Source organism: Acidovorax sp. 59, assembly GCF_002754175.1.
Lineage (GTDB): Bacteria > Pseudomonadota > Gammaproteobacteria > Burkholderiales > Burkholderiaceae_C > Acidovorax > Acidovorax delafieldii.
Window position 1 is genome coordinate 2736134 of sequence record NZ_PEET01000001.1, and the last position, 113473, is coordinate 2849606.

A 113473-nucleotide genomic window follows, 5' to 3' on the forward strand; every position below is an offset into this window, starting at 1 on the left:
CACCGAATCCAAACCCACCTTTGTGCGCGATGAGCCGTCGGACGGGCCGCACATCGTGCAACTGGCTACGCTGGAGCGGGCCTGGGTGTTCCAGCTGCACGACCCCGGCTGCCGAGCGCGCGTGGCCGAGCTGCTGGCCCTGCAGGGTGTGACCAAGGCGGGCTTTGGGCTGGGTGACGACACCAAGCGCATCCAGCACAAGCTGGGCGTGCAACCGGCCGATGTGCTGGAGCTGAACACCGTGTTCCGCCAACGCGGCTACCGCAAGGACATGGGCGTGAAAGGGGCCGTGGCGGTGCTGTTCAACCGGCGCTTTATCAAGTCCAAAAAAGCCGCCACCTCCAACTGGGCCAACGCCCGGCTGAGCGAGGCCCAGCTGGTCTACGCGGCCAACGACGCGTGGGCAGCGCTGCGGGTGTTCAACGCCCTGAATCTGTCCGCCTGAGGGACAAGGACGGCACAGCCTCCGTGACCCATCACGGCAGTCGCCATCCTATATTCACTATCAAAAATATAGCTGCTCATGCATATTCCACTAGCGCTACCAGCCAAAAAGACCTCAACAACACGCCTGACAGGCCCTGTGAAACCCTGTGAGCCCCTGCAGGCGATGTACGCACCGACCTACAGCCGGGCTGCCAGCCGCGCCGCCTGGTCGATGGCGCGCTTGGCGTCCAGCTCGCCGGCCTCCAGCGCACCACCGATGAGGTGGGGCTTGCGGCCCTGGGCCTCCAGGTCCTGCGCCAGGCTGCGCAACGGCACCTGGCCCGCGCACAGGACCACGGTGTCGCAAGGGATCCAGGTCGGGTCTTCGCGCTTCTCGCCGTACGAGACCAGCAGCCCTTCGTCGGCAACGCGCTCGTAGTTCACGCCACCCACCATCTCCACCGCTTTCATCTTGAGCACGGTGCGGTGGATCCAGCCCGTGGTCTTGCCCAGGCCGCCGCCCAGCTTGCCCTTCTTGCGCTGCAGCAGCGTCACCTGCCGTGCAGGGGGCGTCACACGCGGGCCGCTGGCGGCCAGGCCACCGCGCGCCTCGGCCGGGTCGGTGATACCCCATTCGGCCTTCCAGGCGGGCAAATCGAGCGTGGTGGAGGGGTGCTCACCATGCGTGAGGAACTCGGCCACATCAAAGCCGATGCCGCCCGCGCCGATGATGGCCACGCGCTCGCCCACCGGCTTGCCGTGGCGCAGCACGTCGATATAGCTCAGCACCTTGGGGTGGTCCTGGCCGGGGATCTTCGGGTCGCGCGGCTCCACACCGGTAGCGACGATGACCTCGTCAAAGCCCGCCAGGTCGGCGGCCAACACGCGCTCGTTCAGGTGCAGTTGCACGCCTGTGTCCTCCACGCGTGTGGCCAGGTAGCGCAGCATTTCGTGGAACTCTTCCTTGCCCGGAATCACCTTGGCCATGTTGAGCTGGCCGCCGATGGCGGGCGCTGCGTCGAACAGGTGGACCTCGTGCCCACGCTCAGCAGCCACCGTGGCGGCGGTGAGGCCTGCAGGCCCCGCGCCCACCACGGCGATGCGCTTGCGCGATGCGGGCGTGGCAATCGGGCGATAGACCAGCTCCGTTTCATGGCAAGCACGCGGGTTGACGAGGCAGCTGCTGGTCTTGTTCTGGAACACATGGTCCAGGCAGGCCTGGTTGCAGGCGATGCAGGTGTTGATGCGGTCGGCCCGTCCTTGCGCAGCCTTCTTCACAAACGCCGCATCGGCCAGCAGGGGCCGCGCCATGGACACCATGTCGGCGCAGCCATCGGCCAGCACCTGCTCGGCCACCTCGGGCGTGTTGATGCGGTTGGACGTGACCAGCGGCGTGGTGATGCCTGCCGCCGCAAACTCGGCCTTCATCTTTTGCGTGACCCAGGCAAACGCTGCGCGCGGCACGCTGGTGGCAATGGTGGGCACCCGCGCCTCGTGCCAGCCAATGCCGGTGTTGACGATGTTCGCCCCGCCCGTGGCCACGGCCTTGCCCAGGGTGACGATCTCGTCCCACGCACTGCCGCCAGGCACCAGGTCGATCATCGACAGGCGGTAGATGATGATGAAGTCCGGCCCCACGGCCTCGCGCATGCGGGCCAGAATCTCCACCGGCAGCCGCATGCGGTGGCTGTAGTCGCCGCCCCAGGCATCGCGCCGCAGGTTGGTGGCTTGCGACAGAAACTGGTTGATGAAATAGCCCTCCGAGCCCATCACCTCCACGCCGTCGTAGCCCGCCTCGCGCGCCTTCACTGCACAGCGCACGAAGGCGCGGATCTGTCGCTCCACCCCGCTCGCCGACAGCGCGAACGGCGTGAACGGCGAAATCGGCGACTGCAGCCGCGACGGCGCCACCGCCAGCGGGTGGTAGGCATAGCGGCCCGTGTGCAGGATCTGCAGGGCGATCTTGCCGCCCGCCTCGTGCACGGCCTCGGTCACCACGCGGTGGCGCTTGGCCGCGCCAGAGGTCGCCAGCGTGCCCGCAAACGGTTTGGCCCAGCCCGCGATGTTGGGTGCGAACCCGCCCGTCACGATCAGGCCCACATCTCCCTCGGCCCGCTCGCGGAAGTACGCCGCCATGCGAGACAGGTCGCGCCCGTCCTCCAGCCCGGTGTGCATGGAGCCCATGAGCACACGGTTCTTGAGGGTGGTGAAGCCCAGATCGAGCGGGGCAAGCAGGTGCGGGTACAACGCGGCACCAGGCATGGAGGCAGCGGCGGCTGGAGCGGCCATGGGAGGAGAGGAATGCATGGAAGGATCGTGGACTAGAAGTATTTTCTAGAACTTTATTCTAGAATCCCGTTCCATGGCAAGCCGCAATTCCCCGTCCCCCACCTCATCCCCTGCCGACGCAACCACCGACCGCCGCCAGGACATCCTCGCCGCCGCCCTGGCCTGCGCGGCCGAAGGCGGCGTGGATGCAGTCACCATCGACGGCGTGCGGGCGCGCTGCGGGGCCAGCGTGGGCAGCATCTATCACCACTTTGGCAACCGCGACGGCATCGTGGCAGCGCTGTTCTTCGAGATCTTTCACGACCAGTCGCGCAGCGTGCAGGCGCACCTCGATGCCGCCCAGGGCGTGGAGGCGGGCGTGTTGGCCCTGGTCACGGGCTACCTGGATTGGGTGGTGGCGCAGCCCGAACGGGCGCGGTTCCTGTTCCAGGCGCGCGGCGCAGTGGCAGCGGGCCCGCGCACGCCCGACCTGGCCGAGGCCGCACGGCGCCGCAACCAGGCGCTGGTGGCCTGGTTCGAGCCGCACCGCCGGTCCGGCGCGCTGCGCGACCTGCCGTGCGAGCTGATGCCATCGCTGGTGATGGGGCCGGTGCAGAGCTATTGCAGGGCCTGGCTATCAGGCAATGTGGCCCAGGGCGGTTTGCCCTCGCCGACTACCTACCGCACCGAGCTGGCCGAGGCCGCCTGGCGGTCCGTCAGGGCGTAGACCGAGCGATCGGATCAGCTCCGATCAGTAATGCGGCGGCAGCTCGTCGCGCAGGTTGCGCGGGCCGTTCGAGCCGCCTTCGGGCGCCTGCTGGCGCAGCTGGATGACCTCGTGCGTCAACCGATCGATCAGTTGCTGCTGCTGGTAGATGGTCATGTTCAGCTGGTCCAGCAGGTCTTCGGTAAAGCTGGCCTTGATCTCCAGGCTTTCGAGGCGCTGGAGAACGTTGGCGAGATCGTTGGTGTCGGACATGGAGGCGTCAGATCGCCTGGCCCAGGCGCGCGACGCCTTCGCGGATCTTGTCCACATCGGCCGTCGCAAACGACAGGCGGAAGGTGGCGTGGTCGGGGTTGGCGCAGAAGAACGGCGTGCCAGGCACAAAGGCCACACCCTTTTCAATCGCGCGCTTGGCCAGCACGTTGCCATCGGCCACCTTGCCGCCTGCACCCGTGAGGCGCGCCCACACGAACAGGCCGCCCTGGGGCTGCACAAATTCGATGGCATCGCCCAGTTCCTTGCGCAGCGCGTCGCCCATGGCCTGGGCGCGCTCGGCGTACACCTTGCGCACATGGGCCAGCGTGCCGGGCATGCGGCCGGCCTTGAGGTACTGCGCGGCCGTGGCCTGCGCAAAGGTGCTGGTGTGTGCATCGCTGAACTGCTTGCACATGGTGGCCTTGCCCAGCAACTCGGCCGGGGCAATCATCCAGCCCACGCGCAGGCCGGGCGACAGCACCTTGCTCAAAGACCCGCAGTGCACCAGCAGCTCTCGGCTGCCGGGCACAGTGGCCGACAGGTTCAGCAGGCTGGGGGGTGGCGCGTCACCAAAGTACAGGTCGCCGTAGGGGTCGTCCTCGACGATCAGGGTGTTGTGCTTCACCGCCATCTCCAGCACGGCCTTGCGGCGCTCCAGGCTCAGCATGGCGCCGCTGGGGTTGCCGAAGGTGGGGATCAGGTAGACGAATTTCGGCTTGTGCTCGGCGATCAGCTTTTCCAGCTCGTCGGTCTTCACGCCGTTGCCATCGATGGGCGCGCTGATGAGTTCGGCGCCGTACAGGCGAAAGCACTGGATGGTGGCGAGGAAGGTCGGGCCTTCCACAATCACCTTGTCGCCGGGGCTGATGAGGGTTTTGCCCAGCAGATCCAGCGCCTGCTGGCTGCCGGTGGTGACGATGAGGTTGTCGGCCGCGACATCCTTGGCGCCCTTGCTGGTCATGAAGGCGGCCAGTTGCTCGCGCAGCGGGTTGTAGCCCTCGGTGGCGCCATATTGCAATGCGGCGCCGGGCTCTTCGGCCAGGGCGGCGTTGCTGGCTGCGCGGATGCCTTCCACGTCAAACATCGCGCTGTCCGGAAAGCCACCCGCAAAGCTGATGATGCCGGGCTTGCCCAGCAGCTTGAAAAGCTCGCGGATGGCGGAGGTTTCTACGTTGTTCAGGCGGTCGGCAAATTGCATGGCGTGGACAGAAGTGGTTGGCAACAAACTCTGCATTGTCGCCAATTGCGACGCAGGATTCATGCGGTGTCTTTCCAAGAGGCTCTAAACTGGGTTTTCCGTCCACCGCCACTGCCCTGCCCGCCATGACCCTGACCCTCCGCACCCTGCCCCGCATGCGCCTTGCCACCATGCGCCACACCGGCGCCTACGGCCACCCGGGCCTGACCGAGTTGTGGGAGCGTTTTGGCAGCTGGTGTGCCGCCCATCGGCTGGATGATCCGCGCCCCAAGTTCTATGGCTTCAGCCACGACGACCCGGGCTGCACGCCGCCCGAGCAGTGCCGCTATGACGCAGCGGTGCAGATTGGCGTGGGCCTGCGCACCGGGCCCGATGTACAGGTGATGGACTACGAAGGCGGCGACTACGCCTGCATGCACTTTGTGGGCACGGGGCCCGAGATTGCCGCCGCCTGGGCGCAGATGGGCACGCCGGGCCAGATCCCCGACGGCTGGGAATGGGAGCCCCGCGCTGCGCTGGAGATCTACGACGAGGACTTTGCGGTGGACCCGGCCACGGGGCGCTTTCCGTGCTGGCTGTGTATTCCGGTCAAGCGGACGCGCTGAATCCCATAGGGTTGCGCTGACGGGCCGGGTAGCCCTTTTCAGCGCGGACCGTCAATCCACCCGGATATCCGCCCGTGCCGCCACGGCACGCATCAGCGGCAGCTCGCGCTCAATGCGCGCGCGCAGCGCGTCGCCATTGCCACCCAGCGGCGTCAGGCCGATGTCCACCATCTTCTTCTTGAACTCCGCCGAGGCCATGGTCTCGGCCAGGGCCTTTTCCAGTTTCTTCTGCACGGGTGCGGGCAGGCCCGCCGGGCCTACGAAGGCAAACCACGATCCCATGTCAAAGCCGGGGTAGCCGCTTTCGGCCACCGTGGGCACATTGGGCAGCAGGGCCAGGCGCTGCGGGCTGAGCGCCGCAATCGCCTTGATCTTGCCGGACTTGATGAGCGGCGTGGACGCCACCACCGTGTCCACCGCCAGTTGCACCTGCCCGCCCATCAGCGCCGTCAGGCTGGGCGAGCTGCCGTTGAAAGGCACATGCATCATCGGAAACCCTGCAGTGGTCTTGAGCATCTCGGCGCCAAAGTGCACCGACGAGCCCGTGCCATAGGAGCCGTACGAGAACTTGTCCGGCGCGGCCTTGGCCTGGGCCACTATGTCCTTGAGCGACTGCCCCGGGGTGTCGTTGTGGGCCACCAGCAGCAGCCCCATGTCGGCCACCAGGGCCAGGGGCGTGAAGCTTTTGATGGGGTCGTACGGCAGGTTGGTGCGGATGGCCGGGTTCATGGTGAGCGTGGTGTTGGACCCGAGCAGCAGCGTGTACCCGTCAGCGGGCGCCTTGGCCACCATGGACGCCGCCACCACGGTGCCCGCGCCGGGCCGGTTCTCGACCACCATGGGCTGCCCCAGACGCTCCCCCAGGGCTGTGGCCAGCAGCCGTCCCAGGATGTCGGTCGCGCCGCCAGGGGCAAAAGGCACGACCAGCTTGATGGGCCGGTCGGGGTAAGTCTGTGCCTGCGCCAGGCCGGGCGCGCCCAGCACCAGGGCGCTGAGCAGAAGACTCGATACGAAGCGGGAACGCAGCATGGTGAAGCTCTCCAGAAAGCACGTTGACAAAAGCGGGGGGTAGCGGGGGTTCACGGTGGGAGACGGAATGGCGAGCAGCGAGGCCCAGGTCACCCCAGCAAGGGGCTGCGCTGGCGCGCGTACCCACTGGCCTGGTCGTAGGCATGGCCGATCTGCAGCACGGCGGCGTCAGACTGTGCCGGGCCGATGATCTGCAGCCCCGCAGGCAGGCCGCCGGGGCCAAAGCCTGCGGGGGCTGCCAGCGCGGGCAGGCCGGCCATGGTGGCGGGCACCACGGTCTCCATCCAGCGGTGATAGGTGTCCATGGTGCGGCCACCGACCTCGTGGGGCCAGTCCAGCCCGGCATCGAAGGGGAAGACCTGCGCAGCGGGCAACACCAGAAAATCGAATTGCTCGAACAGGCCGCGCAGCACCTGGTACCACGCGCTGCGCACGCGGGCCGCGTCGTATACCTGCAGGGCCGTCAGGCGCATGCCACGCTCGATCTCCCACACCGCCTCGGACTTCAGCAGCGCATGCGTGGCCGGGTTGCGATACAAGGCCGCATTGGCCCCTGCCACGCTGAAGCTGCGCAGGTCGATCCAGGCGTTCCACAGCTGCTTCAGGTCGAACGCGGGCACCACCGACTCCACTGTGCAGCCCACGGTGCGAAAGTGCTCCAGCGCCTGCTCGCAGGTGGCCAGCACGCCGGGCTCGGTGGGCAAGTGGCCACCCAGGTCACCCAGCCAGCCGATGCGGGCACCGCGCCAATCGCGCTCCAGCGGCTGGCCCAGCAGGGCCACATCCTCGTGCCGGCGCGTGAGCGGCAGGCGCGCATCAAAACCCGCCTGCACCGACAGCAGCAGCGCCAGGTCCGGGATGTTGCGCGCCATGGGCCCGGCCACGCTGAACTGCTGGAAGAACACTTCCTCCGTCGGCCCGTGCGGCACCAGGCCGAACGAGGTGCGCAGGCCGTATACGTTGTTGAACGCCGCTGGCGTGCGCAGCGATCCCATCATGTCCGAGCCATCGGCCACAGGCAGCATGTGCAGGGCCACTGCCACGGCTGCGCCGCCACTGCTGCCCCCCGCCGACACAGCTGGGTTGTGGGCGTTGCGCGTGGTGCCATACACCGGGTTGTAGGTGTGCCCGCCCAGGCCAAACTCGGGCGAGTTGCTGCGGCCGATGAACAGTGCGCCGCCTGCGCGCATGCGCTCGAACACCACGGCGTCGGTGGCAGACACCTGCCCGGCAAAGATGGGCGAGCCCCGCGTGGTGACCATGCCCGCAGCGGGCATGATGTCCTTGGGCGCCTGCGGAAACCCATGCAGCGGGCCCAGGCTCTCGCCGCGCGCCAGTTGCGCATCGCGCTCTGACGCCTTCGTGCGCAGGGCGTTGCGGTCCACCATCGCCACCAATGCATTCACCACAGGGTTCAGCCGGTCTACCTGGGCCAGGTAGGCGTCCAGCACCTCGGTGCAGGAGACCTCCCGTGCATGGATGGCGCGCGACAGTTCGGTGGCCGTGTAGTCCACGATGTGGCTGGGGGTGCCACCCGGGGTGACGCTGTTTGCAGAAGGCATGGGGGCTGGGGCCGGTGAATGTGTCATTGGTGAGTCAGCATAAGCAGCCTGCTGCGTTTCGACAATCAACGATTTCTGGGGTTATCTTTGCGTTTTACGCAATCCACACCCCGAAAGGCCCCCGATGCTTTCCAGCCGCTTGCAGGACACGGCGCTGCGCTACTTTCTGGAGGTGGTGCGCAGCGGCTCGGTCAGCGAGGCCGCCGCGCGCCTCAATGTGTCGCCCTCGGCCGTGAGCCGCCAGGTGGCTGCCCTCGAAGACCTGCTGGGCGTGCCGCTGTTTGACCGGCGCCCACGCGGCATGGCGCCCAGCGCGGCGGGCGAGCTGCTGGCCGCCCATGCCCGGCGCGGCGCGCTGGAGGCCGACCGCGTGGTCTCCGACATCCAGGCACTGCAGGGCCTGCGCACGGGGCTGGTGCGCATCTGCAGCTCTGCGGGTTTTGCCATCGAGTTCCTGCCCCGCGTGATGGCGCAGTTCCGCCTGCAGTACCCCGGCATCCAGTTCCACCTGCGCGTGGCCAGCCCCGCAGCTGTGACCGTGGCGGTGCTCAACGGCGATGCGGACATTGGGCTGACCTACAGCCGCTCGGCCGAGCGGGACATCACCGTGCAGCACCGCCAGGCCGCACCCGTCATCGCCATCATGCGGCCTGACCACGCGCTCGCACGCGCCCACTCCGTCACGCTGGCGCAGATGCACGCCTACCCCATCGCCCTGCCCGAGCGCGACAACACCGTGCGCCAGCTGTTCGACATTGGCTGCAGCCAGCGGGGCCTGGTCTTTGAGCCCGCGCTGGTGTGCAACCACTTCGAGACGCTGATGCACTTTGTGCTGCATGGCGGCGGCCTGTCCATCTCGGGCGAGGTGACGGTGCGCGATCGGGTGCAGCGCGGCGAAATGCATGCCGCCCAGATCCGCGAGCCCGGCATGAGCGCCCGCGCCGCCGAGCTGCAGACCCTGAGCGGCCGCACCCTGCCCGCTGCCGTGCGCATGTTCCTGGAGTTCCTGCAGGCGCAGCTGCGAGACAATGCGCCACCGGCCACGCCCGCCAAAAGAAGCCAGCCCCCTGCCCCACCCCGCCAACGATGATGATGAAAACCGCCCAGATCGAGCCCTTCTTCGCCACCCTGAAGGCAGCCAACCCGATGCCCAACACGGAGCTGGAATACACCACCCCGTTCGAGCTGCTGGCCGCCGTGCTGCTGTCGGCCCAGGCCACCGACGTGGGGGTGAACAAGGCCACGCGCAAGCTGTTCCCAGTTGCTGGCACGCCCCAGGCCATCCTGGACCTGGGTCTGGAGGGGCTGGAGGGTTACATCAAGACCATCGGCCTGTACCGCACCAAGGCCAAGAACCTGATGGAGACCTGCCGCATCCTGGTGGAGCAGCACGGCAGCGTGGTGCCCCGCACGCGCGAGGCGCTGGAGGCCCTGCCCGGCGTGGGCCGCAAGACGGCCAACGTGGTGCTGAACGTGGCCTTTGGCCAGCCCACGATGGCGGTGGACACGCACATCTTTCGCGTGAGCAACCGCACCGGCCTGGCACCGGGCAAGAACCCGCTGGCGGTGGAGCTGCAGCTGATGAAGCGCGTGCCTGCGGCCTATGCGGTGGACTCGCACCACTGGCTCATCCTGCTGGGCCGCTATGTGTGCCAGGCGCGCAAGCCGCGCTGCTGGGAATGTGTGGTGAGCGAGTATTGCGACTACCGGCCGAAGACGCTGGCGCCCTAGCGCGCAGAACGCACAGCGCTTCAAATTTCATAGCAACTAGCACATATTCTTCTAGCGCATCCAGCCAAAAACACTCAAAACCTGCGCTCTGGCAGAGATTTCGAGCCCTTGCGCAACCGCCAGCCTGCAAGGCCGGGTCAGACAACGCAGCGGGTGCCCAGCGCCGCCATTTCCTGCGACACCCCCACCCAGGCCACATCAAACCCAGCCACCTTGCGCTCCGGTGGCACGGGGTGCGCGCGCAGCGCCCAGGTGGCACCGGCGACCACGCTGTCGATCACAGGCACAGTCACCTGCGGCTGCACGGCAGCAGCCATGCCGGCCAGCCCCGCACCGCCCAAAATGACGGCCTGCACCCCCATCTGCCGCACCACGTCCCTGCAGGCCTGGGCCAGCAATGCGCGCGCCGCTTCGGGGTCTGCGGCCAGTTGGGCACCGGTGGGCGCCACGGTGTGAATGCCTGCCAGTGCGTGGGCGTGGCCCAGCGCCTGGGCCAGGCGCTGCAGCATGGGGCCCCAGCGCTCGCCGCCGGTGACGATGGCAAAGCGGCCGTGGCGCGCAGCCTCGATGAATGACGCTTCGGCCAGGCCGGTGACAGGCACCGGACTGCTCTCGCGCAGCGCCATCAGGCCAGGGTCGCCAAAGCAGCCGATCAGCACCGCGTCGGGCGCGGTCTGCGGCTGTGCGATCTCATGCGCCCACACATCGAGCGCGGCGTGGGCCGCCACGGCGTAGCTCGCCTCGCACGCGATGTACGGTGCGCCAAAGCGGGCCGTGGCCGTGCGCACCGCCACATGCGAGCCCGCAGCCCCCTGCACATGCCGCTGCAGCAAGGCACTGACATGGGCCGACATGTTGGGGTTGATGACGAGCAGTTGACGCATGGGCAAGCGTGTGAAAAAACCGTCAGACCCCGCCCAGCAACCGCGCCAGATCAGGCGCCTCTGCCGCAGGCGGCGTGAACTCCAGCTGCGACTCGATCCGCGCCAGATGGGCCAGCATCAGCCGGGGCGCCTCGCGCGCGTCGCGCAGGCGGATGGCGTCGATCAGCGCACGGTGCTCGCGGCAGCCGCAGGCCGTGGCCTCTTCGCGGGTTTGGGCGTGGCTGGGGCTGTAGGTCATCAGGATGAGCGAGGTGCGCGAGACCAGCTCGCGCAGGATGCGCCCCAGCGTCTGGTGCCCTGCTGCCTGTGCAATGTGCAGGTGAAAGTCGCCCGACAGGCGGATGGCGCGGCGCATGTCGCCGCTGGCGCGGGCGGCCTCTTCGTCATCGATGCAGGTGCGCAGCGCGGCAATGTCGGCGTCGGTGGCGTTGGCGATGAACAGCTCCACCAGGCGCGGCTCCAGCAGGCGGCGGGCCTCGAACACTTCCAGCGCCTCCGGCGGCGTGGGCTGGGCAATGGATGCGCCCCGGTTGGGCGTGAGCGTGACCACCTGCTCGTTGGCCAGCCGCACCAGCACAGGCCGCACCCGCGTGCGGGAGACCCCGAAGGCCGCCGCCAGCTTGTCTTCCACCAGCTTGGTGCCGGGCGGCAGACGGTGGTCGAGGATGGCCGACACCATGCGGTCGTACATGTCGTTGTCGGTGAGCTGGCCGGTCGTGTCGGGCTGCACGGGCGGTTCGGTGACCGCAGCGCGCTCGCGCCGGGGCTTGGGGAGGGTGGTCGTCATAAGGGTGCCGTTTTTACCCCGAACGGCCCTTGCGCCTGCGGCCCAATGCCCACACCAGCGCCAGCGTGATGCCCATCACGATGAACGACACCACCGTGGTCAGCGTGCCCAGCGCGTAGATCGACGGCGTGGTCACCGTACTCGTCAGGCCCTGCAGCTCCAGCGGCAGCGTGTTCACGTCGCCAATGGCCTGCGAGGTGCGGGCGATCTCGTCCCAACTGAGCGTGAAACCGAACATGCCGATGCCCACCACCGACGGTGCAATCAGCGGCAGCACCACATGCGCAAAGCCCTGCCAGGGCGTGGCGCCCAGGTCGCGTGCGGCCTCTTCGTACGCAGGGTTGAAGCGGTTGAACACCGCGAACATGATCAGCAGGCCAAACGGCAGCGTCCAGGTCAGGTGCGCGCCCAGGGCCGAGGTGAAAAGGCCCAGCGACGTGCCATAGCCCTCCAGCGCACTCTCCATGCCCAGCCATTCCAGCGCCGCCTTGATGCCGTTGTCGATGAGCCGGAACTCCAGCCCGATGCCCAGCGAGACGATGATGGACGGCATGATGAGGCTGGCCACCACGATGAAGAAAAGCGTGTTGCCGCCCGCCAGACGCTTCCGAAACGCCAGGCCCGCCAGCACCGACAGCACCACCGTGCACAGCATCACCGCCACGCCCAGGCCTAGCGAGCGCCACAGCGCCGCGCCGATGTCCACCACTCCCAGCCCTTCGGCCAGCTTGGAGAACCAGTGCAGCGACACACCGCGCATGGGGAAAGTGAGCCCACCCTCGGGGCCCTGGAAGCTCAGGATGAAGATGACGAACATGGGCCCGTACATGAACAGCACGAACAGCGCAAAGAAGATGGCCAGGGGCCAGAAGCTGGCGGGACGAGATTCTCGGACTTTCATCTCACAGCTCCTTGCGAATGTCGACGAGGCGTGTGAGGCCCCAGATGATCATCAGCACCACGGCCAGCAGGATCACGGCATTGGCCGCCGCCAGCGGGAACTGCAGGTAGGACGTCTGCACCTGGATGATCTTGCCAATCGATGCAATCTGCTGCCCGCCCATTACGCCGATGGTCACGAAGTCGCCCATGACGATGGTGATCACAAAGATCGAGCCGATGATGATGCCGGTGCGCGAGAGCGGAACGATCACGTTCCACAGCGTCTGCCAGCCACTCGCGCCGCTGTCGCTGGCGGCCTCGATGAGGCTGCGGTCGATGCGCATCATGCTGTTGAAGATGGGCACGATCATGAACATGGTGTACAGGTGCACAAAGGCCAGCACCACGGAGAAATCCGAGAACAGCAGCCACTCCACGGGCGTCTCGATGAGGTTCATGCCCATCAAGGTCTGGTTCACTAACCCATTGCGCCCCAGCAGCGGCACCCACGAGATCATGCGGATCACGTTGGATGTCCAGAACGGAATGGTGCACAGCACGAACAGCAGCGTCTGCATGCCCGAAGAGCGCACATGGAAGGCCAAAAAATAGGCCACGGTGAAGCCGATCACCAGCGTGATCAGCCACACCAGAAAGCTGAACTTGAGAGTGGAGTAATACGTCTTGAGCGTGACACACAGGCCCTCCGACGCATCGCCACAGCCCGCGAAGATCGACACGTAGTTCTTGAACGTGAAGCCGGGCAACAGCTCGTACTCGTTGAAGTCCCAGAAGCTGACCATCACGATCAGCGCCAGCGGAATCAGAAAAAACAGCGCGAACACCAGCGTGAACGGCGCGGCCTGCCACCAGGCGGCAATGCCGCGCCCGGGAATGGCAGCTGCAGGCAAGGTCGGAGTGTGGGTGGTGCTCATGGTGTTTTCAAATCAGATATCCATCGCATCGGGCAACGGCCGTCGAAACTGGCGCTGCCGAAGGCCAGTGCTCCCGCGCAAGGGCCGCCCCGCCGCGCCGGGAGCGTCCCCCTCCCAGATTGCGAAGCAATATGAGAGAGGGGGAAGGCGCGAAGCGACTCAGGGGGTGAACTCTCTACGCCGCGACGAACTCATTCCACTTCTGCACCATGTAGTTGTTCTCGTCCATCAGCGCGTTCCAGCAAGCGATGCCGCCCATGCGCGACTCGTAGCTGCCGCCGTCGCGCACTGCACCGGCCTTGGCCAGCACGTCGCCATTGGGGCTCTTGATGTCCTGCGTGGCGGGCTTGCCTTCCATCCAGTAGGCCCACTCGTAGGCTTCCATCTTGGACTTGGCGGTCTCCAGCACGGCGCTGTAGTAGCCCTGGCGGTTCAGGTAGGCACCGGCCCAGCCGTCGAGGAACCAGTTGATGAACTCGTACGCACCATCGAGCTTGCGGCCGCTCAGCGTGGCGGGCAGGCCAAAGCCGGCGGCCCAGGCGCGATAGCCTTCCTTCAGGGGCTGGAAGTTGCAGGCGATGCCCTTGGTGCGCACGGCCGTGACAGCCGGGCTCCACATCGACTGGATCACCACCTCGCCCGATGCCATGAGATTGACCGACTCGTTGAAGTCCTTCCACAGCGCGCGGAACTGGCCCTGCTTCTTGGCCTCGATCAGGGTCTTGATCGTGAGATCAATCTCCTTCTTGGTCATGTTGCCCTTGTCGGGGTACTTGTAGAGGCCCATGGCCTCGACCACCATGGCGGCGTCCATGATGCCGATGGAGGGGATGTTCAAAATCGCGGTCTTGCCCTTGAACTCGGGGTTGAGCAGCTCGGCCCACGAGTTGATCGGGCGCTTGATCAGGTCGGGGCGGATGCCCAGCGTGTCGGCGTTGTACACGGTGGGGATCAGGCTCATGAACTGCGTGGGCGCGGTCGCGAACTTCTTGGACTTTTCACCTTCCAGGTAGATCACCTTCTTGGGCGCCGTGCCCTGGTCGCCCACGGCCTTGCCGGCCACCATGCCGGTGGTGAACAGCGTGGTGATCTTGTCGGCGTTCTTGATGCGCTTGGTGTCGATGCCCTTGAGGTTGCCGGTGGGGACGATCTTTTTCAGCGAGAAGTACTCGGTGTCGATCAGGTCAAAGCTGTTGGGCGCGGTGACGGCGCGCTTGGTCACGTCGTCGGTGGTCACGGCCACGTACTGGATCTCGATGCCGGTGTCGGCCTTGAACTTCTCGGCAATCGCTTTGTCCTGGTTCACCGCCGTGCCCAGGTAGCGCAGCACGATCTTTTCCTGCGAATGCACGGCCGGGAACATGCCAGCGGCCAGGATGCCCGCCGTGCCCTTGAGCAGCGAGCGGCGAGCCACACCAGTGGCATCGGAGACAACAACAGGGGAATCAGCACGGGAAGCATCGGACATGGGAAAACTCCTTGGGTTGCGGAAGGGGACGGGGGGAAAAAAAAGCGGACGTGGCGACGCGGTCAGGCGGCGACGGCCACTGCGGGAGCGGCCACCGCCAGTGATGCGACAGCAGGCTGGGAGAGCGGGTGCGCCTGGTCAGGCGTCCAGTGCAGTTGCACGCCCTGCCCCACCTGGTAGGGCTGCGCAGCAAAGGCGGCCTCGGACACCATCACCGAATACGCCGCCGTGGCGTTGGCCGACAGAACTGCGCCGTGCTTTTGCAGGCCCACCAGCACATAGGTGCCTTGGTATTCCACATCGGTCACCACGGCCTGCATGCGCTGGGCGCCCCAGGGCAGCTCGGCACTGGCGGGGGCAATCTGCAGGTGGTCGGTGCGTACGCCCACCTTGCCTTCGGGTGTGTCGATCACGTTGTGCCCGCCCATGAAGCGCGCCACGAATTCGCTGGCGGGCCGGTTGTAGACCTCGTGGGGCGAACCCACCTGCTCGATCACGCCGTGGTTCATCACCACCATGGTGTCGGCCAGGGCCATGGCCTCTTCCTGGCTGTGGGTCACATGGATGAAGGTCAGTCCCAGCTCTTTTTGCCAGCGGCGCAGCTCGGCGCGCATCTGGATGCGCAGGAAGGGGTCGAGCGCCGACAGCGGCTCGTCGAGCAGCAGCACACGCGGCTGGGTGATGAGGGCCCGCGCCAGCGCCACGCGCTGCTGCTGCCCGCCGGAGAGTTCTGCGGGCTTGCGCTCGGCCAGGTGGCCCAGGGCCACGCGCTCCAGCAGGTCGCGCGCCTTGGCCTGGCGTTCGGCCTTGGCCACGCCTTTCATCTTGAGGCTGAAGGCCACGTTATCGAGCGCCGAGAGGTGCGGAAACAGCGCAAAGCTCTGGAACATCATGGCCGTGCCGCGTGCAGCGGCGGGCAGGTCGGTGATGTTGCGGTTCTCCAGCAGGATGTCACCACTGGTCACCGACTCGTGCCCGGCGATCATGCGCAGGGTGGTGCTCTTGCCGCAGCCCGAAGGCCCCAGCAGGCAGCAGTAGCTGCCGCTGGCAATGCGCAGGTTGATCGCATCCACGGCGGGCTTGCCTTGGGCGTAGCGTTTGGTCAGCGCCACGATTTCAATGGCGGCGGAGGTGGGCGCAGGGTGGGTGCTTTGCATGGCGTATGCCCTACGCAAGGCCCATGCCAACTTTGTACACAATGTTTTATAAACTTTGCATACAAAATGCACCAACACGGCGCACATTGCCGCCCCATACCGGTCCACGCCCGCGCTGCCCCTGGTCCAACCTCGGGCAAACCATGCACCGAAACAGCGCTGAGCACTGCGGGTGCGTGGCTATACTGGCTTCGCCTTTGAAACAATTTATTACGTAGGCACGTCCCCTCCCCCTCCTCTTGCCTGCCGCATGACGAACCTCGACCCGCGCTCCATGATCGCCCTGGCGGGCTTCATGTCTGCCGTCATGGCCCTGGTGCTGCTGTTCATGCGGCGGCACTACCCGCCCAGCATCCGGGGCGTGGGCGGATGGGCGGCGGCGCCATTGCTGTGGCTGCTGTCCACCGTGCTGTTTGGCGCGCGTGGCGCCATCCCCGACTGGCTGGGCCTGGTGCTGGCCAACCAGTTGCTGGTGCTGGGCTCGGTCACTTATTACATGGGCACGCGCCAGTTCATGGGCCAGCACGCCACCTGGCGCACCTGGAACTGGGTGATGGCCGGCACCACGGTGGTGTTTGCCTGGCTGACCTACGGGTGGCCCAACTATGCGGTGCGGGTGGGGTTTTTCACCGTGGTGATGGGGGCGCTGTACGCCGCGCAACTGCGTTTCATGCTGCGCCACGGAGGGCGCAACTTCCCGGTGCGGCTGGTGGAGGTGATGCTGGGCCTGCACATGCTGGTACTAGGGGTCAGGCTGGGTTCGATACTGGCAGGGCACGCGGGCAACGACCTGATGGAGCCCTCGCTGTTCCAGACCCTGTACATCGGTGCCTATGCGCTCACCGTGCTGATGTTGTCCATTGGCGCGGTGCTGATGGCCACAGACCGCTTGCGCACCGAGCTGGAGCACCTGGCCACCTATGACTCGCTGACCCAAACCCTCAACCGCCGTGCCTTGCTGCAGCGCTGCGAGGACGAGCTGGAGCGCGCGCAGCGCTACGGCGGCGGTCCGTCCATCATGATGGTGGACATGGACAACTTCAAGGCGGTGAACGACACACGGGGCCACCAGCACGGCGATGCAGTGTTGGTGCACTTTGCAGAGCGCACCCGCCAAGTGCTGCGCCGCGCTGACCGCCTGGGTCGCTACGGGGGCGAGGAATTTCTGGTGCTGCTGCCGGGAGCCGACGCGCAAGCGGCTCTGGCCGTGGCCCAGCGCATCCACGCCACGCTGGCCTCGGGGCACCCGCTGGACTGCGAGGTGAGCATCGGGCTGACCAGCTGGTCCGGGTCACACGAGACCCTGGACGCGATGCTCTCCCGCGCCGACGCCGCGCTGTACCGCGCCAAGGAAGAAGGCCGCAACCAGACCGTGGTGGGCTAGAGCCTGCCCAAGCAGGGCGGCTCAGGCCGTCTGTGTCGCCACGCCAGCCGATTCAAAACTCGCCATCTCGCGCAGCACGGCGCAGGCCGATTGCAGCAACGGCCAGGCCAGCGCCGCGCCCGAACCCTCGCCCAGGCGCAAGCCCAGGTCCAGCAGAGGCTCTGCCTGCATCTGCGCCAACATCAGGCTGTGGCCCCGTTCGCCCGAACGGTGGGCAAACACGCAGCGCTGCAGCACCTGCGGCGCGATGCGGCTGGCCACCAGCACGGCCGCGCTGGTAATGAAGCCGTCCACCACAATCACGCGCCGCTCGGCCGCTGCCTGCAGCACTGCGCCCACCAGCGTGGCCACCTCGTAGCCACCCAGGGCAGCCAGAGCCTCCAACGGGCTGGTGGCGCCCGCATTGGCGTCCAGCGCCTGCTGCAGCACCAAGCGCTTGCGTTCGATGCCCGCAGCATCCAGCCCCGTGCCCGCGCCCGTCACCTCGACCAGCGGCAGCCCCGCCAGGCGCGCCAGCAGCAGCGACGCCACCGAAGTGTTGGCAATCCCCATCTCGCCAAGCAGCAAGGCGTTGCCTGGCAGGGCACGCACCACCTCCACCCCGTTGGCCAGCGCCTGGGCGCATTGCTCGGCGCTCATGGCCGGGCCGACGGAGGCGTCCTGCGTGCCGGGTGACACCTTGCGCAGCAACAAGCGCGGCTGACCGGGTGCTGTATCGCGCGCAGCGATGGGTTTGGCCACACCACAGTCCACCACCGTGAGGCCCAGGCCATGCTGGCGCGCGAGCACGCTCACGGCCGCGCCACCCGCCAGAAAATTCTCCACCATCTGCCAGGTCACATCGCTCGGGAACGCCGAGACTCCCCGGGCGGCCAGGCCATGGTCGCCAGCGCACACCAGCATCTGGGGGGCATGCAGCACGGGGGATTCGGTGCCCAGAATCACGCCCAGGCGCAGCGCCAGGCGCTCCAGCAGGCCCAGCGAGCCCAGGGGCTTAGTCTTGTGGTCAATGACGTGCTGCAGGCGGCTGGCCAACGCGGCATCATGCAGGTCAGCAACGGATGGAAGTACGAAAGATGAGGTCATGGTGATGGAGAACACAAAGAACGCCGTGCACAAAGCGGCACAGCAGGGTTTTGAAAAAGAAGCGCAGGCCTACGCGCGCGGCAGGCCGGACTACCCGGCGGCGCTGTCGGCCTGGCTGGCACAGACGTTGGGACTGGGCCCCGGTCGCGAGGTGGCCGATGTGGGTGCGGGCACCGGCAAATTCACCGCGCTGCTCGCAACCACCGGGGCCACAGTGGTGGGCGTGGAGCCCGTGGACGCCATGCGCGCCAAGATCGAAGCCTTGCAACTGCCCACGGTGCGCGCCGTGGCGGGCACGGCACAGGCCATTCCACTGCCGTCCGGCGCGCTGGATGCCGTGGTCTGTGCACAGGCCTTCCACTGGTTTGCCACCCGCGAAGCCCTGGACGAATTCCACCGCGTGCTGCGGCCGGGCGGCAAGCTGGGACTGGTGTGGAACGTGCGCGATGAGTCGGTGGACTGGGTGGCCGAGCTCACCACCATCATCACGCCCTACGAGGGCGATGCCCCGCGCTTCTACAAGGGCGACTGGCGCAAACCCTTTCCACACCCCGGTTTCGGCCCATTGGTCGAGACCCGGCTGACCCACGAGCATGTGGGGCCACCCCAGCAGGTCATCGTGGACCGTTTCATGTCGATCAGTTTCATCGCGGCCCTGCCGGATGCTGAACGCGCCAAGGTGCGCGCCCAGATCGAGGCTTTGATAGCCCGACACCCCGCGCTGCGCGGGCAAGACACCGTGCGCTTTCCGTACACCACCCTCGCCTGCCACTGCGAACGGGTGTGAGGGGCTGAATGGCGCCACGGTATCCGGCGTGCTAAGGCGCCACCAGCGCATCCAGCACGCCCGGTGTGAAGCTGGTGCCCAGGAAGCCTGCGAGTCCGTCAAACACGCTGTCCAGCGTGGGCGCCTGCGCGCCAAACAGCGCGTGCAGCACTGCGGCATCCTCGAACAAGCCGTGCAGGTACACACCCAGCACGTTGCCTGCCGCGTTCTGCCAGGCAATGCCGGGGATGACCTCGCGCGCCACATCGCCCTTGGCAGCCATGGCCGGGTGCTGGGCGGTCTGGCCGTGGTGGATTTCGTAGCCCGTGACAGACACACCCGCCAGCGCGGCCCAGGCCCCCAACACCGCACCAAACTGCGCCTGGGTGCGTTGCACGGTCTTGGCAACCTCAAAGGTGGTGACCAGCGGCAGCAGGCCCAAACCCGGCGCATTGCCGTCGATGCCTGCGGTGTCGATCAATGCCTCGCCCAGCATCTGCAGGCCGCCACACACGCCCAGCACCGTGCCGCCCTGCCCCGCGTGATGGGCAATGGCCTGGTCAAGCCCTTGCGCGCGCAGCCAGGCCAGGTCGGCAGCGGTGGACTTGGAGCCCGGCAGCACCACCCAGTCGGGGGGCTTGAGGCCCGCCAGGTCGGCCGGGCTGCGCGCCCAGATCAGGCGCACGCCGGGCACGTTCTTGAGCGGCTGAAACTCGTCCAGGTTGCTGATGCGCGGGTAGGCGATGACAGCCACGGTGGTGTGCACCGCGCCCGCTGACAACGTGCGGTCATCAAACACGCCGTCCTCCTCGGGCAGGCCATGGCGCCATTGCATGGGGATGGTGGCCACGGTGGGCACACCCGTGAGGTCTTGCAGCATCTGCGGCGCAGGCGCCAGCAGGCTGGCATCGCCGCGAAACTTGTTAAGCACAAAGCCTTGGATCAGCGCGCGCTCGTCCTCGGGCAACAGTGCCCAGGTGCCGTACAGGTGGGCGAACGCGCCGCCCCGGTCGATGTCGGTCACCAGCAGGCAGCGAGCATCGGCATGGCGGGCCACGCGCATGTTCACGATGTCGCTCGCGTGCAGGTTGATCTCGGCGGGCGAGCCTGCGCCCTCGATCACCACCACGTCGTTCTCGGCGCGCAGTGCATCCAGCGCTGCGGCGATCTGCGGCCACACCTTTTCGCTGCGGCCGCGCCAGGGCATGGCGGTGAGCTCGGCGCTCACCTGCCCCATCAGCACGACCTGGCTGTGCGTGTCGGCCTCGGGCTTGAGCAGCAGCGGGTTCATGCGCACCTCAGGCTCGGCACGCGCAGCCAGGGCCTGGAAATACTGGGCGCTGCCGATTTCACCCATCACACCCGCAGGGCCCGACACCACACGTGCGTTGTTGCTCATGTTCTGTGCCTTGAACGGAGCAACCTTCAGACCCTGGTTGCTGTAGTAGCGGCACAGCGCCGTGGTGAGCCAGCTTTTGCCCGCGCCGCTGGTGGTGCCAAGCACCATCACACAACGGGCCAATTGGGGAGCAGAGTTTTCAGTCAAGGCAGTGGGCGGACCATGCGGTCCATGATGTGTTCAAGTGCTGCAGCCGCATCGGTGCAGCGGCCCGTGTGCACGGGAGAGGTCTGGATGATGGCGCTGCGTTTGGCGGTGAGCCAGTGAAAGCGCTGGCGGTACGGCAGGCGCGCAATGGGGCCACAGCCTTCGTCGCCCGCACAGATGGCCACGATGGCGGCCAGATGGCGGCGCACGGTATCGATGTCGGCGTGCGGGTCCATGGCCAGCAGGCGCGCTTCATCGAGCGCGATGGCAGCCCGGAGAAAGCCGGTGCGCTGGCACGACAGGATCACGCCCGCGTTGATGAACTCTTCGCGCTCCACGCGCGGCACCACGCGCACGATGGCGTAGTCATACACCTCAGGCACGTGCATCGGCGGCCTCCTTCAGTGCATTCACCCAGGTGGCGCGCCCGGCCAGGCGGGCGCAGAAGTAGTCCACATAGGCCTGGCGGTGGGTAAGGGCAGCGGTCAGCAGGCCTTCTTCGTGATCTGCACCGGCCAGCACCAAAAACTCGTCGGGCACCTCGGCCAGGATGCCCGCCACCACCTCGGGCGTGAGGCGTGCGGCCAGCTCGGCATCCACCTGCGCGAGCAGCGTGGCCCGGGCCAGCAGCACATGGTCGGCAATGGACGCAAAAGGTTTGGCGGGCAAGGCCACCGTGCCGTTCCAGGCGTGATGAAAGGTCAGTGCCGCACCGTGGTCGATGAGCCAGGGCTGGCGGTGCCACATCAGCAGATTGGTGTTGCGCGCAGTGCGGTCCACATTGCCCACCAAGGCATCGAACCACACGAGGCGCGAGGCAAAATCATCCGACACCACATCCACAGCCGGGTCGAAATTGAGCGCGCCCGACAGGTAATCCAGCCCCACGTTCAGGCCACCGCTGGCGCGCACTAGGTCCTGGATTTCGGGATCGGGCTCGGTCTGCGCCAGGGCGGGGTCGAGCTGGGCCAGCACGATCTCGGGCACGGGCAGGCCCAGCGCACGGGCGATGCCGCCCGCAATGATCTCGGCCAGCAGTGCGCGCACGCCCTGCCCTGCGCCACGGAACTTGAGCACGTAGGTGCCCAGGTCGTCGCCCTCGACGATGGCAGGCATGGAGCCACCTTCACGCAGCGGCGTGACGTAGCGATTGACGGTGATGGTTCTCACAAGGTCTCCCTCGATCCGATGGAATGCGGGATGGTACGGCCCGCAGGGCCCAAGACGGCCTGCCATGCGGCCCGCAGCGCATCTTGTGCGGCGGGCGACAACACCCCCAGGCGCACGGTGCCGGGCAGGCCGAACGACGCCGCATCGCGCAGCTTGATGCCACTGGCGCGCAGCGCAGCCAGATCGCTCTGCAACGTGTGGGTAGCAGGCTGCACGCAGAAATAGTTGGCCAGGCTGCCCGCGTGCACAGCCCAGCCCAGGTCGGTGCACAAGGCCAACTGGCGCGCCTTCCAATCGCCCAGAGTACGCAGGCTGTGCACCAGCCATTGCTGCACGGTGGCCTGCGTCCACGCCTGCAGCAGTGCCACGCCGTGGGCGCCCACAGGCCAGGAAGACGCCAGGGCCGTTAGCCCCAGCGCCTGCTCTTCACAGTCTGGCGGCGCAATCGCATAAGCGGCACGTACACCCGTCAGCCCCAGGGCCTTGTTGGGGGTCCAGAGCTGCCAGCAGGCCGAGGGCATGAGCGGCGACGGCGCGCCAGCCCATGCGCCCTCCGCGCCGAGCCGCAGGGGGACATACGCGCAGTCGAGCACACGCCAGGCAACGTCGGCATCGCTTTGTCGCCAACCGCGCAACGAGGGATCTTCCACACCCAGAGGGCTCGAGGGCTCGCACGCCCATTGCAGGGCCGCTGAGGCGCCGCCGCCCCGCAGCACCTCCAGCCCGCGCACCTGCGCGGCCTGGGCATAGTCGCCATAGCTGTGTGGCGGCACGGCCACCTGCACCGCGCCCTGCTGTGCGGCCAGCGCGGTGATGCGGTGGATGAACTCGCTGGCACTGGCCGCCAGCACGATGCGCCCTGGCGATACACCGTGGAAGGCACCCAGGGCCTCGCGCAGCGCCGTGTAGGCCGGGTCGGGGTAGCGCGTGGCGTCGGCCGCCTGCACGGCGTGCAGCGCCTCAGGGCATGGCCCGCAGGCGTTGCTGTTGGTCGAGAAATCAAACACCGGAACGCCAGCGGCGTCCGGGCCACCGTGCAACGGCGTGGGCGCAGAGAAACGACGCGGCGAGCTCATGCATGCGCCCAAGCAAACACCACCAGCACCAGCAACTGCAGGCCCGCCACCACGGGCACCATGGCCAGCACCACCTGCGTGCCCAGGCGTGCAGCGCGCCGCGTATCGAGCGGCCCCGCCCGGCGGCCCTTGCTGTGCAGCGTGTACACCCCGGGCTTGGCCAGGCGCACGTTCAACGCCAGTGCCATGGCCGCCATGGGCCAGCCGCTGTTGGGCGATGGCGTCTTGCGAGCCTGGCGGGCCAGCGTGGAAAACGGCAGTCCCCTGGCGACCACCGCCAGCAACAAGGCGGTGATGCGGGCCGGCACCCACGACAGCACATCGTCCGCCCGCGCCGCCCACTTGCCCGCCCATTGCCAGTAGCGCCCGCTGCGCATGCCGGGGTAGCCCCACATGGCGTCGGCCGTATTGGCCATGCGGTACAGCGCAGCCCCCGGCAGGCCCAGCAGCGCAAACCAGAACAGCGGCGCCACCACGGAATCGTTGAGGTTCTCGGCCAGCGACTCGATGGCCGACTCGCGCACCTGCACGGCGGTGAGAGCGCTCACGTCCCGGCTCACCAAGCGAGCCAGCTGCGCGCGCCCGGCGGGCAGCGACTGGCCCAGCGCCACTTCCACTGCCAGCACCTCGTCGTGCAGCATGCGCCAGGCCAGCAGGGGCTTGAGCAGCAGCGCCAGCATGCCGAGGGCAAGCCAACCCATCAGCGTCAACGCCAGGTGCTGCAACCACCAGGAAACTATCAAAACAATAGCAGCCAAGGCAATCCACACTAGCGCCCCCAGCCAAAAACGCCGAAAGTCCTGTGCCACAGGCGTCAGCGGGGCCACCCGCTCGCCCCCCCAGTGCAAGGCCGTGCCCATCCACACCACCGGGTGCCAGCGGGCGGGCGGCTCCCCCAACCACCAGTCAATGGCCAATGCCAGCAACGGCACGCCCATCCACACCGCTGCCGCAGGCCAGCCCAGGCCAGGGAGCAGTAGCAAGGACCAGTGCTCGGACACAGTGGCTCAGTCTTCGATGCCGCGCTGCGCGGGAATGCCCGCCTTGAACGCGTGCTTGATCAACTGCATCTCGGTCACGGTGTCGGCCAGCTCGATGATCTCGGGGGGGCAGCGGCGGCCGGTGAGGCACACGTGCACATCCTTGGGCCGATCGCGCAGGGTCTGCAACACGCCGTCGAGCGGCAGCCAGCCGTAGATCAGCGGGTAGGTGATCTCGTCCAGCACCACCAGAAAATGCTCGCCCGACAGGATGGCGGCGCGCGCCTTTTCCCAGCCGTCGCGCGCAAGCTGGGCCGAGTGCTCCAGGTCCTTGCTCTTCCAGCTGAAGCCGTCCCCCAGCCCCTCGATGGGCAGGCCAATCTGCTCGAACATGCGGTGCTCGCCAAAACGCGCGGTGGGCACCTTCATGAACTGGAAGATCTTCACAGCTTTGCCCCGGCCATGGGCGCGCAGCGCCAGGCCAAAGGCGGCCGTGCTTTTGCCCTTGCCGTCGCCGGTGTTGACGATAACAAGGCCCCGGCGTTCGCCCTCGGGCTTTTCGTAGCGTTTTTCGGTGGGCGGGGTTTCGATCTGCATGGTGTCGATTCTTTCAGAGAGGCCAGGCATCACACGCCGGCCGGTTGCAACGGGGAAGACAACGAGGACGGACGGCGCGCCTGCCACGCGGCGCCCGCCATCGCCACCAGGGCCATGACCAGCAGGGCCACGATGCCCGCCATGCGCTCCACGGGGCTGGGCTCGGTGGCGCTGTCAGAAGGGGTTGGCTCCGGCTGCCGCTCCAGTAACACGCCCATGGTAGGCACGGCGGGCGCGGAGGGTGGTGCTTCTGCCTGGGCGGGCGGCGCGGGCAGGTCAGCGGCGGGGGGCGCAGGCTGTGGCGCTGCCAGGGCTGGCGACTGCGGCGCCGCAATGGCCATACCTGCAGGCGGGGTCAGCTCTACGGACTCACCACGAGCCGCTCGCTCCACCCAGCGGCGCACGCTGGGCAGCTCGGCCGCCAGCGGCGCGGCACGCGTCAGCTCCTGGTACATCTGCGCCAGTTGTTTTTGCGTGTCGGCATCGGCCTGCCAATAGCCCTGGCGCTGCGCCTGCACCAGGCGCTCCAGCGACTGGGCATAAGCCTGCGGATGCTCTTTGAGCCACTCGGGCAGGCCCAGCTGGTGCTTGTCGCGCACCAGCACGTCGTAGAAGCTCTGCCAATGGTCGCTGCGCACCGTGTCGGGCGCGACGGCCTGCCAGCCCCAGGCGAACTGCACGGCCTTGAGCACCTGCAGCGTGCCCGAATAGCCCTCGGCCTTCTGCGCCTGGAGCCAGCCCGGGTGCAGGTAGCGCGACTGCATCTCCAGCGCAATGGCGCGCTGCGCGGTCTCGGTAGTGGGCTCGCCTGCATCCTGCAGCTGGGCCACATGCAGCTCCAGCCCCTGCGCTCGCCCCGCCACGCGGGCTGCGGCCGACAGGCCGCCCAGGTACTGGAACGGATCGTCCGAGCTGACCATGGCATACAGGTGCGAGCTGCGCGACAGGATGGCGGCATCGGCGCGGCGCAGGTGGGCACCCAATGCCTGAGCCGCCACACCGCCCGCCACGCCGGTCACCGGCTCGCCCGCCAGATAAGGCTGGCTCATGCGTTCGAGGAACATCTGGCCCAGGCGCGCATCGTTGGTTTGCAGCCCGTCGCTTTGCACCGCGTCCGACAGGCCGGTGCCGTAGTCGCCCACCGCATTGCCGAACGAGCGCACGCGCGCCAGTTGCTCGGCCTGCGCGCGGGGCACGCCCTGCTTGCGCAGTTCCTGGTCGATCTGCGCGGTATTGCGAGCGATCACGTTGCCGGGCTCGGCCGTGGCGGCCTGGGCCACCGCACGGTCCAGCAGCGCCATCAGCCCGGGGAACTGGTCACGGTACGAGCCGGTGATGCTCATGAGCACATCGACGCGCGGGCGTTTCAGCTCATCGGCGGGGATGGTCTCGACCCGCGCCGGGCGGCCCGAGTCGTCCCACACCGGGCGCATGCCCAGCGCCACGAGCGCCTGCGCTTCCATGATGCCCTGGTGGCGCAGCGTTTCGCCCGCCCACAGCGACAACGCCAACCGCTGCGGCGCCTGGCCACCATGGCGCGCCTGGTAGTCCTTGAACCAGTCGTTGAACAGCGTCTGCGCCACGGCATAGGCCTGGCGCGTGGGCAGGCGGCTCGGGTCCAGCCCCGTGAGGTTGCGGCCTGTGGGCAGGCTGTCGGGGTTGCGGATGGGGTCGCCACCGTACGCAGCGGGCAGGTAGCGCCCTTCCAGCGCAGCCAGCAAGCCGGGTAGCTCGCCTTCCGTGGCCAGCAGGCGCTCCAGCTCTTGCGCGCGCTGTGCCAGTTGCAGCAGCGCGGGCGTATCGATGGGTTGGCGCGCTGCGCGGTTGGGCACATGGTCTTGGGCGCGCACCAAGCCGTCCTGTGCTGGCGGTGCATCGGGCAGCGCGGGGCGCAGGTCCAGCACGCTGGCTGCCTGCGCATCGGTCAGCGCCACTTCGAGCCAGCGCGCGGGGCGTGCAGCCAGCACCGCATCGTGCTTGATCAGGAAGGCTTCGTCGATGTCTTCGCCCAGCGCCTCGATCAGCGGCTTGCGCAGCGCCTGCAGGACGGTCTCGCGCCGCTGCTCGGGCGCGGGTACGCGGCCGAACACGGCCAGGCCCTTGGGCTGCGAGCTTTGCGCGAGCTGGTCCAGGTAGGGGTGCAGGATTTCAAGAAAGCCGTGGAAGTCGGCCGCGATGCGCTCGGCGCTCCAGCCCAGGTCGTGGTGCAGCTGGTGCTCCACAAACTGCGCCACCAGCTGCTTTTCGAGCGCGCGGCGCGTGGGGCCTTCGTCCACGGTTTCCCATTCGTGCATCACCTCGTGCATGTGTGCCATGCGCGCCTCGAAGCCGGCCGGAGCGAACACGGGCGTGCGGTGGCTCACCAGCACAGCGCGGCCCCGGCGCTTGGCCGTGAGGGCCTCACCCAGGTTGTCCACGATGTAGGGATAGACCACGGGCAGGTCACCGAGCGGCAGCAGCGCGTCGTCGTGCACATCCAGCGCACGGGCTTTGCCACCGGCCCATTCCTGCGTGCCGTGGGTGCCGAAGTGGATGAGCGCATCGGCCTCCAGCTGCGCCCACAGGTACACGGCCAGGTAGTGGTGCGACAGCGGCGCCTTGGACTTGTGCATGAACGGGTTCTGGCCCAGGCGCAGGGTTTCTTCGCGCGGGGGCTGGGGCAGCACCGAAAGGTGACCCACCTGCAGGCGTGGGATGGCGAACACCTTTTCGCCCTGCCAATTGACCACGTAGCGGCTCCTTTCGGGAGTGCCCCAGTGCGCGTTCATGCGTTCGCGCACGGCCTTGGGCAAGGTGGCCAGATGCTGCTCATAGCGCGCCAGCGGCAGCGCGGCGGCCTGTCCGTTTTGCAGCAGCGCGCGCACATCGGCGCCGGGGTAATACGCGGCGAGCAGCGGCTTGAGCCCGTCGATCCAGCCCTGTTCGGGCACCTGCTGGGTGCGGTAGCCCGCCTGGGCCAGGCCGCCAGAGACCTGCTCCAGGCTGCGCGGTACGTTGAGGAATGAAGCGCCGAAGTTGGTGCCACCCGGGGGGTAGTTGTAGACCATGGCCACCAGGCGCTTGTCGGCGGCGGGTTTGGTCTGCAGCGCGATCAGGCGCCGTGCCTTGGCGGCCACGGCCTGGGCCTGGCGTTCGATGAGGCGGAAGTCCCGGCCCTCGGCGCCGTGGGCAGCGACCAGGACCGGGTCGATGGCACCCGCCGCCTCAGGCTGCGCCAGATAGAACGGAACATCGGACAGCGACAGGCCCGTGTCGCTGACCTCCCACGCGGCGGCATCGCCTGCGCGGTAGGGCTGCGTGCCGAGCAGCGGCACGCCCCAGCGGGCCAGCAGCGGCTGCAGCGCGGCGGCCTGGGGCACGAGCTGGTGCAGCACCAGGGCCGAGGCATGCAGGCGGCCCGGGCCTGGGCCAGAGCCTCCTTCAGCGGGCAACTCCAGCACCTCGGCCAGCGTCTGCGCCGTGACCTGCTGACCAAAGGCCGCATAAGCGAACAGACCCTGCTGGCGGAAGGTGCGCAGCCAGGCATCGAGCCACTCCGTGCTGCCGTCGATGAAGTGGTGGCGGTGCACCAGCACGGCCACGGCGGGCAGGCTGCGCAGCGCGGGCTGGCCCTGGCGCCAGGCCTCCAGCGCGGCGGCGTTGGGCAGCAGGCGGGGCGCGTCGGGGTGGTAGATGCCCCGGGGGGCAGGATGTCGGGCGCGGGCAAGGTCGGCATCGCAACACCTGCCACAGTGGCGCGCGCCAGCGCGACGGCGTTCTTCAGGTTGTGCGGGCCGCCCGCCTGCAGGTAAGCCACCATGCGGGCAGGAGCCTCCAGCGCAGACAGGTCCACAGCAGGCGTGCCCGCAGGCACCCAGACCACGCGGCCCGGGGCGCGTGCGGCGCGGGCATCGAGCTGCGCGCCGACTATGCGGCGCAAGCGCGCCTCCACGCTGGCATGCGGGGCATCCACCCACACCATGGCGGCGCCTGCCAGTGCGCGCTCCAGCTTCTGGGCCTGGGCCGCGTCCAGTACCGCCGGGCCGGCCAGCGGGTAATCGATGTGCACAAAGCCCAGGCCCGCGTCGGAGGCCAAGCGCTGCACCATGGCCGTGCGCGGGGCGGTGGTGATGTCGGACGTGAGCCAGAGCAACACGGGCGCAGACTGTGCGGCCTGCGCCAGCGGCGCAGCCAGCAGCAGGCACCACAGTGCCGCGCGCAGGATCAGCGCCGTCATGGCTTGGCGGGTGCCGGCGTGGCGGCGCCACCCGCGCCACCGGCCGAAGCGCTGGCAGGAGCAGCGCCCGTTTCAGGGATGTAGACGATATTGCCGTCTTCCAGCTTGTAGGCCACGCCCGCGCGCACGCCCTGCCCTTGCGCTGCGCTGCCAGCGCCCTTGAAGCGCACTTCCTTGCCCTGCTCGCGCACGACCACTTCCATGTCGGGCTGGCCGGGGTTGCGGATGATGGTGACGCTTTCGTTAGCGCTGGTCTGGGTCTGCACGGCCACGGCCGTGAGCAGCGCCACCACCAGCACCAGGAACACGTCCACCAGGTTCACGGCGGACAGCATCGGATCGTCGTCGTCCTCGGCCAGGACGTTCAAGTGGCGCAAGCTCATTGCGCCACCCCACGCTCCTTGCGCACCACCAGCAGCTCGGCCAGCAGCCAGCGGCGGCGCACCGAGTACACCACCAGGCCCACCGACGCGGCGGCCAGCGCCAGCACCACGCCCGCAAAGGCGCCGCTGAAAACGGCGAGGGCCTGCTGGCCGTTGCCCGCCGCCACGCTCTGCAGCGCGGGGCCGAGTGGGATCATCGTGGCGATCAGCCCCAGCATGGGCGACAGGCGGCTGAGCAGGCGCACGGGTTCCACCTGGCGCACCAGTTGCAGCTCCAGCTCTTCCATCGACAAGCCAGGGGCCACGCGCAGCGAGCGGTACTGCGGCTGGCGCCAGCGCTGCCACGCCTCCATGAGCGTGGCGCCGCCCGACCACAACGCGTAGACAAACGCCAGCCCCACCAGCACCAGCACCGGCCACAGCAACGACTGCGCGACCTGCGAGAAACCCGATTCGATGTTCATGCTTCCACTCCCTCAATCCATGTGTTGTTTCATTGGCTGTGCTTGCGCTGCATCGATGGCAGCGCCATCCACATGCCATCCAGATGCCGCACGTGGATGCGGTGGTCAAACACGCTCTCCAGCGCCGCGTGCGTGGCGGGTGCATCGCAGGCGCCCTGGTGCAGCACGCGGCCCTGTGCCATCACCACCATGTCGTCGGACTGCAGTGCCAGCGACACCTCGTGCAGCACGCTGACCACCGTGCCCCCCGCATCGACCAGTGCACGCATGGTGTGCAGCCAGTCGGTCTGGTGCGGCGGGTCGAGGTTGGCCAGGGGCTCGTCCATCAGCAGCACCTGCGCCTGCACCGCCAGAGCGCGGGCCAGCAGCACGCGCTGGCGTTCGCCGCCCGACAGCTGCGACAGCGGGCGGTGGCGCCAGTCCCAGGCCTGCGTGGTGCGCAGCGCCTGCTCCACCGCTGTGTGGTCGGCCGCACCCGGCGGTGCCAGCCAGGCCTGGTGCGGCAGCCGGCCCAGCATGGCCACGTCGTAGCTCGTGAGGTCGTCGGCCGAGCCTTCGTTCTGGCCCAGCCAGGCGAGCTGGCGGGCGCGTTCGCGCGCCGGGATTTGCGCCAGCGGGCGGCCGAGCAACAACACGTCGCCCTGCACCGCCACACGCGGCAGCAGGCCCGCCAGCACCTTGAGCAGGGTGGACTTGCCCGCGCCGTTGGGGCCGACGATGCTGGTCCAGCGCCCGGCGGGCAATTGCAGGTCAATGCCCTGCAATATAGAGCGATTCCCGATGCTGGCGCTTATTCCATTTGCACTGATAGCTATTGATTTCATAGTGCGCCCCCCTGCGAGGTGCGCCGGTGCATGAGCCACAGCAGATAGGTGCCGCCCAGGGCCGCCGTGAGCACGCCCACGGGCAGCTCCTGCGGCGCCAGCAGCCAGCGCGCCAGGATGTCGGCCGCCATGAGCAGCACCGCGCCCATCAGGCTGGAGAGCACGATGTGCCGTTCGTGTGTCACGCGCACGATGGAACGCACCAGGTGCGGAGCCGCCAGCCCCACAAAGGCGATGAGCCCCGTCTGCGCCACCGCCGTGCCTGTGGCCAGCGCCATGGCAGCCACCAGCCCCACACGCATGGGCATGAGTGGCAAGCCCAGGCTGGCGGCCGTGGCCTCGCCCAGCGTGAGGCCGTCCAGCGCACGTGCCAGCATCCAGGCAACCACCGAGCACAGCGCCCAGGCCACGGCCATGAGCAAGCAGGCCGCCCAGCCCACAAAAGCCGTGCTGCCCAGCGTAAAGGCCTGCATGGCCTGCAGGATGTCGGGCGAGGCCAGTTCCACCAGGTCACGCAGCGCACCCAGCACCACGCCCACAATCACCCCCGCCAGCAACAAGCGCAGCGTGTGCTGCACGCCCTTGGCGAGCAGCAGCGTGAGCACCACCGCCCCCGCCGCGCCCAAAAATGCCATGCCCGTGATGCCGATGCGGGCCATCCACTGCGCCGCCACCGGCGACACCCCGAAGAGCGCCATGGCGACAGCCCCGCCCAGCGCTGCGCCCGAGGCGCTGCCCAGCAGGTACGGGTCGGCCAGTGGATTGCGAAACAACCCCTGCGCCACCGCGCCCGACAGGCCCAGCAGCGCCCCCGCCAGCCACGCACCCGCCGTGCGCGGCAGGCGGATGTCCCACACGATCTGCCAGGCCACGGGGTCGCCGTGCATGCGCAGCACGCTGTCAAAGCCCGTGCTGCCCACGCTGGCGCCACACACCGCCAGCAACGCGCTGGCGAGCAACAGCCAGGCGGCACACCATGCGGCGCGGCGGCTTTGCCCGATGTACTTGGTGGACGAATTCACTTGCCGCTATTTCCAACGTGGGCAGAGGCTGCGACAGGCACGGCCGAGGCCAGTGCACCCGTGGAACTGGCTTTGCCAGGCCACTGGGTGCGTCCCCCTGAGGGGGAAGGCGCCGCAGGCGACTCAGGGGGAGCTTTCTCCACCAGACACCGCGCCATGATGCGGGCCGCCTCGGCCATGCGCGGCCCAGGGCGCACCACCACATCGGAATCGCCGGGGCCAAACACGCACAGCCGGTTCTCGCGGATGGCACGCATGGAAGCCCAGCCGGGGTACGGCACCATGGCCTGCATGCTGCGGTTGCCGATCATGATGATGTCGGGGTTGGCGCGCACCACGAACTCGGGGTTCAGGCGCGGAAACGGCCCCAGCGACGCCGGCACCACGTTGCGCACGCCCAGCCGGGTGAGCGATTCGCCAATGAACGACGCCTCGCCCGCTGCATAGGGCCCACGGCTCACCTCGAAGTACACACGCACATTTTTGGCCTTGGGCGGCAGGGACTGTGCAGCCGCCAGCACGCCCGCGTCGATCACACGCCAGAGGCGGTCGGAGCCTTGCGCGCGGGGCACGCCCAGCAGGTCGCTCACCGTGCCCAGCACGCGGCGCACGTCGGCATGCGTCTTGGGCTCCAGCTGCACCACGGTGAGGCCGAGCGCCTCCAGCCGGTCACTGGCGCGCGAGCTGACGGACATCAGCACCACATCGGGCTTGAGTGCCACGACGGCCTCGATGCTCGGGTCCAGCCCGCCCCCCACCTTGGGCAGCTTGGCAATCACGGCCTCCGGCCAGTTGGAGTAGCGGTCCACACCCACCAACCGGTGGCATTGCTCCAGTTCGCACACGCTTTCGGTCAACGAGGGCAACAGGCTGACGATGCGCTGGGGGGGCCGGGGCAGCGAGACCTCGCGGCCCCGGTCGTCCCGGATGTGCACCGGCTGCGCACGCGCGAGGCCGGCCATCAGCAGGCCCAGCAGCACCAGGATGGCGATGACCCACAGGATGCGGCGCACGGGGGTTGGTTTCATCAGCAGGGTTCCTTCAAAGTGAGAGGCAGACCGGCAGCCATCAACGTGACCCGTGGACACACCTGCGCCACCTGCTGGTTGAGCATGCCCAGCGCATCGACAAAGGCGCGCACCTCGCGCCCCATCGGGATGACCCCCAGGCCAATTTCGTTGCCCACCAGAACAACGGGCCCGGGGGACTGCCGAATTGCTTCCAAAAACATAGCAGCCTGGGCATTCCACTCTAGCGCTTGCGCCTGTTTTTGCTCCAAATCCATGGTTTCGAACCCCAGGGGCATGGTCCAGTGGGTGAGCCACAGCGTGAGGCAGTCCACCACCACCAGGGTTTGCGGCGCGCTGTGCCGCGCAACGGCAGCGGCCACATCGCGCGGCTCTTCCACCGTCTGCAAACCTGGCACGCGCTCGGCGCGGTCGCGCTGGTGGCGGGCGATGCGCTCGCGCATCTCGTCGTCCCAGGCCTGCCCGGTGGCGATCAGCACGGCGCGGTGGTCGGCGGACCGGGCCAACCAGTCGCGTGCCAGCAGCTCAGCGCGGCGGGATTTGCCGCTTTTCTGACCGCCCAGGATGAGCTCGGTAGTGATGGGGTGTGACGCGGATGTCATGCTTTGCTCTGGCCGCCCAGCAGATGCGCAACCGCCTCGGGGCTGGACGGGAACCACGCATGGAAGTAGCTGGCATGGATGCTGCCCTGCTGGTACAGAGCCTCACCCGCATCCGGCGCAACCGCCTCGTGGGGCCGCGCTGTGCGGGCCACCACGGGAGCGCTGCTGTCGCTGGTCGAATAGTGGAAGGTGTGGCCGCGCAGCGTATGTCCTGCCACGGTCAGCTGCTGCGGCCCCAGGGCCGCCAGGCGCTTTTGCATGGTCACGCGGCCCGGCAGCAGGCCCCACAGCGGAGCCGCGCTGCCATCGGCCAGCATGATGGAATCGAACAGCGCCATCATGCCGCCGCACTCGGCCCACAGGGGTTTGCCCGCGGCCACATGGGCGCGCAGGCTGGCCAACATGCCGGTGTTGGCAGCGATCTGCGCGGTGTGCAGCTCGGGGTAACCGCCGGGCAGCCACACGGCATCGCAGTCCGGCAACGCCGTGTCTTGCAGGGGCGAGAAGAACGCCACGCGGGCGCCCATCTGTTCCAGGCATTGCACATTGGCGGCGTAGGTAAAACAGAACGCCGCGTCACGCCCCACGGCCACGGTGCGGCCCGCGAGCAGCGCTGGCGCAGCAATCTTCGAGGCGGGCGGCGGAAAGTCCACAGCCCAGCGCTGCATATCCTCCAGCGTCATCTGGCCCAGGGGGGTAGCGGCCAGGGCATCGGCCGCTGCGTCCAGCCGCTGCAGGCTGTCGTCCAGCTCGTGCGCGGCCACCAGGCCCAGGTGGCGCTCGGGCAGCAGCGCGGCGCCAGCCTTGCCTGCAGCAGAGGCCGTAGCAGGCTGCACCCGCATCAGCGCCCCCATCCAGTCATCCACATCGTGCAAGCCGTCACGCAACATGTCGGCATGGCGAGCACTGCCTACGCGGTTGGCCAGCACACCGGCCCAGGGCAGGCCCGGGCGGTAGTGGCGCAGGCCATAGGCCAGCGCGCCAAACGTGCCCGCCATGGCAGAGGCATCGACCACCGCCAGCACCGGCACCGCAAAGTGCCGGGCCAGGTCGGCTGCGCTGGGGTTGCCGTCAAACAGACCCATCACGCCTTCGATGAGGATCAGGTCCGACTCGCGCGCAGCATCGTGCAGACGCTGCGCGCAGTCGGCCTCACCGTTCATCCACAAATCGAGCTGGTGCACCGGCGCACCACTGGCCAGCTGGTGCCAGTGCGGGTCCAGGAAATCCGGCCCGCACTTGAACACCCGCACCCGCCGGCCCTGGCGCGCATGCAGGCGCGCCAGGGCGGCAGTGACGGTGGTCTTGCCCTGCCCAGAGGCCGGGGCTGCAATCAGCAACGCGGGGCACCTGGTCATTTCAGCCACCCTGGGGAACACATGCCCAGCATGCCTATGAAACTGGCACGCACGATGCCAGTGCCACCGTGGAACTGGCTCCGCCAGGCCACGGGTGGCGTCCCCCCGTGGGGGGAAGGCGCGCAGCGCCTCAGGGGGGGCTTCACTGCGGCGCCCACTTCACACCGACGTACACCGTGCGGCCTGCGGTGGCGTAGGTGCGGGCCAGCTGGTAGTCCTTGTCGGCCAGGTTGTCGATGCGGGCCAGCAGCGTGTAGTCGCGTGCAAGGCGGGTGCTGGCATACAGGTTGACCAGCGCGTAGCCGCCCAGCACGTTGGTATTGGCCACGGTGTCGAAGCGGCGGCCTGATGCCTGCACTTCGGCGCCCACGGTCCAACCCGCCAGGCGGGTGTCGGCGCCGAACGTGGCGTGCTGCTTGGCGCGGCGCGCCAGCTGCTTGCCGGTGTCCAGATCACGCGGGCGTTGCAGGTCAATGGAGCCATGCAATTGCACGTCGCCCACGCGGTGCGAGCCCGCAAACGTCACGCCCTTGTATTCGGCGCGGGCCGTGTTGGCGTAGCAGCCAAAGTCCGACAGGCACGTGCCTGGGCCAGAGAACGAAATCAGGTTGCTGACACGGTTGCGGAACAGCGTGGCAGAGAAGGTGCTGTTGCCCTGGGCGTAGCGCAGCGCCACTTCGGCATTGCGGCTGCTTTCGGGGCGCAGCGTGGCCACGCCATATTCGCTGAAGCGGTGGTACAGCGTGGGCGCACGGAAGGCCGTGCCCACCGACGCCGTGGCGCGCCACTGCGGGGTGATGGCGTAGCCGTAGGCCACGCTGCCAGTGCTCTTGCCACCGAACTCGCTGTCCGAGTCGTGGCGCAGGTTGAGCTGCACCGTGTGGCCTGCAGCGTTGTAGCCATAGCCCAGCGCCAGCGCGTCTTGCGAGCGTTTGGCGTCGATGGGTTTGTTCTCCAGCCGGTCTTCGCGGCGCTCCAGGGCCGCCGTGACCAGGTGCGCGCCCTGGCGCCATTCATTCTGGAAGTAGTAGCCGCGCAGGCGCGTGTCGCTCAGGTACGGCGAGGGGCGGGTTTCGTATTCGTCGCGCGAGTCGGTGATGGAAAAGCGCGTCTTGTAGGCACTGCTCCACTGCGCGATCCAGTTGAGGCCCAACGCGTGCATGGTGTGCAGGTTGCGGTCGTCCTTGCCCAGGCCGCTGTCGTAGCCGCTGTTGGTGTCGTTCAGCATGAGGGTGCCTTCGAGGCGATGCACTGCGTTCACCTGCAGGCCTACCCGCGCGTGGCCCGCCGTGCTGCGGTAGCCGTCACGGTCGGGGTTCTGTCCAGCGATGGGGCGCGCGTTGAAGCCCTTGCTGTCATCACGCGCCAGTCCCAGGGCGTAGTCCAGCGTGCCGCTGGCACCACTGATCCCAGCCTCGAGCTTGGTGGTGTTGTGGCTGCCCACGCCCACGCCTACGTAGGGCGCCGTGCCGTTTTCACCGCGCTTGGTAAAGATCTGCACCACGCCGCCCAGGGCGTCCGAGCCATAGACAGCACCCGCTGGACCGCGCAGCACTTCAATGCGGTCGATGAGGCCCAGCGGAATGCTCTCCCAGGGCGCGCCACCGGTGGATTGCGAGTCGATGCGCACCCCATCGATGTACACCGCAGTAAAGCGCGACTCCGCGCCACGCAAAAACACGCCAGTGGTGGTGCCAGGGCCACCGTTGCGCGAGAACTCCACACCGGGCAGACGGGCCAGCAAGTCGGCCAGACCGGTGGCGCCACTGCTTTCGATGGTTTCGCGGTCCACGATGGAGATGTCGGCCACCAGATCAGCCAGCGGCTGCGGGGTGCGCGTGGCTGCCACCACCGTTTCAGACAACGACGGTGCGCGCAGGTTTTGCGCCAGCAGCTCGCCGGTGGCCGGGGCGGTCTGTGCGAAAGCGCCGCAGGCGCTGCCAGCCAACAGCGACAGCAGGGCCAGGCGTGGGGCGGGCAGGCGCAACGACGCCACAGGGCGCGCACGAAGGGTACGGATTTTCATGGGGATCAAGGTCAACAAACAACCCGGGCCGGCCTCCCGCCAGCATGTGGGTGATACAGCCGCGCAGCGCCAAAAAAGGGCGCACGCAGCCACCGTGTTGGCCGGTATCCGGGCTGGCGGAACACCCCCCCAATGCCTTCCCAGGCGCTTGTTCAAGGCGCCCAGTGGCTTATGGATGGAGAGAGAATCAGGTGATTCGTCCGCTGACCGTTGCGGGGGCAGCGCAGGCTGGGCGGGTACCGGTGGTACGGCGCCTCCCTGCTTCCCGTTGAACTGCGGCATGTGAACCACACCGCGAGCACCAACATCTGGATTTTACGACCGTTTACAAGCTGCTCCCAGCACGCCAGATCAAGTGGGCAACTCCGCATGGCACCCACGCGGCCGACAATGCACTTGTACTTGTATCTGTTGCGCTTTGCACACCACCGCAGCCTGGGGCCAGGGACCGCTCGGTGTCACACCGCCTACAATCCAAGGCTGTATGGCAATACCGTCCCCCACCGACCAGATCGCCGAGCGCGTGGAGCGCCTGCTGCTGCGACATGCGGAGTTGCAGCGCACCAATACCCTGCTGGCTGATCAAGTTGCGGCACTGACGCAGGAGCGCGACTCGCTCAAATCCCGCTTGAGCGCAGCACGCGCTCGGGTGGATGCCCTGCTCGAACGCCTGCCCGCCGCCGCGCCGCTCACGAAAGAAGCCGAATGAAGCAAATCGAGGTGCAGATCCTGCAGCAAAGCTATCTGCTGACCTGCCCCGAGGGCCACGAAAGCCGCCTGCTGGACGCCGTGGAGCGCGTGGACACCGCGATGACGCGCATCCGCGATGCGGGCAAGGTCCGGGCGCGGGAACGTATCGCCGTACTGGCCGCGCTGAACCTGGCCTTCGAGATCGCCGACCGCGAAGCCGCAGACCTTGCGGCTGCAGCACAGCCCGTGGCAAGTCCATCTGGCAGTGCCAGCGCTCCCGTGGTGGGGCACCAGGACAGCCTGCTGCCGGATACCGACCAGCAGCGCCTGCAAAGCTTGGTACAGCGTCTGGACGACGCTCTGGGCGACGACGGACGCCTTCTCTAGTCCTTGGTGTGCTGAGGCACACCGCTCCTCTTGCCCGTCCGTCACAGCCGCTTGCGGGCTTTACATCACCCCGAGCGCGCAGCGCCCGCTGGCAGCACCTACAATTGACGTGTCTGCGAAGCTGTCGGGCTTTATATTTCCTTGAACCAATGCTCATTGAGCTCGGGCTTGGTACATCGTCCGGTGAGCGTGATCATCTCGCGTCAGATGAACCCAACGCCAGGCTGCCCTCGCCCACCTGAACCCCCGGTTCAGGATGAGAGTTCGGTGGTATTCGCAGACACCCTCTTCCCCATGCCCTGTCATTGCAAGCACTTGCTGCTGCGTCCGTGACAGGGCATTTTTCGCGGTTCTCCGCGTGCTTTGTTGTCCTTTGTTGCCTGATATCCCGCCATGCTCGATCCCTTGCTGATTGTTGAACTCGGTGTGCTCGGCCTGGCCACAGGTTTTCTGGCGGGGCTCTTGGGCATTGGAGGCGGCATGCTGCTGGTGCCGTTCCTGACCTACATCCTGGGCGCTCGTCAGGTGGCGCCTGACTTGGCGGTGAAGATGGCGATTGCCACCTCCATGGCCACCATCATGTTCACCTCCATCTCCAGCGTGCGTGCCCATCACCGGCGCGGCGCCGTGCGGTGGGACATCGTCCAGCGCCTCGCGCCCGGCATTGTGCTGGGTGGTTTCATCGCCAGCCTGGGTGTGTTTGCACTGCTCAAGGGCTCGTTTTTGGCGATCTTCTTCGCGCTGTTTGTGAGCTTTTCTGCCACGCAAATGTTTCTGGACAAGAAGCCCGCGCCCACGCGTCAGATGCCGGGTGGCGCAGGCCAGGTGGCGGCAGGCGGCGTGATCGGCTTTCTGTCGGGTCTCGTCGGCGCGGGTGGCGGCTTTGTCAGCGTGCCCTTCATGACCTGGTGCAATGTGCCCATCCACAACGCGGTGGCCACCAGCGCCGCTCTGGGTTTTCCCATCGCGCTGGCCAACGTGATCGGCTACGCCATTGGCGGACAGAACGTGAGCGGCTTGCCACCGGCATCGCTGGGCTATATCTGGCTGCCGGCACTGGGAGTGATTGCCAGCTGCAGCGTGCTGACGGCCCCGCTGGGAGCCAAGGCGGCGCACAATCTTCCCGTCAAGCAGCTCAAGCGCGTGTTTGCCTCGTTGCTGTTTGGCCTGGCGGCCTACATGCTTTGGAAGGGCGTGTCGGCCGTATAAGGCCGACACAGAGGCGGACTCTCGGCCGTCTGCCGAGCCGCAGCCTCCGGTCGCTGAGCGCTGGAGCTTCAGGTGCTCAGCGGTCGGTGACGCCCCTGGGCCTTCAGCGGCAGGGGTTGGCTCAGCATGGCGCGGAACTGGTCTGCCGGCAGCCCCGGCGCACACAAAAAGCCCTGGTAGTGCTCGCACTGCATTTGCTGCAGCACCGCCTGCTGGGTTTCAGTCTCCACCCCTTCGGCCACCACTTCGATGTGCATGGCGCGGCCCATGCTGATGATGGCGCTGACAATGGCACGGTCGCCGTCGTCGTCGGGCAGGCCGCGCACAAAGGACTGGTCGATCTTCAGCTTGTGAATGGGTAGTTTCTTGAGATAGGCCAGGCTCGAATAGCCGGTGCCGAAATCGTCGATCGCCAGGCCAATGCCCAGGTCGGCCAGCACGCGCAGGCGCTGCTCCATCTCCTGTGCATCCTGCAGCAGGATGGTTTCTGTCAGTTCCAGCTCCAGCAACGTCGGTGGCAGCTGATGCACCGCCAGCAGGCGCGTGATGCGGTCCACAAAATCGGGCTGGCGAAACTCCAGCGCAGACACGTTCACGGAAATCATGATGGGCGTGCCGCTGTGCATCCACAAGGCGGCCTCGCGCACCGCTTGCTCCATCACCCAGGCGCCCAGCGTCACGATGTAACCTGATTCTTCGGCCAAGGGAATGAACACTGCGGGCGACACGGCGCCGAACTCTGCATCCGTCCAGCGCAACAGCGCCTCGGCGCCGGTGATGCGCCCGGTCGCCATGTTGACCTGAGGCTGGTAGTGCACAGCCATGCGCTGCAGACCCAGCGCCTGGCGCATCGCATGTTCCATCTGCATGCGCGCAAGCAGGTTGGCGTTCATCTGCGGCTGGTAGAAGCCATAACTGCCGCGCCCACGCTCCTTGACGCGGTACATCGCGGTGTCGGACTGCTTGATGAGGTCGTCCAGCGTAGCGCCATCTTGCGGGTACAGCGCAATACCGATGCTGCACTGGATCGAAAAGCCCATGCTGTCGAGCATGAAGGGCTTGAGCATGTCGTCCAGAATCCGGCGCGCCACGCTCTCCGCAACGGATGCGTCGCCACCGTGCAGGTAGATGACAAATTCATCCCCCCCCAGACGGCACAGCATGTCGGTTTGCCGCAAACAGGTCTGCAGGCGCTCGGCCACCAATTGCAGCACCCGGTCCCCAAAGGGGTGCCCCAGAGAGTCATTGATGATCTTGAATCGGTCCATGTCCAAGAACAGGATCGCAAAGCCGGTATCGCTCTGGCGTGCTCCCTGGATGGCGGTATCCACGCGCTGAGACAGCAGCAGGCGGTTGGGCAGACCGGTGAGGGCATCGCTGTAGGCCAGCTCTTCGATTCGCTTTTGTGCGGCGTGCTGCAGTGTGAGGTCGCGCATGAAGCCAATGCTTTGAACCAGCCGCCCTTCATCATCCCGCAGGGCCACCCAGGACAACTGGACAGCACAATACGCGCCGTTGTCACGGGGCAGCCACAACTCGCCTTCCCAGAAGCCATCCTGCGCCCAGCCCTGCAGGACCTGCTCCATGAACGAGGCATCCGAGCCACCGCCAAAGAGCGAGGCCGCCACACAGCCTTCAAATCCCTTGGCCGTGGGCCCCACGAGCCGCTCACACCCCGGATTCATGCGCATGATGCGGTGCTGGCTGTCTGCGATGAAGATCGCATCCAGACTGGACTCGAACACGCGCGCAGCCAGGCGAAGGCTGGCCTGGATCTCGGTCTGGCGGGTAATGTCCCGGAACGAATACACCCGGCCCACCGCACGGCCCTGGCTGAACTGCGGCACCGTGCGCATCTCCAGCACCACACCATTGCGCAACTCGACGATATCGGTGCTCTCTTGCGTCGGCTCGCGGTCGATGGCTGCCAAGCGCTCTGCATACAAACGGGCGTCTGCCACCTGGTCCGCCATGAAGGCGTATACCGCAGCATCGTCACGCTCTACCAGCAGCTGGCGCGGCAGGTTCCACAGTTGCGCCAGGCGCTGGTTGAATGCCCGCACACCGCCGTCCAGTCCACACACCAGCATGCCGTCGGCAGCGGAATCCAGCGTGGCACGCAACTCAGAAAGCAATGTCTCCAACTCGCGCTCGGTGGTCTCCTGGCGGCTGCGGTCCAGCATGGTCAGCAGCAGCACACTGGTGCCACTCGCCCCCCAGGGCACTCGCCGGACGCAACGCTGCACCGGTACCAGACTGCCATCGGCACGCAGCAAACTGGTGTGGGCAGGAACGCCTTGGGCAATCACATCGGCCGGCTCGGACCAGAACGCCAGCTCCTGAGGCGTGCTGGCCAGATCCAGCACCGACCGCCCCTGCATGTCGGCGGCAGACAGCCCTGTCAGACGCTCGGCGCCTGCGTTGGCTTGCAGAATGTGCTGGTTTGTCTCATCCAGCAGCCACACGGCCTCCTGCAGGCCATCAAGCCATCCGAGCGATTGCAAGTCGTTCACGCCGAGGCCTCGTCAGGGCCGGGACTGACCGCTCGCTCAAAAAAGTAACAGATCCGCTGTCGAGGCGACAGGTAGTCCAGCGCGTCACGCGGGAGCTGCGCGGGCTTGAGGCTGCGCCGTATGCCCAGTTCAGGTACGGTTTCCAGATCCAGTATCGGCGCTTCTTCCTTCGGTACGCGCGGATCGTGCACGATGACCTTGGGCCGCAGGGGCCGCGACGAGTTGACCGATGCCACGATGGCATACCGGTCGTTGACCAACTGCACGATGGAGCCGGGCGGGTACACCCCCATCATGCGAATGAAAGCCCCCAGGACCACGGAATCAAACCGCGCCTTGAGCTGGGCAAAGATGACGGATAGCGCCTCATGCGGGGTCAGCGCCGTCACACCCATGGCCGGGTTGCACATCCGGTCGTATTGATTGACCAGGGCCAGGACCTGGCTCATGCGCCCCAGGTCAGGCCCCTTCAAGCGTTGGGGAAACCCGCTGCCGTCACACATCTCGTGGTGCCGGGCCACTGCAGTCAGTACCGCATCGGCAAACCCCATGCGTTTGGCCAAGGCCACGGATTCCACCACGTGGGTCTCGTAGCGCGTGCGCTCCATGGGGATCATGGAGGGCGTAGGCTGACGCAGATTGGGCGGCAGCTTGAGCTTGCCGATGTCATGGATCAACGCGGCAACACCCAGATCGTGCAGCTCCTCGCTTTTCATGCCCAGGGACCGACCCAGCAGCAGCGATATCACCATCACATTGATCGGATGCAATCCGTTGCGCTCGCCCACCCCCTCGGACAGCAGCCGAATGACGGAGTCGCCGTTTTCCAGCAGTTCGGTAACACACCCCGATACCAGTGCCTCCCCCTTGGCCCTGGCCTGGTCCGGATGCTCTGACACCGTGCGCTCCATGGACTGGTACTGCCGCGTGGCTTCCGAGAAACGCTGGTTGCAGGCAGTCAAGGCCCGGTTTTGCGCTTCCAGCAGCTCGCGGCGACGCTGTGCCTCGGGGTCCACGACAGTGGTCGTGCCAGGCCCGGGCGCATCCAGGCCGTTGGGCGGCGGCACTGTCATTTCAGGTACGCTCCAGGCGGCCGGCACCAGCTCCTGGAGTTCAGGATCGCTCTTCTTGGGGACGTAACGCACCTCGGTCAGTCCCAGCTCCCGCAAGGTGGTGATCTGCTCCGACGACGCCACCCGAAAACTGCTGGTCGGGAACGGATGATGCATCCAGCCCACGTCGAGCTGGATGTACATGCCGACACGCAGTTGGCTGATGTCGATGAGGATGGATGAGTTCACGTCAGGCGCACGATACATGGCGACATCAATGCCACCAATAGTTACGCAGATTATCACCAGTTCCAGTGACGTGGCGAAGAACCGGCAGGCCGCGCAGCGATCCGGCAACACTTGACTGAAAGCGGGCCTGGCTGGACCACCCCAGTCCCCGCGACAAAGGCATCGCCCACCTTCCAGCCGCGGGGCGACTGGGTTCATGTGGACGGATCAGCGCCGCGCGCTCAGCGGCACCAGAGCGACGGCTTGTAAATGAGATCCATCCACAGTGCCCAGGCAGCTACCGCGCACAGCATGGCGCCTGCGGCCCTCGTACCCCACTGCGCCCGCGCGAGATTCAGGCGGTTGCGAAGGCTGCCCCAAGCCCAGGGGCCGCCCACCAGCCACACCCCACTGCCCACGGCAAACAGCGCCATGGTGAGGGCCCCCTCCAGCGCCCCCCCGCTGAGCGCCGCGACCAACAGGGCCGAATAGAGCAGTCCACAAGGCATCAGTGCCCACAGGACCCCGGCCGCCATCACTCCGCCCGGAGCCCCGACCAGCGGACGAACACGCGCCCACACGGAGCGGCCCGCCTGCTCCACCCAGGCAGGCTGCCGAGACTGCACCATCATCATGAGCCCCCAGGCCATCACCGCCACATGCATGAGTGTCCAGGCGGGGCGCAGCGCGCTGGTTTGCTGGGTCAGCCATGCCAGACTGTCCATGGCCAAGGCCGCCAGTGCACCTGCGCTGGCATACCCCACCAGGCGCCCTGCGTGAAAGGCCATGGTGCGCTGCAGCGCACCGCCACGCGGCGCCCAGCGCACCTCCTGCTCCGCGCCACCGTCCGCCTGTGCTGCGCCGCCCTGCCGCACCAATGCTCCGCAGGGCGCGGAACACATGACCAAGCAATGGGACCCGCCGGCGAGTCCCATGAGCAAAGCGGTCCAGCCAACAGTGGCAAGCATAGGTGTCAGATGATGCGCGAAAACCGGGCGCGGTTGCGGTCTGCCTGCAGATAACGGTCAAAAACCATGGCGATACCGCGCACGAAGAACCACCCGGTGGCGGTCACTTCAATGCCCTCCGGCCCCACCCGTACCAGCCCCTGCTCCTGCATACCCTCCAGCTGCGCCAACTCTGCTGCGAAGTACTGGCGGAAATCGATCAGCCACGCCTGCTCCATCGGCTCGAACAGCAGCTCGCCCTGGCACATCAGGGCCATGATGGCCGCGCGGCGCACCAGGTCGTCGCGGGTCAGGGCCAGCCCGCGGACCACAGGTAGCCGCCCTTGGTCCAGGAAGTCGTAGTACTCGTCCAGCGTCTTGGAGTTCTGGCTGTAAGTCGCCCCTACCCGGCCGATGGCCGATACGCCCAGTCCAATCAGGTCGCAGTCTGGCTGCGTGCTGTAGCCCTGGAAGTTGCGGTGCAAGCGTCCCTGGCGCTTGGCCACGGCCAGTGCGTCGGTAGGCAGAGCAAAGTGGTCCATGCCCACATAGACATACCCAGCGTCCATGAACGCATCGAGTGAGCGCGAGAGCATGGACAGCTTGCTCGCGCCTGTGGGCAATTCGGCGGAGATGATGCGACGCTGTGGCTTGAAACGCTCCGGCAAGTGTGCATAGGCATACAACGCAATGCGGTCAGGCCGCAGCTGCGCCACCTGCGCCAGCGTGCGGTCAAAAGACTCTGGCGTCTGGCGCGGCAGGCCGTAGATCAGGTCCACGTTCACCGAATCAAAGCCCAGCGAGCGGGCGGACTCCACCAGCGCAAAAACCTGCTCTGCAGGCTGAATGCGGTGCACGGCCTTTTGCACTTCGGCATCAAAGTCCTGCACGCCAAAACTCAGGCGGTTAAAACCCAATTCAGCCAGGAGCGCCAGACGCTCGGAGTTGACCGTGCGCGGATCCACTTCGATCGAGTATTCGCCCCCGGGCGCCAGCGTGAAGCTGCGCTTGAGCATGGCCATCAGCTCCCGCAAGCCCGCATCTGAGAGGAAGGTGGGCGTGCCACCGCCCAGGTGCAATTGACTCACCACCTGTCCTACGCCACAGTGCGCGGTGTGCAGGTCGATCTCGCGGCTCAGGTAGCGCAAGTAGACCTCGGCGCGGTCATGGTGTTTGGTGATGATCTTGTTGCAGGCGCAGTAGTAGCACAGGGATTCGCAAAACGGGATGTGCACGTACAGGGACAGCGGCATGGTCTTGGCCAGCGTGCCCGAACGGCGCTGTTGCAGCGCCAGCACATAATCTTCCTGACCGAAGGCCTCCACAAATCGGTCGGCCGTTGGATAGGACGTATAACGGGGCCCTGGCACGTCAAAGCGGCGCAGAAGATCTGGCGAAACAGCAGTCATGGGGAAATTTCCTTGCGTACACCTTGACTGTGCCGTAGGCTCCGGGACATGTCCTTGACCTGCATCAAGTGAACCAACAAGCGATACGGCGACAATTTGATGAAGGTCAGCTGCTCGCCCGCGCCCTGTATTCAGGTTCGTGTACGGCAAGCACGATATGCTCGACCAACAACCCAAGTCCATGTGCCTATGAACCCGCTCACCATCAAAGTCGCCTGCTCCAACTGCAACCTCCGCGAGCTGTGCATGCCCGTGGGCTTGAACGAAGAGCAGCTCCAGCGCATTGACGAGGTGGTTGCCGTCCGTCGCAAAGTCAAACGCGGAGGCACGCTGTTTCGCAATGGCGAGTCCTTCACGTCCCTGTATGCCATCCGCACCGGGTTCTTCAAGACCTGCGTGGCCACAGAAGACGGTCGCGACCAGGTCACGGGCTTTCAGATGGCGGGCGAGATCATCGGGCTCGACGGCATCGTCAATGACCACCATACCTGTGATGCGGTGGCACTTGAAGACGCCGAAGTGTGTGTCATGCCCTTCGACCGCATTGAAGAGCTGTCACGCGAAGTCACAGCCCTGCAGCACCACGTGCACAAGATCATGAGTCGCGAGATCGTGCGCGAGCACGGCGTGATGTTGCTGCTGGGCAGCATGCGTGCCGAGGAACGCCTGGCCGCCTTTTTGCTGAACCTGGTGCAGCGCCTGCATGCACGGGGCTTCTCGCAGTCGGAACTGGTGTTGCGCATGACGCGCGAAGAAATCGGCAGCTACCTCGGCCTCAAACTCGAAACGGTCAGCCGGACCTTCTCCAAGTTTGTGGAAGAAGGGATCGTGGAAGTCAAACAGCGCCATGTGCGCATTCTCGACACCGATGCCCTGCGACGCATCGTGAACAGCCAGCAGACCTGCCACTGACGACACTGACACTGAACCACTTCCACGCAGAGGGTCGGTTCAGCACAAAGTACAACCATCTCTTGCGAAACGGCATGCATTGCATGCCCAGACAAGCAGGCGAAAAGGGCTCAGGGGCAGGACGATGTCTTGCGGCAATCGTCGGGGCGCTCCCCATCGGGCACCGGGCACCGGTTGACCTCGAACGGAGACATGGACAGCAGTGTCGTCAATGCGCTCGTGGCCATGGTGATAGCCCAAAACACAAAAAATGCGAGGGTGTACACCCCTTGCCGTGACAGCGCCAAGGGCTGACCGAACCAGTGCAGGTCCTGGGGGTCCACCATGGCAAAAACCAGCATCTCCAGCACGCCCGCCATCAAGAAGGCGGGCCATGCAATCCACATCAGGCGTTGCGTCCACATATCGGTTCTGTCTCCTGGTGCTGCCTGGGGTCGCTGGGGGCAGCGACCGGAGGGTTGTCAGCGTGGTTGGTCTTGCACGGGGGTGGCCGCATGGTTGCGGGCCTTGAGTGCCGGTGCCAGGCTTTTCTCCGGCGCCACCAAGGTCTTATTGATCTCAATGCCCTGGCGGTAGTAATCCTCGGCCACCACCGGGTCAGGCCGAGAAATCGCCAGCCACAGCGTCACAAAGCCAGCCACGATCACGATGGCAGGCCCGGCAATCACCAGCCACACATGGCCGAACTTCCACCAGGGCACGGGAACTGCCGGTGTCGCGATGGCAGGGTTTGAAGACATGGTGCTCTACTCCTCAACAATATCGGTCAAAGTGCGGCCCTGAAAGGCCCCACCGGGATGCCGCTCAACGCGGCACAAGAAACACGGATTTTTCCGTCACGTGGGCAGCTGCCCCTACGGCCTGCACGTCAAACTGAACCGCATGCGAGCCCGACGTGGCGGAACCGTACGGAATCTGCAAACGCACGGCCACCCAGCGCGACTCTGCTGCGCCAATATCCACTTCGGCCTCGGAGGCCACCTCCAGCCCCTCCAGTCCACGCGCACTGATGCGGTAGCGCTGTTCGCCCTCCGTGGCATTCATGATCTGCAGCCGGTAAATATTCTCCAGTTTGCCCCCCGCCACAATGCGCGAGAGCGCGGCCCGGTCACGCACGACATCCACCTTCAGCGGTGTGCGCACCACCAGGCTGGCCAGCATGGCAACGCACAGTGCTACCAGCACGGCGGTGTAGATCAGCACACGGGGACGCAACACGCGACGCAGCATCTGGGACTGCGTCCAGCGCTTGGCCACGCCGTTCTGGGTGGAATAGCGGATCAGGCCACGCGGGTACTGCATCTTGTCCATCACCGTATTGCAGGCGTCCACACACAACCCGCAACCAATGCACTCATATTGCAAGCCCTTGCGGATATCGATGCCCACCGGACAGACCTGCACACACAGCGAGCAGTCAATGCAGTCGCCAAGTCCCTGGGCCTTGTAGTCAATGTTCTTCTTGCGCGGGCCGCGCTGCTCGCCACGCTCAGGGTCGTAGGTGACGATGAGCGTGTCTTTATCAAACATTGCGCTCTGAAAGCGCGCATAGGGACACATGTACTTGCAGACCTGCTCACGCATGAAGCCTGCGTTGCCGTAGGTGGCAAAACCGTAGAACAGCACCCAGAAAATCTGCCAGCCGCCTTCAAACGCCAGCAGCTCGCTGCCCAGTTCGCGGATGGGCACGAAGTACCCCACGAAAGTGAACCCAGTCCACAGGGCCACGGTGATCCACACCACCTGCTTGAGAAATTTTTTGCGGATCTTCTCGAACGTCCAGGGACCATTGTCCAGACGGAGGCGGGCACTGCGATCGCCTTCGATCTTGTGCTCGATCCACATGAACATTTCGGTGTACACCGTCTGCGGACAGGCAAAGCCACACCACAGGCGCCCTGCCACGGCGGTGAAAAGGAACAGCGACAGCGCCGAAATGATCAGAAGGCCGGTGAGATAGATGAAATCCTGCGGATAGAGCACCAGGCCAAAGATGTAGAACCTGCGAGCCCCGAGATCAAACAGCACCATCTGGCGCTGGCCCCATTCAAACCACGGCAGCCCGTAAAACACCAGCTGCGTCAAAAGCACCATGCCCCAACGCCAGCGCGCAAACAATCCGCTGATCGAGCGCGGGTAGATCTTCTTTTGCGCTTCGTACAGCGAGATGATCTCGCCCGCAGAGGACGCATCGGCGGCGACTGGCGTAATCGGGATGACCTTGCGAGCAGGCTCGCTGGGTGTGCTCATGGTGTCGCTTTATGAACGGAGGACAGGCTTACTCTGAAAAGAAAACCCGGGCAGTGCCTCAAGCACCGCCCGGTGGACATATCAACGTGCAGCCACCTGCTTGTTCGACAGGCCCCACACATAGGCAGAGAGTACGCCGATCTGCGCCTCGGTCAACTTCTCGGCCTGTGCAGGCATCTGGTTGACCTTTCCGTTATTGATCATGGCCGTGATGGCAGCCTCGCCCCAGCCATGCAGCCAGATATCGTCGGTCAGATTGGGTGCACCCAGTGCCTGGTTGCCCTTGCCATCCATGCCGTGGCAGGCCGCGCAAGCTGCAAATTTGGACTTGCCCAGCGATGCACGCAGCGAGTCGTGCGGGCTACCCGACAGGCTCAACACGTAATGCGACAGGTTGCGCACATCTTCTGGGGTGCCCACGGCCGCTGCCATGGGAGGCATGTTGCCGATGCGGCCCTTCTCCAGCGTCTCGCGGATCTTTTCGGGTGTGCCGCCATGCAGCCAGTCGTTGTCCGTCAGGTTCGGGAAGCCCTTGCTGCCGCGTGCATCCGAGCCGTGGCACTGCGCGCAGTTGTTCATGAACAAGCGCTCGCCAATGGCATGGGCCTGCGGGTCCTTGGCCACGTCTTCGGGCTTCATGGATACAAAGCGGGCATACAGGGGCTCCAGCTCCGTCTTGGCCTTGGCCATCTCGGCTTCGTACTCCCCCTTTTGCGTCCAGTTGAGCTTGCCGGTAAAGCTGCCCAGACCTGGGTAGGCAGCCAGGTAGCCCAGGCCAAAGACGATGGTGATGACGAACAGCCACACCCACCAGCGCGGCAGGGGGTTGTTCATTTCAACCAGGTCCTCGTCCCAGACATGGCCGGTGGTGTTGTCGGAGGTGGCAACCACCTTCTTGCGGCCTGCCATCCAAAGCAGGATGCCGCAGGCGATGATGCCGACCAGGGTCAGCGTGGTCACAAAGACCGACCAGAAATTGCTGGTGAAGTCACTCATGGGGTGTTCTCGTTCTGGTGAAGGTCAATCTGTCTCGAAAGGCAGCTGGGCTGCCTCGTCGAACCGGGCCTTGTTGCGGCCTCGGTAGGCCCAGACCCAGATGCCAATGAAGCAGGCCATCGATGCCAGGGTGGCGACGATGCGCATGGTGGTGATGTCCATGGGATATCTCCTTTGCTTACTTGAGCGCACGGCCCATGACTTGCAGGTAGGCGATGAGCGCGTCCTGCTCCGTCTTGCCCTTGACCTCGCCCGCCGCAGCGGTGATCTGCTCGTCGGTGTAAGGCACTCCCACGGTGCGCAGGGCCTTCATGCGTGGAGCCATCACTGCAGGGTCCACCTGGTTCTTTTCAAGCCAGGGGTACGCGGGCATGTTGGACTCGGGCACCACATCGCGGGGGTTGTTCAGGTGGATGCGATGCCATTCGTCGCTGTACTTGCCACCCACGCGGTGCAGGTCAGGCCCCGTGCGCTTGCTGCCCCACTGGAAGGGATGGTCATACACAAACTCGCCCGCCACCGAGTAGTGGCCGTAGCGCAGCGTCTCGGCGCGGAAGGGGCGGATCATCTGCGAATGGCAGTTGTAGCAACCCTCGCGGATGTAGATGTCGCGGCCCGCCAGCTGCAGGGCGTTGTAGGGCTCCACGCCCTTGACCGCCTCGGTCGTGGACTTCTGGAAGAACAGGGGCACGATCTCGACCAGACCACCAATGGCGATCACGATCAGGATGAGCACGATCATCAGAAAGTTGTTGGTCTCCACCTTTTCATGGGAGAAACCGGTCGAAGCAGATGTGTTGTTGTTGGACATGAATGATCTCCTTCGGACTCAAGCGTGGGCCGCGTTCACAGCAGGAATGGCCACCTTGACCGAACGGCCCGAGATGGCAGTCAGCCACACGTTCCAGGCCATGACCAGCATGCCGCCCAGGTACAGCAAGCCACCCGCCACACGGATCACATAAAAGGGATAGGTGGCCTTCACGCTTTCCACGAAGGTGTAGGTCAGGGTGCCGTCGGGGTTGACCGCGCGCCACATCAGGCCCTGCATCACGCCGGCAATCCACATCGCTGCGATGTACAGCACGATGCCGATGGTGGCCATCCAGAAGTGCAGCTCGATCGCCTTGACAGAGTGCATCTTGTCCTTGCCGAACAGGCGTGGCACCAGGTAGTACAGCGAACCCATCGAGATCAGACCCACCCAGCCCAGGGCGCCGGAGTGCACGTGGCCAATGGTCCAGTCGGTGTAGTGGCTCAGGGCATTGACGGTCTTGATGGACATCATCGGGCCCTCGAACGTGGACATGCCGTAGAACGACAGCGACACGATCAGGAAGCGCAGGATGGGGTCGTCACGCAGCTTGTGCCATGCACCCGACAGGGTCATGATGCCGTTGATCATGCCGCCCCAGCTGGGGGCCAGCAGGATGAGCGAGAACACCATGCCCACCGATTGCGTCCAGTCGGGCAGCGCGGTGTAGTGCAGGTGGTGTGGGCCGGCCCACATGTAGGTGAAGATCAGCGCCCAGAAGTGGACGATCGACAGGCGGTAGCTGTACACCGGACGGCCCGCCTGCTTGGGGATGAAGTAGTACATCATGCCCAGGAAGCCAGCGGTCAGGAAGAAGCCCACTGCATTGTGGCCGTACCACCATTGCACCATGGCGTCCTGCACACCGGCATAGGCCGAGTAGCTCTTCATCATGCCCGCAGGGATGGCTGCGCTGTTCACCAGGTGCAGCAGCGCCACGGCCAGGATGAAGGCACCAAAGAACCAGTTGGCCACATAGATGTGCTTGACCTTGCGGGTGCCAATGGTTCCGAAGAACACGATGGCATAGGACACCCAGACCAGCGTGATCAGGATGTCAATGGGCCATTCAAGTTCAGCGTATTCCTTGCCTTGGGTGTAGCCCATGGGCAGGCTGATGACCGCTGCCGCAATGACCAGCACCCAGCCCCAGAAGGTGAATGCGGCCAGTGGGCCAGCAAAAAGCCGGACCTGGCAGGTGCGCTGCACCACGTAGTAGCTGGTAGCAAACAGCGCGCTACCGCCAAAACCAAAGATCACCGCATTGGTGTGCAAAGGTCGCAAGCGGCCATAACTCAGCCACGGAATGCCAAAGTTGAGTTCTGGCCAAGCCAACTGGGCGGCGATGATGACGCCCACCAGCATGCCGACCACCCCCACCACCACGGCCAGGATAGAGAACTGCCGCACTACCGTATCGTTGTAGTGCGCAGCATTTGTTTTTGGAAAATCCATCGGGCACCTCTTTGTATTGCAGTAAGAGTTTGTTGCAGTCGCGGCTATCGGGCATTGACACAAGTCAACCGTCTCGGAGAATGCGCTCCCCCTCTTGTTCGACGCTCTCGAACTGGCCGTGGTACACGGCCCACCACAGGCCTCCCAGAATCAGGAGCACCAGCATCACGGACAGAGGAATCAGCAAATAAAGGATGTCCATCAGACAGGCTCCAGTGAGGTCTTCGAAAGATCAACGGGCGGCTGCGGCGCGCTGCCAGCCATGGGGTCGGGGCGTGCAGGCAACGCCACCGTGGGCAATGGCGCACTACTGGGCGAGCCATGCAAGGAAGGCAGGTCGCGCGCCAGGCGCGCTGCATTGAGCACCACCAGCAGCGAACTCAGCGCCATGCCCAGCCCGGCCAGCCAGGCGGGCATCCAGCCCAGCACCGCCAGCGGCACACACAGCGCGTTGTAGGCCGCAGCCCACCACAGGTTCTGGCGCACCACGCGCAGGGTGCGGCGTGCCAGCAGCACCGTCTGCGGCACCAGCACCAGGCTGTCGCCCAGCACCACAAAGTCCGCCCGGGACTGCGCCAGCGGCACTGCGCGGCCGAAGGCAAAAGAGACATGGGCCCCCGCAAGCACCGGGCCGTCATTGAGGCCATCGCCCACCATGGCCACGTGGTGTCCTTGCGACTGCAGTGCCTGCAGCGCGGCCAGCTTGCCCTGCGGAGTGCACTCGCCCTGGGCCTGGGCAATGCCCGCCTGCGCGGCCACCCGCTGCACTGCACCCCGGCGGTCACCCGACAGCAATTGCACGGCCACACCGTCCTGCTGCAAGGCGTGCACCACGGCGGAGGCCTCAGCCCGCAGGTCTTCCACCAGATCGAAGCGGGCCAGTTCGCACAAGGCTCCATCTGCCGATTGCTCAGAGAGCACGACCTGCAGCGCAGCACCGCCGGCATCGTTGGCAACGCCCGCATGGCGAGCAGAGCCCAAGCGGATCGTGCGAGCAACTGCTGCCCCGGTGGTGTCCTCCACGGTAGCAGTCAGCCCCTGCCCTGCATCCTCTTGCAGGCCCGTCACCTGCCAACGCCCCAGCGGCAGCTGCTGTGCAGAAGCCGCCGCAGCCAATGCCCGCGAAGCCGGGTGCATGGACTGGCGCGCGAGCGCTGCGGCCAGGTCCAGCGCCTCTTCTGCGCTGCAACCGCCCGCAGGATGCACCGCTTGCAGCGCCATACCGTCGCGGGTCAGCGTACCGGTCTTGTCAAACACCATGGTGTCCACCTGGGCCAGCGCCTCCAGCCCCTGCAGATTGCGCACCAGCACGCCGTGGCGCGCCAGCGTGCCTGCCGCCGTGAGCATGGCCACCGGGGTGGCCAGCGACAACGCGCACGGGCAGGTGACGATGAGCACGGCCACCCCCACCATCAGCGCATGCCCGGGGTCCGACGGCCACCAGTAGGCAACCGCCAGCGCCGCCGCCAGCAACACGGCGACCAGGAAAGGCCGCGCAATGCGGTCCGCCAGCTGCGCCAGCCGTGGCTTCTGCAGCGATGCGCTCTCCATCAGTGCCACGATCTGCGCAAAGCGGGTTTGCCCACCCGTGCCTTCCACCAGCACCTCGACCGGCGCCTGCAGGTTGTAGCTGCCCGCCGTCACGGCGCTGCCAACAGGGCGTGCAACGGGTGTGGATTCGCCCGTCAGCAGAGCCTCATCGGCGTGGGTGCTGCCTGCCGTGATGCGGCCGTCGGCGGGAAACGCCTCGCCGGGCAGCACACGGATGGTGTCCCCCACCACAATGCGCCGCGTGGCCACGCGGGTGAAGCTGCCATCCGCCGCGCGCCGCTCCACACTGTCGGGCAGGCGGTTCATCACGGCCTCCAGCGCACCCGCCGTTCGATCCCGCAGGCGCAGCTCCAGCCAGCGGCCGGTGAGCAGGAAGAACACGAACATGGTCAAGGAGTCGTAGTACACCTCCTTGCCAAAGATGCCTGCAGGGTCAAAAGTGCCAGCGGTGCTGACCACGAACGTGATGGCCATGCCCAACGCCACGGGCAGGTCCATGCTGACGCGGCGCAGGCGAATGTCGCGCAGCGCGCTGGTAAAAAATGGACCACAGGAAAACACCACCATGGGCAGCGTGATGACCCAGGAGGCCCAGCGCAACAGCTGCTCCATCTCGCCCGACAGGTCGCCCGGCTGTGCCACGTAGGCGGGCCACGCGTACATCATCACCTGCATCATGCAAAAGCCCGCCACCAGCCAGCGCCACAGCGCACGGCGGCTCTCGCGCAGGCGCTGGTCGCGCGCAAACGCATCCATGGCGGGCATGGCACGGTAACCCGCGTGGCGCACGGCCTCCATCCACTGCGACGGCAATACCCGGCCAGGCTGCCACACCACGCGCGCCCGGCGCGTAGCGGCGCTCACATCGGCTTGCAACACGCCGGGCACGGCCCGCAGGGCGTCTTCGATCGTGAGGGCACAGGCCGCGCAGTGCATGCCCTCCAGCACCACATGGGAGTCCCATGCGGTGGCTGCGGCGTCAGCGGCGACGCTGTCGGCTGCACCGCTGGGCAAAGGGCTACCGGCAGGGGTACAGGGTCGGCCGAACGCCAGCCATTCCTGGGGGTCATCCAGCAGCTCTACCCGCTGCGGCGGCACCGGATCTGCCACGCTGTCAGAAGGATGCACCGCAGAAGAAGCCGGCGCACCGGGTTGAAACATGGACATGGTTCAAGCCTATCTGTGGGGCATGACAACTACATTGACCTGGATCAAGCCCCGGAACATGATTCATCCTAAGCTTGTTCCATCACTTTGAGGAGCCCTTTTATGTACAAACGCATCCTGATCGCCACAGACGGATCCCCTCTGTCGGACAAAGCGGTGGAACATGGCCTGTCCCTGGCCGCACTGACCGGCGCCACCGTGGTCGCCCTCAAGGTGGTGCCCCGCTACCCCCGCAGCTACTTTGAAGGCGGCATGCCGGTGGACATGAACGACGTCAAACGCATCGAAGCCCAGTGGGGCGATGCTGCACAGGCCATGGTCGATGGCGTGAAAGCCCAGGGCGGCGCACAAGGCGTGACCGTGAAGGCCGTGGTCGCCAAGTCCGACCTGGTGGCCGAAGCCGTGATTGCAGCCGCCAAGAAGCACAAGTGCGACCTGATCGTGATGGCATCGCACGGCCGCAAGGGCCTCAAGCGCTTGCTGTTGGGCAGCGAAACGCAGCATGTGCTGACGCATTCGCATATCCCTGTGCTGGTGCTTCGTTAAGCATCAAAACAGCTACTAGCGCCAGTACAACATGCGCTAGTAGCTATTGAATATATAGCAGAACACCGAGCAGGCGTGCAGCCTCCTCGGTGTTCTTCATTGAGGGCTGGGTGCCCTGTGGCTCAGTGGTTGCCCAGGTAAAGCTGCGCCATGCGCTCATCGGCCAGCAGCCCCTGCGCCGGGCCCTGCAGCACGCAGCGCCCCTGGTCCAGGATGTAGCCCTGCTGGCTGATCTGCAGCGCCTGGCGCGCGCGCTGCTCCACCATCAGCACCGCCACGCCTGCGGCGGGCAGCTTTTGCACCATGTCAAACACCTTGCCGACCAGTGACGGTGCCAGCGCCGCCGTCGGTTCGTCCAGCACCATGATGCGCGGCGATGGCATGAGGGCCCGCGCAAAGGCGAGCTGCTGGCGCTCGCCGCCCGAGAGGTTGCTGGCGGGCTGAGGCAACCGTTCCACCAGCGCCGGAAAGTCGGCCAGCACCTCGTCCATGCGGCGCTTGATGTTTGCCACGCCGCGCACCACCAACAGGTTCTCGCGCACGGTGAGCGACGGGAACACATTGGCCACCTGCGGCACGTAGGCCAGCCCTGCGTCAAAGCGGTCTTCGGCCGACAAGGCCGTGATGTCGCGCCCACCCAGGTGGATGGTGCCCGCCACCCGTGGCAACAGGCCCAGCAGCGCCTTCACCAGCGTGGATTTGCCCGCACCGTTGGTGCCTGCAATGGTCACGATCTCGCCCGGCGCCACGGCCAGGTCAATGCCGTGGATGATGTCCACCTCGGAATACCCGCCGCGCAATTGCGCGATCTGCAGCAAGTTGTTTGCGCCGCTCATACCACCCCTCCCATGTAGGCTTCCTGCACACGCGGGTCGTCCAGCACCGTGTGCGGGTCACCCTCGGCCAGGATGGAGCCCCGGTCCATCACGATCATGCGGTTGGACAGCGACTTGAGCGCCTGCAGGTGGTGCTCGATCACGATGAACGCAATGCCCTGCCCGTTCAGCTCGCGCACACGGTCACAGATCTCTTCAATCAGCACCGGGTTCACCCCGGCAAACGGCTCATCCAGCAAGATGCAGCGCGGGTCCAGCATCAGCACCCGGCCCAGCTCCACCAGCTTCTTCTGCCCGCCCGACAAGCCCCCCGCCTTCACATCGCGCACCCGCGCCAGGTTCAAAAACTGGAGGATGCGGTCCGCCTTGGCAGACAGCTGCGCCTCGTGCTCGCGCAGACTGCGCGTCTGGAAGAAGGCATTCACCAGCCGCTCCCCTTGCGGGTTGGCGGCAGCCGCCATCAGGTTCTCGTGCACCGTGAGGCTCTTGAACTCGCGCGGAATCTGGAACGTGCGCACCAGCCCCAGCCGCGCGCGGCGGTAGGGGGGCATGCGGGTAATGTCCTGCCCTTCAAACTGGATCTGCCCCGCATCCGCTGGCTGCTGCCCGGCAATGGCCGCAAACAATGTGCTTTTGCCCGCACCGTTGGTGCCTGCAATGCCCAGAATCTCGCCCGCCCCCAGTTGCAGCGACACACCGTCCACCGCCTTGAAGCCGCCAAACTGCCGCGTGACGGCCTCCACTTTCAGCATCGTTGTTGCGGTCATTGGGTTTTGCCTCCAAACAGGCCGTTGGGCTTGTGCAGGGTGACCAGAATCAGCGCCAGGCCCACCGCAGCTAGGCGCAGGCTGGCCATGCCAACTTCTGACACGCCCGGCACCCAGTCCTTGGCAAAGCGCGAGCCCTCCAGAAACACCATGAGCAGCAGCGAGCCAAACACCGCACCACGCACCGTGCCCGAGCCGCCCATCACCAGCCCCATCCACACATAGAACGTGATGAGCGGGATGAACTGCTCTGGCGTGATGAAGGTGATGAAGTGCGCATAGAACGCCCCCGCCACGCCAGCCAGCGCCGCCCCCAGCATGAACACCTGCACCTTGAACCAGGCAGGGTCCTTGCCCAGGGCCGACAACGCGGGCTCATCGTCGCCAATGGCCTTGAGCAGCCGCCCAAACGGACTGGCCGCCAGGCGCACCGTGCCCCAGGCTACCACAGCAACCACGGCCAGCAGCGTGGCAAAAATCGCCATGTCCGACACGCCGCTGCCCCAGGACGCAAACAGCTTGGGCAAGCCGGGCAAGCCCTGCACGCCCTTGGTCAGCCAGCTTTCTTGCTGGATGGAGATGCGCACCGCCTCCGAAAAGCCCAGCGTCACGATGGCCAGGTAGTCATCGCGCAGTCGCAGCGACAGCAGGCCAATGGGCAGCGCCAGTAAGCCCGAGAGCACACCCGCCGCCACAAAACACAGCACCAGCGGCACGCCTTGCAGCGCCAGCAGGCCCGAGGTGTAGGCGCCCACGGCAAAGAACGCCACGACGCCAAAGTTGACCAGCCGGGTCAGGCCGAACTGCAGGTTCAGGCCCAGCGCCAGCAGGCAGTAGATAAGCGCAACGATGCCAATGGCACACAGGTAAGCAATCATCGGTCGAACTCCTTACCGCACCAGTTGCACGCGGCCCATGATGCCCGCCGGGCGCACCAGCAGCACCAGGGCCAACACCACAAACGACAGCACCAGCTTGTACGACGGCCCCATCAGCGGCACCGCCAGCTCTTGCGCCACGCACAGCAGCAGCGCACCCAGCACCGCGCCCACCGGGCTACCGATGCCGCCCAGCACCATGGCGGCAAACGCGGGGATCAGGCTCTCCCACCCCATCTCGGGGCTGACCACGGCCTTCATGCCCAGCAGCACGCCGCCCAGTGATGACAACGCGCCCACCAACAGCCACAGGCTCAGCATCAACCCATTGGCGCGGATGCCGCTGGCCCGCGCCAGGTCCGCACTGTCCGCCACGGCGCGCAGCTGGCGGCCAAAGCTGGTGCGATAGATCAGCACAAACACCACCAGCAGGCAAACGGCGGCCACCGCCGCAATAGCCAGGTCGGTGGGCAACACGCGAATGCCGCCAAAGTTCCAGGCGCGCACCAGGGGCAGGTCAAACGTGCGCTGGTCATGCCCGGCAAAAAAGCCGATCAGGCTGCGCAGCAAAAACCCGAGGCCAATGGCCGCGAGCATGGACGACACCATGGGCCGCCCGGCCAGCTTGCGAAAGATCAGCGTGTAGGAGCCCGCCGACACCACAGCCGTGACCACCATGCTGATGAGCGCCGCCGCCCACAACGGCCAGCCCCCCAGCATCTGCACCGCCACGGCAGCGTAGGCACCGGTGGTGAGCATGTCGCCCGTGGCTGCGTTGGGAAAGCGGTTAACGCCCATCACCAGGGTCATGGCCAGGGCAGGCAGTGCCACCACCAGGCCTTCGATCAATCCGTTGATCAGCAGGTTTACAAAGTCGATCCAGGTCATTGCGTCATTCCGTCATCCCATGCACATCTGCGCTGTGCGCCGCAAAAAAATGCCCGGGGCCTGCACCTGGCAGGCGCACCGGGCGCGGTCCATCACATCGTGATGGACACCACGTCGCGCCGCACCAGCTGGCCCTTTTCGATGATGAACACGCCAAAGTCCGGCGTCACATCGCCCGCCTTGTCAAAGTCCAGCTTGCTCGATGCGCCTTCGTAGTTCACCTTGGCCTTTTTGGCCAGTTGCGCCTTGCCTTCGGCAAAGGTGAACACGGCCGTGCCGGGGGCGTTGGAGACATCGCGCATCTTGGCGTTGATCTGCTCTACCGTGGCCTTGGGACCAGCAGCCTCCATGGCCAGCGCCAGCGAGATCACCATGTCGTACGCCATGGCGGCGTAGATGTTGGTGGAGGCCGCCTTGCCCGTGGCCTTGGTGAAGGCGGCATCAAACTGGGCATACGAAGCGCTCTTTTCGTTAGACACCGTGTCCACCGAAATGATGCCCTCGCACACCTCTGCGCCCAGGGCCTTCACCAGGTCGGGGTTGGCCGCCCAGCCGGGGATGATCCACTTGGTGTCGGCACCGGACTGGAACCACTCGCGCAGGATGATGGTGGTGTCGGGCAGGTACGAGCCCATCACGATCACGTCGGGCTTGGCGGCCAGAATCTTCTGCAGCTCGCTGCGGTAGCTGGGGCGGCTGGGTTCGTAGGTGACATGTGCCGCCACCTTGCCGCCGCGTTTCTCCCAGGCCTTGGTAAAGCCTTCCACGTTGCCCAGGCCGGATGCGTTGTTGAACGCCATCGTGGCCGGGCGCTTGAAGCCGCGCTTGGTGCAAATCTCGGCAAAGGCCGCGCCAAAGCGGTCGTTGGTGGCCTGAAAGCGCCACACCAGGTCCTTGGTGTCCAGCGTGGAAATGGCGGGCGCGCCCGACACGTTCATCTGGATGATGCCTGCCGCGTCGGTCAGCGGCATCACTGCCAGCGTCACGCCCGAGGCCCAGGTGCCCAGCACCGCCTGCACCTTGTTCACCTCGATCAGCTTCTTGGCGGCCAGCACGGCCGCGTCGGGCTTGGTCTGGTCGTCTTCGGTGAAGAGTTCAAGCTTGCGTCCACCCGCGCCGCCCGCGGCATTGACCTCATCCACTGCCAGGCGAATGGCCTGCTGCATGCCCGGGCCGTAGGGGCTGCCTGCGCCGGTGATGGGCGTGAGCGAGCCAATGCGGAACACCTCACCCTGCTGGCTGAAACCGATGGAGGGAAGGAACTGCAGAGCCGCAGCGGCGCCGCCGAGCTTGACGAAATTTCTACGTTGCATGGTGATCTCCGGTAGGGGGGGTGGGATGGGGGTGAGGGGATGAAAGGGACTCAAAGGGTGTTCTTGACCCACACGCCGTCCTTGGCGATGGCGCGAATGCGCTCGCCTTGGTTCAGCAGGCAGGTGATGTCGGTGAGCGGGTTGCCATCGACCAGCAAGATGTCGGCAATGGCACCGGCCGTGACTTCGCCCAGCTGGCCTTGCTGGCCCAGAATCTCCGCGCCAATCAGCGTGGCCTGCTGCAGCACCGGGCCATTGCCCAGAATCTCCGCGCGCAAGCGCAACTCGTCCGACTGCAGGTAATGCGTCTCGGCCAGCAAGTCGCTGCCCAGGCCCATCTTCACGCCCGCCTTGGCCAGGATCTCGATGGCCTGCTTGCCCTGGCCACGTACCGAGTCGATCTTGGCAATCGACACCGCAGGCAGGCCATACCGCTCGCCCTCGTTGGCCAGGCCCTCGTAGGTGATGAGCGTGGGCACCATGAAAGCGCCCATCTCGGCCATGAACTCTGCCGTGGGCGCATCCACCAGATTGCCGTGCTCGATGGTGCGCACGCCGCAGCGCACGGCGCGGGCGATGGCGCGGGGCGTGTAGGCGTGGGCCATGACATAGGTGTTGGCATTGGATGCCTCTTCCACAATGGCGTGCAGCTCGGCCTCGGAATAGCCCAGGTTGCCAATCGGGTCGTTGGGCGATGCCACGCCGCCCGAAGCCATCACCTTGATCTGCGTGGCGCCCTTCAGAATTTCTTCACGCACCGCCAGGCGGCAAGCATCCACGCCATCGACCACGCGGCCGATGTTGCCCAGCTTGTAGGCGCACGAACACACATCCAGGTCATCGTTGCGCTGGCGGAAATCCGCATGCCCGCCGGTTTGCGACAGAGCCTTGCCCGCAGGGAAGATGCGCGGCCCCTGCACCAGCCCCGTGCGCACCGCCTCGGCCAGCGACCAGTCGGCACCGCCCGCATCACGCACGGTGGTAAAGCCCCGCTCCAGCATGCCCTTCATGATGGGCAGCGAGCGCATCATGGTGAACACGTTGGGCATCTTGGCCACGGCACCCAAGTTGAACGAAGACGCCACCACGTGCACGTGGCAGTCGATCAGGCCGGGCATCAGGGTCATGCCCTTGGCGTCGAGCGTGGTGGTCCCTTCCGGCACCGGTAGGTCGGTGCCTACCGCTGCAATGCGGCCGTCCTGCACCAGAACGGACAGGCCGGTGCGCAGTGTGAGCGCGTGGACATCCAGCACACGGCTGTTTTCAATCAACAAAGAGGTCATGAGATTCGTCAAAGTGGGCGCGATGGCTTCAAAATTACTCATAGCCTGCTTTTTCAGGGGGCCATGAAGACCATCAAGCATCCATCTGGTGCATTGCAGCATCTACAGAGTGTGGCGCTTGACACGTTGCTGTCACAGGACGCATTTATCGGGCCAATTGCCCTTATCCGCAACGCCTAAAATCTCACCATCCCATGAGTCCTACTCATACCCCTAGGTCACCACTATGCGCCGCCTGTGCCCCACCATCTCTGAGCTGAACGCCTTTCATTCCGCCGCCAAGCACCAGGCCTTCACCATGGCCGCGCGCGAGCTGTGCGTGACGCAAAGCGCCATCAGCCGCCACATCGCGGCGCTGGAGGACTACCTGGGCCAGAAGCTGTTCATCCGCAAAGCCACCGGGCTGGAGCTGACCGAGGCGGGGGCCACCTACCTCAACGCCACCCGCCCGGCCATGGCCGCGCTGGAATCTGCCACGGCACAGCTCATGTCGTACGGGGGCGATGGCGGCTCGCTCAACCTGTCGGTGCCTCCCACGTTTGCGGCGCAGTGGCTGTTTCCGCGCCTGGGGCACTTCAAGCGCACGCTGCCGCAGGTGTCACTGAACTTTGTGCGTTACCAGCACGCGCACGACTTTGCGACGCCGCACGAGTTCGACGCTGCCATCCAGTACGGCTACGGCAACTGGCCCAGCGCCAATGCGCGCTACCTGATTGGCAAGGAAACCAGCATCGTGTGCAGCCCGCAACTGCAGGCCGCCCTGCCCCTGAACACCCCGCAAGACCTGATGCGCGCCACGCTGCTGCAGCACATTGAGGTGCCTTTGGCCTGGCAGGACTGGATGGAAGCCAACGGCTTGGACGCGAGCGCCAGCCGGTTCGGGCCGGGCTTTAACCTGTACTCGCTGATCATCCGTGCCGCCGTGTCGGGCTTTGGCGTGGGCATCGTGCCCACCTGCTTGGTGGAAGACGAATTGCAGGCAGGCACTCTGGTAGAGCCCCTGAAAGACCGCTTTGACAGCCCGCTCGGCTACTACCTGTGCGCGCCCACGGCACGCACCAACCTGTCGGTGTACCGGCTGGTGGCGGGGTGGCTGGAACACTGCTGCAACCATGCCGAGGGCTCCGCGGCGCCAGCCGCCACGCCCTGCATTTTCTGCAACCCCCAGGCCTCTTCAGCGGGCTAGGGCCTGTTCACACTATTTTTGCCAGTGCGAAGGCCTCCACTCGCGGGCCTGCCTCAGGCGAACAACCCTTTGTACTGATCCCGCAGCAGGTTCTTTTGCACCTTGCCCATGGTGTTGCGCGGCAGCTCGGACACCACGAAGCACTTCTTGGGGATCTTGAAGTTGGCCAACTGCGACTTGAGCTGGGCCACGATGGCATCGGCGTCCAGGCGGGCACCGGGCTTGGCAATGACCACAGCCACGCCCACTTCGCCAAAATCGGGGTGCGGCACACCCACCAGGGCGCTTTCGGCCACGCCGGGCATGTCGTTGATGTAGCCCTCGATCTCTGCGGGGTAGACGTTGTAGCCGCCGCTGATGATGAGGTCTTTGCTGCGGCCCACGATGTGCACGTAGCCGCGCTCATCGACCTTGCCTACGTCGCCGGTCTTGAAGTAGCCGTCTTTCGTGAACTCTTCGGCGGTCTTTTCAGGCATGCGCCAGTAGCCCTTGAACACGTTGGGACCCTTGACCTGGATGCCACCGATCTCGCCCACGGGCAGGTCTTTGCCGTCGTCGCCCTGCACGCGCAGGCTCACGCCCGGCAGAGGGAAGCCCACGGTGCCGCCACGGCGTTCGTCCTGGCCCTTGTAGCGCTGGTCGGCGCTGTAGGGGTTGCTGGTGAGCATGATGGTTTCGCTCATGCCGTAGCGCTCCAGGATGGTGTGGCCGGTGCGTTGCTGCCATTCCTTGAAGGTTTCGATGAGCAGCGGTGCAGAGCCTGCGATGAACAGGCGCATGTTCTTGACGGCCTGTTTGTTCAAACCAGCCTCGGCCAGCATGCGCACATACAGCGTGGGGACGCCCATGAACACGGTGGCGCGGGGCATGGCGGCGATGACTGCCTTGGGGTCGAACTTGGCCATCCAGATCATCTTGCTGCCGTTGATGAGCGCGCCATGGATGGCCACGAACAGGCCATGCACGTGGAAGATGGGCAACGCGTGGATGAGCACGTCCCCCTTCTTCCACCCCCAATAGTCCTTGAGCATGACAGCGTTGCTGAGCATGTTGCCGTGCGTGAGCATGGCGCCCTTGCTGCGGCCCGTGGTGCCGCTGGTGTACAGGATGGCGGCCAGGTCGTCGGCGCTGCGGGACACGGCCTGGTGCTCGTCGCCGTGGTGCGCTGCACGCTCCAGCAGGCTGCCGGTACGGTCGTCACCCAGGGTGAAGACATGCTGCGTGCCCAGGGTGAAGGCAATCTTGCTGACCCAGCCAAAATTGCCGGGCGAGCACACCACCACGGCCGGCTCGGCGTTGCCGATGAAGTATTCGATCTCGGCGCTTTGGTAGGCGGTGTTGAGCGGCAAAAAGACGTAGCCCGCACGCAGCGTGGCCAGGTACAGCGCCATGGCTTCGACCGACTTTTCGACCTGCACGGCCACGCGGCTGCCTTCGGGCAGCTTGAGCGATGCAAGCAGGTTGGCGATGCGGGCGCTGGCACGGTCCAGGTCGCGCCAGGTGTAGAACAGCGGGGTGCCGTCTGCCGCCGTGGTCTCAACGGCAGTGCTGTCCAGGTCGGACGGGAAAGCGGCGCGCAGGGCGCTGAAGAGGTTGTGTTGGCTCATGGCTCAGACTTCAATGGGCTGGGTGGCTGGGTTGAGAGGTTGGGACTGACTGAATGGGAGAAAGCGGGGGCGGAGGCGCCGGTCAGAACACCGGCGCACGCTTGTCCAGAAAGGCAGAGATCCCTTCGCGGTGCTCGGCGCTGGCGGCGTAGGCATAGGGGTCGGCAGGGCCATTTACTATGTTTTCAATAGCAGACAAAGCATGATTCTGTAGCGCTACAGGCGCTTTCAACGCCCGAAACGTCTGTTTGTTCATGCGGGCGGCCTGGGGCGCCAGCGCGGCAATGCGCTGGGCACTGCCCAGGGCTTCGGTGGCCACCATGTCATCGGCCACCACCCGGCTCAGAAAGCCGCGTGTCAGCATGTCGGGGGCGCTGAAGGTGGCGGCCTCCAGCAGCATCCGGCGTGCGGTCACGTCGCCCACTGCACCTGCCACCAGCTGCGCCTCGCGCGGGGCCATCGGAAAGCCCAGCTTGGCAATCGGTGCGCCAAAACGCGCGCCATTGCCCGCCACCCGGATGTCGCAGCAGCTGGCAATCTCCACGCCGGCGCCCATACAGGCGCCGCTGATCTGGGCCACGATGGGCACGTCGCACTCGAGCATGGCATTGAGCCCGCCCCACACGTCGTTTTCATGAAAGTCGCGCAGCGCTGCCGCGTCAAAACGGAAGCCGGGGTACTCCGAAATGTCTCCGCCCGCACAGAACGCCCCGCCCTCGCCCGCGATGAGCACACAGCGCGCATCGGCAGAGCGCTGCACATCTTCAAACACCGCACGCAACTGCCGCCACATGGGCCGTGACATGGCGTTCAGCCGCCCGGTGTGGCGCAGGGTGACATGCACCACCCCGCCCTCACCCGCATTCATCAACACTTCACCCGACATCCTGGTATCCATTTCCTTCACATACCGCCGACGACCTTCTCACCCCGCCATGCCATCGCCAGCGCCACCGTGGAACTGGCTTTGGCAGGCCACGGATGGCGTCCCCCTCGGGGGATGGCGCAAAGCGCAGCCATAGCACCGGCTATGGCGAGCATTTGCAACAACGACGGTGTGCGCTTTTGCAGAGCGATCGGGCATGGCGGGTTTGTTTGCACCGTCTTGGGGGTTAGTCAAGCTTTGCGCCAGACGCCTTCACCACCGCCGCCCAGCGCTTGACCTCGCTGCTCACAAACGCGCCAAACTGCTGCTGCGTCATGCCGCCGTAGTCCGCGCCGTTGCTGGCCCAGACGGCCTTGAGTTCATCGGCGGTGCCCAGGCGCTTGATCTCGTCCACGATGCGGGCCTGCACGTCGGCCGGTGTGCCTTTGGGCGCCCAGAGGCCGTACCAGGTGGTCACGGTGTAGTCGGGCAGGCCCACTTCGGAGGCGCAGGGTACGTCGGGGAATGCGGGGTTGCGCTTGGCGCCGGACACCATCAGCGCCTTGATACGGCCGCTTTTGATGTGATTGGCTGACGAGCCCAGGCCGTCGAACATCATGTCCACGTTGCCGCCAATGAGATCCTGCAGCGCGGGGCCCGCGCCCCGGTAGGGGATGTGGGTGATGAAGGTGCCCGTCTGCTGCTTGAACAGCTCACCCGCCAGATGGTGCGAGGTGCCTGCTCCGGCCGAACCGTAGTTGAGCTTGGCAGGGTTGCGCTTGATGTAGTCCAGAAACTGCTTGAAGTTGGTGGACGGCGTCTTGGGATTGACCACCAGCACCTGGGGCACGTTGGCCAGCAGCGCCAGGGGAATGAAGTCTTTCTCGATGTCGTAGTCGAGCTTGGGGTACATCGCAGGGGCAATCGCGTGGTGCACGGCGCCCATGAACAGCGTGTAGCCATCGGGCGCCGCCTTGGACGCAATGCTGGCACCCAGCGTGCCCCCGGCGCCACCCCGGTTGTCGATCACCAGCGTCTTGCCTGTGCTTTTGGAAAACTGCGCAGCCAGCGGCCGGGCAAACGCATCGGTGCCGCCACCGGCAGGGAACGGCACCACCACCGTCACGGGCTTGCTGGGCCAGGTGCTTTGGGCCCAGCTGTTGCTGCTGGCCAAGCCCAGGCCTGCAGCCGCCGCGCCGAGCAATACACCCCGGCGTTGGATTCGCAAATCAGTCATTCCTTGTCTCCTGTCGTTGTAAAAATACGCGGTCACTGGTCCACCCGGCATCTTGCCGGCCGCCCCGTCAGTCGCGGCAAAGGCTGTCGATGTCCCCCGACACTGGCACTTTGCCCTGCGCAAGCAAGCTGCGATGCTTGTCGATGCGCTTCAAGTCGTACAGGTAGTTCACCATGAGCCCGTACGATTGTTTCTGCCCCTTGCTGGATGGGTCACCCGCCCAGTTCAGGCGCTCTACCCGCGCGCCGTTGCCCAGGTGGAAGCGGGCCACAGGGTCTGCCGGTTTGCCCTCTTGCAGCTCGCGGCCCAGATAGTACGCGGCGCATTCCAGCAGCATCTGGCGCACGGGGGATTTGGCGTCCAGCTCCAGCGCCTTGTCCACCGCCCCGAGCAAATGCGTGGCCTGCGGAGGCTCGAAGCCCACCGCGCGGCCCAGTTCGCTGCGGCGCTTGTCGTCCAGGCGGTCCAGTATGGCCCCTGCATGTTTGCCCAGCCAAGCGCGGAAACCCGGAATGGGCGACAGCGTGGCAAAGGTGCGCAGGCGCGGGAACTCGGCCGTGAGCGTTTCCACCACATGCTTGATGAGCGAGTCGCCAAAGCTCACGCCGCGCAGGCCTGTTTGCGTGTTGCTGATGGAATAGAAGATGGCCGTGGTGGCCCGTGTGATGTCCACGGGCGCAGCGGCCTCGTCCAGCAGCGGCGTGATGCTGGACGAAATCTTGTCCACCAGCGCCACCTCCACAAAGATCAGCGGCTCGTTGGGCAGGCGCGGGTGGAAGAAGCCATAGCAGCGGCGGTCGCTGTCCAGCCGGTTCTTCAGGTCGGCCCAGCTGCGGATGTCGTGCACGGCCTCGTACTTGATGAGCTTTTCGAGCAGCGAGGCGGGCGAGTCCCACGACAGCCGGCGCAGCTCCAGAAAGGCCACGTCGAACCAGGTCGAAAACAAATGCTCCAGCTCGGCATCGAGCGGCAGCAGGCGCTTGTCGGCCTTGAGCAGCGGCAGGATTTCTGCGCGCATGTCCACCAGAAAACGCATGCCCTCGGGGAACGCCGAAAACCGCTGCAGCAGCCGCGTGCGGGGCGATACCAGCGCACGGCGCAGGCTGATCTCAGCCTGCCCTTCTTCGGCCGTGCCCGCCGCCGCTTCGTAACGCTGGCGGGCGGACTTGAAGCGCGTGGCATCCGGTGCGAACTGCTCGCACATCAGCAGCCACATGTCGCGCCTTTCCTCGGGCTCGGCCTTCGCATACCAGTCGGCCACGGCCTGGGCGCGGCGGCCACCTTCGATCTCGCTCACCTGGGGCGCCACCACCTCCTGCAGGTCGGCCAGCAGACGGCGCAATGCGCGGGGCGACAACGCCTCCTGGCCGCGCCGCAGGGTGGCCTGCAGGCGCTCATTGGTAGAACGCGGCACCGCGACCTTGGCGACTACATCGGTCACGGTTTTGTCGAGTGAGGCCTTGGCAGACTTGTCGGCGGTCTTGTCCCCCGCCTTGTCGGCGGCAGGCGCGGCAGTGCGCAGGCGAGACACGCTGCGGGTGATCCATTCGGGAGTGCTGTTGATCATGGGGTCAACCTCGATTGCTGGTTGCGGGCTACATCGCGCAGCGCATCGCGCTGGCGCAACAGATGGGTGCGCATGGCCTCCTCGGCCGCGTCGCAGTCGCGCGCCTTGAGCGCGGCAAACACGGCCAGATGCTCTGCCAGGCTTTGCTGCATGCGCCCGGGGGCATGCAGCGTCTTGTGGCGTGCCAGCCGCAGGATCTTGCGCAGGTCGCCAATCACCTGGGCCAGCCAGCGGTTGTCCGCCAGCGTGATGAAGGCCTCGTGGATGGCGTAGTTGGCTTCGTAGTAGTCGGTCATGCGCCCGTCGGCCGCGCACTGTTGCAGTCGCTCGTGCAGCAGCTCCAGCGCGGCAATGTCGGCCGCCACGGCCTTGCGCGTGGCCTCGTGTGCGGCACGCCCCTCCAGCAACGCGATGACGGGAAAGATGTTGTCCAGATCGCTCTCGGTGACCTCGGCCACAAAACAACCCCGGCGCGGCTCATGGCGCAGCAGCCCCTCGGCCACCAGCACCTTGAGCGCTTCGCGCAGCGGGGTGCGCGAGATCTCCAGCCGCTCGCACAAGGCCGCCTCGTCCAGAAAGCTGCCGGGCGGCAAGGCGCCCGCAAAAATCTGCTCCCGCAGCCGGGAGGCGACTTCGTCGTGCAGTGAATTCGGGACAGGACGCATGTAAAACAAGGCTCCAGGGCACCAACCCGCGAGGCATCGGCTGTCAGCGGCTGAAGCACGGCGCAGGCCGAATGCCTGCAACACACCATTAACAGCTGACAACAGAGGCGATTGCCTCGCCATGTGTGTAATTTCTCATAATTACGCAAAATGACAAGGTGTAAACCCTGATTTGCAGACTTTGGTTACACAAAAGACGGCGACTGCGGTGGTTGCGCAACGCTGCGTGCCACATAGCAGCAAGGGTGGCGAACTTTGCTGCTGGACCCAAGGCACCGTCGTTGGGTGATCAGCGCCGGGCCAGATGAGCTGCCGAGGGCGCAACATCCGCTGCGCCCACCGCACGACGGTCGCCCTGCCCTCGCGCCCCTCCCCCGTTTCACTCCACGCCCGCAAAACCTTCCACCAGGTGGTCGATCCACACCCGCAGCTTGGCGGGCAGAAACCGGTGGGACGGGTACAGCACCCAGGCCGTGCCCGCGTACGAGGTCTTGTGCTCCCAATCGGGCAACACGGTCACCAGGTCACCCCGCGCCAACGCAGCGCGCGCGGTAAAGCCCGGCAGGCTGGCAATGCCCAGGTGGCTCAGCGCGGCCTCCAGTCGCACCTCACTGTGGTTGGCCACATAGCGCCCGCGCACGGCCACCGTGGCGGATTCGCCTGCGCGCTCGAAGCGCCAGTGCCGGTCGCGCTCGTCCTCGCCCAGGGTGATGCAGGCGTGGCGCTCCAGGTCGCGCGGGTGCTGGGGGTGGCCCCGCTCAGCCAGGTAATGCGGGCTAGCGCAGGCCAGGTGGCGCAACGTGGCCAGCGGCCGCCCGGCCAGGCCCGGGGGTGGCGTGTCGGTCACGCGCAGGGCCAGGTCGATGGGTTCCTCGAACAGGTCCACCGTGCGGTCGGTGATGAGCAGTTGCACATCGACCTCGGGGTATTTCTGCAAAAACGGCAGCACCAGGGGGTGAACGAGTTGGCGCCCCACCGCCTTGGCCATGCTCATGCGCACCATCCCCGATGGCGCGGCAGAGTGGGTGTCGCTCAGCGCCCACACCTCGCGCGCGGCAGACACCATGTCCTGGCAGCGGCTGTAGACCGCCGTGCCCGCATCGGTCAGCCGCAGCTTGCGGGTGGTGCGCTCCAGCAGGCGCACGCGCAGCGCCCCTTCCAGCCGGGCCACCTGGCGGCTGACCGCCGACGGGGTGATGCCCAGCTGCCGCGCGGCGGCCGAGAAGCTGCCCGCATCCACCACACGCGCAAACACCGCCATGTCGGGGAGGCTGTCCAGGGGTTGATTGATGCGCATGGGGAACAAGTGCAGTTCTTTGGCAGCGATTATCAATGCATGGACGCAAATTGATAATTTCCCCAGCCCATCGCCGCCACGCGCGGCGCCCCACAGCCTCCCCCCCAATCTGCGTCCCATGTCACACACCCTGCCCCTGTCCGCCCCTTCCCCGCTGGCCCCGCGCCTTTCTGACCTGGCCTTGCTGCTGGTCGCCGTGGTGTGGGGCACCAGCTATGGCGTGGCCAAGGGGGCCCTGGTGTTCTACCCGGTGCTGGGTTTTTTGGCCGTGCGCTTCCTCCTGACCTTTGTGGTGCTGCTCCCGGCCCTGCTGCGCGCCACTGCGCCCGAGCGGCGCGATGCGCTGGTGGCCGGTCTGCCGCTGGGTGGGCTGATGCTGGGCATTTTTCTGTGCGAGACCTTTGGCCTGGCGCTCACGCAGGCCAGCAATGCAGCGTTTTTGATCAGTCTGTGCGTGGTGTTCACACCGTTTGCCGAGTGGTGGCTGCTGCGCCAGCGGCCCGAACGTGCGATGTTTGGTTTTGCCGCCGTCTCGCTGCTCGGCGCAGCCCTGCTCAGCGGGGGGTACACCGGCCAGTGGGGTTGGGGCGACGCCCTGATGCTGGCGGCCGCCGTGCTGCGTGCCATCACCGTGTGCCAGACCACGCGGCTCACCCGTCGCCGCAACGCACCCGTGCTGGCCCTCACAGCGGTGCAGTCGGGCGTGATCGGGGTGGGCTGCCTGCTGCTGGCGCTGGCTTTGCCGGGCAAACTGCCCCCGCTGCCGTCGCTCACCCAAGCCAGCGCTTTCTGGTGGGCCTGCGTCTACCTAGTGGCGGGCTGCACGGTGTTTGCCTTTGTGGCCCAGAACTGGGCACTGCGCCACAGCTCGCCCACGCGGGTGGGCTTACTGACCAGCAGCGAGCCCGCCTTTGGCGCGCTGTTTGCGGTGTTCTGGCTGGGAGAGCAGCTCAGCGTCACGGGCTGGGTGGGCGGTGCACTCATCGTGGGGGCCGCCCTGTGGACGATGGCGCGGCGGGGTGATGCACAGCGTTGATCGCCTGCTTTCCCGCCACTCCATCCAATCACTACCAATTTGATAGCTGCTTGGAAATTAAACACCGGCGCTATCGCCCGTTTTTACCTTGAAACCAACGCCCCCACCGGCTGCCGCTGCGCCCACAGCCACATCGCTGCGCCACCCACGATCATGGGCACACACAGCCACTGCCCCATGCTCATGCCCAGCGACAGGATGCCCAGGAAGGCGTCGGGCTCGCGGAAGTATTCGGCAATGAAGCGGAACACACCGTAGCCGAACAGGAAAGCGGCAGCCACCTGGCCAGGGCGACGCTCCTTGCGGGCATACAGCCACAGCAGGATGAACAGCAGCAATCCTTCCATCAGGAACTGGTAGACCTGCGACGGATGGCGCGGCTGCATGGAGCCGCTGTGCGCAAACACCATGCCCCAGGGCAGGTCGGGGCTGGCAAAGCGGCCCCACAGTTCGCCGTTGATGAAGTTGCCTACACGCCCTGCCGCCAACCCCGTGGGCACGCAGGGCGCCACAAAGTCAGCCACCTGCAGCCAGGGGCGCTGGCGTGAATGGGCAAACCACAGCATCGAAACCACCACACCCAGCAGCCCGCCATGGAAGGCCATGCCGCCCTGCCACACGGCAAAAATCTCCAGCGGGTGGCTCAGGTAGTAGCCCGGCTTGTAGAAAAGGCAGTAGCCAAGCCGCCCACCAATGACCACGCCCGCCACCCCCAGGAAGAGGATGTCTTCGACATCCTTGCGCGTCCAGGCACCAGGCCCCGTGATGGAGGCAAAGGGCGGGTGCTGCAGGCGCCGGATGCCCAGCAACATGAACAGGCCAAAGGCCGCAAGATAGGTCAGGCCATACCAGTGCACAGCCAGCGGGCCGATCTGCAGGGCGACGGGGTCGATGTGGGGATAGGTCAACATGGTGGCGGGTATTGTGCCCGCGCTGGCGATGACCCCGCACGCAGGGTCGCCTGCCCCGGGCAGGACCACCGGGCGACCGCAGCCGCGCCAGGGCGATCCGCTGGAGCTCTACACCACGTTTCTGAGAAAAAAGCCGAGCAAGCGCCAGTCCGTCATACGCCGACAGCTATCAAAAGTGGAGCAAAAACAAAAAAGCCACGCCCTCCAGGCGCGGCTTCTGAGCGGCAGCAGGGGACCCGGCCCCGCAAAACCACCCTCAGTCGTCCAGCAGCGACAAATCGCGCACGGCGCCCTTGTCGGCAGACATCACCAGCTTGGCATAGGCCTTGAGCGCGGCCGACACCTTGCGCGGGCGCGGCTGCGCAGGCTTCCAGCCCTTGGCGTTCTGTGCTTCGCGGCGCTTGGCCAGTTCTTCGTCGCTCACCAGCACGTTGATCGTGCGGTTGGGAATGTCGATGCGGATGCGGTCACCGTTTTGCACCAGTCCGATGGCGCCGCCCGCAGCGGCTTCCGGCGAGCAGTGGCCAATCGACAGGCCCGAAGTGCCACCCGAGAAGCGCCCGTCCGTCAGCAGCGCGCAGGCCTTGCCCAGGCCCTTGGACTTGATGTAACTGGTGGGGTAGAGCATTTCCTGCATGCCGGGGCCGCCCTTAGGGCCTTCATAACGCACGATGACCACGTCACCGGCCTTGACCTTGTCGGCCAGGATGTTGGCCACGGCTTCGTCCTGCGACTCGGTCACGTGGGCCGTGCCCTCGAACACCAGAATGCTTTCGTCCACACCGGCCGACTTGACCACGCAGCCGTCCACCGCGATGTTGCCGGTCAGCACGGCCAGGCCGCCCTCTTTGCTGAAAGCGTGGTCGTACGAGCGGATGCAGCCCTCGGCGCGGTCCAGGTCCAGGCTGGGCCAGCGCGTGTTCTGGCTGAACGCCACCTGGGTGGGGATGCCTGCGGGGCCCGCCATGTAGAAGGTGCGCACGGCGTCGTCCTGCGTGCGCACGATGTCCCACTGGTCCAGCGCCTCTTTCAGCGTAGCGGTGTGCACCGTGGGCACATCGGTGTGCAGCTTACCCGCGCGGTCCAGCTCACCCAGGATGGCCATGATGCCGCCTGCGCGATGCACGTCTTCGATGTGGTACTTGTTGGTATTGGGCGCCACCTTGCACAGCTGTGGCACCACGCGCGAGAGGCGGTCGATGTCGGCCATGGTGAACGGAATCTCGGCCTCGCTCGCAATCGCCAGCAGGTGCAGGATGGTGTTGGTGGAGCCGCCCATGGCGATGTCGAGCGTCATGGCGTTTTCGAACGCCTTGAAGCCCACCGAGCGCGGCAGCACGCGTTCGTCGTCCTGCTCGTAATACTGCTTGGCGATCTCGACGATGCGACGGCCGGCGCGCTTGAACAGCTGCTCGCGGTCGGCATGGGTGGCCACCACGGTGCCGTTACCGGGCAGCGACAGGCCCAGCGCCTCGGTCAGGCAGTTCATGGAGTTGGCGGTGAACATGCCCGAGCACGAACCGCAGGTGGGGCAGGCCGAGCGCTCGACCTCGGCCACATCGGCGTCGGAGTAGTTGGTGTCGGCGGCAATCACCATCGCGTCCACCAGGTCGAGCTTCTTGAACTCCATGACCTTGGTGACCGGGTTGGCCAGGCGGGTCTTGCCAGCTTCCATCGGGCCACCCGAAACGAAGATCACCGGAATGTTCAGGCGCATGGCGGCCATCAGCATGCCGGGGGTGATCTTGTCGCAGTTGGAGATGCAGACCATGGCATCGGCGCAGTGCGCGTTGACCATGTATTCGACCGAGTCGGCAATGATGTCGCGGCTGGGCAGCGAATACAGCATGCCGTCGTGGCCCATGGCGATGCCGTCGTCCACGGCAATGGTGTTGAACTCCTTGGCCACGCCGCCAGCGGCTTCGATCTCGCGGGCCACCAGCTGGCCCAGGTCCTTCAGGTGCACGTGGCCGGGCACGAACTGGGTGAACGAATTGACCACCGCGATGATCGGCTTGCTGAAGTCATCGTCTTTCATGCCGGTGGCGCGCCACAGGGAACGCGCGCCTGCCATGTTGCGACCGGCGGTGGAGGTTTTGGAACGGTAGATGGGCATCGTGCTGGCTTCTGAAAAATCGCTGAAAAGGAAGCGGGCCGCAGGAATAAAGGCCCCTCGCGCGCCCGTGCAGACAACCTCTTGAGCCGTGCCGGGGGCAAACCTTTCAATTATCGCCCAGCCCCACAGGCCCGCCCGGGGCGGTGGGGCTGGGGATTGCGGGGGCAGCCCCCACCCGCTGCGACGGCGCTGGCAGAATGATCCATTCCGCTCCAGCCCCCCCAACCCCGAGACCAGGACGCCCCACGATGACCGACTCCAGCAAGCCCTCCGCACCCATCAACCGCCGCAGCGCCAACATCACCCAGGGCAAGTCGCGCGCACCCAACCGCTCCATGTACTACGCCATGGGCTACGAGGAAGGCGACTTCGTGAAACCCATGGTGGGCGTGGCCAACGGCCACAGCACCATTACGCCCTGCAACAGCGGCCTGCAGAAGCTGGCTGATGCGGCGATTGCTGGCATCGAAGAAGCGGGTGGCAACGCCCAGGTGTTCGGCACGCCCACCATCAGCGACGGCATGGCCATGGGCACCGAGGGCATGAAATACAGCCTGGTGAGCCGCGAAGTCATCAGCGACTGCATCGAGACCTGCGTGGGCGGCCAGTGGATGGACGGCGTGCTGGTGGTCGGTGGCTGCGACAAGAACATGCCCGGTGGCCTGATGGGCATGCTGCGCGCCAACGTGCCCGCCATCTATGTCTATGGCGGCACCATCCTGCCCGGCCACTACCAGGGCAAGGACCTGAACATCGTGAGCGTGTTCGAGGCCGTGGGCGAGAACGCAGCGGGCAAGCTGAGCGACTTTGACCTCAAGGAAATCGAGAAACGCGCCATCCCGGGCACGGGCTCGTGCGGCGGCATGTACACGGCCAACACCATGAGCAGCGCGTTCGAGGCCCTGGGCATCAGCCTGCCCTATTCGTCCACCATGGCCAACCCGCACGATGAGAAGATGAACTCGGCCAAGGAGTCGGCCAAGGTGCTGATCGAGGCCATCAAGAAGGACATCAAGCCGCGCGACATTGTGACCAAGAAGTCCATCGAGAACGCTGTGGCCGTGATCATGGCCACGGGCGGCTCGACCAACGCGGTGCTGCACTTCCTGGCGATTGCCCATGCGGCAGGCGTGGAGTGGAGCATCAACGACTTCGAGCGCGTGCGCGTGAAGACGCCTGTGCTGTGCGACCTCAAGCCCAGCGGCAAGTACCTGGCGGTGGATCTGCACCGCGCAGGGGGAATCCCTCAGGTCATGAAGATCTTGCTCAATGCGGGCCTGCTGCATGGCGACTGCCTCACCATCGAAGGCAAGACGATCGCCGAGGTGCTGAAGGACGTGCCGAACGAGCCGCGCGCCGACCAGGACGTGATCCGCCCCATCAGCAACCCGATGTACGCGCAGGGTCACCTGGCGATCCTGAAGGGCAACCTGAGCCCCGAAGGCGCGGTAGCCAAGATCACGGGCTTGAAGAACCCCGTCATCACCGGCCCGGCCCGCGTATTCGACGACGAACAATCGGCACTCGAAGCCATCCTGGCGGGCAAGATCAAGGCCGGTGACGTGATGGTGCTGCGCTATCTGGGCCCGAAGGGCGGCCCTGGCATGCCAGAAATGCTGGCACCCACCGGTGCGCTGATCGGCGCAGGCCTGGGCGAGAGCGTGGGCCTGATCACCGACGGCCGCTTCTCCGGCGGCACCTGGGGTATGGTAGTGGGCCACGTGGCACCCGAGGCCGCAGCGGGCGGCACGATTGCTTTCGTCAACGAAGGCGACAGCATCACCATCGACGCGCGCCAGCTGCTGCTGCAGCTCAATGTGCCGGACGAAGAAATCACCAAGCGCCGCGCCGCCTGGACGGCACCTGCACCGCGCTACACCCGGGGCGTGCAAGCCAAGTTTGCGTTCAACGCGTCCAGCGCGAGCAAAGGAGCCGTGCTGGACGCCTATTGATCGCGCTGAGGCTGTGCACCGGCCGGTGGCGAGAAGACGGTTGAGGCTCCGGCGGACGTCTTTATCCTGGTGGTCGGTTCACAACAAAAAGCCCGCAGTACGCCATGTACTGCGGGCTTTTTGTTGAATAGACGACGAGAACAAGTCATCGCGCAAACCACCATGAGCCCCTTGCAGCGGGGCCAGAGCCAGTGTCAGCGCGGCTTGTGTGGGCGAATGCCCAAGGCTTCCTTGTGTTTGTTGATGCGGTCCTTTTTGCGCTGGTCCATCTTCTCCATGGCCTTGCGCTTGGTGTAGCCGGTGGAATCAGCCCAGGCCCACCACAGCGCTGTGGCGGCGAAGGGCGCCAGCACCCACCACCACGACCACGTGGCCACAGGGCCGATCTCGAAATATTTCAGTGCCAGCATGAGAAGGGACAGACCCAGCAGATACATCGCTCTCTCCAAAGAATGCCGCGAAAAGCGGGATTGACCAGGGACAACTGCGTGTCAACCCAAGTCACTACAATCGCATTAAAAGCACTGTAACTCAACCACAGGAATTCCCACCATGAAGCGTTCCCTGATCACACTCGCCTTGACGCTGTCGGTTGCGGCACCCGCGATGGCCGACCTGGCCTTGGCCACCTCCAAGAACTGCATGGCTTGCCACGCAGTGGACAAGAAACTGGTGGGGCCTGCCTACAAGGACGTGGCAGCCAAATACGCTGGCCAGAAGGACGCCGTGGACAAGCTGGCTGCCAAGATCGTCAAGGGTGGCTCTGGCGTGTGGGGTCCAGTACCCATGCCCGCCAATGCGCAAGTGAGTGACGCCGAAGCGAAGAAGCTGGCTGCCTGGGTGCTGACGCAAAAGTAATTTGCCGCCCTTGTGGTGGCCGCGGGTTCTACCGTCCCGGCCCCAACAAAAAGCCGCGCACGATCAGTGACGCGGCTTTTTTAATGCCTGCGGACGACGCCCGCGCCCCTCTGAGTGCGCAGACAGTACCTGCGCCTTCCAGGAGATCACCCACAGGATAGGCCCTACACGATGGGGGTCACCAGCGAATTGCGGGAGCGCAGCTGCTGCTCCAACTGGCCCACATAGGCCGCCGTGGTGTTGTCAGACTCCTCGGCGCGCGCGGCGAGGCGGGCCTCCAGGTGGTCCAGCCGCGCCAGAACCGCCGCATGGGCCTGACTGTGCTGGATTTCAAGGAATGTACGCAGCTCCGTGAAGCGGGACGCCTCGGCCTTGTCAGCCAGCTCGCGCTGTGCCTGCATCTCTTTGGTGTGGCGGCGCGTTTCGAGCAGTACCGAGCCCTGCAGCGACAACACGTAGGCCACGAAGAAGATGCCCAACAAGGCGGTAAGCGCCAGCATGAGCAACCCGAGCGGCGCTTCAAATGACACCACCCCCAGCGATACCAGGGAAGGGGCGGCCAGCGCAGGCCAGTTCAATGCAGCCAGTGCGGCAATCACCAGCACCGTCAACAGCAAAACGATGGAACGCAAGTGCATGGGAAATCTCCGGTCAGCAGCGCCCGGCCAGGGTGGCCGGTCACGCCATGCTGCCGTTGTAACGCATACACGGGCAATTGCTGCCGGCGCAGGACTGATTGGAGATCACGTCCTACAACGCGCGCTGCAGGCCCGCCGGGTGAGCGGGCCCGCTGCTTCGATCACGTACCGGGGTGATCAATGGGTTTTGTGGCCACGTCACATCGCTACGGGATATGAATGTCCCCAGACCCGGCAAGCGCTGCGCGCTGGCGCCGTTGCACGGCGCCTTCTGGATCAGTTGGTCTGGGCCAACTGATCCAGAATTGCCGGATTCTCCAGCGTGCTGGTGTCCTGGGTGATGGCCTCGCCCTTGGCGATGCTGCGCAGCAGGCGGCGCATGATCTTGCCGCTGCGGGTCTTGGGTAGGTTGTCGCCAAAGCGGATGTCCTTGGGCTTGGCAATGGGGCCGATTTCCTTGGCCACCCAGTTGCGCAGCTCGTTGGCGATCTGCTTGGCTTCCTCGCCGGTGGGGCGCGAGCGCTTGAGCACCACAAACGCACAAATGGCTTCACCGGTCACGTCGTCAGGGCGGCCCACCACGGCGGCCTCGGCCACCAGATCGGTCTTGGCGACCAGGGCGGATTCGATCTCCATCGTGCCCATGCGGTGACCGGACACGTTCAGCACGTCGTCGATGCGGCCGGTGATGCGGAAGTAGCCCCGGTCGGCACTGCGCACCGCGCCGTCGCCGGCCAGGTAGTAGCCCTTCAGTTCTTCGGGGAAGTAGCTCTTCTTGAAACGCTCGGGGTCGTTCCAGATGGTGCGGATCATGCTGGGCCAGGGGCGCTTGATCACCAGGATGCCACCGGCGCCGTTAGGTACGTCGTTGCCCATTTCGTCCACGATGGCGGCCGTGATGCCGGGCAAAGGCAGCGTGCAGCTGCCGGGCACCAGCGGCGTAGCGCCAGGCAGCGGGGTGATGACATGGCCGCCGGTTTCGGTCTGCCAGAAGGTGTCCACGATGGGGCAGCGTTCGCCGCCCACGTTCTTGTGGTACCACATCCAGGCTTCGGGGTTGATGGGCTCGCCCACGCTGCCCAGGATGCGCAGGCTCGACAGGTCGGAGCGCGCGGGGTGTACCGCCTCGTCCGCTTCGGCCGCCTTGATGAGCGAGCGGATGGCGGTGGGGGCGGTGTAGAAGATGGTGCACTTGTGGCGCTCGATCATCTGCCAGAAGCGGCCTGCGTTCGGGAAGGTGGGGATGCCTTCAAAAATGATCTGCGTGGCGCCTGCCGCCAGCGGGCCGTAGGCGACGTAGGTGTGGCCAGTGATCCAGCCGATGTCGGCCGTGCACCAGAACACATCCTCGGCGCGCAGGTCGAACGTCCAGTCCATGGTCATCTTGGCCCACAGCAGATAGCCGCCGGTGCTGTGCTGCACGCCCTTGGGCTTGCCGGTGGAGCCGCTGGTGTAGAGGATGAACAGCGGGTGCTCAGCCCCCACAGCCACGGGGGCGCATTCGGTGCTTTGTCCCGCCAGTGCTTCGGCAAAGGTCTTGTCGCGCCCGGCCACCATGTTGCAGGCCGTGGCCGTGCGCTGGTACACAAACACATTGCGAATGGTGTCGCAGCCGCCCATGGCCAGGGCTTCGTCGATGATGGATTTGAGAGGCAGCTCCTTGCCACCACGCATCTGGTAGTTGGCGGTGATGACAGCCACGGCACCAGCGTCGATGATGCGCTCGTGCACGGCCTTGGCGCTGAAGCCGCCAAACACCACACTGTGCGTAGCACCGATGCGGGCGCAGGCCTGCATGGCGATCACGCCCTCAATGGTCATGGGCATGTAGATCAGCACGCGGTCGCCCTTGGTCACGCCATGGGCCTTGAGCGCGTTGGCAAACTGGCTCACTCGGGCAAACAGTTCCTTGTAGGTGATCTTGGTGACGGTACCATCGTCCGCTTCAAAGATGATGGCCGTCTTGTTCTCGGTAGCAGTGCCAATGTGGCGATCGAGGCAGTTGGCCGATGCGTTGAGTTCGCCATCGGCAAACCACTGGAAGAACGGCGCGTTGGACTCGTCCAGCGTGCGGGTAAAAGGCTTGGTCCACTGCAGGTTGCCCTGCGCCTGACGCGCCCAGAAGCCCTCAAAGTCCTTCTCGGCCTCGGCACACAGTGCTTCATACCCGGCCATGCCGGACACGCGCGCGGCTTTGACGATGGCGTCCGAGGGCGGGAACACACGGTTCTCAACCAGCACGGACTCGATGGCGGATGTGGGCGCACTCATGGTGTTGTCTCCTGGATCTAATGGGAATTGGAATTGGGCGGTACTGTCGGGCGCGGCACTTACAGGCCACTGACTGGCGCGAAGCTTACAGAGTACGCCATCGCGGCCCGCCTGTCGCAAACGGCCCCAGCACAGGCTGCGCGGACCCACCTGCCATCGCAGGGACATGATGGCCCAAAGAACCTGTTCAAAGTCTTTTTGGAGATTGCATTGGAGTGCAATCGGGATGAGTGGATGCTTCGGATGCGCCGCATGGGCTCGTGCCCATGCAAGCAGCCGAGGCATTCAATCGCCCGATTTCACTCCAACCCTTCGGGCAAGTCCCTTGCCGGGCGGTCTGCGGCGTTGCGGCGCTTGTGGATAGCCGGGCTATCCACTGCGCCCCGCGCCTTGCATCCCATCCCGGCAAGGGACTCGTGCAACTCCAAAAAGACTTTGAGCAGGTTCTAAAATCGCGCCTCCTGCAACCCTTTGCGAGTGCCATGTCCTCTCCCCAACACAAGCCCCCAGCGCCACTGCGCCCCCTGCCTTCCATGATCTTCGCCAGCCGGTGGCTGCAACTGCCCCTGTATCTGGGCCTGATCCTGGCGCAGGCGGTGTATGTGTTCCATTTCTGGGTGGAACTGGTGCACCTGATCGAAGCCGCGTTTGGCAACACGGCGGCCCTGCAGAGCCTGGTGTCCAGCATTGGCTACAAGAGTGATTTCCAGGTCACCGCGCTCAACGAGACCATCATCATGCTGGTGGTGCTGGCGCTGATCGACGTGGTGATGATCTCCAACCTGCTGATCATGGTGATCGTCGGCGGCTACGAGACCTTTGTCTCGCGCCTGCACCTCGAAGACCACCCCGACCAGCCCGAGTGGCTGAGCCATGTGAACGCCTCGGTGCTCAAGGTCAAGCTGGCCACCGCCATCATCGGCATCAGCTCCATCCACCTGCTCAAGACCTTCATCAACGCCGCCAACTACGACCTCAAGGTGCTGATGTGGCAAACCATCATCCATGTGGTGTTCCTGCTCAGCGCCCTGGCCATTGCGCTGACCGACCGGCTGATGTCGCACTCGTCGGACCGCCACTGAGTACGGCGACGGTCCCCAGGCTCCCCGGCAACGCCGGGGGAGCCCCCGGGACTTGAATATCGGTCAAAAGTGCCGGTAGCGCCTGTCGCATATGCGCTGGCAGCTATCAAATTTGAAGTAAGCACCCCTCGGTATTCAGCGCCCTGGGCGCTCCCAGATTTCTCCTCAATCGGTAGGCACAGTGCGATGCAGACCCACCCGAAGGAGAAATCCATGCCCCCTCTGTCCTCTCTCTCCCCGACCGCAGCCGCGGCGCAAGCACCCGCTGCGGCAGCCTCCCCGTCCACACACACCGCCACCAGCCGCCGCCTGGCATTGAGCGCGCTCGGCTCGCTGGGCATCGCCTCCCTGTGGGGCTGCGGCGGCGGCAGTGACAGCACCAGCACCGACTCTGGCAGCAGCACGGACTCCGGGTCTGGCACCGGCAGCGGTACCGGATCGGGCACTGGCACCGGAACAGGCACCGGCACAACCACCACCTGCTCCGTCGTCCCCGAGGAGACCGCAGGGCCCTACCCTGCCGACGGCTCCACGGCCAGCAACAACACCTACAACGTGCTCGCGCTCAGCGGCATCGTGCGCTCGGACATCCGCACTTCAGTGGGATCGTCCACCCAGGTCAGCGGCGTGCCGCTGTCCATCACCATCACGCTGACGAACACCAGTGCCAGCTGCGCGGCGCTGTCGGGCTACGCCATCTACCTGTGGCACTGCACGCAAGACGGCAACTACTCGGTCTACACCTCCAACAACATCGCCGACAACTACCTGCGCGGCGTGCAGGCTACGGACGCCAACGGCACCGTGACCTTCACCACCATCGTGCCGGGCTGCTATGCGGGCCGCATGCCGCACATGCACCTGGAGATCTACCCCACGCTGGCATCGGCCACCAAGGCCGCCAACAAGATCAAGACCACGCAACTGGCCTTCCCCACCGCACTGCTCAGCAGCATCTACAGCAGCAATTCGGGCTACAGCGCCAGCGTGCGCAACCTGGCCTCCATGTCGTTTGCCACGGACAACGTCTTCAGCGATGGCACCACGCTGGAGATGACCACCGTGCAGGCCAACACCGGCGGCGGCTACTCCGCCAGCATCACGATCTCGATCGCGGTCTGAGCCCCTAGTTTCTTCCATTCCCCCTGTTGTTTCGATCTCCAGAAAGACGCCCGATGTTCAAGATCCACACCCTTTTGGCCGCACTGGCCCTGGCATCCATCGCCGCAGCGTTCCCCAGCCACGCCCAGCCATCCCGCGGCACGCCGCCCGCTCCGCCGCCCGAGGCCTACGCCGCCTGCAAGGGCAAGACCGAAGGCGCCTCCGTCACGCTGACCATGCCCGATGGCAAGAGCCTCGCAGGCACTTGCCGCACAATGGACGGCACCCTGGTGGCCATGCCCGCTGGCGGGCCCGGTGGCCCCGGCGCAGGTGGCCCGCCCCCCGCCCGCTGACCTCCATGCCACCCCTGCGCTCCCTCGTCCCCGTGCCCCATCTGACGCTGCACCGCAAAGCCTTCATCGCCCTGGCCGCCCTGCTGCTGGCGTTGTTGCTGATCTTTGTGGGGTTCTCGCGCCTGGGCCTGCAGCGGGGCCTGGGGCCGTATGTGGCCGAGATCGAGCTGACCCGCATGGACTGGCTGGCCGAGCGCCTGCAGGCCCACCACACCCAGGCAGGCGGCTGGGACAGCCTGCGGGGGCAGCCGTCCCTGTGGGGACGGCTGACCCACCCGGGCGGCGGTCCACGCGGGCCGGGTGGCGCCCGCCCCCCCAGCGGCTCGCCGCCCGGTCTCCCGTCGGAGCCTCCTGGCACGGCCAGCACCCCTCCTTCCAATGCCAGTGACAATGGCCGTGGCGCCGACCTTGGCAACAGCCCGCCCCCACCTCCACCCGGCGACCTGCGGCCCCTGGACCGGGGCCCAGCGCCACCCCAGCGCCACCCGGATGACATCTACCCCCGCCTGGGCCTGCTCGATGCACAAGATCAGCCGGTCGCAGGCACACCGCCCCAGCCGGGGGGCGCACGCCTGGCGTTGCGTGGCGCCGGCGGCCAGACCATCGGGCACCTGGTGCTGGCGCCCCCGCAGGGCGTGCGCAGCGATGCCGACCAGGCCTTTCTGGCCCAGCACCTGGGCTTTGTGGCGTGGACAGGCCTGGTCGGCCTGGCGCTGGCGCTGATCCTGTCGGGCTGGCTGGCACGGCGCTGGCTGGCCCCGGTCGAGGCCCTGGCCACCGGCGCACGCGGCATTGCGCAGGGCCACCTGCACACCCGCGTGCCCGTGCACGGCAATGACGAACTGGCCCAGCTGGCCCGCACCTTCAACACCATGGCCGAACAACTGGGCAGCATCGAAGCCAGCCGCCGCCAATGGCTGGGCGACGTGGCCCACGAGCTGCGCACGCCCCTGGCCGCCATGCGCGCCGAGATCGAGGCCGTGCAGGATGGCATCCGCCCCTTTGACGACAAGACCGCGCTGCGCCTGCACCGGCAGGTGATGCGCCTGATCCAGCTGGTGGGCGACCTGCGCGCCAGCCTGGATGCGGTGGGCACCAGCGCACCCTCGGCCCAGGTGCCCGTGCACCCGCTGTCGCTGCTGAATGAAGCGCTGGCCTCCATGCGCCCCCGCCTGGCGCAGGCGGGCATCGATGTGGACACCAGCGGCCTGGATGCCCTGGCCGCACCAGGCGCCGCCCAGCCGGCCCCCCTGGTGCGCGGCGACGCGCAGCAGCTGCACCAGGTGTTTTTGAACCTGCTGGAAAACAGCCTGCGCTACACCGACGCGGGCGGCCTGCTGCGCATTGCGGCGCGCCTGCTGCCACCGGCCGATGGAGCCCCTCAGCTGCAGGTGCAGCTGGACGACAGCGCGCCCGGCGTGCCCGCGCACGAGCTGCCCCGTATCTTTGAGCGCCTGTACCGCGCAGAAACCTCGCGCAACCGCGACCACGGCGGATCAGGCCTGGGCCTGGCAATCTGCCGCGCCATCGTGCTCGCCCACGGCGGCACGCTGACGGCCGAGGCCTCGCCCCTGGGCGGGCTGCGCATCACACTGATCTTGCCCCTTCTGGACAACCCGGCACCATGAGCCCACGCATCCTTGTCGTCGAAGACGAACCCGACATCGCCGCCATCGTGGTGGATTACCTGCGCCACGCGGGCTATGCGGTGGAGCACCAGGCCGAGGGCCGCGCCGCGCTGGCGAGCATGCTCACCACGCCGCCCGACCTCACGCTGCTGGACATCATGCTGCCCGGCATCGACGGGCTGGAGATATTGCGCCAGGCGCGGCGCCACACGCAGCACCCCATCATGATGCTCACCGCCAGGGTAGAAGAGGTGGACCGCCTCATCGGACTGGAGCTGGGCGCCGACGACTACATCTGCAAGCCGTTTTCGCCGCGCGAGGTGGTGGCCCGCGTCAAGGCCGTGCTGCGCCGCACCGCTGCAGCGCAGGAGGCTTCCTCCGCCAGCACACCACTTGCCGCCTTGATGCTGGACGAGTCGCACTGGCAGGCCACGCTACATGGCACGCCGCTGGGCCTCACGCGGCGCGAGTTCAAATTGCTGCAGGTGCTGGCGCGCCAGAAGGGGCGCATCTTCTCGCGGGCCCAGCTGCTGGACCAGGCCTATGACGACACGCTGGATGTGAACGAACGCGCCATCGACAGCCACATCAAGAACCTGCGCAAGAAGCTCAAAGCCGCCAGCACGGACGGCAGCGACTGGATCCGCTCGGTGTATGGCGTGGGCTTTGCGCTGGACCCGAACCACGAGGGCCCGCCAGCGGCCTGACGGGCAGGCTGCCAGCGACACCCCCTGGGGCCGACAACTATCAATTTAATAGCTACTCAGGCATGTAGCACTAGCGCTACCGGTGCATTTGGCTCAAAAACGCCACGATACCCCCCCAAACAGCCCTGCAGACTCAGCGCCCCACCATCTGCGCAGGCACCACCCACTGGTCAAACTGCTCGCCCGTCACATGCCCCGAGGCCACGGCGGCGGCGCGCAGGCTGGTGCCCTCCTTGTGCGCCTTCTTGGCAATGAAGGCGGCCTTGTCGTAGCCGATGTGGGGGTTGAGTGCCGTCACCAGCATCAGCGACTGCTCCACCAGGTCGTTGATGCGCGCCTGGTTGGGCTCGATGCCCACGGCGCAGTGCTCGTTGAAGCTGGCCATGCCATCGGCCAGCAAGCGCACGCTCTGCAAGAAGTTGTGGATCACCATCGGGCGGAACACGTTCAGCTCGAAGTTGCCCGAGGCCCCGCCGATGTTGATGGCCACGTCGTTGCCCAGCACCTGCGCGCACAGCATGGTCAGCGCCTCGCACTGCGTGGGGTTGACCTTGCCCGGCATGATGGACGAGCCCGGCTCGTTCTCAGGGATGGTGATCTCGCCCAGCCCGCTGCGTGGGCCGCTGGCCAGCCAGCGCACGTCGTTGGCAATCTTCATCAGGCTGGCCGCCAGGGTCTTGAGCGCGCCATGGGCATGCACCAGCGCATCGCAGCTGGCCAGGGCCTCGAACTTGTTGGGGGCGGTGACCAGCGGCAGGCCGGTCAGGTCGGCCAATTCCTTGGCCACGGCCTGCGCATAACCGGCGGGGGCATTGAGCCCGGTGCCCACGGCCGTGCCTCCCAGCGCCAGTTCGCCCAGGTGGGGCAGCGCGGCACGCACATGCTGCTCGCCATGCTGCAGTTGCGCCACCCAGCCCGAGATCTCCTGGCCCAGCGTGAGCGGCGTGGCGTCCTGCAGGTGGGTGCGGCCGATCTTCACGATGCCGTCAAACGCCTTGGCCTTGGCCGCCAGTGTGGTGCGCAGGCCGTGCAGCGCGGGCAGCAGGCGGTGCATCAGTGCGTCCACCGCCGCCAGATGCATGGCTGTGGGGAACACGTCGTTGCTCGACTGGCTCTTGTTCACCTCGTCGTTGGGGTGCACCAGCCGCGCTTCGCCGCGCGGGCCACCCAGCAGCTCGCTCGCCCGGTTGGCCAGCACCTCGTTCATGTTCATGTTGGTCTGCGTGCCCGATCCGGTCTGCCACACCACCAGCGGAAACTCCTGCAGGTGACCGCCTTCGATCACCTCGTCTGCCGCCGCCACGATGGCCGTGGTCTTGGCCGCGTCGAGCAGGCCTAGCGCGTTGTTCACATAGGCGCTGGCCCGCTTGACCTGCGCCAGCGCCCGGATCAGCTCCGGCGCCATGCGCTCGCCCGAGATGGCGAAGTGGTGCAGCGAGCGCTGTGTCTGCGCCCCCCACAGGCGCTGGGCAGGCACATCGATGGGGCCGAAGGTGTCTTTTTCGGTACGGTATGCGGTCGCGTCGGGGGTAGAGGTCTTCACGGTGGGGCCTTGCGCGCTCGGTGAGCGGATGGGAATGAATGAAACACCAGCCCGCAGCATACCCACCGAAGGCCATGGCGCGCTACCACCCCCATCGCCCCTGACAGGCCCGCGCAAGCCCGCCGGGAGATAATTCGGGGTTCGCGTTTTCCCTAAAACCCCCACCGCCATGACCACGACGACCATTCGCCAAGAAGACCTGATCGAATCCATTGCCGGCGCACTGCAGTACATCAGCTACTACCACCCCACCGACTACATCGCCCACCTGGCCCGCGCCTACGAGCGCGAGAAGAGTCCGGCGGCCAAGGATGCGATCGCCCAGATCCTGACCAACAGCAAGATGAGCGCCACCGGCCAGCGCCCCATCTGCCAGGACACCGGCATCGTCAACGTGTTCCTGAAAGTGGGCATGGACGTGCGCTGGGAAGGCTTTACCGGCAGCCTGGACGACGCCATCAACGAAGGCGTGCGCCGGGGCTACAACCACCCCGACAACACGCTGCGCGCCTCGGTCGTGGCCGATCCGCAGTTCGCCCGCAAGAACACCAAGGACAACACCCCTGCCGTGATCTTCACCGAGATCGTGCCCGGCAACACCGTGGACATCACCGTGGCGGCCAAAGGCGGCGGCTCGGAGAACAAGTCCAAGATGTACATGCTCAACCCCGGCGACAACGTGGTGGACTGGGTGCTCAAGACCGTGCCCACCATGGGCGCTGGCTGGTGCCCGCCCGGCATGCTGGGCATCGGCATTGGCGGTACGGCCGAAAAGGCCGTGCTCATGGCCAAGGAAAGCCTGATGGACGACCTGGACATGTACGAACTGCAGGCCAAGGCCGAAGCCGCCAAGACCGGCGGCCCCGCGCTCGACAAGGTCGAAGAGCTGCGCCTGGAGCTGTTTGAAAAGGTCAATGCGCTGGGCATTGGCGCGCAAGGCCTGGGTGGCCTGACCACGGTGCTGGACGTCAAGATCAAGATGTACCCCACACACGCAGCCAGCAAGCCCATCGCCATGATCCCGAACTGCGCCGCCACGCGCCACGCGCACTTCGTGATGGACGGCTCGGGCCCGGTGTACCTCACGCCCCCGAGCCTGGACCTGTGGCCCAACGTGAACTGGGCGCCCGACTACAACAAGAGCAAGAAGGTCAACCTCGACACGCTGACCAAGGAAGAAGTGGCCAGCTGGAAGCCCGGCGACACGCTGCTGCTCAACGGCAAGATGCTGACGGGCCGCGATGCCGCACACAAGCGCATTCAGGACATGCTGGCCAAGGGCGAGAAGCTGCCTGTGGACTTCACCAACCGCGTCATCTACTACGTGGGCCCCGTGGACCCCGTCAAGGGCGAGGCCGTGGGCCCCGCAGGCCCCACCACCGCCACGCGCATGGACGGCTTCACCGAGATGATGCTGGCCCAGACCGGGCTGATCGCCATGGTGGGCAAGGCCGAGCGCGGCCCGGTCGCAATCGAGGCCATCAAGAAGCACCAGAGCGCCTACCTGATGGCCGTGGGCGGCGCCGCCTACCTGGTCTCCAAGGCCATCAAGGCCGCCAAGGTCGTGGGTTTTGAAGACCTGGGCATGGAAGCCATCTACGAATTTGACGTGGTGGACATGCCCGTGACCGTGGCCGTGGATGCCGGCGGCACCAGCGCCCACATCACGGGCCCGGCCGAGTGGCAAAAGCGCATCGCCTCGGGCGAGTTCAAGGGCATCGGCGTCGCCGCAGCCTGATGCGCGTTGGTGTGGCAGGGCCCGCAAGGTGCCTGCCGCAACACAAGGTGCAATAACAAGGAACCGCCTTCGGGCGGTTTTTTTGTGGCCGCCCCGACGCACATCCCTGCATCCGGTTCGGCAAAAATACGGGCTCGACCCGACTCCTCTTCTTCGGCGTTTGCCGCCCCCACCATGCTTTTGAACCACGGGTTCGCGCAGACCCTTCGACAGCTCCTCTACGCCTTGCTGCTGGCCACGCTGATCGGCGCCCTACCCCTGTCCGCCAGCGCCAACCCGCCCATGGTTCCGCAGCGCGACGCACAGACCGCCTTTGGCGGTGCACTGCCCGCCCGCGACGCCGCGCTGCTGGACGCCAGCCTCGCATCCCACATCGAACGCCAACAGCTGCTGAACAGCCAGCACCTGGCGGGCAGCCAACTGCGCACGCTGGACTTTTTCCACAAGACCTTCACCGTGCTCCGTGGCGGCAAGCGCACGGTGTTCGATGCGGAGCTGCTGGGCACGTGGTGGCCCGAAAGCCGGCGCTGGGCATGGGAGGCCGTTGAACGCGTTCCCGACCTGAAAGACCCGAAGCGCAAATCGTTCGCCACGGGCAGCGCGCTCACGCGCCTGTATGGGCGCGAGCATGGCATCGACATCCTGCAGACCGATACCGCGCAGTTGGCGAGCGAAGAGGCTGCCTGGTATCTGTGCGCGTTTGCCGCGCAACTCAACCAGGCCACCGGCGTGCTGGTGAGCATCGGCAGCGAGCTGGTCGCCGGGGGCCAAGAGGGTCAAAAGGCCGTGGTCAAACGCTACTACCTGCTGTCGCACCCGAAAGTTGCAGAGGCAACGCCCAGTGGCAGCGGCAAGGCCAAAGCACCCGCGCGCTGATCCCTCCGGTTTCTCTTGTGCTCTGCAGCGACGTATGTGGCGGCACAGCACCGGACTCATTGTCAAAATCCATGGTCTTGTCCCAGCGCAGCGCCCCCGGTGCACACGCTACAGACATACGCTCATTTCCTACAATCCAGCCTTTTGTCCAACCATGGGCTCCCTGATGCAGTCGGCCTCTTCTCCTATCGGTGTATTTGACAGCGGCGTCGGGGGGCTGAGCGTGCTGCGCGCCCTGTTGGCCGCGATGCCCCACGAGCGCTTCGTGTACCTGGCCGACAGCGGCAACGCTCCCTACGGCGAGCGTGGCGACGCCTATGTGGCCGCCCGCACCCATGCCATCACCCAGTACCTGTGCGAGCAGCACCACATCAAGGCCCTGGTGGTGGCGTGTAACACGGCCACTGCGGCTGCCATTCATGAGGTGCGAAGCAGCCACCCGGAGTTGCCCCTCGTGGGGCTGGAGCCGGCCGTCAAGCCCGCTCTTGCAGTGACAAAAACAGGGCATGTGGGTGTCATCGGCACGCGGGGCACATTGACCAGCGCCAAGTTCGGCAAGCTCATGGCCTCACTGGCCGATCAAGCCCACTTTGTAGTGCAGCCCTGCGATGGTCTGGCGCACGCCATCGAGCGCAGCGTGGCCCTGCCACCTGCCGCCCCCGGCAGTCCTGTCGGTGCCACGGAGACTGGCGCACTGTGCGAACGTTATCTTCAGGCGATGGGCAGTTTTGGTACAGGCCCTGGGCAGATGGACACCCTGGTGCTGGGCTGCACCCACTACATCTTTGTGGCCCACGAGTTGCGCGCACTGGTGGGGCCTGAGGTCCAGGTCATTGAGACTGGAGAGCCCGTGGCGCGCCAGACGCGGCGGCTGCTGGAGACCGCAGGTCTGCTCGCTGTGCCCGAGCCATCCAAACCATGCAATCAACCGCCGCCCCTCCAAAGCAACCCATCGGTGCAATTGCTCACCACGGGGCCGGTGTCCATGCTGGAGGCAGCAGCCCAGCGGTGGCTGGACCTGCCCCCCAGCCAGTGCCGGAGCGTTTCAGTTCCCTGATTCAGCCTCTATCTGCTTCTGGTGCATGATCCATATGCGCCAGTCGCTATCATTTATGAAGCAACTGGGTGTGGCGGCTCTGTGCCGTCAGGACGCGTCGCTGCCCCAGAGCCGGGTGCCTGCCTGCTCCACGTGGGTGAGGTACAGGCGCAGGTCGAACTCGTACTGGTGGTACTGCGGCTCCATGTGGGTGCAGAGCTGGTAGAAGGCTTTGTCATGGTCCTTCTCGCGCAGGTGGGCCAGCTCATGGACAACGATCATGCGCAGGAACTCTTCGGGCGCCTGCTTGAACATCGCGGCAATGCGAATCTCATGCTTGGCCGCCAGCCGGTTGCCCTGCACACGCGACACCGCCGTGTGCAAGCCCAGCGCGTGGCGCACCACGTGGATCTTGTTGTCGAACAGCACCTTGTTGACCGTGCCCGCATTGCGCAGGTAGCGTGCCTTGAGCTCCTGCGCATAGTCGTAGAGCGCCCTGTCGCTGCGCACGGCGTGCGCCTGCGGATACTTGCGCTGCAGAACCGCACCGAGCTTTCCCTGTGCCAGCAGATCGCGCGCCTGGTCCTGCAACGAAGCGGGGTAAGAACGCAGATACGGAAGATCAGTGCTCATAGGCAACAAGGCAGCGACGCGCAGGGCATGGAGTGGCGCGACCACACAGAGGCATCGAAGCGTTTGGAGAGTTGACCCAATGCATGAGAGATATCGGAGGGCGATGCGCGGAATGGCGCGCACCACCACTCAGCGCAGCACGCTCACGCAGGTCAGTGCAAGTGGCGCGGACGACGGCCACCACCACCGCCGTGACCACCACCTGGGCCGCCGGGGCCACGCGGGGGCTTGCCGATCTCCAGGGAGTTCACCAGGGCATCAAAACGCTGACTGAACAGCTTGTCGATCTCTGCGACCACGCCCCCTAACTCGGCGCCATCAAAGTGGCGCTCCATCATGTTCACCACGTCTTGCACCAGCAGATCACGCTGCACCTGCATGATGGCAGCGGGCGTGGGGCCGACGAAAAGCATCACGAAGTCATCGCGCGACTCGGCGCCCTGCTCTTCTTCGTCTTCATCAAAGTCGGTGTCGTAGAAGGTGACCTCGATGGCCGCGCCTTGCTCCGCCAGCTCATTGAGGCTCATGCACATCTCGTCGAGCGACTGGCGGAAATCCTCGTCACCCCGTACCGTCCAGCACATCTGCAGCAAGTGCTCCTGCGCGTCGTACTTGATGCCAGGTTCTTCCTCATAAGCACTGGCCGCGCCATCGGCCAGCGAACGGGCTCCAGCGTACTTCCACAGGGGTTTGAGCGCCTCCTGGAGCTGGTCAAAACTGACATCAGCACGCAAGAGAACCTGTCCGTGGACGTGGATTTCGAAGGGAGCGTTGTAACTTGACATGATTGAATCCTAGAGCCTGTTCAATGTTCTTTTGGAATTCGCATTGGAGTGCAATCGGGATGAGTGGATGCTTCGGATGCGCCGCATGGGCTAGTGCCCATGCAAGCAGCCGGGGCTTCCAATCGCCCGATTTCACTCCAACCCTTCGGGCAAGTGCCTTACCGGGCGGTCTGCTGCGTTGCGGCGCTTGTGGATAGCCGGGCTATCCACTGCACACCGCGCCTTGCATCTCATCCCGGCAAGGCACTTGTGCGACTCCAAAAAAACATTGAACAGGCTCTTCGTGGTGCCCCGAGCCGGGGTCGAACCGGCACGCCCCTTTTCAGGAAAGCGGCGGATTTTAAGTCCGCAGTGTCTACCAATTTCACCATCGGGGCGCCGGCTGCTGAGCGCATACCTGCGTTGCAGCGTAACCCGGGCAGCGCGTGCGCGCAATGCCCTGTCGCATCTCTGGTCGGGACCGCTGTTTGACAACAGCACGCTCCGAACCACCAAGAAAAAAGGGAAGCCTAAGCTTCCCTTTTCAAATATGGAGCGGGAAAAGAGTCTCGAACTCTCGACCTCAACCTTGGCAAGGTTGCGCTCTACCAACTGAGCTATTCCCGCATTTTCTGATTTCTCTAACGTTTCCGTTAGTGCTTATCAGCAAGCCTCAAATTATATAACTATTTTTGGCCGTATTCGATTGCAAGCCAAAAAATTTCTATCCAACTACCATCCATCGACACGATCCCTGCGAGCGTCTCAGCCCAGGGGCTTTGATCGCTTCACTGCTGCAGACCATATCTGGAGGCGCGGTCCGGAGTCGAACCGGACTGACCGGATTTGCAATCCGGGGCATAACCGCTTTGCTACCGCGCCAGGAACTCTCATTCCTCTGACAAAAAAGGGAAGCAACTGCTTCCCTTTTTGTGGAAATTGGAGCGGGAAAAGAGTCTCGAACTCTCGACCTCAACCTTGGCAAGGTTGCGCTCTACCAACTGAGCTATTCCCGCATTTACCGAAGCCTTACATTGTACAACGTTTGCTGCGATGGAGTGAATTGTAGCGCATTTTTTGGGAGTTCCCAAAAAAATTGCTTCAATGTTTCAATCCATCGGCCGTGGCGGATGACACCGCTGCCTTGTCCGTCGACACAGGCACCGCAGCAGCCACCGCAACCTCTTCATCCGTCAGCGGCACGGGCTTGCTCTCCAAAGCAACTTCCAGCACCTTGTCGATCCACCGCACGGGCACGATCTCCAGGCCGCTCTTCACGTTGTCCGGAATCTCGGCGAGGTCCTTCACGTTCTCTTCAGGGATCAGCACGGTCTTGATGCCACCACGCAATGCGGCCAGCAGCTTTTCCTTAAGGCCACCAATGGCCGTCACCTCGCCACGCAGCGTGATCTCGCCTGTCATGGCCACATCGCCGCGCACAGGGATACCCGTGAGCGCAGAAACAAACGCGGTAGTCATCGCAGCCCCCGCGCTGGGGCCGTCCTTGGGGGTGGCACCGTCTGGCACGTGAATGTGGATGTCGCGCTTTTCGAACGTTTCATCCTTGATACCCAGCATGCGCGCGCGGCTGCGTACCACCGTACGGGCAGCCTCCACGGATTCCTTCATCACATCACCCAGCGAACCCGTGCGCGTAATCACACCCTTGCCCGGCATGATGGCCGCCTCGATGGTCAACAGATCTCCACCCACCTCGGTCCAGGCCAGGCCTACTACCTGCCCCACCTGATTTTGCAGCTCCGCACGGCCATAGGTGTACTTGCGCACGCCCAAAAAGTCCGGCAGGTTGTCAGCCGTGACCACCACCTGCGGCTCCAGTTTCTTGAGCTGCAGGCCCTTGACCACCTTGCGGCAAATTTTGGACAGCTCGCGCTCGAGCGAACGCACACCCGCTTCACGGGTGTAATAACGCACCATGTCGCGCACTGCAGGCTCGGTGATGAGCAGTTCTTCGTCCTTCACACCATTGTTCTTGAGCTGCTTGGGCAGCAAGTACTTCATGGCGATGCTGGTTTTCTCGTCTTCGGTGTAGCCCGACAGGCGAATCACCTCCATGCGGTCGAGCAATGCAGGCGGGATGTTCATCGAATTCGACGTGGCGACGAACATCACATCGCTCAGGTCGAAGTCCACCTCGACGTAGTGGTCGCCAAAGGTGTGGTTCTGCTCGGGGTCCAGCACCTCCAACAGAGCGCTCGACGGATCGCCCCGGAAGTCAGTACCCAGCTTGTCGATCTCGTCCAGCAGGAACAGCGGATTGCGCGTGCCCACCTTCGACAGGCTCTGCAGCACCTTGCCTGGCAGCGCACCGATGTAGGTGCGGCGATGCCCGCGGATCTCGGCCTCGTCGCGCATGCCGCCCAGGGCCATGCGCACGTACTTGCGACCAGTGGCCTTGGCGATCGATTGCCCCAGCGAGGTCTTGCCTACGCCAGGAGGGCCCACCAAGCACAGGATGGGCGCTTTCACCTTGTCCACGCGCTGCTGTACCGCGAGGTATTCAAGGATGCGGTCCTTGACCTTGTCGAGGCCGTAATGGTCTTCGTTGAGGACGCCCTCGGCATTCACAAGGTCGTGCTTGATCTTGGTCTTCTTGCTCCAAGGCAGCGCGGTGAGCACGTCGATGTAGTTGCGCACCACTGTCGCCTCGGCCGACATGGGCGACATCAGCTTGAGCTTCTTGAGTTCGGCGTCAGCCTTCTTGCGTGCCTCGGCCGGCATCTTGGCGAGCTTGATCTTTTTCTCGATCTCCTCGATGTCGGCGCCTTCGTCGCCCTCACCCAGTTCCTTCTGGATGGCCTTGACTTGCTCGTTCAGATAGAAGTCGCGCTGGTTCTTCTCCATCTGGCGCTTCACGCGGCCACGGATCTTTTTGTCGACGTTCAGGATGTCCACTTCGCGATCGAGCTGCTCGAACAGGTTTTCGAGGCGCGCCTTTACATCCGAAAGATCCAGCACCACCTGCTTGTTCTCGAGCTTGAGAGGCAGGTGTGCAGCAATGGTGTCTGCCAGTCGACCTGGATCGTCAATGCTGGAGATGGAAGTCAGGATCTCGGGCGGGATCTTCTTGTTGAGTTTGACGTACTGGTCAAACTGCTGCATCACTGCGCGACGCAGGGCCTCGATTTCGCTGGGCTTATTGGCGTCGGGAGTCGCCTCCACCGGTGTCACGGTGGCCATGAAATGCGTTTCGGCATCTTCAATGGAAGCCACCAGAGCACGCTGCTGGCCTTCCACCAGCACCTTCACGGTGCCGTCGGGCAGCTTGAGCATCTGCAAGATGGTGGAGACACAGCCCACATCGAACATGTCAGCCACCGAGGGCTCATCCTTGGCGGCAGCTTTTTGGGCCACCAGCATGATGCGGCGATCAGCCTCCATGGCCATCTCAAGGGCCTTGATGCTCTTGGGGCGACCCACGAATAGCGGGATCACCATGTGAGGGAACACCACCACATCGCGCAAAGGCAACAGCGGCAGGTCAATAGGGGTGGCTGGCAGGGGGGTATGTCCGGACATGGAAATCCTCGAAGTACTCTGTGGAAGTGGGTCCACATGTGGGGATTTTCAACCCTTGCACGCAGCCGTACTGGCGCAAGGGTTGATGGTTCAAAGGGCGACAACATGGCGCCCGCTCCGGTCTTCTCAGGCCTTCTTGGCCGCTTCGCGGTACACGAGCAGCGGCGGCTTGTTTTCTTCGATGGTGGATTCGTCCACCACCACCTTTTCGACGTTGCTGGTGTTGGGCAGGTCGAACATCGTGCCGATCAGCGATTGCTCCAGGATGGAACGCAGACCTCGCGCGCCCGTCTTGCGGGCCAGCGCCTTGCGGGCAATGGCTTTCAGGGCAGCAGGGCGAATTTCCAAGTCCACGCCTTCCATGGCCAGGAGCTTGCTGTACTGCTTGACCAGCGCGTTCTTCGGCTCGGTCAGGATCTGCACCAACGCATCTTCACTCAGTTCAGCCAAGGCAGTCACCACAGGCATACGGCCCACCAGTTCAGGAATCAGCCCGAACTTGATCAGGTCTTCGGGCTCGATCTCGGTGAACACTTCGGTCAGCGAGCGCTGCTTCTTGCTTTTGACCGATGCGCCAAAGCCGATGCCTGAGGCCTCGGTGCGGTTCTCGATGACCTTTTCCAGCCCTGCAAACGCGCCACCGCAGATGAACAGGATGTTGGTTGTGTCGATCTGCAGGAAGTCCTGGTTCGGGTGCTTGCGCCCGCCCTGGGGCGGCACGCTGGCCATGGTGCCCTCGATGAGCTTGAGCAGCGCCTGCTGCACGCCCTCGCCCGACACATCGCGCGTGATGCTGGGGTTGTCGGATTTGCGCGAAATCTTGTCGATTTCATCGATATAGACAATACCGCGCTGGGCGCGCTCGACTTCGTAGTTGCAACTTTGCAGCAGCTTCTGGACGATGTTTTCCACGTCCTCGCCCACATAGCCGGCTTCGGTCAGCGTGGTGGCATCGGCCATCACAAAAGGAACATCCAGCATGCGTGCCAGGGTCTGCGCCAGCAAGGTCTTGCCCGAGCCCGTAGGGCCGATCAGCAGGATATTGCTCTTGGACAGCTCCACATCGTCCTTGTGGGCCTTGTCCTTGTGGCGCAGGCGCTTGTAGTGGTTGTACACCGCCACCGCCAGCGTGCGCTTGGCAACATCCTGGCCAATCACATAGTTGTCCAGATTGGCCTTGATCTCGACCGGCGTGGGCAGGTCACTGCGGCCTTCGCGGGCCAAGTCCCCAGCAGGCAGTTCGTCGCGGATGATCTCGTTGCACAGGTCAATGCACTCGTCGCAGATAAAGACCGACGGACCGGCGATCAGCTTCTTCACTTCATGCTGGCTTTTGCCGCAAAAAGAGCAGTAAAGGGTTTTTTCGCTGGAAGAGCCTTTTTTCTCGGCCATGGGGGCAATGCCTTGCTTGTTTCGGAAAGTTGTCGGGATGATAACCAAATAAAAAACGGCGTCTTCCCCTCGGGAAAACGCCGCTTCGTCGCCCTCGGGCGATCAGGCGCGTTGGCTGATCACTTGATCGACCAAACCATAGTCCTTGGCCTCGTCGGCCGAGAGAAAATAGTCACGCTCGGTGTCTCGCTGGATCTTCTCCAGCGGCTGTCCGGTGCGCTCAGCAAGGATCTTGTTGAGCTGCTCGCGGGTCTTGAGGATCTCGCGGGCGTGGATCTCGATCTCGGTGGCTTGGCCCTGCATGCCGCCCAATGGCTGATGGATCATGACCTTGGAATTGGGCAGCGCAAAACGCTTGCCCTTGGCGCCCGCCGCCAACAGGAACGCACCCATGCTGGCCGCCATGCCCGTGCAAAGGGTCGAGACATCGGGCTTGATGAAGTTCATGGTGTCAAAAATCGCCATACCGGCGCTCACCGAACCACCGGGCGAGTTGATGTAGAACGAGATGTCCTTGTCCGGGTTTTCACTTTCCAGGAACAGCAGCTGTGCCACCACCAGGTTGGCGGTCTGGTCATTGACCGGGCCCACCAGAAAAATCACGCGCTCCTTGAGCAGGCGCGAGTAGATGTCATAGGACCGTTCGCCACGGCCCGACTGCTCGATGACCATGGGGACCATGCCCAGGCCTTGTGTTTCCAATGCGCTCATGTATTTCTCCAGTCAAGCAGGTACTGTACCCAGAAATGAATTGGGGCTTGTGCACGAAAGCACAAGCCCCTGGTGTGTCTTGACAACCAGAACCGGGTAGTTGCACGAGGCAGAACACCCGGCCCGAGTGCCTATCAGCCCTGCTGCGCCATCAGGTCGTCGAAGGAAATGGCCTTTTCGACCACCTTGGCCTTGGACAGCACGAATTCGGTCACGTTATTTTCGATGACAACGGCTTCGACTTCGGCCAGACGCTGGCGGTCGCCGAAGTACCAACGCACCACGTCTTCGGGCTTCTCGTAGCTGGCGGCCAGCTCGTCGATGTGGGCCTTGAGCTGCTCGGGCTTGGCCTGCAGCTCATTGGCGCGCACCAGCTCGGCCAGCACCAGGCCCAGGCGCACACGGCGCTCTGCCTGGGGACGGAACACGTCTTCAGGGATCTCGGCCTTGTCGGCGTCCTTGATGCCGCGTTGCTTGAGTTCAGCGCGGGCACCTTCCATCAGGCGGGCGATTTCAGCCTGGATGCTGGAATTGGGCAGATCCAACTCGGCCTTGGACACCAGGGCGTCCATCACGGCAGCCTTGTTGCGAGCCAGCAAGCGGAACTTGACTTCGCGCTCCAGGTTCTTCTTGATGTCGGCGCGCAGGCCATCCACGGAACCGTCGGCAATGCCCAGTGACTTGGCCAGAGCATCATTCACTTCGGGCAGGTGGGCCGCTTCAATCTTCTTGATGGTCACAAGGAAGTCAGCGGTTTTGCCAGCGACGTCCTTGCCGTGGTATTCGGCAGGGAACGCCAAGGGGAAAGTCTTGCTTTCGCCGGACTTCATGCCACGCACCGCGTCTTCGAACTCCTTGAGCATCTGGCCTTCGCCGACCAGGAACTGGAAGTCTTCGGCCTTGCCGCCGTCAAAGGGTTCGCCGTCGATCTTGCCTTCGAAGTCCACGGTCACGCGGTCACCGTCTTGCGCAGCGGCGTCAATGGCGCGCTGGGCGAAGCTGCGGCGCTGCTTGCGCAGGATGTCGATGGTCTTGTCGATGGCGCTGTCGGTCACTTCGGACGACAGTTTTTCAACTTCGGCGTCAGACAGGTCAGCAATCTTGACTTCGGGGAACACTTCGAAGATGGCGTCAAAAGTCACCTGACCTTCGGGAGCGCCTTCCTTTTCAGTGATGCGGGGCTGGCCAGCAACACGCAGGTTGGCTTCATTCGCAGCCACGGCAAAGGCCTCACCCACCTTGTCGTTCAGCACTTCGTACTGCACCGAGTAGCCATAACGCTGGGCCACCACGTTCATGGGCACCTTGCCGGGACGGAAACCGTCCATCTTGACCGTGCGGGCCAGGCGCTTGAGGCGCGTGTCCACTTCGGACTGGATCAGGGTGACGGGCACGCTCAGCGTGATCTTGCGCTCGAGCTTCTCAAGGGTTTCAACAGTAACGGCCATGGCTATTCCTCTTATGAATGTGGATCGTGCTGGCTGCAGCGCAGCAGCGCCGTGTTCCGCAAAGTCTCACATGGGTGGTGCGCGGGGGGGGACTCGAACCCCCACACCATTGCTGGCGTCAGGACCTAAACCTGGTGCGTCTACCAATTTCGCCACCCGCGCGGTTCTACAAACAAACAGGCGGCAACCGCAGCTGCCGCCTGTGTGAAATCGGTCAACCTTCTATTTTACCTGATGCGGACGCCCTGTCGGTCAAGCAGCACCAGGAACCTCTGGCGCAGGTCGTTTGACACGGAACCAGGCCGCATACATTGCAGGCAGTGCCAGCAGCGTGAGCACCGTGGCCACCACCAGCCCGCCCATGATGGCCACAGCCATCGGGCCCCAGAACACGCTGCGCGACAGCGGGATCATGGCCAGCACGGCGGCAGCGGCGGTGAGCACGATGGGGCGCAAACGGCGCACGGCCGATTCCACAATAGCATCCCAGGCGGGCACGCCCCGGGCGCGGTCCTGCTCGATCTGATCGATCAGGATCACCGAATTGCGCTGGATCATGCCCATGAGCGCGATCACCCCCAGCAGCGCCACAAAACCAAAGGGACGATTGAGCAACAACAGCGCCGCCGCCACACCCGCCAGCCCCAGCGGACCGGTCAGGAACACCAGCATGGCACGGCTGAAGCTGTGCAGTTGCAGCATGAGCAGCGTGAAGGTGATGAACAGCATGATGGGGAGACCCGCCGCGATGGACGCCGAGCCCTTGGAGCTTTCCTCCACGGCGCCCGCCACCTCGATGCGGTAGCCCGTCTGGCCCGCCGACCGCCACTTGGCCTCAATCTCCTTGAGGGATGGCAGCAGTGCCGCCGTCACCGTGGCGCCCTGCAGGCCCTCGGTCACGTCGCCCTGCACGGTGATGGCGTAGTCGCGGTTCTCGCGCCACATCACGCCCGGCTCCCAGGTGAACACGGGCTTGGCGATCTGCGTGAGCGGGATCGACTTGCCCGAGGCCGTGGGCAGATAGGCGTTGGCAATGTCAGTGATGGCGTTGCGCTCATCCAGCGGCTGGCGCAGCAGGATGTCGATGAGCTTGTCGCCCTCGCGGTACTGGCCGACCTGCGTGCCCGACAGAATGGTCTTGGACGCCTGTGCGATGGACTGGCTGGTCACGCCCAGGGCACGTGCCTTGGCCTGGTCGACTTCCAGGCGGAGCACCTTCACGGACTCGTTCCAGTTGTCGTTCACCCCGCGCATGTTGGGGTTCTGGCGCAGCTGGGCCTTGACCTCGTCCGCACGCTCGCGCAGCACCAGCGGATCCGGTCCCACCACGCGGAACTGAACGGGATAAGGCACGGGCGGCCCGTTGGGCAGCAGCTTGACGCGCCCGCGCACTTCCGGGAACTCCTGCGCCAGCAGCGCAGGCAGCTTCACACGCAGCGATTCGCGCACCTTCAGGTCTTGGGGCACCACGATGAACTGCGACACGTTGCTCTGCGGGAACACCTGATCGAGCGGCAGATAAAAACGCGGTACGCCAGAGCCTACCCAGGTGCTCACCGTGTTCACGCCTGGCTCGGACAGCAGGCGCTGCTCCACGCGTTTGGTGACGGCCTCGTTGCCTGCGAACGACGTGCCTTCGGGGAACCAGATGTCCACCAGAATCTCAGGCCGGCTGGAATCCGGGAAGAACTGCTGCTGCACCTTGCCCATGCCGACAATGCCCAGGGCAAAGGTCAGCACCGTGGCGCCAATGGTCAGCCAGCGGTGCTGCACGCACCAGTCCACCAGACGGCGGAAGCTGCGGTAGAACGGGCTGTCAAAAACCTCGTGCGGGTCGTCCGTGATGCCCTTGTTGGCCTGAGCGGCCAAGACGTGAGGCGGCACCTTGAGCAGCAGCGTGCCGAGGTAAGGAACGAAGTAGACCGACACGAACCAGCTGAGCACCAGCGCAATCACCGTCACGGCAAAGATGGCAAAGGTGTATTCACCCGTGGTGGACTTGGCCAGGCCGATGGGCAAAAAGCCCGCCGCCGTGATCAGCGTGCCCGTGAGCATGGGCATGGCCGTGATCTCGTAGGCAAAGGTGGCGGCGCGCACCTTGTCATAGCCCTCTTCGAGCTTGAGCACCATCATCTCCACCGCAATGATGGCGTCGTCCACCAGCAGGCCCAGCGCGATGATGAGCGAGCCCAGCGAAATCTTGTGCAGCCCGATGCCCCAGTACCACATGGCCAGGAACGTGACGGCCAGCACCAGCGGGATCGTGATGCCCACCACCAGCCCCGGGCGGGGGTCGATGTACCAGCGCTTCCACAGCGGGTTGTTGCCGGGCCGCTTGTGGACGCCCAGGCTGATGAAGCTCACCGCCAGCACGATGACCACGGCCTCGATCAGCACCTTGACAAACTCGTTCACCGAGGTGGACACCGCCTTGGGCTGGTCTTGCACGTTGACCAGTTTCACGCCCGCCGGCAACGTGCCAGCGATGCGGTCGGTGGTGGTGTGCAGGGCCTTGCCCAGCGCAATGATGTCGCCGCCCTTGGACATGGAGACGCCCAGCGCAATCACCTCGCGCCCCTGGTGGCGCACCTTCACGCCCGGTGGGTCCACATAGCCGCGCTGCACTTCGGCAATATCGCCCAGGCGCAGTTGCGCGCCCGAGGGGCCACGGATCGGCATCGCGCGCAGGTCCTCGATGGCGTTGAACTGGCCTTGCACGCGCACCTGCACCTGGTCTTGCGGGGTCTGGATGGTGCCCGCGCTTTCCACTGCGTTCTGCTGGCCCAGCTGGGCCAGCACCTGGTTCATGTCCAGGCCCAGTTGCGACAGGCGCTTTTGCGAGATCTCGATGAAGAGCTTTTCGTCCTGCACGCCAAACAGCTCGACCTTCGCCACATCGGGCACGCGCAGCAGCTGCTGGCGCGCGTCATCGGCAAACTGCTTGAGCTCTGCGTAGCTGAATCCCTCGGACTCCAGCGCGTAGATCACGCCATACACATCACCAAAGTCGTCATTGAAGAACGGGCCCTGAATGCCCTGGGGCAAGGTGTAGCGCATGTCGCCCACCTTCTTGCGCACGCTGTACCAGACGTTGGCCACGTCGCCGGGCTTGGAGGAGTCCTTGATCTGGAAAATGATCTGTGACTCGCCGGGCTTGGAGTAGCTGCGGATCTTGTCGGCGTACGGCACTTCCTGCAGCGTGCGCTCGATCTTGTCGGTAACCTGCTCGGCCACCTGCTGGGCCGTGGCACCGGGCCAGTAGGTGCGCACCACCATGGCACGGAAGGTGAACGGAGGGTCTTCGTCCTGCCCCAGCTGGAAGTAGGCGGCAAAGCCCAGCAGCATCAACACCACCATGAGGTAGCGGGTGAGCGCAGGATGGTCGAGCGCCCATTTGGAGAGGTTGAACCCCTCTTTGGGTTGGATTTGCGTCATGGCGGGCCTCAGTTGGCGGCAGAGGCCGTGGCGGTGGCGGGTGCAGCAGCGGCCGCAGCAGCCGATGGCACCGCCGGCATTGCTACAGATTCAGGAGCTGTCTGTGCTTTACTCACTGGCGCCTGGGCCACTTTTGGCTGGTATACCGTCACTTTCTGCCCGGGAGACAGCACGTGCACGCCGGTGGCCACCACCTGCATGCCGGGGGTCAGGCCCCCTGCCACCACCGCATCGTTGCCGTCGGCCGTGGCGATCTGCACCACCTGCGACTTGACGGTGCTGGTCGCGGGGTCGTACACCCACACGGCGGTGGACTGGCCCTCCTGACGCAGCGCGCTCGTGGGCAGCTTGATGGCGGCAATGCCGGCATGGCTCAGTGCCTTGGGCGTGGCGTACACGGTGGCGCCCAGTGCTGGGGCGTCCGCAGCGTCAATGGCCACCTTGACCTGGAAGGTACGGGTCGCAGCGTCGGCGCTGGCAGCCACTTCGCGCACGCGGCCCGTCAGGGTCGCGCCGCCAGACCAGCCGCGCACAGCCACCTCGGAGCTCGTCGTGATCTGCGCCACCTTGTCCTCGGGCACAGCAAACACCACGTCGCGCGGGCCGTCCTGCGCAACGCGCACCACCGGCGCACCTGCCGACACTACCTGGCCCGGCTCGGCATCGATGCCCGTCACCACGCCCGACACGTCCGCCACCAGTGTGGTGTAGGCCGCCTGGTTGCCCTGCGACGACAGCTGCGCGCGCGCCTGGTCCAGCGTGGCCTGGGCGGCCTTGAGCGTGGCCTCACGGCGTTCCAGCTCGGCACCGCTGATGAAGTTCTGGTCCTTGAGCGCCTGGTAGCGCTTGAGGTCCGCCGCCGCCAGATCACGCTGCGTGGTGGCCGATGCCAGTTGCGCACGCGCGGCGTCAGCCGCCAGCTGGTAGTCCTTGGGGTCCAGTTGCGCCAGCACCTGCCCGGCCTTCACGCGCTGGCCCAGCTCGGCCTGGCGCTGCACGATCTTGCCCGCCACGCGAAAGCCCAGGCGCGACTCCACCCGCGCGCGCACCTCGCCCGAATACTCCAGGCTGGACTGCAGCGCGCCCACGCCCACCGTCATCAGCTTGACGGAGCGCACGGGCTCCTCAGGCGGTGCGGGACGCGAACAGGCGGCCAGCACGGTAGCGGTGGCCAGCACCAGCAAAAGCCTGGAATGCCGTGAGGAGGGCCGCAGGGCGGAGGATGTGCGCATGGGAAATCCGGTGAAAAAAGAAGGGGCCACAAGGATCAGCAAGCAAGACGCAGGCCGGAGTGCCCGCGCAGCGACAGTACACCAGACACCCGCCAACCAGCCACCCGCAGCCATGCAGGGCGCTTGTGAACAGGTGCAGGGGCCAGCCGCCTTGTCCCCCACTGGATTGGTTTTTATGATTACTGACTGACCGGTTAGTAATCTATGAGAAGCCCTTGAGCTTGTCAAGCGACAATCCGGGGTGTGAACGACCGTCCCAGCCCCTCTCCCCACCCCAACGCAGCCTCCGCGCCACAGTCCACTGCGACTGATGCGGTGGCACCTCCTGTCACCCATTACGAAAACTTCCCCGTAGCATCCCTGCTGTGCCCGCCCCACCTGCGCCAGCCGATTGCCGCCATCTACGGCTTTGCGCGCACGGCGGACGACATTGCCGACGAAGGCGATGCCCTGCCCGCCGCCCGGCTGGCAGACCTGGCCGCTTACCTGGCCGATCTGCGCGCGATTGCCCAGGGCCAGGCGCCCTCGCCCCGCTGGGCCAGCGTGTTTTTGCCGCTGCAAGGCGTATTGCGCAGCCACCAGCTGCCCGTGCCCCTGCTGGAAGACCTGCTCAGTGCCTTTGCCCAGGACGTCGAAAAAACCCGTGACGGCGAGGGCTACGCCGACCGCGACGAGCTGCTGGACTACTGCCGCCGCTCGGCCAACCCCGTGGGCCAGCTGCTGCTGCACCTGTATGGCGTGCACGACGCCGAAGCACTGCGCCAGTGCGACGCCATCTGCACGGCGCTGCAGCTCATCAACTTCTGGCAGGACCTGTCCGTGGACATCCCCCGGGGCCGCCACTACCTGCCGCGCGCCGACTGCGTGGCGTATGGCGCCTGCCAGTCCGAGCTGCTGGCGCTGCAAAGCACCCGCGAGAACGCCCGCCTGATTGCCGACTGCGCCCACTGGGCGCGCACCACGATGCAAAGCGGCGCCCCCTTGGTGCACCGCCTGCCGGGCCGCGCCGGCTGGGAGCTACGGCTGGTGGTGCAAGGCGGCCTGCGCATCCTCGACAAGGTCGAGGCCCTCAAAGGAGGCAGCCTGCACACCCGGCCCAAGCTCCGTGGGTGGGACTGGTGCGTGATGCTGGGCCGCGCGCTGGTGATGTAAGAAAGATTCATGGGCCACAAGACGGGCTCACACACTGGCCTACCAACGCAGCACCCAGTGCCCAAACGGTCTGTAGCGCATGATTCATATGCACCAATTGCTACTCAATTAATAGCAAATTATTGGGATGCCTCTCGCCCTTGACCCGGCAGGGGCAGGGATAGCGAGCATGCCCCTGCCACTGCACCCGGTTAGCCTCGCGGCCACCGTGGCAGGGCGGCGGCCAACACCCCACCCTGCCGGCCCGTGCCCGCGCGCCACAAGCGCTGGGGCACCTTTAACACTGGTTCTCAGAGCCCAGGGTCACCCCCACCATGTCCGTCAGCGTTTTCGACCTCTTCAAGATCGGCATCGGGCCGTCCAGCTCCCACACCGTGGGGCCCATGATTGCGGCGCGGCAGTTTGCCTGCCATGTGCGCGACTCCGTCGGCCTGGCGGCGGTGCACCAGGTGAGCGTGGAGCTGTTCGGCTCCCTCTCGGCCACCGGCGTGGGCCACGGCACCGACCGCGCCGTGCTGCTCGGTCTGGCCGGGCACGAGCCAGACCACATCGACCCCGACCAGATCGCCCCCACCATCGCACAGATCCGCCAGAGCGGCACGCTGGCGTTGCTGGGCGAGCATGCCGTGCCGTTTGTCGAAAAGGACCACCTGCTGTTTCGCCGCAAAAGCCTGCCGCTGCACCCCAACGGCATGGCGTTCCATGCACTGGATGCGCAGGGCAACGACATCGCCATGCGTGAGTACTACTCGGTGGGCGGCGGCTTTGTGGTCGATGCGGCGGGCCAGCGCGTGCTCAACACGCCTGCCAGCGCCTGCGCCGATACCGCAGGCCATGGCCAGGGCCTGCCATACTCGTTCCGCACCGGGGCCGAGCTGCTGGCGCAGTGCCGCACTACGGGCCTGAGCATGGCCCAGCTCATGGCCGCCAACGAACAGCACTGGCGCAGCCCGGCCGAGGTAAGGCGCCAGCTGCTGGCCATCTGGCAGACCATGGCGGGCGCCGTGCAGCGCGGCTGCGCCAGCACTGGCACCCTGCCCGGCCCCATGCATGTGCGCCGGCGTGCGGCCGAGCTGCACAAGAACCTGAGCCGCTCGCCCGAGGCCGCCCTGCGCGACCCGCTCTCCATGCTGGACTGGGTGAACCTGTACGCCATGGCCGTGAACGAAGAAAACGCCGCTGGCGGCCGCGTGGTGACGGCGCCCACCAACGGCGCGGCAGGCGTGATCCCGGCCGTGCTGCACTACTACGTCAACTTTCTGCAGGGCCCCATCCCGGCCAACGACGACGGCATTGCCACCTTTTTGCTCACCGCAGGTGCCATCGGCATCATCTACAAGGAGAACGCATCGCTCTCCGGCGCTGAGGTGGGCTGCCAGGGCGAAGTGGGCGTGGCCTGCTCCATGGCTGCTGGCGCGCTGGCCGCCGTGATGGGCGGCACGCCCGAGCAGGTGGAGAACGCGGCCGAGATCGGCATGGAGCACAACCTGGGCATGACCTGCGACCCCGTGGGCGGTCTGGTGCAGATCCCCTGCATCGAGCGCAACGCCATGGGCGCGATCAAGGCCATCAACGCCGCCCGCATGGCGCTGCGCGGCGACGGGCAGCACGTGGTCTCGCTCGACAAGGTCATCAAGACCATGATGCAAACCGGCGCGGACATGAAGGTGAAATACAAGGAGACATCGCGCGGCGGGCTGGCGGTGAATGTGGTCGAATGCTGAACCGTGCCGCCTACCGGCCTCTATTGCAGCCCCTCTCGCGGCACGTTTCGTAGCCCCTTCACCTGCATGCATCTGCCGCCGGACCTGCCCACACCCTTGCCACTGGAGCGCTGGCTCAACCGCCTGGGCGCGCTGGTGATGCCGCTGGCGCTGCTGGTCGTGCTGCTGCTGTTTTTGCAATGGCCGTTGCGCGACGGGTGGGGCGCGGGGTCCAGCCAAGCCAACGACCTCGCGCAGGTGCTGTTTGCGCTGTATGTGGCGGTGGCCCTGCGCCATGCAGACCGGCGCGGCGCCCACCTGGTCAGCCGCCCCGATCTTGCCCATGCGGGCCGGGGCCCGGTGCGCGCCATGCGCCTGCTGGGCGCGCCCCTGGCCGTTCTGCCCTGGGCGGTGTTTGTGTGCATCAACGCCGCGCCCACGGTGTGGCGGTCGGTGCGGGGGCTGGAGAGTTTTCCTGAAACCGCCAACCCCGGCTACTTCGCCATCAAGCTGGCGCTGCTGCTGCTGGCCGTGCTGCTGGCCCTGCAAGCCCTGGCCGACCTGTGGCGGGCCGTGCACACGCTGCGCGCGCCCACTGGCGCACCGGCGGACCCTGCATGAGTCCCGTCCCATGAGCGCCATACCATGAACGCCATCGGCCTGTTGCTGCTGGTGCTGGCCCTGGTGCTGATGATGACCACCGGCTGGGCCACCTACGCCGTTTTGCTGGGCGTCAGCACCCTGGGCGCGGTGGCGGGCCTGGCGCTGGGCGCGTTTGATGGCGCGGTACTGCGCAGCCTGCCGGAGCGCGTGGTGGGCCTGCTCGAACACGATCTGCTGCAGGCGCTGGTGCTGTATGCCGTGGTGGGTGCAATGCTCAACCACCTGGCACTGGTCAACGGCCTGTACAGCGGGCTGCGCAAGCTGCTGGCGCGCGTGGTAGGGCTACGGGCCGCGCCCGACATGGCGGGCCTGGGCGTGGGCATGCTGATGGCGCCCATGAACGGATCGGTGGGGGCCAGTCTGGTGACCCTGTCGCACACCGCCGGGCAGGCCTGGGCAAATGAAGGCATGCCGCCCGCCCGACGCACCGCCCTGGTCGCCGTGGCCAGCACGCTGGGCATCATCGTGCCGCCGTCGCTGGTGCTGTTGCTGCTGGGCGATGCCATGCTGCGGGCCCACACCGAGGGCCTGACCCTGGCCACGCAGCTGGGGCTGGCCAGCGCCCGCGCAGGCACCCGCATCATCAATACCCAGGATGTGCTGCAGGCCACCCTGGCCCCCGGTGCGCTGCTGCTGGTGCTGTGGATAGGCGTGACCTGGTGGCTCGCCCAGCGCCGCACTGGCGGCACCGCAGATCAAGGGGCCGCATCTTTAGCACCCGTGCCCCTCACCCGCAGCGAGCGCTGGACGTTGGGCGTGGTGCCCATGCTCATCGTGGCCCTGCTGGCACTGGTCACCACCGGCCGCGTGCGGGCGGTAGAGGCCGCCGCCACCGCCGGGGTGCTGCTGCTGGTGTGGGGCGTGGCGTCGCGCCAGCTCACGCTGCGGCGGCTGGCGCAGGTGCTGGACGACGCCATGGCGCTCACCGGTGCGCTGTTTGCGCTGCTGGTGGCGGCGGTCACGTTCTCGCTGGTGCTGCGCGCCTACGGCACCGATGTGCTGGTGGCCGAATGGATGCGTGCCCTGCAGGGCCAGCCCCTGCTGGCCATGGGGGTGGTACTGGCCGTGCTGCTGGGCTCGGCGTTTGTGCTCGATGCGTTCGAGCTGATCTTCCTGATCATCCCCATCGTCATGCCCCCTTTGCTGGCGCTGGTGGACGACGCAGCCTGGGTGGCCGCGCTCACCTTGCTGGTGCTGCAGGCGGGGTTCCTGCTGCCGCCGCTGGGCTACGCGCTGGTGCTGTCCCGCGCCCAGGTGGCGCCCCGGCCCGCCATGGGCGCGGTGGCGCGTGCGCTGGCGCCCTACCTGCTCTGCCTGGCCGGCGTGATCGCCCTGGTGATGGCCGTGCCCGCCACCACGCGGTGGCTGCGCAGCACGCCCGCCACGCTGCCCGAGATGTCGATCCAGGGCGACGACCTGGACGCGCTGATGCGCGAGATGTCGCAACCCGAGGCGCCAGCCCCTGCACCCGCCGCCTCCGCAACACCTCCCTGAAGCTATCATTAGAATAGCAACCAGGGCATGCGGCACTAGCGCATCCGCCCGAAAACACCTCAAACCCCGACAACCGGCCCGCCCCGGTGCGCCATGGGACAATCTCGCCCCATGACACCGCAGCAGTACGTACAGCAAAAGGCCGTGGCCTCGGGCAGCAGCTTCTATTACGCCTTTCTCTTTCTGCCTGCCCCGCGCCGCGCGGCTATCACGGCGTTCTATGCGTTTTGCCGCGAAGTGGACGATGTGGTCGATGAAGTGAGCGACCCGGGCGTGGCCCGCACCAAGCTGGCCTGGTGGCAGGCCGAAGTGACCAAGGCCTACGCGGGCCAGCCCACGCACCCGGTGATGCTGGCGCTGATGCCGCTGGCGGCCGACTACGGCATCGAACAGCGCCACCTGCAGGCCGTGATCGACGGCTGCCAGATGGACCTGGAGCAGACGCGCTACCTCGACTTTGCAGGTCTTCAGGGCTACTGCCACCTGGTGGCGGGCGTCGTGGGCGAAGTCGCAGCGCGCATCTTCGGCCAGACCGACCCGCGCACCACCGAATACGCCCACCGGCTGGGCCTGGCGTTCCAGCTCACCAACATCATCCGCGACGTGGGCGAAGACGCCATGCTGGGCCGCATTTACCTGCCGGTCAGCGAGCTGCAGCAGTTCGACGTGAAGGCGCACGAGATCTTGAAGCGCCAGTACTCCGACCGGTTTACCGCACTCATGCGCTTTCAGGCCGAGCGCGCGCACCGGCTGTACGACGAGGCCTTTGCCCTGCTGCCCGACGCGGACCGCCGCACCCAAAAGCCCGGCCTGATGATGGCCAGCATCTACCGCACCCTGCTGCGCGAGATCGAGCACGAAAACTTCCAGGTGCTGCACCAGCGCATCCGCCTCACGCCGCTGCGCAAGTTCTGGCTGGCCTGGAAGATGCAAGCCCTGGGCAGGATGTAGCCCGGCGTGGCACCGCAGAAAGTCGCCGTCATCGGGGCTGGCTGGGCCGGCATGGCTGCAGCCATCGCCCACCGGCAGGCCGGCCGCCAGGTCACCGTGTTAGAGGCCGCGCGCACGGTGGGCGGCCGCGCCCGCGCCGTGCCGGGCGTGCTGCCCGATGGCACAGTGACCACACTCGACAACGGCCAGCACATCCTGATCGGTGCCTACACCGAGAGCCTGCGCCTGATGCGCCTGGTGGGCATGGACCCTGCCACCGCGCTGCTGCGCCTGCCGCTGACCCTGCAGTTCCCCGATGGCCAGGGCCTGCAACTGCCCGACCTGCCCCCGCCGCTGGATGCGCTGCTGGGCATCGCGCGCGCCAAAGGCTGGGGCTGGCAAGACAAAGTCGCCTTGCTGCGCACGGCCACGGCCTGGCAGCTGCGCGGCTTTCGCTGCGCGCCCCACACCTCGGTGGCAGACCTGTGTGCCCCGCTCACGCCCCGGCTGATGGCCGAGTTCATCGACCCGCTGTGCGTGTCTGCACTCAACACCCCCGCACGCGAGGCCAGCGGCCAGGTGTTTTTGCGGGTGCTGCAGGACAGCCTGTTCAGCGGACGCGGCGGCTCCAACCTGTTGCTGCCACGCACCGACCTGGGCGCGCTGTTCCCCGAGGCTGCGGTGCGCTGGCTGGTGCAGCAAGGCGGCCAGGTGGTCACCGGCCAACGCATCCAGCGGCTTGTGCCCCTGGCCAGCGGGCGCTGGCAATTGGTGGGTGCTGTGGGCGCCGTCGGTGCAGCGCAGGGCGCCGAAGCAGCCGAATCCTTCGACCACATCACCCTGGCCTGCCCCTCGTGGGAGTCCGCGCGCCTGGTCGAGGGCCTTGCCAGCACGGCGGGCCTGGCCGCTGCCGCCCGCTGGAGCGCCACCGCCAGTGCCTTGCGGTTTGAGGCCATCACCACCGTTTACGCCCATGCCAGCGGCGCACAACTCCCCCTGCCCATGCTGGCGCTGCGCAACACGGCAGAGCACCCGGCGCAGTTCGTGTTCGACCGGGGCCAACTCGACGGCCAGCAGGGGTTGCTGGCCTTTGTGGTGAGCGCCAGCGATGGCGACCGGGCGCTCATCGAGCAACAGGTGCTGCAGCAAGCCGCTGCACAGCTGGGCCTGCCGGGCCTGCGCCCTGTGCAGACCGTGGTCGAAAAGCGCGCCACGTTTGCATGCACCCCCGGCCTGCAGCGGCCCGCCATGCAGGTGCTGCCGGGGCTGACGGCCTGCGGCGACTATGTCGTGGGCCCCTACCCGGCGACGCTGGAAGGCGCGGTGCTCAGCGGCACCGCCGTGGCGGCCTGCGCGGCAGCGGGCTGACACAACACCACCCGGGCCAGCAGACCACCCCCGGGTAACTACCAAGCCCGCTGACAGCATTCCGAAAGCACGACCCAGGCACCATGGCGCCACTCGCATACCGCATGCGCCTTGTTCGCCTTTGTGCGCGCTGGCCTTTCGGCCTTTTGTTTTGACGGAGACACCCCCCATGCTTTCACACGAACACCCCGCCCTCTGGTCCCCCACCCGCCGCCATCTGCTGGGAGCCAGCGGCGCACTGGCCCTGGGCGGCCTGCTGCCCGCTGGAGCCTCGGCCCAGGCGGCCTGGCCGTCCAAGTCGGTGCGGTTTGTGGTGCCGTTCGCGCCGGGCGGCAGCTCGGAGATCGTGGCCCGCTCCACCGCTGCCGAGCTGGGCAAGACGCTGGGTCAGAGCGTGTATGTGGACAACAAGCCGGGCGCCGCAGGCAACATCGCCATGGGTGAAGTGGCGCGCTCTGACGACCAGCACACGCTGATCCTGGGCCACATCGGCACACTGGCCGTCAACCCCTTCATCTTCGACAAGCTGCCCTACGACGCCAACAAGGACTTCAAGCCCGTGAGCCTGCTGGCCAAGGTGCCCAGCCTGTACGTGGTGCACCCCGACGTGCCCGCCAAGAACCTCAAGGAGTTCATCGCCTACGCCAAGAAGAACCCGGCCAAGCTCAGCTATGGCTCGGCGGGCAACGGCAGCGCAGGCCACTTGGCGTTTGAATACCTCAAGATGACCGCCGATATCTTCATGCTGCACGTGCCCTACCGTGGCACCGGCCCCATGATGACCGACCTGCTCTCGGGCCGCCTTGATGCCGCCGCCGTGGGCGCCGCCGCCCTGCTGCCCTTCATCAAGGCCGGCAAGGTGCGCTGCATCGCCACCGGCTCGGCCAAGCGCCTGCCCCAGCTGCCCGACGTGGCCACGGTGGCCGAACAGGGCTTTCCGGGCTTTGAGATGACGCAGTGGTACGGCATGCTGGCGCCCGCCAACCTGGCCCCAGCCAACCTCGACAAGCTGGCGGCCGAGACCGCCAAGGCCGTCAAGGCCCCCGGCTCGCTGGAGCGCCTGAACGCGGACGCGGCCGAGGCCATTGGCGGCACACCAGCGCAGTTCGCGCAGTTCATCGCGTCCGAACAAGAGCGCTGGAAGAAGGTGCTGCTGCGCGCGAAGGTGAAGCCAGACTAACCCCTGAGCCGCTTCGCGTCTTCCCCCTTTCTCTCGCCCCGCTGCGCGGGTCGGGAAGGGGGACGCAGCCAGTGCGGCGGGGCGGCCCTTGCACGGCTGCCTGGCCCGGGCAGTGCGTGCTCGCAAGCTGACTGCTGGCGCTTGCGCGCCGCGACCGCTCCGCGTTGAATGGCTCAATGCTGAAGGCAAGCCCTGCGTCATCCGCACAAACGGTAGCATCCCTCCATGCGCATCCTTCTGGCCGAAGACGACCACAACCTGGGCACCTGGCTGAGCCGCGCGCTGGAGCATGCGGGCATCCAGGTCGAATGGGTGAACGATGGCCGCCTGGCCGACCGCGCGCTGCAGCAGCACGACAACTACGACGCACTGGTGCTGGACCTGGGCCTGCCCGGGCTGGACGGGCAGGCGGTGCTGCAGCGCTTGCGCGACCGCGACCAGCGCCTGCCCGCGCTGATCCTGACGGCACGTGATTCGCTGGACGAGCGCGTGCGCTCGCTCAACGCAGGGGCCGACGACTTTCTGGCCAAGCCCTTCGAGCTGGCCGAGCTGGAAGCACGCCTGCACGCCCTGGTGCGCCGCGCGCGCGGCAACGAGCACCAGCGCCAGGCCTGCGGTGCGCTGGTATACGACAGCGCCCGCAAGCAGTTCACCCTGCGCGGCGAGCCCCTGGCCCTGTCCCCGCGCGAACACGCCGTGCTGCGCGTGCTGGTGCAGCGCAGCGGCGAGCCGTTTTCCAAGCAGCAGATCCTGGACCGCGTGTTCACCGACGATGACGATGTGCACCCCGAAGCCGTGGAGGTGTTTGTGCACCGCCTGCGCAAGCGGCTGGATGGCAGTGGTGTGCGCATCACCACGCTGCGCGGCCTGGGCTATGCGCTGGAAGCAGACTGACCGATGGGCCTGACCGCACGCCTGCGCCGCGCCAGCCTGTGGCGGCTGCTGGCCATGCTGCTGCTGCCGCTGCTGGCCCTGGTGACGGGCGTGGAGCTGTGGATGACCCGGCACGATGCGCTGGAGGCCGCCAACGCGGCCTACGACCGCTCGCTGCTCGGCGCGCTCAAGTCCATCGACGCCAACATCTCCACCGCCTCGGGCGGCCTGTCGGCCGAGTTGCCGTACAGCATGCTGGAATTCTTTGAACTCACGGCCAGCGGCAATGTGTACTTTCGCGTGGCGTCATCCGACGGGCTGGTGGAGCTGGGCAATGCCGACCTGCCTCTGCCCACTGGCGCGCTGGAGCCCGGCGTGCCGCGCTTTTATGACGCCACCTACTTTGGAGAGTCCGTGCGGTTGGCCGCCTACCGCCGCGCGCTGGACCGTGCGGAGCCCGCATCTACCGTGCTGGTGCAGGTGGCCGAAAGCACGCGGTCGCGCCAGGACTTCACAGCCCGCTTTGTGCGCCGCGCGGTGCAGCGCGATGCGCTGGTGCTGGCCCTGATGGTGCTGGGCACTGCGGCGCTGCTGGCCGTGGCGCTGCGCCCGCTGGCGCGGCTGGCGCGCGAGGTGCAGGCCCGCAGCGGCGACGACATGACCTCGCTGGCATCCAACGACCTGCCCGCCGACATTCGCCCGCTGGTGGACGCGGTCAACCAGCAGATGGCGCGCACGCAAGATCTGGTGGCACAGCAACGGCAGTTTTTGGACGATGCCTCGCACCAGCTGCGCACCCACCTCACCACGCTGCAGATGCAGATCGACTACGCACGCCGCGAGGGCGACACCACGCAGGTGCAGCACACGCTGGCAGCCATCGGAGGCGAGATCGCCCGCGCCACGCGCAGCACCCAGCAGCTGCTGGCACTGGGCCGCAGCGACACAGCGGCGGTGGAGCTGACGCCCTTTGACCTGGCCGCGCTGCTGCGCACGGTGGCGCTGGAGCTGCTGCCCCAGGCGCGCGCCAAGCAGATCGACTTTGGCATCCATACGCCCTCCGCTGGCATCGAGGCCGTGGGCGACAGTGGCCTGCTGCGCGAGGCCCTGACCAATCTGGCAGCCAATGCCATCGCCTACACCCCCGCGCAGGGCACCGTCACCGTGTCGGCCGCGGGTGACAGCCTGGGCTGGAGCATCTGCGTGGAGGACAACGGCCCCGGTCTGCCCTCCGAGGAGCGCGACGCACTGGGCCAGCGCTACCGGCGCGGCTCGCAGGCCACGGCGGGCGGCTCCGGCCTGGGGCTGGCCATTGCGCGGTCGATTGCCGAACGGCACCGGGGCAGCCTGCGGCTGCAGGCGCGCGCTGAAGGGACTGGGCTCCTGGCAATACTCTGGTGGCCCCGCGCCTGACACAGTCTGCTGAACAAGTGAACGCTCCACACCCCATGCCGCAGCCCTTGCCCACCACAGACCGTCCGCTGACAGCGCCTTGCAGCCGCCGCCAGCTGCTGCAGACGCTCGCGGCCGCCGCCAGCGCTGGCGCGGGCCTGGCTCCCTTCCCGGCGGCAGCCGACGCATCCCGTGAGCCGGCGGAATGCATTGCACCTTCACGCCCCGGCGGCGGATTTGACCTGACCTGTGGTCTGGCCTCACAGGCACTGCAGGCCGTGCGCCCTGGCCGCACGCCGCTGCGCACCCGCTACCTGCCCGGTGGCATTGGCGCGGTGGCATTTGACCAGGTGGCCACCGGCCGCCTGGGAGGGCCCGGCACGCTGGTGGCGTTCTCCAGCGGCTCGCTGCTCAACATGGCGCAGGGCCGCTTCGGCCCACACCCGGTGAGCGCCGTGCGCTGGATAGCGACACTGGGCAACGACTACGGCGTGGTGGCTGTGCACCGCGACGCCCCCTACCAGCGCTTGCAGGACGTGGTCACCGCCTTGCAAAAAGATTCGGGCCGCGTGGTGTTTGGCGCCGGCGGCACGCTGGGCAGCCAGGACTGGGTCAAGGCCGCGCTGCTGGTGCGCGCAGCGGGGCAAGACCACAAGCGCATGCGTTTTGTATCGTTTGAAGGCGGCGGCGAATCGCTCAAGGCGCTGGGTGGCCGGCACATCGACATCTTCACCGGCGACGCGGCCGAGGCCACCCGGGCCGC

At 65.8% G+C, this 113473-nt stretch carries 100 protein-coding genes, 5 tRNA genes and 1 riboswitch (2 of these 106 cut by a window edge); of the genes, 34 read left to right on the top strand and 71 right to left on the bottom strand.

Features of this window, described 5'->3' with window-relative positions:
• Window positions 1-445, top strand: the 3' portion of a protein-coding gene (locus tag CLU87_RS12375; RefSeq protein WP_056747181.1) for a 3'-5' exonuclease. Its footprint begins 224 nt before the window's first position; only the last 445 of its 669 coding nucleotides appear in the window; its start codon lies beyond the left edge, outside the window; the stop codon is at window positions 443-445.
• Window positions 446-624: 179 nt separating this feature from the next.
• On the opposite strand, the gene CLU87_RS12380 is transcribed toward CLU87_RS12375, so the two are convergent.
• Window positions 625-2688 carry an NADPH-dependent 2,4-dienoyl-CoA reductase gene (locus tag CLU87_RS12380; RefSeq protein WP_099732158.1) on the bottom strand — a complete coding sequence of 688 codons (2064 nt, stop codon included), beginning with the start codon at window positions 2686-2688 and terminating at the stop codon, window positions 625-627.
• 100 nt (window positions 2689-2788) lie between these two features.
• Here CLU87_RS12380 and CLU87_RS12385 point away from each other — a divergent pair, with 100 nt between their 5' ends.
• On the top strand, window positions 2789-3421 hold the full coding sequence (locus tag CLU87_RS12385; RefSeq protein ID WP_099730631.1) for a TetR/AcrR family transcriptional regulator: 633 nt from the start codon (window positions 2789-2791) through the stop codon (window positions 3419-3421).
• Window positions 3422-3445: 24 nt separating this feature from the next.
• On the opposite strand, the gene CLU87_RS12390 is transcribed toward CLU87_RS12385, so the two are convergent.
• Together CLU87_RS12390 and CLU87_RS12395 are read right to left on the bottom strand one after the other, a co-directional pair.
• Window positions 3446-3673: a SlyX family protein gene (locus CLU87_RS12390; protein ID WP_008906148.1), complete on the bottom strand. Its 228-nt coding sequence runs from the start codon at window positions 3671-3673 to the stop codon at window positions 3446-3448.
• 7 nt (window positions 3674-3680) lie between these two features.
• Window positions 3681-4871 carry a PLP-dependent aminotransferase family protein gene (locus tag CLU87_RS12395; protein WP_056747178.1) on the bottom strand — a complete coding sequence of 397 codons (1191 nt, stop codon included), beginning with the start codon at window positions 4869-4871 and terminating at the stop codon, window positions 3681-3683.
• 125 nt (window positions 4872-4996) lie between these two features.
• On the opposite strand from CLU87_RS12395, the gene CLU87_RS12400 reads away from it, so the two are divergent.
• Complete coding sequence (locus CLU87_RS12400; RefSeq protein WP_099730632.1) at window positions 4997-5476, top strand: GyrI-like domain-containing protein; 480 nt, start codon at window positions 4997-4999, stop codon at window positions 5474-5476.
• Window positions 5477-5527: 51 nt separating this feature from the next.
• Here the strand turns inward: CLU87_RS12400 and CLU87_RS12405 are convergent, their stop codons facing one another.
• Window positions 5528-6505, bottom strand: a complete 978-nt coding sequence (locus CLU87_RS12405; protein WP_056747176.1) for a tripartite tricarboxylate transporter substrate binding protein — start codon at window positions 6503-6505, stop codon at window positions 5528-5530.
• Between the two features lie 89 nt (window positions 6506-6594).
• Entirely contained in the window at window positions 6595-8067 is a 1473-nt protein-coding gene (locus CLU87_RS12410; protein WP_099730633.1) for an amidase, read from the bottom strand.
• A 124-nt stretch (window positions 8068-8191) separates the two neighbouring features.
• Between CLU87_RS12410 and CLU87_RS12415 the strand changes: the two genes are divergently transcribed.
• Both CLU87_RS12415 and nth read left to right on the top strand, forming a co-directional pair.
• Window positions 8192-9157 (top strand): LysR family transcriptional regulator, encoded by a 966-nt coding sequence (locus CLU87_RS12415; RefSeq protein WP_056747174.1) that lies wholly within the window; start codon window positions 8192-8194, stop codon window positions 9155-9157.
• A gap of 2 nt (window positions 9158-9159) precedes the next feature.
• Window positions 9160-9798: an endonuclease III gene (gene nth, locus CLU87_RS12420; RefSeq protein WP_056065129.1), complete on the top strand. Its 639-nt coding sequence runs from the start codon at window positions 9160-9162 to the stop codon at window positions 9796-9798.
• A 137-nt stretch (window positions 9799-9935) separates the two neighbouring features.
• On the opposite strand, the gene CLU87_RS12425 is transcribed toward nth, so the two are convergent.
• The 6 genes from CLU87_RS12425 to CLU87_RS12450 all read right to left on the bottom strand — a co-directional run bounded on the left by CLU87_RS12425 (window position 9936) and on the right by CLU87_RS12450 (window position 15911).
• The gene (locus CLU87_RS12425; RefSeq protein WP_099730634.1) at window positions 9936-10682 is read right to left on the bottom strand and encodes an aspartate/glutamate racemase family protein; all 747 of its coding nucleotides are present in this window, start codon (window positions 10680-10682) and stop codon (window positions 9936-9938) included.
• A 22-nt stretch (window positions 10683-10704) separates the two neighbouring features.
• Window positions 10705-11469 carry a GntR family transcriptional regulator gene (locus CLU87_RS12430; RefSeq protein WP_099730635.1) on the bottom strand — a complete coding sequence of 255 codons (765 nt, stop codon included), beginning with the start codon at window positions 11467-11469 and terminating at the stop codon, window positions 10705-10707.
• 13 nt (window positions 11470-11482) lie between these two features.
• Complete coding sequence (locus CLU87_RS12435; protein ID WP_099730636.1) at window positions 11483-12370, bottom strand: ABC transporter permease; 888 nt, start codon at window positions 12368-12370, stop codon at window positions 11483-11485.
• 1 nt (window position 12371) lies between these two features.
• Entirely contained in the window at window positions 12372-13286 is a 915-nt protein-coding gene (locus CLU87_RS12440; protein ID WP_099730637.1) for an ABC transporter permease, read from the bottom strand.
• 175 nt (window positions 13287-13461) lie between these two features.
• A complete protein-coding gene (locus CLU87_RS12445; RefSeq protein ID WP_099730638.1) occupies window positions 13462-14754 on the bottom strand; it encodes a PotD/PotF family extracellular solute-binding protein in 1293 nt (430 codons plus the stop codon).
• 62 nt (window positions 14755-14816) lie between these two features.
• Window positions 14817-15911, bottom strand: a complete 1095-nt coding sequence (locus tag CLU87_RS12450) for an ABC transporter ATP-binding protein (RefSeq protein ID WP_099730639.1) — start codon at window positions 15909-15911, stop codon at window positions 14817-14819.
• A gap of 250 nt (window positions 15912-16161) precedes the next feature.
• Here CLU87_RS12450 and CLU87_RS12455 point away from each other — a divergent pair, with 250 nt between their 5' ends.
• Complete coding sequence (locus CLU87_RS12455; RefSeq protein WP_233193780.1) at window positions 16162-17295, top strand: GGDEF domain-containing protein; 1134 nt, start codon at window positions 16162-16164, stop codon at window positions 17293-17295.
• Window positions 17296-17316: 21 nt separating this feature from the next.
• On the opposite strand, the gene cobT is transcribed toward CLU87_RS12455, so the two are convergent.
• Complete coding sequence (cobT, locus tag CLU87_RS12460; RefSeq protein WP_099732160.1) at window positions 17317-18381, bottom strand: nicotinate-nucleotide--dimethylbenzimidazole phosphoribosyltransferase; 1065 nt, start codon at window positions 18379-18381, stop codon at window positions 17317-17319.
• Here cobT and CLU87_RS12465 point away from each other — a divergent pair.
• The gene (locus CLU87_RS12465; protein WP_099730640.1) at window positions 18380-19168 is read left to right on the top strand and encodes a class I SAM-dependent methyltransferase; all 789 of its coding nucleotides are present in this window, start codon (window positions 18380-18382) and stop codon (window positions 19166-19168) included. The two genes, cobT and CLU87_RS12465, sit on opposite strands and share 2 nt — an antisense overlap.
• A gap of 31 nt (window positions 19169-19199) precedes the next feature.
• Here CLU87_RS12465 and CLU87_RS12470 read toward each other — a convergent pair whose 3' ends face one another.
• From CLU87_RS12470 to CLU87_RS12540, 15 genes are all read right to left on the bottom strand, one after another.
• Window positions 19200-20654 carry a cobyric acid synthase gene (locus tag CLU87_RS12470; protein ID WP_099730641.1) on the bottom strand — a complete coding sequence of 485 codons (1455 nt, stop codon included), beginning with the start codon at window positions 20652-20654 and terminating at the stop codon, window positions 19200-19202.
• A gap of 35 nt (window positions 20655-20689) precedes the next feature.
• The gene (locus CLU87_RS12475) at window positions 20690-21082 is read right to left on the bottom strand and encodes a DUF3037 domain-containing protein (RefSeq protein WP_099730642.1); all 393 of its coding nucleotides are present in this window, start codon (window positions 21080-21082) and stop codon (window positions 20690-20692) included.
• Window positions 21069-21863 (bottom strand): HipA family kinase, encoded by a 795-nt coding sequence (locus CLU87_RS12480; RefSeq protein ID WP_099730643.1) that lies wholly within the window; start codon window positions 21861-21863, stop codon window positions 21069-21071. Before CLU87_RS12480 ends, CLU87_RS12475 begins: the two co-directional genes overlap by 14 nt.
• A complete protein-coding gene (locus CLU87_RS12485; protein ID WP_099730644.1) occupies window positions 21860-22939 on the bottom strand; it encodes an aminotransferase class I/II-fold pyridoxal phosphate-dependent enzyme in 1080 nt (359 codons plus the stop codon). The genes CLU87_RS12480 and CLU87_RS12485 overlap by 4 nt, the downstream gene beginning before the upstream one ends.
• A complete protein-coding gene (cbiB, locus tag CLU87_RS12490; RefSeq protein ID WP_099732161.1) occupies window positions 22936-23877 on the bottom strand; it encodes an adenosylcobinamide-phosphate synthase CbiB in 942 nt (313 codons plus the stop codon). Before cbiB ends, CLU87_RS12485 begins: the two co-directional genes overlap by 4 nt.
• A gap of 69 nt (window positions 23878-23946) precedes the next feature.
• Window positions 23947-24516 carry a cob(I)yrinic acid a,c-diamide adenosyltransferase gene (gene cobO, locus CLU87_RS12495; protein ID WP_056747164.1) on the bottom strand — a complete coding sequence of 190 codons (570 nt, stop codon included), beginning with the start codon at window positions 24514-24516 and terminating at the stop codon, window positions 23947-23949.
• 29 nt (window positions 24517-24545) lie between these two features.
• Complete coding sequence (gene cobN, locus CLU87_RS12500) at window positions 24546-28772, bottom strand: cobaltochelatase subunit CobN (RefSeq protein ID WP_369804314.1); 4227 nt, start codon at window positions 28770-28772, stop codon at window positions 24546-24548.
• Window positions 28729-29115 (bottom strand): DUF2149 domain-containing protein, encoded by a 387-nt coding sequence (locus CLU87_RS12505; RefSeq protein ID WP_056064344.1) that lies wholly within the window; start codon window positions 29113-29115, stop codon window positions 28729-28731. Before CLU87_RS12505 ends, cobN begins: the two co-directional genes overlap by 44 nt.
• Entirely contained in the window at window positions 29112-29579 is a 468-nt protein-coding gene (locus CLU87_RS12510; RefSeq protein ID WP_008906167.1) for a hypothetical protein, read from the bottom strand. Before CLU87_RS12510 ends, CLU87_RS12505 begins: the two co-directional genes overlap by 4 nt.
• 29 nt (window positions 29580-29608) lie before the next feature.
• Window positions 29609-30403 (bottom strand): ABC transporter ATP-binding protein, encoded by a 795-nt coding sequence (locus tag CLU87_RS12515; RefSeq protein WP_056064347.1) that lies wholly within the window; start codon window positions 30401-30403, stop codon window positions 29609-29611.
• Window positions 30400-31425 (bottom strand): iron ABC transporter permease, encoded by a 1026-nt coding sequence (locus CLU87_RS12520; protein WP_056064350.1) that lies wholly within the window; start codon window positions 31423-31425, stop codon window positions 30400-30402. Before CLU87_RS12520 ends, CLU87_RS12515 begins: the two co-directional genes overlap by 4 nt.
• Window positions 31422-32453 carry an ABC transporter substrate-binding protein gene (locus CLU87_RS12525; protein ID WP_233193782.1) on the bottom strand — a complete coding sequence of 344 codons (1032 nt, stop codon included), beginning with the start codon at window positions 32451-32453 and terminating at the stop codon, window positions 31422-31424. The genes CLU87_RS12520 and CLU87_RS12525 overlap by 4 nt, the downstream gene beginning before the upstream one ends.
• Window positions 32453-33055, bottom strand: a complete 603-nt coding sequence (locus tag CLU87_RS12530; protein WP_099730645.1) for a bifunctional adenosylcobinamide kinase/adenosylcobinamide-phosphate guanylyltransferase — start codon at window positions 33053-33055, stop codon at window positions 32453-32455. Before CLU87_RS12530 ends, CLU87_RS12525 begins: the two co-directional genes overlap by 1 nt.
• Window positions 33052-34413, bottom strand: a complete 1362-nt coding sequence (locus tag CLU87_RS12535; protein ID WP_056064357.1) for a cobyrinate a,c-diamide synthase — start codon at window positions 34411-34413, stop codon at window positions 33052-33054. The genes CLU87_RS12530 and CLU87_RS12535 overlap by 4 nt, the downstream gene beginning before the upstream one ends.
• Window positions 34414-34555: 142 nt before the next feature.
• Window positions 34556-36439: a TonB-dependent receptor domain-containing protein gene (locus CLU87_RS12540; protein ID WP_099730646.1), complete on the bottom strand. Its 1884-nt coding sequence runs from the start codon at window positions 36437-36439 to the stop codon at window positions 34556-34558.
• Between the two features lie 81 nt (window positions 36440-36520).
• Window positions 36521-36760, bottom strand: a riboswitch (cobalamin riboswitch).
• Between the two features lie 163 nt (window positions 36761-36923).
• Here CLU87_RS12540 and CLU87_RS12545 point away from each other — a divergent pair.
• The 3 genes from CLU87_RS12545 (at window position 36924) to CLU87_RS12555 (ending at window position 38725) form a co-directional block, all read left to right on the top strand.
• A complete protein-coding gene (locus tag CLU87_RS12545) occupies window positions 36924-37148 on the top strand; it encodes a DUF904 domain-containing protein (RefSeq protein WP_099730647.1) in 225 nt (74 codons plus the stop codon).
• Entirely contained in the window at window positions 37145-37516 is a 372-nt protein-coding gene (locus tag CLU87_RS12550; protein ID WP_099730648.1) for a cell division protein ZapA, read from the top strand. Before CLU87_RS12545 ends, CLU87_RS12550 begins: the two co-directional genes overlap by 4 nt.
• A 393-nt stretch (window positions 37517-37909) precedes the next feature.
• Entirely contained in the window at window positions 37910-38725 is an 816-nt protein-coding gene (locus CLU87_RS12555) for a sulfite exporter TauE/SafE family protein (protein ID WP_056747157.1), read from the top strand.
• Between the two features lie 68 nt (window positions 38726-38793).
• Here CLU87_RS12555 and CLU87_RS12560 read toward each other — a convergent pair whose 3' ends face one another.
• The 4 genes from CLU87_RS12560 to hemN all read right to left on the bottom strand — a co-directional run bounded on the left by CLU87_RS12560 (window position 38794) and on the right by hemN (window position 44874).
• Window positions 38794-41238 carry a bifunctional diguanylate cyclase/phosphodiesterase gene (locus CLU87_RS12560; protein ID WP_056064368.1) on the bottom strand — a complete coding sequence of 815 codons (2445 nt, stop codon included), beginning with the start codon at window positions 41236-41238 and terminating at the stop codon, window positions 38794-38796.
• Window positions 41235-42557 carry an HD-GYP domain-containing protein gene (locus CLU87_RS12565; RefSeq protein WP_099730649.1) on the bottom strand — a complete coding sequence of 441 codons (1323 nt, stop codon included), beginning with the start codon at window positions 42555-42557 and terminating at the stop codon, window positions 41235-41237. The genes CLU87_RS12560 and CLU87_RS12565 overlap by 4 nt, the downstream gene beginning before the upstream one ends.
• Before the next feature lie 203 nt (window positions 42558-42760).
• Entirely contained in the window at window positions 42761-43486 is a 726-nt protein-coding gene (locus tag CLU87_RS12570; RefSeq protein WP_099730650.1) for a sulfite exporter TauE/SafE family protein, read from the bottom strand.
• A 5-nt stretch (window positions 43487-43491) separates the two neighbouring features.
• Window positions 43492-44874 (bottom strand): oxygen-independent coproporphyrinogen III oxidase, encoded by a 1383-nt coding sequence (gene hemN / locus CLU87_RS12575; RefSeq protein WP_099730651.1) that lies wholly within the window; start codon window positions 44872-44874, stop codon window positions 43492-43494.
• Window positions 44875-45063: 189 nt separating this feature from the next.
• Here hemN and fnr point away from each other — a divergent pair, with 189 nt between their 5' ends.
• Complete coding sequence (gene fnr / locus CLU87_RS12580) at window positions 45064-45786, top strand: fumarate/nitrate reduction transcriptional regulator Fnr (RefSeq protein WP_015014806.1); 723 nt, start codon at window positions 45064-45066, stop codon at window positions 45784-45786.
• 110 nt (window positions 45787-45896) lie between these two features.
• On the opposite strand, the gene CLU87_RS12585 is transcribed toward fnr, so the two are convergent.
• From CLU87_RS12585 to CLU87_RS12625, 9 genes are all read right to left on the bottom strand, one after another.
• A complete protein-coding gene (locus CLU87_RS12585; RefSeq protein WP_056064380.1) occupies window positions 45897-46190 on the bottom strand; it encodes a hypothetical protein in 294 nt (97 codons plus the stop codon).
• Window positions 46191-46247: 57 nt separating this feature from the next.
• Complete coding sequence (locus tag CLU87_RS12590) at window positions 46248-46526, bottom strand: FixH family protein (RefSeq protein WP_056064383.1); 279 nt, start codon at window positions 46524-46526, stop codon at window positions 46248-46250.
• Between the two features lie 64 nt (window positions 46527-46590).
• A complete protein-coding gene (ccoG, locus tag CLU87_RS12595; protein WP_099730652.1) occupies window positions 46591-48036 on the bottom strand; it encodes a cytochrome c oxidase accessory protein CcoG in 1446 nt (481 codons plus the stop codon).
• An 81-nt stretch (window positions 48037-48117) separates the two neighbouring features.
• Window positions 48118-49032 carry a cytochrome-c oxidase, cbb3-type subunit III gene (gene ccoP / locus CLU87_RS12600; protein ID WP_056064389.1) on the bottom strand — a complete coding sequence of 305 codons (915 nt, stop codon included), beginning with the start codon at window positions 49030-49032 and terminating at the stop codon, window positions 48118-48120.
• Between the two features lie 24 nt (window positions 49033-49056).
• Entirely contained in the window at window positions 49057-49194 is a 138-nt protein-coding gene (locus CLU87_RS12605; protein ID WP_015014811.1) for a CcoQ/FixQ family Cbb3-type cytochrome c oxidase assembly chaperone, read from the bottom strand.
• A gap of 16 nt (window positions 49195-49210) precedes the next feature.
• The gene (ccoO, locus tag CLU87_RS12610; RefSeq protein WP_056747154.1) at window positions 49211-49843 is read right to left on the bottom strand and encodes a cytochrome-c oxidase, cbb3-type subunit II; all 633 of its coding nucleotides are present in this window, start codon (window positions 49841-49843) and stop codon (window positions 49211-49213) included.
• An 18-nt stretch (window positions 49844-49861) separates the two neighbouring features.
• Window positions 49862-51301: a cytochrome-c oxidase, cbb3-type subunit I gene (gene ccoN / locus CLU87_RS12615; RefSeq protein ID WP_099730653.1), complete on the bottom strand. Its 1440-nt coding sequence runs from the start codon at window positions 51299-51301 to the stop codon at window positions 49862-49864.
• 64 nt (window positions 51302-51365) lie between these two features.
• Window positions 51366-51503, bottom strand: coding sequence for a cbb3-type cytochrome oxidase assembly protein CcoS (gene ccoS / locus CLU87_RS12620; protein ID WP_010460651.1), 138 nt, complete (start codon window positions 51501-51503; stop codon window positions 51366-51368).
• Window positions 51503-54013 (bottom strand): cation-translocating P-type ATPase, encoded by a 2511-nt coding sequence (locus tag CLU87_RS12625; protein WP_233193869.1) that lies wholly within the window; start codon window positions 54011-54013, stop codon window positions 51503-51505. Before CLU87_RS12625 ends, ccoS begins: the two co-directional genes overlap by 1 nt.
• 108 nt (window positions 54014-54121) lie before the next feature.
• Here CLU87_RS12625 and CLU87_RS12630 point away from each other — a divergent pair, with 108 nt between their 5' ends.
• A complete protein-coding gene (locus CLU87_RS12630) occupies window positions 54122-54565 on the top strand; it encodes a universal stress protein (RefSeq protein WP_056747152.1) in 444 nt (147 codons plus the stop codon).
• Between the two features lie 122 nt (window positions 54566-54687).
• Here CLU87_RS12630 and CLU87_RS12635 read toward each other — a convergent pair whose 3' ends face one another.
• The 6 genes from CLU87_RS12635 to CLU87_RS12660 form a co-directional block, all read right to left on the bottom strand.
• The gene (locus tag CLU87_RS12635) at window positions 54688-55401 is read right to left on the bottom strand and encodes an ABC transporter ATP-binding protein (RefSeq protein WP_099730654.1); all 714 of its coding nucleotides are present in this window, start codon (window positions 55399-55401) and stop codon (window positions 54688-54690) included.
• Complete coding sequence (locus tag CLU87_RS12640) at window positions 55398-56168, bottom strand: ABC transporter ATP-binding protein (RefSeq protein ID WP_082615539.1); 771 nt, start codon at window positions 56166-56168, stop codon at window positions 55398-55400. The genes CLU87_RS12635 and CLU87_RS12640 overlap by 4 nt, the downstream gene beginning before the upstream one ends.
• Window positions 56165-57046, bottom strand: a complete 882-nt coding sequence (locus CLU87_RS12645; RefSeq protein WP_099730655.1) for a branched-chain amino acid ABC transporter permease — start codon at window positions 57044-57046, stop codon at window positions 56165-56167. The genes CLU87_RS12640 and CLU87_RS12645 overlap by 4 nt, the downstream gene beginning before the upstream one ends.
• A 12-nt stretch (window positions 57047-57058) precedes the next feature.
• The gene (locus tag CLU87_RS12650; RefSeq protein ID WP_099730656.1) at window positions 57059-57934 is read right to left on the bottom strand and encodes a branched-chain amino acid ABC transporter permease; all 876 of its coding nucleotides are present in this window, start codon (window positions 57932-57934) and stop codon (window positions 57059-57061) included.
• A gap of 92 nt (window positions 57935-58026) precedes the next feature.
• On the bottom strand, window positions 58027-59247 hold the full coding sequence (locus CLU87_RS12655; RefSeq protein WP_099730657.1) for an ABC transporter substrate-binding protein: 1221 nt from the start codon (window positions 59245-59247) through the stop codon (window positions 58027-58029).
• Window positions 59248-59297: 50 nt separating this feature from the next.
• Entirely contained in the window at window positions 59298-60530 is a 1233-nt protein-coding gene (locus tag CLU87_RS12660; protein WP_099730658.1) for an amidohydrolase family protein, read from the bottom strand.
• Window positions 60531-60756: 226 nt separating this feature from the next.
• Here CLU87_RS12660 and CLU87_RS12665 point away from each other — a divergent pair, with 226 nt between their 5' ends.
• Window positions 60757-61716 carry a LysR substrate-binding domain-containing protein gene (locus CLU87_RS12665; protein ID WP_099730659.1) on the top strand — a complete coding sequence of 320 codons (960 nt, stop codon included), beginning with the start codon at window positions 60757-60759 and terminating at the stop codon, window positions 61714-61716.
• Window positions 61717-61769: 53 nt separating this feature from the next.
• Here the strand turns inward: CLU87_RS12665 and CLU87_RS12670 are convergent, their stop codons facing one another.
• The 6 genes from CLU87_RS12670 to CLU87_RS12695 form a co-directional block, all read right to left on the bottom strand.
• Window positions 61770-63323, bottom strand: a complete 1554-nt coding sequence (locus CLU87_RS12670; RefSeq protein ID WP_099730660.1) for a malonyl-CoA synthase — start codon at window positions 63321-63323, stop codon at window positions 61770-61772.
• 82 nt (window positions 63324-63405) lie between these two features.
• Window positions 63406-64209 carry an enoyl-CoA hydratase/isomerase family protein gene (locus tag CLU87_RS12675; protein ID WP_099730661.1) on the bottom strand — a complete coding sequence of 268 codons (804 nt, stop codon included), beginning with the start codon at window positions 64207-64209 and terminating at the stop codon, window positions 63406-63408.
• Window positions 64210-64435: 226 nt separating this feature from the next.
• Window positions 64436-65425, bottom strand: a complete 990-nt coding sequence (locus CLU87_RS12680; protein WP_056064424.1) for a tripartite tricarboxylate transporter substrate binding protein — start codon at window positions 65423-65425, stop codon at window positions 64436-64438.
• Window positions 65426-65492: 67 nt separating this feature from the next.
• Complete coding sequence (locus tag CLU87_RS12685; protein ID WP_099730662.1) at window positions 65493-66992, bottom strand: malonyl-CoA decarboxylase; 1500 nt, start codon at window positions 66990-66992, stop codon at window positions 65493-65495.
• Window positions 66989-67657, bottom strand: a complete 669-nt coding sequence (locus CLU87_RS12690; protein WP_056064427.1) for a GntR family transcriptional regulator — start codon at window positions 67655-67657, stop codon at window positions 66989-66991. Before CLU87_RS12690 ends, CLU87_RS12685 begins: the two co-directional genes overlap by 4 nt.
• Window positions 67658-68036: 379 nt before the next feature.
• Window positions 68037-68954, bottom strand: a complete 918-nt coding sequence (locus tag CLU87_RS12695) for a LysR family transcriptional regulator (RefSeq protein WP_099730663.1) — start codon at window positions 68952-68954, stop codon at window positions 68037-68039.
• Window positions 68955-69072: 118 nt separating this feature from the next.
• On the opposite strand from CLU87_RS12695, the gene CLU87_RS12700 reads away from it, so the two are divergent.
• Window positions 69073-69990, top strand: coding sequence for a DMT family transporter (locus tag CLU87_RS12700; protein WP_099730664.1), 918 nt, complete (start codon window positions 69073-69075; stop codon window positions 69988-69990).
• An 83-nt stretch (window positions 69991-70073) separates the two neighbouring features.
• On the opposite strand, the gene lgt is transcribed toward CLU87_RS12700, so the two are convergent.
• Together lgt and ilvD (CLU87_RS12710) are read right to left on the bottom strand one after the other, a co-directional pair.
• On the bottom strand, window positions 70074-70901 hold the full coding sequence (gene lgt / locus CLU87_RS12705; RefSeq protein ID WP_099730665.1) for a prolipoprotein diacylglyceryl transferase: 828 nt from the start codon (window positions 70899-70901) through the stop codon (window positions 70074-70076).
• Between the two features lie 256 nt (window positions 70902-71157).
• Window positions 71158-73017 (bottom strand): dihydroxy-acid dehydratase, encoded by a 1860-nt coding sequence (gene ilvD, locus CLU87_RS12710; RefSeq protein WP_099730666.1) that lies wholly within the window; start codon window positions 73015-73017, stop codon window positions 71158-71160.
• Window positions 73018-73265: 248 nt separating this feature from the next.
• Here ilvD (CLU87_RS12710) and ilvD (CLU87_RS12715) point away from each other — a divergent pair, with 248 nt between their 5' ends.
• Window positions 73266-74969 carry a dihydroxy-acid dehydratase gene (gene ilvD / locus CLU87_RS12715; protein ID WP_099730667.1) on the top strand — a complete coding sequence of 568 codons (1704 nt, stop codon included), beginning with the start codon at window positions 73266-73268 and terminating at the stop codon, window positions 74967-74969.
• Window positions 74970-75163: 194 nt separating this feature from the next.
• Here the strand turns inward: ilvD (CLU87_RS12715) and CLU87_RS12720 are convergent, their stop codons facing one another.
• Complete coding sequence (locus CLU87_RS12720) at window positions 75164-75406, bottom strand: TIGR04438 family Trp-rich protein (RefSeq protein ID WP_099730668.1); 243 nt, start codon at window positions 75404-75406, stop codon at window positions 75164-75166.
• 115 nt (window positions 75407-75521) lie between these two features.
• Between CLU87_RS12720 and CLU87_RS12725 the strand changes: the two genes are divergently transcribed.
• Window positions 75522-75827: a c-type cytochrome gene (locus CLU87_RS12725; RefSeq protein ID WP_056747133.1), complete on the top strand. Its 306-nt coding sequence runs from the start codon at window positions 75522-75524 to the stop codon at window positions 75825-75827.
• Between the two features lie 164 nt (window positions 75828-75991).
• On the opposite strand, the gene CLU87_RS12730 is transcribed toward CLU87_RS12725, so the two are convergent.
• Entirely contained in the window at window positions 75992-76465 is a 474-nt protein-coding gene (locus CLU87_RS12730; protein WP_056747132.1) for a hypothetical protein, read from the bottom strand.
• Between the two features lie 276 nt (window positions 76466-76741).
• Entirely contained in the window at window positions 76742-78736 is a 1995-nt protein-coding gene (gene acs, locus CLU87_RS12735) for an acetate--CoA ligase (RefSeq protein ID WP_099730669.1), read from the bottom strand.
• A 482-nt stretch (window positions 78737-79218) separates the two neighbouring features.
• On the opposite strand from acs, the gene CLU87_RS12745 reads away from it, so the two are divergent.
• From CLU87_RS12745 to CLU87_RS12765, 5 genes are all read left to right on the top strand, one after another.
• On the top strand, window positions 79219-79818 hold the full coding sequence (locus CLU87_RS12745) for a TIGR00645 family protein (protein ID WP_056064456.1): 600 nt from the start codon (window positions 79219-79221) through the stop codon (window positions 79816-79818).
• A 213-nt stretch (window positions 79819-80031) separates the two neighbouring features.
• The gene (locus tag CLU87_RS12750; protein ID WP_099732163.1) at window positions 80032-80940 is read left to right on the top strand and encodes an intradiol ring-cleavage dioxygenase; all 909 of its coding nucleotides are present in this window, start codon (window positions 80032-80034) and stop codon (window positions 80938-80940) included.
• Window positions 80941-80993: 53 nt separating this feature from the next.
• Complete coding sequence (locus tag CLU87_RS12755) at window positions 80994-81272, top strand: hypothetical protein (protein ID WP_099730670.1); 279 nt, start codon at window positions 80994-80996, stop codon at window positions 81270-81272.
• A 5-nt stretch (window positions 81273-81277) separates the two neighbouring features.
• Window positions 81278-82900 carry an ATP-binding protein gene (locus tag CLU87_RS12760; protein WP_099730671.1) on the top strand — a complete coding sequence of 541 codons (1623 nt, stop codon included), beginning with the start codon at window positions 81278-81280 and terminating at the stop codon, window positions 82898-82900.
• Window positions 82897-83607 (top strand): response regulator, encoded by a 711-nt coding sequence (locus CLU87_RS12765; RefSeq protein WP_099730672.1) that lies wholly within the window; start codon window positions 82897-82899, stop codon window positions 83605-83607. The genes CLU87_RS12760 and CLU87_RS12765 overlap by 4 nt, the downstream gene beginning before the upstream one ends.
• Window positions 83608-83740: 133 nt before the next feature.
• On the opposite strand, the gene fumC is transcribed toward CLU87_RS12765, so the two are convergent.
• Entirely contained in the window at window positions 83741-85150 is a 1410-nt protein-coding gene (fumC, locus tag CLU87_RS12770) for a class II fumarate hydratase (RefSeq protein ID WP_099732164.1), read from the bottom strand.
• A gap of 169 nt (window positions 85151-85319) precedes the next feature.
• On the opposite strand from fumC, the gene CLU87_RS12775 reads away from it, so the two are divergent.
• The 3 genes from CLU87_RS12775 (at window position 85320) to murI (ending at window position 88821) form a co-directional block, all read left to right on the top strand.
• A complete protein-coding gene (locus tag CLU87_RS12775; protein ID WP_099730673.1) occupies window positions 85320-86888 on the top strand; it encodes a fumarate hydratase in 1569 nt (522 codons plus the stop codon).
• Window positions 86889-87062: 174 nt separating this feature from the next.
• Window positions 87063-87764 carry a DUF6882 domain-containing protein gene (locus CLU87_RS12780; RefSeq protein ID WP_143227277.1) on the top strand — a complete coding sequence of 234 codons (702 nt, stop codon included), beginning with the start codon at window positions 87063-87065 and terminating at the stop codon, window positions 87762-87764.
• 166 nt (window positions 87765-87930) lie between these two features.
• Complete coding sequence (murI, locus tag CLU87_RS12785; RefSeq protein WP_099732165.1) at window positions 87931-88821, top strand: glutamate racemase; 891 nt, start codon at window positions 87931-87933, stop codon at window positions 88819-88821.
• Window positions 88822-88908: 87 nt separating this feature from the next.
• Here the strand turns inward: murI and CLU87_RS12790 are convergent, their stop codons facing one another.
• From CLU87_RS12790 to CLU87_RS12855, 13 genes are all read right to left on the bottom strand, one after another.
• Window positions 88909-89433 carry a M48 family metallopeptidase gene (locus CLU87_RS12790; protein WP_056064476.1) on the bottom strand — a complete coding sequence of 175 codons (525 nt, stop codon included), beginning with the start codon at window positions 89431-89433 and terminating at the stop codon, window positions 88909-88911.
• Between the two features lie 152 nt (window positions 89434-89585).
• The gene (locus tag CLU87_RS12795) at window positions 89586-90218 is read right to left on the bottom strand and encodes a DUF6806 family protein (RefSeq protein WP_056064478.1); all 633 of its coding nucleotides are present in this window, start codon (window positions 90216-90218) and stop codon (window positions 89586-89588) included.
• Window positions 90219-90502: 284 nt separating this feature from the next.
• Window positions 90503-90595: transfer RNA gene (locus tag CLU87_RS12805), tRNA-Leu, on the bottom strand.
• Between the two features lie 153 nt (window positions 90596-90748).
• A tRNA-Gly gene (locus CLU87_RS12810) sits at window positions 90749-90824 on the bottom strand.
• A gap of 181 nt (window positions 90825-91005) precedes the next feature.
• Window positions 91006-91079, bottom strand: a tRNA-Cys gene (locus tag CLU87_RS12815).
• 58 nt (window positions 91080-91137) lie between these two features.
• Window positions 91138-91213, bottom strand: a tRNA-Gly gene (locus CLU87_RS12820).
• Window positions 91214-91298: 85 nt separating this feature from the next.
• Complete coding sequence (gene lon / locus CLU87_RS12825) at window positions 91299-93737, bottom strand: endopeptidase La (RefSeq protein WP_056064482.1); 2439 nt, start codon at window positions 93735-93737, stop codon at window positions 91299-91301.
• A 126-nt stretch (window positions 93738-93863) separates the two neighbouring features.
• Entirely contained in the window at window positions 93864-95129 is a 1266-nt protein-coding gene (clpX, locus tag CLU87_RS12830; protein WP_056064485.1) for an ATP-dependent Clp protease ATP-binding subunit ClpX, read from the bottom strand.
• A 102-nt stretch (window positions 95130-95231) separates the two neighbouring features.
• Complete coding sequence (gene clpP, locus CLU87_RS12835) at window positions 95232-95840, bottom strand: ATP-dependent Clp endopeptidase proteolytic subunit ClpP (RefSeq protein ID WP_015014885.1); 609 nt, start codon at window positions 95838-95840, stop codon at window positions 95232-95234.
• A gap of 134 nt (window positions 95841-95974) precedes the next feature.
• Entirely contained in the window at window positions 95975-97288 is a 1314-nt protein-coding gene (gene tig, locus CLU87_RS12840) for a trigger factor (RefSeq protein ID WP_056064489.1), read from the bottom strand.
• A 75-nt stretch (window positions 97289-97363) separates the two neighbouring features.
• Window positions 97364-97450, bottom strand: a tRNA-Leu gene (locus CLU87_RS12845).
• A gap of 90 nt (window positions 97451-97540) precedes the next feature.
• The gene (locus tag CLU87_RS12850) at window positions 97541-100723 is read right to left on the bottom strand and encodes an efflux RND transporter permease subunit (protein WP_056064492.1); all 3183 of its coding nucleotides are present in this window, start codon (window positions 100721-100723) and stop codon (window positions 97541-97543) included.
• Between the two features lie 8 nt (window positions 100724-100731).
• Entirely contained in the window at window positions 100732-101955 is a 1224-nt protein-coding gene (locus tag CLU87_RS12855; protein ID WP_099732166.1) for an efflux RND transporter periplasmic adaptor subunit, read from the bottom strand.
• Window positions 101956-102198: 243 nt separating this feature from the next.
• Here CLU87_RS12855 and hpnC point away from each other — a divergent pair, with 243 nt between their 5' ends.
• The 10 genes from hpnC to CLU87_RS12905 all read left to right on the top strand — a co-directional run.
• Window positions 102199-103107: a squalene synthase HpnC gene (gene hpnC / locus CLU87_RS12860; RefSeq protein WP_099730675.1), complete on the top strand. Its 909-nt coding sequence runs from the start codon at window positions 102199-102201 to the stop codon at window positions 103105-103107.
• A 314-nt stretch (window positions 103108-103421) separates the two neighbouring features.
• On the top strand, window positions 103422-104831 hold the full coding sequence (locus CLU87_RS12865; RefSeq protein ID WP_099730676.1) for an L-serine ammonia-lyase: 1410 nt from the start codon (window positions 103422-103424) through the stop codon (window positions 104829-104831).
• Window positions 104832-104897: 66 nt separating this feature from the next.
• Complete coding sequence (locus CLU87_RS12870; RefSeq protein WP_099730677.1) at window positions 104898-105431, top strand: C4-dicarboxylate ABC transporter substrate-binding protein; 534 nt, start codon at window positions 104898-104900, stop codon at window positions 105429-105431.
• A gap of 24 nt (window positions 105432-105455) precedes the next feature.
• A complete protein-coding gene (locus CLU87_RS12875; RefSeq protein ID WP_099730678.1) occupies window positions 105456-106967 on the top strand; it encodes a TRAP transporter large permease subunit in 1512 nt (503 codons plus the stop codon).
• Between the two features lie 111 nt (window positions 106968-107078).
• Entirely contained in the window at window positions 107079-107918 is an 840-nt protein-coding gene (gene hpnD / locus CLU87_RS12880) for a presqualene diphosphate synthase HpnD (protein ID WP_099730679.1), read from the top strand.
• Window positions 107919-107969: 51 nt separating this feature from the next.
• Window positions 107970-109265: a hydroxysqualene dehydroxylase HpnE gene (gene hpnE, locus CLU87_RS12885; RefSeq protein WP_233193871.1), complete on the top strand. Its 1296-nt coding sequence runs from the start codon at window positions 107970-107972 to the stop codon at window positions 109263-109265.
• A 169-nt stretch (window positions 109266-109434) separates the two neighbouring features.
• The gene (locus CLU87_RS12890) at window positions 109435-110445 is read left to right on the top strand and encodes a tripartite tricarboxylate transporter substrate binding protein (protein ID WP_056064501.1); all 1011 of its coding nucleotides are present in this window, start codon (window positions 109435-109437) and stop codon (window positions 110443-110445) included.
• A 225-nt stretch (window positions 110446-110670) separates the two neighbouring features.
• A complete protein-coding gene (locus CLU87_RS12895) occupies window positions 110671-111339 on the top strand; it encodes a response regulator (RefSeq protein WP_015014896.1) in 669 nt (222 codons plus the stop codon).
• Window positions 111340-111342: 3 nt separating this feature from the next.
• The gene (locus CLU87_RS12900) at window positions 111343-112731 is read left to right on the top strand and encodes a sensor histidine kinase (protein ID WP_099730681.1); all 1389 of its coding nucleotides are present in this window, start codon (window positions 111343-111345) and stop codon (window positions 112729-112731) included.
• A 35-nt stretch (window positions 112732-112766) separates the two neighbouring features.
• Window positions 112767-113473, top strand: the 5' portion of a protein-coding gene (locus tag CLU87_RS12905; RefSeq protein ID WP_369804341.1) for a tripartite tricarboxylate transporter substrate-binding protein. Its footprint extends 343 nt past the window's final position; the window shows 707 of its 1050 coding nt (coding positions 1-707); it begins with the start codon at window positions 112767-112769; its stop codon lies off the right edge, out of view.

Excerpts from the sequence above, each read along its gene's own strand:
- CLU87_RS12450 (WP_099730639.1), bottom strand. The coding sequence starts at position 15,911 with ATGCAAAGCACCCACCCTGCGCCCACCTCCGCCGCCATTGAAATCGTG.
- ccoS (WP_010460651.1), bottom strand. The coding sequence starts at position 51,503 with ATGGACATCCTTTATTTGCTGATTCCTCTGTCCGTGATGCTGGTGCTC.
- CLU87_RS12900 (WP_099730681.1), top strand. The coding sequence starts at position 111,343 with ATGGGCCTGACCGCACGCCTGCGCCGCGCCAGCCTGTGGCGGCTGCTG.
- CLU87_RS12760 (WP_099730671.1), top strand. The coding sequence starts at position 81,278 with ATGCCACCCCTGCGCTCCCTCGTCCCCGTGCCCCATCTGACGCTGCAC.
- CLU87_RS12540 (WP_099730646.1), bottom strand. The coding sequence starts at position 36,439 with ATGAAAATCCGTACCCTTCGTGCGCGCCCTGTGGCGTCGTTGCGCCTG.
- CLU87_RS12415 (WP_056747174.1), top strand. The coding sequence starts at position 8,192 with ATGCTTTCCAGCCGCTTGCAGGACACGGCGCTGCGCTACTTTCTGGAG.
- CLU87_RS12485 (WP_099730644.1), bottom strand. The coding sequence starts at position 22,939 with ATGAGCTCGCCGCGTCGTTTCTCTGCGCCCACGCCGTTGCACGGTGGC.
- CLU87_RS12515 (WP_056064347.1), bottom strand. The coding sequence starts at position 30,403 with ATGAAATCAATAGCTATCAGTGCAAATGGAATAAGCGCCAGCATCGGG.
- CLU87_RS12670 (WP_099730660.1), bottom strand. The coding sequence starts at position 63,323 with ATGAGCCAACACAACCTCTTCAGCGCCCTGCGCGCCGCTTTCCCGTCC.
- CLU87_RS12700 (WP_099730664.1), top strand. The coding sequence starts at position 69,073 with ATGTCACACACCCTGCCCCTGTCCGCCCCTTCCCCGCTGGCCCCGCGC.
- CLU87_RS12685 (WP_099730662.1), bottom strand. The coding sequence starts at position 66,992 with ATGATCAACAGCACTCCCGAATGGATCACCCGCAGCGTGTCTCGCCTG.
- CLU87_RS12655 (WP_099730657.1), bottom strand. The coding sequence starts at position 59,247 with ATGCAACGTAGAAATTTCGTCAAGCTCGGCGGCGCCGCTGCGGCTCTG.
- ccoO (WP_056747154.1), bottom strand. The coding sequence starts at position 49,843 with ATGTCCAACAACAACACATCTGCTTCGACCGGTTTCTCCCATGAAAAG.
- CLU87_RS12635 (WP_099730654.1), bottom strand. The coding sequence starts at position 55,401 with ATGAGCGGCGCAAACAACTTGCTGCAGATCGCGCAATTGCGCGGCGGG.
- ilvD (WP_099730666.1), bottom strand. The coding sequence starts at position 73,017 with ATGCCCATCTACCGTTCCAAAACCTCCACCGCCGGTCGCAACATGGCA.
- CLU87_RS12395 (WP_056747178.1), bottom strand. The coding sequence starts at position 4,871 with ATGCAATTTGCCGACCGCCTGAACAACGTAGAAACCTCCGCCATCCGC.
- CLU87_RS12440 (WP_099730637.1), bottom strand. The coding sequence starts at position 13,286 with ATGAGCACCACCCACACTCCGACCTTGCCTGCAGCTGCCATTCCCGGG.
- CLU87_RS12675 (WP_099730661.1), bottom strand. The coding sequence starts at position 64,209 with ATGTCGGGTGAAGTGTTGATGAATGCGGGTGAGGGCGGGGTGGTGCAT.
- hemN (WP_099730651.1), bottom strand. The coding sequence starts at position 44,874 with ATGACTGCTGTTTCGCCAGATCTTCTGCGCCGCTTTGACGTGCCAGGG.
- CLU87_RS12775 (WP_099730673.1), top strand. The coding sequence starts at position 85,320 with ATGACCACGACGACCATTCGCCAAGAAGACCTGATCGAATCCATTGCC.
- lgt (WP_099730665.1), bottom strand. The coding sequence starts at position 70,901 with ATGTTGACCTATCCCCACATCGACCCCGTCGCCCTGCAGATCGGCCCG.
- CLU87_RS12585 (WP_056064380.1), bottom strand. The coding sequence starts at position 46,190 with ATGTGGACGCAACGCCTGATGTGGATTGCATGGCCCGCCTTCTTGATG.
- CLU87_RS12430 (WP_099730635.1), bottom strand. The coding sequence starts at position 11,469 with ATGACGACCACCCTCCCCAAGCCCCGGCGCGAGCGCGCTGCGGTCACC.
- CLU87_RS12570 (WP_099730650.1), bottom strand. The coding sequence starts at position 43,486 with ATGCTTGCCACTGTTGGCTGGACCGCTTTGCTCATGGGACTCGCCGGC.
- clpP (WP_015014885.1), bottom strand. The coding sequence starts at position 95,840 with ATGAGCGCATTGGAAACACAAGGCCTGGGCATGGTCCCCATGGTCATC.
- CLU87_RS12875 (WP_099730678.1), top strand. The coding sequence starts at position 105,456 with ATGAACGCCATCGGCCTGTTGCTGCTGGTGCTGGCCCTGGTGCTGATG.
- CLU87_RS12625 (WP_233193869.1), bottom strand. The coding sequence starts at position 54,013 with ATGTTTCAACCCGGTGCGCCGGCTTCTTCTGCGGTGCATCCTTCTGAC.
- CLU87_RS12870 (WP_099730677.1), top strand. The coding sequence starts at position 104,898 with ATGCATCTGCCGCCGGACCTGCCCACACCCTTGCCACTGGAGCGCTGG.
- CLU87_RS12385 (WP_099730631.1), top strand. The coding sequence starts at position 2,789 with ATGGCAAGCCGCAATTCCCCGTCCCCCACCTCATCCCCTGCCGACGCA.
- CLU87_RS12425 (WP_099730634.1), bottom strand. The coding sequence starts at position 10,682 with ATGCGTCAACTGCTCGTCATCAACCCCAACATGTCGGCCCATGTCAGT.
- CLU87_RS12535 (WP_056064357.1), bottom strand. The coding sequence starts at position 34,413 with ATGACCAGGTGCCCCGCGTTGCTGATTGCAGCCCCGGCCTCTGGGCAG.
- hpnE (WP_233193871.1), top strand. The coding sequence starts at position 107,970 with ATGGCTGCAGCCATCGCCCACCGGCAGGCCGGCCGCCAGGTCACCGTG.
- CLU87_RS12645 (WP_099730655.1), bottom strand. The coding sequence starts at position 57,046 with ATGATTGCTTACCTGTGTGCCATTGGCATCGTTGCGCTTATCTACTGC.
- CLU87_RS12455 (WP_233193780.1), top strand. The coding sequence starts at position 16,162 with ATGACGAACCTCGACCCGCGCTCCATGATCGCCCTGGCGGGCTTCATG.
- lon (WP_056064482.1), bottom strand. The coding sequence starts at position 93,737 with ATGTCCGGACATACCCCCCTGCCAGCCACCCCTATTGACCTGCCGCTG.
- cbiB (WP_099732161.1), bottom strand. The coding sequence starts at position 23,877 with ATGGGCGTGCCGTTGCTGGCATTGGCCATTGACTGGTGGTTGGGGGAG.
- CLU87_RS12555 (WP_056747157.1), top strand. The coding sequence starts at position 37,910 with ATGCTCGATCCCTTGCTGATTGTTGAACTCGGTGTGCTCGGCCTGGCC.
- CLU87_RS12790 (WP_056064476.1), bottom strand. The coding sequence starts at position 89,433 with ATGAGCACTGATCTTCCGTATCTGCGTTCTTACCCCGCTTCGTTGCAG.
- CLU87_RS12550 (WP_099730648.1), top strand. The coding sequence starts at position 37,145 with ATGAAGCAAATCGAGGTGCAGATCCTGCAGCAAAGCTATCTGCTGACC.
- CLU87_RS12890 (WP_056064501.1), top strand. The coding sequence starts at position 109,435 with ATGCTTTCACACGAACACCCCGCCCTCTGGTCCCCCACCCGCCGCCAT.
- CLU87_RS12695 (WP_099730663.1), bottom strand. The coding sequence starts at position 68,954 with ATGCGCATCAATCAACCCCTGGACAGCCTCCCCGACATGGCGGTGTTT.
- CLU87_RS12405 (WP_056747176.1), bottom strand. The coding sequence starts at position 6,505 with ATGCTGCGTTCCCGCTTCGTATCGAGTCTTCTGCTCAGCGCCCTGGTG.
- CLU87_RS12795 (WP_056064478.1), bottom strand. The coding sequence starts at position 90,218 with ATGTCAAGTTACAACGCTCCCTTCGAAATCCACGTCCACGGACAGGTT.
- CLU87_RS12545 (WP_099730647.1), top strand. The coding sequence starts at position 36,924 with ATGGCAATACCGTCCCCCACCGACCAGATCGCCGAGCGCGTGGAGCGC.
- CLU87_RS12680 (WP_056064424.1), bottom strand. The coding sequence starts at position 65,425 with ATGACTGATTTGCGAATCCAACGCCGGGGTGTATTGCTCGGCGCGGCG.
- ccoG (WP_099730652.1), bottom strand. The coding sequence starts at position 48,036 with ATGAGCACACCCAGCGAGCCTGCTCGCAAGGTCATCCCGATTACGCCA.
- CLU87_RS12380 (WP_099732158.1), bottom strand. The coding sequence starts at position 2,688 with ATGCCTGGTGCCGCGTTGTACCCGCACCTGCTTGCCCCGCTCGATCTG.
- CLU87_RS12765 (WP_099730672.1), top strand. The coding sequence starts at position 82,897 with ATGAGCCCACGCATCCTTGTCGTCGAAGACGAACCCGACATCGCCGCC.
- CLU87_RS12745 (WP_056064456.1), top strand. The coding sequence starts at position 79,219 with ATGTCCTCTCCCCAACACAAGCCCCCAGCGCCACTGCGCCCCCTGCCT.
- CLU87_RS12720 (WP_099730668.1), bottom strand. The coding sequence starts at position 75,406 with ATGTATCTGCTGGGTCTGTCCCTTCTCATGCTGGCACTGAAATATTTC.
- CLU87_RS12730 (WP_056747132.1), bottom strand. The coding sequence starts at position 76,465 with ATGCACTTGCGTTCCATCGTTTTGCTGTTGACGGTGCTGGTGATTGCC.
- CLU87_RS12690 (WP_056064427.1), bottom strand. The coding sequence starts at position 67,657 with ATGCGTCCTGTCCCGAATTCACTGCACGACGAAGTCGCCTCCCGGCTG.
- ccoP (WP_056064389.1), bottom strand. The coding sequence starts at position 49,032 with ATGAGTGACTTCACCAGCAATTTCTGGTCGGTCTTTGTGACCACGCTG.
- CLU87_RS12390 (WP_008906148.1), bottom strand. The coding sequence starts at position 3,673 with ATGTCCGACACCAACGATCTCGCCAACGTTCTCCAGCGCCTCGAAAGC.
- CLU87_RS12565 (WP_099730649.1), bottom strand. The coding sequence starts at position 42,557 with ATGTATCGTGCGCCTGACGTGAACTCATCCATCCTCATCGACATCAGC.
- nth (WP_056065129.1), top strand. The coding sequence starts at position 9,160 with ATGAAAACCGCCCAGATCGAGCCCTTCTTCGCCACCCTGAAGGCAGCC.
- hpnD (WP_099730679.1), top strand. The coding sequence starts at position 107,079 with ATGACACCGCAGCAGTACGTACAGCAAAAGGCCGTGGCCTCGGGCAGC.
- fnr (WP_015014806.1), top strand. The coding sequence starts at position 45,064 with ATGAACCCGCTCACCATCAAAGTCGCCTGCTCCAACTGCAACCTCCGC.
- CLU87_RS12410 (WP_099730633.1), bottom strand. The coding sequence starts at position 8,067 with ATGCCTTCTGCAAACAGCGTCACCCCGGGTGGCACCCCCAGCCACATC.
- CLU87_RS12855 (WP_099732166.1), bottom strand. The coding sequence starts at position 101,955 with ATGCGCACATCCTCCGCCCTGCGGCCCTCCTCACGGCATTCCAGGCTT.
- CLU87_RS12755 (WP_099730670.1), top strand. The coding sequence starts at position 80,994 with ATGTTCAAGATCCACACCCTTTTGGCCGCACTGGCCCTGGCATCCATC.
- CLU87_RS12780 (WP_143227277.1), top strand. The coding sequence starts at position 87,063 with ATGCTTTTGAACCACGGGTTCGCGCAGACCCTTCGACAGCTCCTCTAC.
- CLU87_RS12465 (WP_099730640.1), top strand. The coding sequence starts at position 18,380 with ATGGTGATGGAGAACACAAAGAACGCCGTGCACAAAGCGGCACAGCAG.
- CLU87_RS12660 (WP_099730658.1), bottom strand. The coding sequence starts at position 60,530 with ATGACCTCTTTGTTGATTGAAAACAGCCGTGTGCTGGATGTCCACGCG.
- CLU87_RS12750 (WP_099732163.1), top strand. The coding sequence starts at position 80,032 with ATGCCCCCTCTGTCCTCTCTCTCCCCGACCGCAGCCGCGGCGCAAGCA.
- CLU87_RS12530 (WP_099730645.1), bottom strand. The coding sequence starts at position 33,055 with ATGACATCCGCGTCACACCCCATCACTACCGAGCTCATCCTGGGCGGT.
- CLU87_RS12505 (WP_056064344.1), bottom strand. The coding sequence starts at position 29,115 with ATGAGCTTGCGCCACTTGAACGTCCTGGCCGAGGACGACGACGATCCG.
- CLU87_RS12435 (WP_099730636.1), bottom strand. The coding sequence starts at position 12,370 with ATGAAAGTCCGAGAATCTCGTCCCGCCAGCTTCTGGCCCCTGGCCATC.
- CLU87_RS12605 (WP_015014811.1), bottom strand. The coding sequence starts at position 49,194 with ATGGACATCACCACCATGCGCATCGTCGCCACCCTGGCATCGATGGCC.
- CLU87_RS12895 (WP_015014896.1), top strand. The coding sequence starts at position 110,671 with ATGCGCATCCTTCTGGCCGAAGACGACCACAACCTGGGCACCTGGCTG.
- CLU87_RS12665 (WP_099730659.1), top strand. The coding sequence starts at position 60,757 with ATGCGCCGCCTGTGCCCCACCATCTCTGAGCTGAACGCCTTTCATTCC.
- CLU87_RS12865 (WP_099730676.1), top strand. The coding sequence starts at position 103,422 with ATGTCCGTCAGCGTTTTCGACCTCTTCAAGATCGGCATCGGGCCGTCC.
- murI (WP_099732165.1), top strand. The coding sequence starts at position 87,931 with ATGCAGTCGGCCTCTTCTCCTATCGGTGTATTTGACAGCGGCGTCGGG.
- cobO (WP_056747164.1), bottom strand. The coding sequence starts at position 24,516 with ATGCAGATCGAAACCCCGCCCACCGAAAAACGCTACGAAAAGCCCGAG.
- CLU87_RS12725 (WP_056747133.1), top strand. The coding sequence starts at position 75,522 with ATGAAGCGTTCCCTGATCACACTCGCCTTGACGCTGTCGGTTGCGGCA.
- CLU87_RS12590 (WP_056064383.1), bottom strand. The coding sequence starts at position 46,526 with ATGTCTTCAAACCCTGCCATCGCGACACCGGCAGTTCCCGTGCCCTGG.
- CLU87_RS12445 (WP_099730638.1), bottom strand. The coding sequence starts at position 14,754 with ATGTCCGATGCTTCCCGTGCTGATTCCCCTGTTGTTGTCTCCGATGCC.
- acs (WP_099730669.1), bottom strand. The coding sequence starts at position 78,736 with ATGAGTGCGCCCACATCCGCCATCGAGTCCGTGCTGGTTGAGAACCGT.
- CLU87_RS12650 (WP_099730656.1), bottom strand. The coding sequence starts at position 57,934 with ATGACCTGGATCGACTTTGTAAACCTGCTGATCAACGGATTGATCGAA.
- CLU87_RS12640 (WP_082615539.1), bottom strand. The coding sequence starts at position 56,168 with ATGACCGCAACAACGATGCTGAAAGTGGAGGCCGTCACGCGGCAGTTT.
- CLU87_RS12510 (WP_008906167.1), bottom strand. The coding sequence starts at position 29,579 with ATGAACATCGAATCGGGTTTCTCGCAGGTCGCGCAGTCGTTGCTGTGG.
- CLU87_RS12470 (WP_099730641.1), bottom strand. The coding sequence starts at position 20,654 with ATGGTGCTTGGCACCACCAGCGGCGCGGGCAAAAGCTGGCTCACCACG.
- ilvD (WP_099730667.1), top strand. The coding sequence starts at position 73,266 with ATGACCGACTCCAGCAAGCCCTCCGCACCCATCAACCGCCGCAGCGCC.
- CLU87_RS12850 (WP_056064492.1), bottom strand. The coding sequence starts at position 100,723 with ATGACGCAAATCCAACCCAAAGAGGGGTTCAACCTCTCCAAATGGGCG.
- CLU87_RS12630 (WP_056747152.1), top strand. The coding sequence starts at position 54,122 with ATGTACAAACGCATCCTGATCGCCACAGACGGATCCCCTCTGTCGGAC.
- cobT (WP_099732160.1), bottom strand. The coding sequence starts at position 18,381 with ATGACCTCATCTTTCGTACTTCCATCCGTTGCTGACCTGCATGATGCC.
- clpX (WP_056064485.1), bottom strand. The coding sequence starts at position 95,129 with ATGGCCGAGAAAAAAGGCTCTTCCAGCGAAAAAACCCTTTACTGCTCT.
- CLU87_RS12525 (WP_233193782.1), bottom strand. The coding sequence starts at position 32,453 with ATGAAACCAACCCCCGTGCGCCGCATCCTGTGGGTCATCGCCATCCTG.
- CLU87_RS12475 (WP_099730642.1), bottom strand. The coding sequence starts at position 21,082 with ATGCACGTGCCTGAGGTGTATGACTACGCCATCGTGCGCGTGGTGCCG.
- CLU87_RS12400 (WP_099730632.1), top strand. The coding sequence starts at position 4,997 with ATGACCCTGACCCTCCGCACCCTGCCCCGCATGCGCCTTGCCACCATG.
- ccoN (WP_099730653.1), bottom strand. The coding sequence starts at position 51,301 with ATGGATTTTCCAAAAACAAATGCTGCGCACTACAACGATACGGTAGTG.
- tig (WP_056064489.1), bottom strand. The coding sequence starts at position 97,288 with ATGGCCGTTACTGTTGAAACCCTTGAGAAGCTCGAGCGCAAGATCACG.